Here is a 115,343-nt window from a genome sequence, read left to right as displayed (position 1 = left end):
CACCAGCGGCTGAGCAGCCACAGTGTGCCGACGAAGAGAGCGAGCCGGGCGCAGCGGAACAGCGCGCCGAACCCTGACTCCAGGTCCGCGCTGGAGATCACGCTCGGCACCAGCAGCAGGGTGAGCAGGAGCACGAAGGCGCTGGGCCGGATGCGCAGCCGGAGATTGAGCGTGAGCGCCAGCGCGAACGCGGCGACCAGCGCACCCATGGTGGCCATCTGGATGAGGGAGCGGGGCAGCGGGACGATGGTCTTCGCCCCGGCGGAGCCGAGCGTGTTGAGGACCAGCAGCCCCCAGACCACCCCGACGGTCTTCGGCGTGCCGGAAGGGTGCGGTTCGGCGCCGGGCCGCGTGCCCGCCGCGGCCGGTCCGCCCGGCGGCCGACCGGGCGTCATGTCCCCGCCCATCTCAACCACCGGCCCGTGGGCGGAAGGTACTGCCCGTGTCCTGCCGGTACGGCGTGCCCTGCCACTGCAGGACGTCGAGCGTCCGGCTCGGGTCGTGGACGACGAAGCTCCACGGCCCGACGTAGACGTTGTCGTGCCAGCGGTTGTGCTGCTTGTTGGTGATCGCCTCGGCCACCCGATCGCCGTGGTACGGCGACCAGTCCGGATAGGTGCCGTAGTTGGACAGCACCGCCATGCGGCCGCACTGCACCGTGCACCCGACGACGGACGCGTCCAGCATGAAGCGGTTGTCGTGGATGTCCACCCGCTGGGTCTTCCACCGGCAGTCGTCGTAGAGCGGTGCGGTGGCGATCGCCGGACGCGCGCAGCGGTCGATGTCCGGCACCAGCAAGGTGCATTCACCGGCCGAGGTGTTGGCCGGGCTGTTGCAGAACCGGTCGGCGTTCTCCCACAGGGTGATCCCGGACCAGTTGTCCGTCAGGACGTTCCGATAGATTTCGATCTTGTCCGTGCGGGCCCGGATCCGTGGCTCGCCGCCGGACTCGGACAGGTAGATGGTCGCGAACGGGAAGCTGTCGCCGGCCTCAGCGGACGTGCGGCCCTCGACCCAGTTGTTCCGCCGGATCGTGTTGTTCCGGATGACCGCGTTGTAGCTGGTCTCGTAGATCAGCGCGGCACCGTCGTTGGCCTCGAGCAAGTTGTTCTCGATGCGGAAGTCGTTGTTGTTGTTGTCCGCCCACAACCCGGCGCCGCGGTTGTCGTGCACCCAGTTGCCGCGGATTTCGGCGCCGTTGACGGCCCAGAACTTGATGCCACCGGTGCAGCCGCAGCCGGGCCGCTGCTTCTCCCAGTCGTCGGTGTTGTTGCCCACGATCTCGTTGCCCTCGACCACCAGGTCGCGGATGGTGTCCCCGGTCTTGTACGCGTTCATTCCGTATTGCCCGTTGTCGCGCAGGCAATTGGCCCGGACCTGTTGGCGGGCACCGGCCATCAGCCCGGCGCCGGAGTTGTTCTGGATCGTGGCGTGCTCGATCACCCAACCGTCGGCCATGTCGTGGTTGACCACGCCTTCGTCGTGCGGCGCGACGAAACGCTGCACGGTCAGATGGCTGATGGTGACGTCGGGGGCAGTGCCGCTGAACGCGTAGTTGTTGGTCTTCCGGCCGTCGAGCACCGCGCCCGGCGCGCCGAGGTAGCGGTTCCCCTTCTTGGCGATGACCTGGGCGTAGCGGCCCTTGTCGAGCGTGTGCGTGCCCGGTCGAAGCCAGAATGTGGTGCCCGGAGGGCTGTTCTCGGTCTTCTCGGCCAGGTCGCCGACCACCCCGGGGTCGACCGTCACCGCGCCCGCCGGCGCTTTCGCCGGCCCGGCCGCGGGCTTGGCGCACACCCGGGCCACGGACGTGGAGGGCGCTCCGGACGTGGAGGGCGCACGCGTCGGCTCCGCCCGGGCGTCGTCCGGCGTGCTCGTACAGGCGGTCGCCGCCAGCAGGGCCAGTGCCAGCGGTGCCGCCGGCCACGCCCTGTGCCTCCACTTGAATCCCACGCGTCCCCCTAGCCGCGGAACGTGAGTACGGTGGTGAACTCCCCTGACAGCTCCGTGCCGTCCGCGGAGCCGGTGCTGTCCGCGGAGCCGGTGCCGACCAGCGTCGTGGCGGGTTCCTTGCGCCCGAAGCCGGCGGAGTACCAGCCCAGGGGCGGGTCGCTCTCCCCGCGATGTGCCCGCCAGCGCAGTTGCCCGGGCAGGTCGAGCACCGCGGAGCGGTCCTCGCCGTCCCGGGTCCAGGTGAGCACCGCCCGGTTCCCCACCAGGTCCGCGGCGATCGCCGGGCCGAGGTGGAACGCCAATTGCACGGCCCGGCGCGGGCCGCGCACCTCGTCGACCACCCGCAGCTCCCGGCTCGCGGCGGTCAGCTCCACCCGGCGGCGGTGCACGGAGCGCTGGTAACCGTCGTGCTCCGCGCACCAGCGGACCGTCCCCCCTTCCGAGGCGCCCGACGTGTCCGCGACCAGGACGCGGCTGCGGGCGTGCCGGGTCCACAGGAACGGGCCCCCGGAGACGGACTGGTCGCCGCCGTCCAGCTGCAGGGTGTTGTGGCCGAGGGTCGAGCGGAAGTACCGCCGCCACTCGGGCTGCCCGTGGTAGCAGAACGTCCCGGGGTCGGCGAGCACGTCGACCCCGTCGTGCCGGACCTCGACGGACAGCGCGTCCGCGTGGGCGTGCGCGGCGATGGACAGGAAGCCGTGCGGACCACCGTCGCAGCGGCACCAGATCTCCCCCGGACCGCGCAGGATCGTGAGCCCCGCGTCGGCGAGGTGGTCCGGTCGGCTTGCCGGGCGGGTCGCGGCCGGTGCGCCGGGCCGGATGAGCGCGGCCAGCAGCGGGGTGCGTACGTCGGCGCCGGTCACCGCAGGCCACCAGGCCAGCCGGCCGAACACGGCCTCCCCGGTCGCCAGCAGCGAGGCCCAGCGGTCGGTGCCCGCGCCGTCCACGACCAGACCGTGGCCGTCGTCCGCGTCCCCCTGACGCGGCGGCCGCAGCCGGCTGTCCACGACGGCCGCGAGCGCGTCGGTCATCCGCAGCAATACCAGCCGGATCGACGCGGGGACCGGCACGCCGGCGGCGTCCGCCTCGGCCACCGCGGCCAGGCCGAGCTCCAGCACGAGTCCGTGGTACTCGGTGGCCAGCTCGCGGTTGAGGCCGGACTCGAAGGTGTTGTTCCGCAGGTGCCGTTCCAGCGACCGCACCGCGCCGGCCCGCCAGCGCGCCGAGGCGGGGAACCACCCGAACGCGCAGGCCGCGGCGAGCTGCCCGGCGGCCTCGGCGATGACGTGGTTGTTCGCAGAGGACCCCCGGCTGGGGAAGGCGGCCAGCCAGCGCTGGTGGTGCCAGATCTGCCGGAGCGCCACAGGGTTGTCCTCGAACAGCCCGGCCGCGCCCGGCCAGCCGTCGAGCAGCCGGCGGATCCACACCCAGGACAGCAGCCGGATGCCCAGCTCGATGCCGCTGATCCAGTGCACCGAGCGCAGCGGCGGGTTGGCCGCCCACCACGACCGCAGGTGCCCGGCCACCCGCTCGGCGTACCGGTCGTTCCCGGTGATCGCGTAGGCGACGGCGAGCACGGTCAGGTACTGGTGCCGGGAAGGCTCCCAGATCTGCTTGATGTCCCCGACCGCGTCCTCGTTCCGGTACGGCACGTCGAAGGCGTAACCCGCCGGGGCCCGGAGCCCGGTCTTCGGGTCGTACCACCAGTCCGGGTCGGCGAGGTCGTCGCGTTCCACCCCGAAGAACTCGGCGTGCCCGTCCATCAGCCGGTCCGCCTGGGCGATGAGCCGCTTCGCCGCGTCCGGTGGCACCGCGGCGATCGTCCCGGCGGGCAGGACCGCGGTGAACCGGGCGCCGGTCACGCCCGGGCCGTCGGGCAGCGCCGACCGCCACCGCCGTCTGCGCACCGCGTCGCCCACCCGGCCGCCGACCTCACGCGGTCCCATCCGGGACAGCCGCCGCAGGTACCAGCCCGCGGTCGTGGTCATCGCGCCCTCGCCAACGTCACCGGCGCGCCGCCGGCCAGGCCGGCCTGCACGGCGAGGGTGGCCGCCGTGGTGGCGACCAGCGACTCCAGCGGCACCGGCATCGGTCCGCCGGTCCGCACGGCCTTGACGAACGCGGCCAGCTCGGCGGACTGGCCCTTGTCCCGGGCCTTGGGCAGCCGCGAACTGACCCACCGCTTGCGGCCGTAGACCGAGGCACGGACGAAGTCGTCGAGCCGCAGCACCCTGCCGTCCGCGACGAGGTCCAGCGTCTCCTTGGGGAATCCGGGCGCGCCGGTGGTGACGTAGCTGATGGTGGCGGTGGACCCGTCCGGGTAGTGCAGCATGACCTGCAGGTCCTCGTTGCCGGAGGTGGCGACCGCGTACACCGACACCGGGTCGGCGTCGAGCAGCCAGCTCGCCGTGTCGATGAAGTGCCCGCCCTCGCCGGCGAAGCGCGAGCCCTCGGTGCCCTGCTGGAGGTACCAGCTCCCGTGCTGCAGCCGGCCCGCGTTGACCAGATAGCGCAGGCTCGCCGGACCGGTCCGGGCGCCGAACCGCTTCTTGGCGTCCTGCAGCAGCGGCGCGAACCGGCGGTTGAAGCCCACCTGCAGCCGGTCGTTGCCGGATTCCTCGACCGCCGCGAGCACGCCCGCCAGCTCGTCCTCGGTGAGTGCCAACGGCTTCTCCACGAACACCGTCTTGCCGGCCAGCAGCGCCCTCCGGGTCAGTTCGGCGTGCGAGCTGTGCCGGGTGACGACGAACACCGCGTCGATGGACGTGTCGCCGAGGACGGCGTCGAGATCGGTGGTGGCCTGCGCGAAGCCGAACTTCCGCTGCGCGTTGGCCGCGGACAGCGCCGTCGTGGTGACGACCGTGGACAGCTCGACGCCGTCGCGCTGTGCCAGGTGCGGCAGCAGCATCGACGTCGCGTAGTTCCCCGCACCGACGAACGCGAGCCGCACCGGCGTCGTGGCGGACCGGGCCGGGGTGGGGACTCCTGCCTCGCGTCGCACCGCGGGCACGGCCACCTCCGGGGCCTGCGCCTCTCTGGCGTGTTCTGGGTAGCGGAACAGCACGGCCACGGCCTTCAGGTCGCCGTCCTTCAGGCTCCGGTACGTCTCGACGGCGTCATCGAAGTCGGCGACGTGGGAGACCAGGGGCTCCACGTCGACGGCGCCGCGGGCGAGGAGATCGAGGAAGCAGGCCAGGTTGCGGCGCTCGGTCCAGCGCACGTAGCCGATCGGGTAGTCCCGCCCCTCGAGCTCGTACTCCGGGTCGTAGCGCCCGGGACCGTAGGAGCGGGAGAACCGGACGTCGAGCTCCTTCTCGTAGTACGCGTTCCACGGCAGGTCCAGACGGCACTTGCCGATGTCGACGACCCGGCCGCGGTCCCGGCTCAGCCGCGCGGCCAGCTCGACGGGCTGGTTGCTGCCGCCGCCGGCCGCCAGGTACACCTGGTCCACCCCGTGACCGCCGGTGAGTTCGGCGACGGCGGCTTCCACGGCCGCGGACGAGGGATCGCCGCAGGCCGCGGCGCCCAGGCGCTCGGCGAGATCGCAGCGCACCGGGTCGGGGTCGACCCCGACGACGCGCACCCCCGAGGCGGTCAGGAGCTGCACCACCAGCTGCCCGATCAGCCCGAGGCCGATGACCAGCGCCACCTCGCCGAGCTGCGGCTCGCCTTGGCGGACGCCCTGCATCGCGATCGACCCGACGGTGCCGAAGGCCGCGTGCCGCGGCGCGAGGCCGTCCGGCACCGGGCTGTAGAGGTTCCTGGGAACCCAGTTCAGCTCGGCGTGCAGCGCGTGCTCGTTACCGGCGCAGGCCACGAGGTCGCCGACCTTCACGTCGTCGATCCCGCTGCCGACCTGCTCGACCACCCCGCACAGCGAGTAGCCCAGCGGGGTGTAGGAGTCCAGCTTGCCCATCACCTTGCGGTAGGTGGCGGGCACCCCGTTGGTGGCCACGCTCTGCATGACCTTGGCCACCTGGTCCGGTCGCGAGCGGGCCTTGCCCAGCATCGACATGCCCGCCTCGGACACCTTCATGAGCTCGGTCCCGGTGGAGATCAGCGAGTAGGCGGTCCTGACCAGCACACCGCCCGGCTTGCACCCCGGCTCCGGCACGTCGAGCACCGCCAGCTCGCCGCTCTTGTAGTTCTGCACAACCTGCTTCACCCGAAGTCCCCTTGTTTCTACGCCGTCTTCTACGCCGCCGAGCGAGCGTCCTGGCCGGACCCGGAGGTCGCGTCGCGGTACCAGTACTCGAGGGTCAGTACATGCCACAGATGCTTGGAGAAGTCCCGCTGTCCGGCGGCGTCCTCGGCGACCATGCGGGCCAGCGCGTCGCGGCGCAGGAACCCGGAACTGACGAGCACGCCGTCGTTCACCACCTCGCGCACCAGCGGTGCCAGGTCCCGGCTCATCCACGCGCGCAGCGGGGCGCTGAACAGGCCCTTGGGCCGGTACACGATCTCCCGGGGCAGGATCGAGGTGGCCGCCTCCTTGAGGACGGCCTTGCCCTGCCGTCCGACGATCTTGCGGTCGCCGGGCACGGCGAACGCCGCCCTGACCACCTCGACGTCCACGTACGGCACCCGCACCTCGGTCGAGGCGGCCATGCTCGACCGGTCCGTGTAGGTGAGGTTCAGGCCCGGCAGGAACATCCGGGCGTCGCCCAGGCACATGCGGTTGACGAAGTCGTCCAGGTCGTTGTCCTGGTAGACGTCCGCGTGCTCGGTCAGCACGTCCTCGACCGCCCCGGCCAGGTCCGGATCGACCAGGGCGAGCAGCTCTTCCTGGTCGTACATGGTGTAGCTGCGCCGGAACGCGGTCTCCTCCGGCAGATCGGCGAAGGACAGGAACCGCTTCGCGAAGCGCACCGACCGGTACCCCCGGCGGGCCGTTGCGACCGGCAGCCGGTCCACGGCCCTGGACAGACCGCGCCGCACGGACCGCGGGACGCGCTGGTAGCGCAGCGCGATCACGTTGGCCAGGTGCTTGCGGTAACCGGCGAACAGCTCGTCGGCGCCCATCCCCGAGAGCATCACCTTGACCCCGGCCTCCCGGGCGGCCGAGCAGATCAGGAACGTGTTGATCGCGGCGGGGTCGCCGATCGGCTCGTCCAGGTGGTGGGTCATCCGCGGCAGCAGGTCGAGCACGTTCGGAGCGATCTCGATCTCGTGCAGGTCGACGCCGAACCGCTCGGCCACCTGCCGGGCGTAGCGCAGGTCGTCCGGCATCGCCTCGAACCTGGCGTCCTCGGCGCGGAACCCGATCGTGTAAGCGGAGATCCCGGGGCGGTCGCGGGCGGCCAGCGCGGTCAGGTAGCTCGAGTCCAGCCCGCCGGACAGGAAGGTCGCCACGGGTACGTCGGAGAGCAGGTGGCGCCGGGTCGACTCCTCGACGACGGCGGCGATGTCCGGCTGCTCGCCGCTCAGGGCCCGCTCCCGTCCCTCGGCGGCGACGTCCTTCAGGTTCCAGAACCGGCCGCGCTCCACGCGGCCGTCGGGCCGGCACCGCAGCCAGGTCCCCGGCGGCAGCTTCTCCGCTTCGCGGAACGCGCACCGCGAGTCCGGCACCCAGTAGTACAGCAGCGAGGCCACCAGCGCCGCAGGGTCCACCTGCAGCGACCCGCCGGTCACGGCGGCGAGCGCCTTGAGCTCGGAGGCGAACACCAGACCCTCGCCGCGCCGGAGCAGGAACAGCGGCTTGATGCCGAGCTGGTCGCGGGCGAGCACCAGTTCGCCGGTTCGCTCGTCGAAGATCCCGAACGCGAACATGCCGCGCAGCCGGGGCAGGCAGTCCGTGCCCCAGCGCCGCCAGGCCTCCAGCAGGACCTCGGTGTCGGAGGTACCGCGGAAGCGCACCCCGGCGGCCGCCAGCTCGGCACGCAGCTCGGGCGCGTTGTACAGCTCGCCGTTGTACGTCAGGACCAGGCCGTCCGAGACCATCGGCTGGGCGCCGGTCTCGGACAGGTCGATGATGGCCAGCCGGCGGTGCCCGAGGTGCACTTCGCCGTCACCGACGGGATGGCCGTACCGGCCCGCCCCGTCCGGACCGCGGTGGGCGAGGGTGTCGGTGAGCCGGTCGGCCACGGCCTTCCCGTCCGGCCATCGGTAGGTGCCTGCGATGCCACACATGTCTAGCGCGCCTCCTGGTCGCTGTCCGGGACCCGTGCGGCCCACGACGGCTGCTTCGGCCGCGGCTGGCCCGTCCCGCTCTGCCGGGCCAGCCGCTCGTTGTGGCCGCGCAGCGCGGTGTGCAGCCCGTCCCACAGCGTGCCGTCGGTCCGGTCACGCGGATCGGGGTCGATCAGCACCACACCGATCACCGGGATGCGCAGGTCCGCGAGCTGCCGCGCCACGGTGTGCAGCCATGCGGCGCTGCCGTGCCCGGCACGCACGACGAGCACCGTCTGGGTGCCGAGGTACTGGAGGTCGGTCCACGCCGTGCCGGGCGCGACCGAGCCGACGCCGAGCCGGCGCACCTCGTGCGAGACGGTCGCGGCACGCTCGCCGCCGACCACGGGCGGGTCTCCCGGCTTCCGGCGGCGGTCGGCGAGGTGCCGGCCGGGCAGACCGTCGATGATCACCACGGGCTCCTCCGCCGCCAGTGCGCCGGCGAGGTCCAGGGCGATCACGCTCGCGCCGCGTGCGCAGCCCAGTTCCAGCAGCGACACCGGTTCCGCGGCGCCGCGTACGGTGCGGGCCAGGGTCGCGGTGAGCCGTTCGCGTGCCGCCCGGGTCCGTCGGCGCTGCCACCGCCCGGCCGACCGGCGGCGGGGCGTGCGGCGCAGTTCCGCTATGACCGAGGCGCCCAGGTTCGCCGCGATCTCCCGGCGCAGCACGGGGCGGTCCGCCACCACCGCGCCGACCGCGGCCAGCGCGAGCCCGAGCACGAGCCCGAGGCCGAGTCCGATCGCGGAGTTGGTGGCAGCGGCCTTGGGCAGGGAGTGCTGCACCGTGCGCGGGGCGTCCACGATCTGCGTGCCGGCGATGAGCTGGGGCGTGCCGATGCCCGCTTCCGCGGCGCGCTGGTCGAAATCGGCGATGCGCGAGGTGAGTTCGGCCCGGCGGGCGAAGAGCGACTCGAGGTTCGCCGACGCGTTCGGGTCGCTCTCCGGCGGCCCTTCGCCGATCGACTTGTTGACCCGGGCGAGTTCGTCCCGCATGCGGTCACGCTGGTCGAGCAGGGTCTTGGCCTCGGCGTTCGCGGCCTTCTGTATCCGCTTGACATGGTCGGCGACGAAGGCGTCGGCCAGTGCCTTGGCACGGGCCACGGCCTCCGCGTCGCTGTCACCCGTCACGTTGATCTGCAGCAGGTTGTTGGTCAAACCGATGCCCCGGTAGTCCCGCATGAAGTGTTCCGGGTCTTCCGAGGAGTTCAGCGACCGCAGCGCCTCACCGGCGATCTGCGTGGTCTCCAGCAGCGCGGCGTCGGTGCGGATCAGGGTTCCGGGGTCGTTCGGCTGGTCCGCCTGGTGGGCGACCAGCACCGTGGTCACCGCGGTCGGCTGCGGCGGCAGCAGGACCGCGGCCCCCGCGCCGGCCAGCAACCCCAGCAGCGCCACGGAACACCACAGGCGGCGGCGCCTGCGTACCGCCACCACCAGCGCCTGCAGGTCCAGCAGCGGAGCGGCTGCCGACGACTGCGAAGTCGTGCTCGTCGTCACACCGAACCTCCCGTCGCGTCGACGCCCACCGCGATCGCCGGCGTGGCGCCATCCGGAGGAGGGGCGGCAGACCGTGTCCGACGGTCCCTGACCCCGCCGGCGACGACGATGCCGACGACCGGATGGCGGGCGTCCGCGCATGCCTCGCCGATGCCGGCGAGCTCCCCTGCCGTCCAACTGCCCGCGCTGAGCACGACCAGGACACCGGACTCGGTGTCGCGGTCCGGCACCAACGGCCGGGACACCGAAACCCCCACCACCCGCAGCAGCGGATCGCTCCCGGCCTCGGCGACGAGTTGGTCGGCGGCTCGGCGGGCGGTCCCGTCACCGTCCGGGACGACCACCAGCAGCCGCCGGGGGGCCGGCAGTTGGTCCCGGAGACGAGCGCACACCCGGCCGTAGCGGATCTTCCTGCTGGCCTCGTCACCGGACGCGTGCAGGGCCGGCACGTCCCACCGGGTGTCGACACCCAGCAGCCGGCGGATCAGGGTCCGCGCGCCACGGCCTTCCGGCCGGTGCGCGCGCCGTCCATCAGGTACGTCGACGGTACCCAGCAGCGCCGAGCCCAGCGCCGCGGCGATCTCGGGCTCGGTGCGCGGTCGGCGACTCATCCGTGCGGCGACGAGATGACCGATGACCGCGAACAGGAGGAACAGCAGCGCCCCGGTGACGATGAACTGCGTCCTGGTCGGTGGTGCCTCGCCGATCGGCCGGGCCGCCGCCCCCATGACGACCATGTTGGCCTTGTTGGTCGCCGGATCGGTCTGGTCCAGCTTGTCCATGGCCTGCTCCAGCGTCGTGCGCAGCTTCTCGAGCTCGGTGCGGGCCTGCACGCTCTCCACGGTCCGGCCCGGATCGGCCGCCTTGGCCAGGTCGGTGATGCGGCGGCTGGTCTGCTCCATCAGCTCCCGCAGCGCCTCGGGATTCGCCGACCCCTCGGGATCGGTGGTGTCGCCCACGACCCGTGCGGCGAAGGTGACGTACTGCTGGGCCACCTCGTCGGAGAGCCGCTGAGCGCGCTCCGGGGTCTCGGCCGTGCCCGAGATCTTGATGATGTTCCCGTCGGTGGCCTTGGCGCTCACCCGGTCTCGCAGTTCGGCGCCGCCGACCCCGGCCCAGTCGAGCGTGGCGGCCGACCGGTCGAGCACCACCGAACTGGTCGCGATCTCCGACTGGGTCAGCAGCTCGCGCTCCTCCCACGCCCCCGGCAGCAGTACCGATGCCGACGTCGTGTACCGCGGTGGGAACAGCGAGGAGGCGCCGTAGCCGACGAGCCCGCCCACCACGGCGAGGGCGGCGAGCAGCCGCCAGCGCCGACGGATCATCCGCCCGATCATGGCCAGGCGTATCGTGTCATCGCTCAACGGGGCGGCCTTTTCTCTGTCGGAACCGGTTCGCCCGCCGACGCCGGAGCCCGGTCACGACAGGCGGCGGCGTAGGCGGCGAGGAGCGACCGCTGCGAGGTGCGCCAGGAGAGCTGCCCGGTGATCCGCTCCTGGCCGATCTTGCCCATCCGGGCCCGCTCCTCCGGATCGTCCAGCAGCTGTGCGATGAGCCCCGCGAATGCGGCCTCGTCGTTGGCGGGCGCGTAGACGGCCGCGTCACCGGCCGAGACCCGTGCCTCCCGGAGGTCGAACGAGACGATCGGCCGCCCCATCACCATGTACTCCAGGACCTTGTTCATGGTCGACACGTCGTTGAGCGGATTGCGCGGGTCGGGGGAGAGGCACACGTCCGCGGTCGACAGGTAGCGCACCAGGTCGGCGTCCGGAATGCGCCCGGTGAACTGCACCTGGTCCGAGAGCCCGAGCCGCCGGGACAGCTCCACCATCGCGTCGAAGGCGTCCCCGGCGCCGACGAACACCGCGTGCCAGTCGCTCCGCCCGAGCTCGTCGCGCAGCTTCGCCAGGGCCCGCAAGGCGTAGTCGACGCCGTCCTGCGGGCCCATGACACCGAGGTAGCACAGCAGATGAGGCTTGCCGCGCTTCAGCTCCGGCTCCGGCGGTACCGGGTGGAAACGGTCGACGTCGGGCGCGCTGCGCACCACGAAGACGTCCTCCGGCCGCTTGCCGCCACGGCGCAGCGCGACGTCCCGGTAGCTCTCGTTCGTGGCGAGCACGACGTCCGCGGCCCGGTAGGTCCGCCGTTCCAGCGCGCACACCGCGCGGTAGAGGAGGTCCTTCCCGCGGTCGAACCGGGACAGGTACAGCTCGGGTACCAGGTCGTGCTGGTCGAAGACGAACCGCGCGCCGCGCCGCTTCAGCCACAGTGCCGGCAGGAACAGCAGGTCGGGCGGGTTGCAGGCGTGGACCACGTCGACCGGGCCGACCTTGCGGGCCAGGCGGAACGTATGCCACAACGCCGATCCGTACTCGCTGAGGTAGCCGGCCGGCCCTCCGGTGGCCGCGCGCAACGGGTAGCGGTGGATCCGCACCCCGTCGATCTCCGCCTCCGGCTCCGTGTCCCGCTTGCTCCCGCGGGGACAGATGACGTGCACCTCCCAGCCCGCGTCGCGCAGCGTCGTGCACTCCTGCCACACCCGCCGGTCGAACGGCACCGACAGGTTCTCCACCAGGATCAGCGCGCGCCGGTCCGGCCGGTCGCCGCTGGTCGTGTCACCAAGCAAGGCCTATGTACCCCGGTTCGGCCCGGCGCGCCTCGGCGTCGGGGAGGCGGATGAGGTCGACGATCACCGGGCCGTCGCCATGGGGCAGCGCCGACAGCACGGCAGGGTCCTTGGTCCCGACCAGGACCACCTCGGCGTGCTCGAGCACCTCGCCGACGGAGTCCCCGAGCAGCTGCGCCAGGTGCGGCAGCCGGGTCTCGATGTACTCGCGGTTCGCGCCCATCAGCCGGGAGAGGCTCACGTTGGCGTCGTGGATGCGCAGGTCGTACCCCTTGCCGAAGAGCCTCTCCGCCAGCTCGACGAGCGGGCTCTCGCGGAGGTCGTCGGTGCCGGGTTTGAAGGACAACCCGAACAGGCCCACCCGGCGCTTGCCGGTGCGCTCGACCAGCTCCACCGCGCGCTGCAGATGTTCGGAGTTGGAGGTCAGCACGTTGGCGAGGATCGGTACCGAGACGTCGGCCCGCTGCGCGGCGTGGACCAGGCTGCGCAGGTCCTTGGGCAGGCAGGAGCCGCCGAAGGCGAAGCCGGGCCGCAGGTAGGCGGGGCTGATGTTCAGCTTGCGGTCGGCCAGGAACACGTCCATCACCTGGTGCGAGTCCACCCCGAGCGCCTGGCACACCGCACCCAGCTCGTTCGCGAAGCCGATCTTGAGGCCGTGGAACGCGTTGTCCGCGTATTTGATCGCCTCGGCCGTCGGGACCGGCACCCGGAACACCTCGCCCGGCAAGCCGTCGTATAGTGCCGCCACCACGTCGCCGCTCGCCGGGTCGAGCTCGCCGATGACGGTCTTGGGCGGGTCGAAGAAGTCCCGCACGCTCGTGCCCTCGCGCAGGAACTCCGGGTTGACCGCGACCCCGATGTCCACCCCGGCGGTGCCGCCGACGTACTTCTCCAGGATCGGCACCAGCAGGTTCAGGCAGGTGCCCGGGAGCATGGTGCTGCGGAACACGACGGTGTGCCGTCCGCCCCGCTCGGCCAGCGCGGCGCCGATCTGCTCGGTGACCCGCTCCAAGTACGTGGTGCACAGGCTGCCGTTGGGTTCCGACGGTGTGCCCACGCAGATCAGTGACACCTCGCTGTCCATGATCGCCTCGCGGACGTCGCCGGTGGCGCGCAGCGCTCCGGTCCGCACGACCTCGGCGGTGAGCTCGCCGATCCGCTCCTCGACCACCGGGGCCTTGCCGTCGTTGACCAGGTCGACCTTCACCGGGTTCACGTCCACCCCGATGACCTCGTGACCCATGCTGGCCAGGCACGCGGCCGACACGCAGCCCACGTAGCCGAGCCCGAAAACGCTGACCCTCATGACCCGTTCCTCCCCCCAGGCAGGCTCTCCCGGCCTGCGATCCTCGCGCCGGCCCGACGGCGACCTCCGCGCATCAGTAGGCCCCCTGCCCGTGGAGCACCGCACGGAGCGTCTTCCACAAGATCACCGTGTCCAGGGCGAGCGACCAGTCCTCCACGTACCGCAGGTCCAGCCGGACCGCCTCGTCCCACGGCAGGTCGCTGCGTCCGCTGATCTGCCACAGGCCGGTGAGCCCGGGCTTGACCAGCAGCCGCCGCCGGATGTCCGGGCCGTACGCGGCGGACTCCTCCGGCAACGGAGGCCGCGGACCGACGAGCGACATCGAGCCGGTGAGCACGTTGAAGAGCTGTGGGAGCTCGTCGATCGAGTACCGGCGCAGCACCGCTCCCACCCGGGTCACCCGCGGATCCCGGCGGAGCTTGAACAGCAGGCCGGCGCCCTCGTTGCGGTCGGCCAGCTCGGCACGTGCCCTGTCGGCCCCGGAGACCATGGTGCGGAACTTGAAGATGGTGAACTCGCGTCCGTCCTTGCCGACCCTGCGCTGGCGGTAGAACGCCCCACCCGGACTGTCCGCCAGCACGAGCAGCCCGACGAACACCATCAGCGGCGCGAACAGCACCAGCAGGACCGCCGCCCCCAGCCGGTCGACGACCTCCTTGACCGCGCGGCGGCCCCCGGTGAAGGTCGGCATGCTGAGCCGCAGCAGCGGTATCCCCAGCACCGCGTCGACGTGCAGCCGCGGGCCGGCCACCTCCATCAGCACGGGGGCCACGACCATCTCGGCGTCGCTGCCCTCGAGGTTCCAGGCAAGCCGCTGCAGCCGGTCCGGCGACCAGTGCGGGTCCGGTGTGACCGCGACGACACGGTAGCCGTTGCGGCGGACGTGGCCCGCGACGTCGGTCAGCCGGCCGACGACCGGCACCCCGTCCACGTGGTCACCGTCGAGCCCGGGAGCGTCCGTCGTGCACACGGCCTCCACCTGCCAGCCGAGGTGCGGGAACTTGCGGATCCGGGTGATCAGGTCGCGCACGGTGGCCGGGCTCCCGGCAGCGAGCACCGGCCGCAGGCACCGCCCTTCCTTCCGCTGCTTGTGCAGCCACAGGCGCAGCAGGTACCGCTCGGTCATGGTGACGAGTGCGATCGCCGGGATCGCGACGAAGATCCAGAGCTTGATGTTGCGCGAGGTGACGGCGACCCCGCCGAGCGCCAGCACGACGGCCGCCGTGCACAGTGAGCGTCCGAGCCGGCGGAACTCCTCGGCGCCCTGGCCGAGCACGGCCGGAGCCCACGAGCGGCTCACCGCAAGCGTCCCCAGCACCAGCAACTCGGTGCCGAAGGCGAGGATCCCCCACTTCTCGTGCCAGTTGGCCGCGTCCCGGACCCCGAAGAAACTGCCGATCGCGGCCACCACGAAGGCGGTGGCCACCGTGTCGCTGGTGATCACGGCACGGCGGTACCGCTGCTCCCATTCGATTGCGGGCCGGCTGATCGCGCCGTTCCCCAGATGCTCGCGTGCCGACGGAAACGGGCTGACTAGTCCCCCATGCCGCACAGAACCCCCCAGGTCCCCAGTGGTTCGACGTGTTCGCCCAACACGGTCCCTCCCCCGGGAGGCCCCCGCCTCCCGCACCGTTCCTCCCCCTCGGGAGGCCCCCGCCTCCCGTGCATGAACTCCCGGTTATTTCGGAGTCACTTGAACAACCCGCCCTGCCGGAAGCGGACTTACCGGTTCCGCCGGACTGTCGAGGTGTGCCGGACCCGTCGAAACCTCAGGGCTCCCCGCACCCAAGGCCCCTTCTCGGGCTCCAAGAACCGATCACCCCCACGTCTGGCGCCGGGTATGCGACTGCCGGCTTTCCGTTGCGCCGAACCTGTAGATCATTAATGGTCGCCTCGTGCCCGAACGGCTGAAGCAAGGTCAATCTAGACCATCGGCGCCGGTATGAAGAGTGAATGTGTGTAATTTGTGCTCAAGCTTTGAGGCCGGATCCATCGAGCGATGACCGCCTATGGATGCCTTCGCGCCATCGTGCGCTCAGGCGGCAACTCCCCGCTGTGGTGCGCTACTTGATCTTGCCGAAGTGTGACGGTGTGTCCAATGCCCGGTGCGACCGCCTCAAGGCGCCGGTGCGCGCCGCGGCGCCGGCCCGGGCGCTGATGGAGGAAGTGTGGCCGAGAACAACCGGTGCTTGAAGTGCGGGGCGAGCATGATCGGAATTCGTGACGCCCATGGGGCGCCCATCGACTCGCAAATCCTGGCCGGAAAGCCCGAAAACATGGCCTGATCTTTGGGTTTACTTCGCAGGGATCCATTGCGCGTCTTCCCGGCGGCACACCACGTGGCGAGCGGAGCGGCCCCGGAGCGGGCGGAACGGGCGGATCGAACAGCAACCCGCCGATGTGCGGCCGCAGTTGCGGGCCCCGTCGCGGGGCTGCCCTGAGCTGCGGCGCGAGCCGCCGGCTCCGCGGGCGGCGCTGCCGGCGGAGGGGTGGCTCGAAGCTCTGAACGGTGCTTCACTTGTTGCCATGGCCTACCGGAAGACCCCCGCGGTGCAGGACCGCCTGACCGCCGCCAGGGAGCACCTGGTGGCGCGGGCCACGGCCGTCGTCGCCGACGTGGGCTGGGCGAACGCCTCCGTCACCGCGGTGGCGGCCGCGGCCGGCATGTCGGTGGGCACGGTGTACCAGCACTTCGCGTCCAAGGGCGCGCTCGCGGTCGAGGTCTTCCGCCGGGCCTCGGGCCGCGAGGTCGAGGTGCTCGGCGGGGTGCTCCGCGACGGCGCCGGCGACCCGGTGCAGCGGCTGACCCTGGGGGTCACCGTCTTCGCCCGCCGCGCCATGGAGAACCGGGGACTGGCCCACGCCCTGCTCGCGGCCCCCGCGGAACCGGCCGTGGGCGCGGAGCGGCTGGACTTCCGGCGCCGCTACCGCGCCGTCTTCGCCGAGGTGATCCGCGAGGGGATGGCCGCCGGGCTCCTCCCCGCCCAGGACCCCGAGGTCACCGCGGCGGCGCTGACCGGGGCCATCGGCGAGGTCCTGGTGGACCCGCTGTCGGCCCCCGCCGAGGGCGCCGCCGCCGACCACCTCGTCACCGAACTGGTGGCGATGTCCCTGCGCTGCGCGGGCGCCGCGCCCGCCGTCTGACTCCCCACGACCACGAAGGGCCGACTGCCATGACCGCGATCGCAGATGCCGCGCCGCGCAGCAACCCCACCGCGCGCACGCACGAGGTGACCAACCAGGCCCCGCCGCTGGTCGGCCACGACGTCGCCGACGACGTCGTGCTGCTGGAGGGCGTGCGCCGCGAGGGAGCCGGGTGGCACCTCGACGACCTGCACCGGCTGGGCCGGCTCGCCGGATCGGAGCAGGTGCAGCGCTGGGCCGAGGAGGCCAACCGGTACGAGCCGGTGCTGCGCACCCACGACCGGTACGGCAACCGTGTCGACGAGGTGGACTTCCACCCCTCCTACCACGCGCTCATGGAGGTCGCCCTCGCCGAGGGCCTGGCCGGCGCGCCCTGGGCCGACGACCGGCCCGGCGCGCACGTGGCCCGCGCGGCCGGCTTCATGGTGTGGAGCACCGCCGAGGCCGGCCACGGCTGCCCGGTGTCCATGACCTACGCCGTCGTCCCCGCGCTGCGTGCCGCGCCGGCCCTGGCGGCGGCGTACGAGCCGCTGCTCACCAGCCGCGTCTACGACCCCGGACTGCGCGCCCCCGCCGGCAAGCGCGGGCTCCTGGCGGGCATGGGGATGACCGAGAAGCAGGGCGGCACCGACGTGCGGGCCAACACCACCACCGCCGTCGAGCAGCCAGACGGCACCTGGCGGCTGCGCGGGCACAAGTGGTTCACCAGCGCGCCCATGAACGACCTGTTCCTCGTGCTGGCCCAGGCCCCCGCGGGCCTGTCCTGCTTCCTGGTGCCCAGGGTGCTGCCGGACGGCAGCCGCAACACCTTCCGCATCCAGCGGCTGAAGGACAAGCTCGGCAACCGCAGCAACGCCAGCAGCGAGCCCGAGTTCGACGACACCGTGGCCTGGCTGGTCGGTCCCGAGGGCCAGGGCGTACGGACCATCATCGAGATGGTCACCATGACGCGGCTGGACTGCATCCTCGGCTCCGCCTCCGGCACCCGTGCCGCGCTCGCCCAGGCCGCCCACCACGTCCGCCACCGCTCGGTGTTCGGAGCCCGGCTGGTCGACCAGCCCCTGATGCGCAACGTCATCGCCGACCTGGGCCTGGAGTCCGAGGCCGCCACCACCCTCGCGCTGCGCCTCGCCGGAGCGGTCGACCGGGCCCGCCGCGGGGACGCGCAGGAGCGGGCCTTCCTGCGGCTGGCCACCGCGGTCGGCAAGTACTGGGTGTGCAAGCGGCAGCCCGCGGCGGTCGCGGAGGCCCTGGAGTGCCTGGGCGGCAACGGCTACGACGAGGCGTCCGGCATGCCCCGGCTCTACCGCGAGGCCCCGCTGAACGGCATCTGGGAGGGCTCGGGCAACGTCAACGCCCTCGACGTGCTGCGGGCCCTGACCCGTGAGCCGGACTCCCTCGAGGCCTTCCGCGCCGAGGTCGAGGCTGCCTCGGGCGGCGACGCCCGTCTCGACGAGGCGTGGCGCCAGGTGCGCGGCGAGCTGGTGCCCACCGAGGACGCGCCGCTGCGGGCCCGCCGTCTGGTCGAGCGCCTGGCGCTGGTGCTGCAGGGTTCGCTGCTCGTCCGGTACGCGCCGGCACCGGTCGCGGACGCCTTCTGCGCCTCCCGCCTGGCCGGCGACCGGGGCCTGGCCTTCGGCACCCTCCCGGCCGGGACGGACCTGGCCGCGGTCATCGAGCGCGTGCCCGGCGCCACGGGCTGAACGGGCCGGGGTCCGCGGCCGCCTGCCGCGGTCGCGGACCCGCGCGGTCACGCCGTGCCGCTGATGCTCTCGGCCTCGATCACGACGATCACGCGCACCTGGTCACGGCCGCCGTACCAGGGGTAGGGGCCGCCGGTGTACCGGTGCGAGAGCTTCTCGATGTGGTCGGCCGCGCCCTCCGTGGTCACCTCGCGCACGCGCCCGCGGACCTGGAAGTAGCGGGACGGGTCGTCCGGATCGGAGACGGCGACGGCCACCCGCGGGTCCCGCGCGATGTTCCGCGTCTTCACATGGCTCTGGACGCTGTTGACGAGCACGTGCTCGCCGTCCGTGTCGACCCACGTCTGGGTCAGCTGCGGCGAGCCGTCCGGCATGGTGGTCGCCAGGAAGCACAGGCTCGGGCGGTGCAGGAGGTCGAGCAGGTCGGCGGGTGGTTTCACGGTGATCCCTCGGTCGGCTGGGCGCAGCCTACGCTCCCCGCCTGGCGGCCCGGCGACCGGTGCTCGGCGCGAGAAATCACGCCCCCGGGGTCACGATGGGTGGGAAGGGCGCCACGCGCCGCAACCCCTCACACACCGGACGGCCATGAACTCCATGCGGGTGGCCCAGGTCGCAGAACCGGGCGGACCATTCGAAATCGTCGAGCGCGCGCTGCCGGAGCCCGGCCCCGGCCACGTCCGGATCGCCGTCGAGGCGTCGGGCGTCTGCCACAGTGACGCCGGCTTCGTGCACAACGCCTTCCCCCACATCACCTTCCCCCTGGTCGCCGGCCACGAGGTCGCCGGGCGCATCGACGCCCTCGGTGAGGGCGTGCGGCACTGGACGGTCGGCGACCGCGTGGAGGTCGGCTGGTTCGGCGGGCACTGCGGGCACTGCCCGCCCTGCCGCGAGGGCGACTTCATCGACTGCCGGAACCTGCAGGTGCCCGGCTGGGCGTACGAGGGCGGCTACGCCACGCACATGGTCGCGCCGGTCAACGCGCTGGCCCGGATCCCCGACGGGCTGACCGCGGTCGACGCCGCCCCCCTCGGCTGCGCCGGCGTCACCACCTACAACGCCTTCAAGAAGAGCTCCGCCCGGCCCGGCGACCTCGTCGCGGTGATCGGCATCGGCGGCCTCGGCCACCTCGCGGTGCAGTACGCCGCCAGGTTCGGCTTCGAGACGGTCGCCGTCGCGCGAGGCGAGGACAAGCGGGCCCTGGCCATGGAACTGGGGGCCCACCACTACATCGACAGTTCCGCCGGCGACCCGGCCAAGGAACTCCAGGCCCTCGGCGGGGCCACCGCGGTGCTCGCCACGGCCTCCAACTCCCAGGCCATGGCGGCCGGTGTCGAGGGTCTCCTGCCGCGCGGCGAGCTGATCGTCATCGGGATCGACTCCGAGCCGCTGCCGATCACCCCGGCCCAGCTGATCCTGTCGTCCCGTTCGGTCGTCGGCCACCCGTCCGGCACCTCGCGCGACGTCGAGCACACGATGAACTTCAGCGCGCTCGCCGGGATCCGCCCGATGACCGAGACGGTGCCGCTGGAGGAGGTCAACGAGGCGTTCGCCCGCATGATGTCCGGCGCCGCGCGCTTCCGCATGGTCCTCGTCCCCTGAGCCGCCCGGGCGCCGCCGGCCGGCCGGCGGCAGGGGGTAATCCGGTTGCCCCCGGCCGGCGGCCTCTGCTGCACTGCCAGGACCACAGGCCATCCACCGGGGAGTCGTGATCATGCGGGGACTGCACATGTCCACCCAGCCCGAATTCATCGCCCATTCGGAGGACATGGCATTCCATGCACGTGCTCAACCTCGGGATCCTGGCGCATGTTGACGCCGGGAAGACCAGCCTGACCGAGCGGCTGCTGCACACCGCCGGCGTCATCGACACGCTCGGCAGCGTCGACGACGGCAGCACCCAGACCGACACCCTGGCCCTGGAACGGGCACGGGGCATCACCATCAGGTCCGCCGTCGCCTCGTTCGCGATCGGCGACGACGTCACCGTCAACCTCATCGACACCCCCGGCCACCCGGACTTCATCGCGGAGGTGGAACGGGCGCTCGGCGTCCTCGACGGCGCCGTGCTCGTGGTGTCGGCGGTGGAGGGCGTACAGGCGCAGACCCGCGTGCTGATGCGGACGCTGCGCCGGCTGCGCATCCCCACCCTGCTCTTCGTCAACAAGACGGACCGTTCCGGCGCCCGGGACGCCGAAGTGCTGCGCGCCCTCGCGGAGCGGCTCAGCCCGGCCTGCGTGGCCATGGGCCGCGTCGAGGGCCTCGGCACCCGGGACGCGCGCTCCACGCCGTACGGTCCGGACGACACCGGGTTCACCACCCGGCTGCTGGACGTCCTGTCCGTGCGGGACGAGGAGCTCCTGGCCGCCTACGTCGCGGACGGGACGGCGCCGTCCTACCCGAGGCTGCGGGCGGCCCTCGCCGCCCAGACGCGCGGGGCGCTGGTCCATCCGGTGTACTTCGGTTCCGCCGTCACCGGCGCCGGGGTGGACGCCCTGGTCCGGGGGATCGCGGAACTGCTCCCCGTCGCCGCGGGAAGCGCGGACGGCCCGGTCTCCGGCACCGTCTTCAAGATCGAACGAGGCCCCTCGGGGGAGAAGATCGCCCAGGTACGGATGTTCTCGGGGACCGTCCGCGTACGGGACCGCCTGCCGCACGGCGCCGGGAAGGAGGGCAAGGTCACCGCGGTCAGCGTGTTCGAGCGCGGCGTGGACACACCCGGGGAGGCGGTCTGCGCGGGGCAGATCGGCAGGCTCTGGGGGCTCGGCGGGATCCGCGTCGGCGACGCGATCGGCGAGCCGCACCGTACGGCCCCCGCCGCGGACCGGCACTTCGCGCCGCCCACGCTGGAGACGGTCGTCGTGCCCCGGCGGCCGGCGGACGCGGGCGCGCTGCACGTGGCGCTCACCCGGCTCGCCGAACAGGACCCGCTGATCGACCTGCGGATGGACGACGTGCGGCAGGAGATCGCCGTCTCCCTCTACGGGGAGGTGCAGAAGGAGGTCGTGCAGGCGACGCTGGCCGACGACTTCGGCGTCGAGGTGACCTTCGAGGAGACCACGACGATCCACATCGAGCGGCCGGTGGGCACGGGTGCGGCCGCCGAGGTCATCCACACCGGCTCCAACCCCTTCCTGGCGACCGTGGGACTGCGCGTCGACCCGGCACCGAGGGGCAGCGGGGTGGCGTTCGGTCTGGAGGTCGAACTCGGCTCCATGCCCTACGCCTTCATCCGGGCCGTCGAGGAGACCGTCACCGAGACGCTGCGGCACGGCCTGTACGGCTGGCGGGTCGTCGACTGCAAGGTCACCATGACGCACTCGGGTTACGCCCCGCGGCAGAGCCACGCGCACGCGGTGTTCGACAAGAGCATGTCGAGCACCGCGGGCGACTTCCGGGGCCTCACCCCGGTGGTGCTGATGCGCGCGCTGGAACAGGCGGGCACGGTCGTCTGCGAGCCGGTCCACCGCTTCACCCTCGACCTCCCCGAGCAGGCCTACGCCCGGGTGCTGCCCGTCCTCGCCCGGCTGGGCGCGGTGCCGCGCACCTCGGCGCCGCAAGGTGCGTCCTACGTCGTCGAGGGCGACGTCCCCGCGGCGCAGGTGCCCGCCCTGGAACGCCGACTACCCGCCCTGACCAGCGGTGAGGGCGTCCTGGAGTACGTCTTCGACCACTGGCGGGAGGTCCGCGGCGAGCCCCCGGCGCTGCCCGGGCACCGGAGGGACTGAGCGGTCCGGGGCACCACGCGCGGCGCCCGCGATGTGGTGCCCCGGGCCATGTCGCGGGCGTCGCACCGCTCTTACCGTCCGGCGCATGACCTTATTCAGAGCCGCACTCCACCGGGGCCGCCCGCGTGCCGCCCTGCTCGCCGTCGTGGCGCTCCTTGCCGCGCTCGTCCCCGTCCGTCCCGCCCACGCCGCCGGCGCGATCGAGGAGGTGACGGGCTTCGGCAGCAACCCGGGCGCGCTGCGGATGTACCGCTACGTCCCCGCCGGGCTGCCGCAGGGCCGGCCGGTCGTCGTCGCCCTCCACGGCTGCACCCAGAACGCCCAGGGGTACGGCGCCCAGAGCGGCTGGACCGCTCTGGCGGACCGCTGGGGCTTCTCCGTGGTGCTGCCCGGGCAGACCTCGGCCAACAACCTCAGCCAGTGCTTCAACTGGTTCCAGACCGGGGACATCGCGCGCGGCCAGGGTGAGGCCGCCTCCATCCGGCAGATGACCGACCGTCAGATCGCGGACACCGGCGCGGATCCCTCCCGGGTGTACGTCACCGGGCTCTCCGCGGGCGGCGCGATGACCGCGGTGATGATGGCGGCCTACCCCGACGTGTACGCCGCGGGCGGCGTGGTCGCCGGGCTGCCGTACGGCTGCGCGCAGGCGGCGGGTTCGCCGTACGTGTGCATGTACGTCGGCGCGACGCAGACCCCCGCGCAGTGGGGCGCCCGGGTCCGCGCCGCCTTCCCCGGGCACGTGGGCCCGTGGCCGCGGCTGACCGTCTTCCAGGGCACCGCCGACTACACGGTCAAGCCCGTCAACATGGACGACCTCGTACGGCAGTGGACGGACGTCCACGGCGCCGACCAGACCGCCGACGTCTCCGACACCGTGGCGGGCTTCCCGCACCGCACGTACAAGGACGCCTCCGGCGCCGCCGTCGTCGAGACGTACAGCATCACGGGCATGGGCCACGGCCAGCCCGTCGACCCGGGCAGCGGGGCCGCCCAGTGCGGCACGGCGGCCGCCTACATGCTCGACGTCAACCTCTGCGCGGCATACCGGCTCGGGACGGGCTGGGGCCTGGGCTGAGCGGGAGGGGGTGAGGGGGCGCGCGCCGGCTGTGCCCCGTCACTCCGCGGCCATCGCCGCCAGGCGGGTCACGGTGTTCCAGTTGCGGGCCGTGGCTGTCAGGCCCAGACGCTTCTCCCACAGCGCGTGGGAGAGCCGGGTCTTCTGCACCCCGCCCGGGCAGTGCACGTAGATCTCGCGCTCGCCGGGGCGGAAGTCGTCGGGCGCGAAGTCGGCCGGGTCGAGACCGGCGATCCGGTCCGGATCGACCGGCCCGGACAGGAAGGTGACCAGGAAGCGCGCGGGATCGACGCCCGTCATGTCGAACGGGTTGCGCTCGACGACCCCGGCGAGCGCGGTCGCCTCACGGACGACGCACGGCACCTTCCGCCCGTCGAACGCGGCGGCGATGGCCGCCTCCAGTGTGTCCGCCAGCTTCGCCGGGTCGGCGCGTTCGTGCTCGAACAGGGCGTTGCCGCTCTGCAGATGGGTGCGCACGCAGGTGCCGCCGATCTCCTCCAGCAGCTGTCGCAGGTCCTGCATCGGGAGCCTGGTCGTCGCCCCGACGTTGATCCCGCGCAGGAGCGCCACGTATCCGGTCACCCCGCCACATTAGCCGTCGCCTCGCCGGGCTTACCCACTTTCGGAGGACCACCGGCCCGGCGGAACGGTTCGGCACCGGGCACCGCCGCTACGTTCGCGTCCATGAGCACGAAGCGTGACCGCCCGGTCGTCACCGAACTGCGGCTCTCCGCGTTCAAGTCGCATCGCGGCGCGAGCTTCCCGCTCGGACCGCTCACCCTGCTGGGCGGGGCGAGCGGGACCGGCAAGTCCAGCGTCCTGGAGGGGCTCGGCCTGCTCGGCCGGCTCGCCGCGGGCGAGGAACTGGCGACGGCGTTCGACGGCGTGCGCGGGGGAGTGGCGGCCTGCGTGCCCCATGCGGCCCGGCCGGACGCGGAGGGGCGGCGCGGATTCCGCATCGGGTGCACGGTGGACGGCGCGGTCGGCCCCGTCGCGCTCGACGTCGCCGTGCAGACCGAACCCGAACTGCGCATCGTCGGCGAGCGGTTGACCGGCGCCGGGGAGACCCTGCTCGCCACCGCGCTGCGCGACCCGGGACGGCGCACGGTCCAGGCGGCCTGGCACACGGCGGGGTTGGTCCCGGTGACCCGGGCCCCGCTGCCCGACGACCGGCTGGCCACCTCCCTGCTGCCGCTGCGCGTCGCGGGGACGACCGAGGGGCAGCGGCTGGTGCTCGCCGCCGCCGAGCAGACGGTGCTCGCGCTGCGCGGGGCGTTCCCCGTCGACCCCCGGCCGCACACGATGCGGGAACCCGCGCGCGTGGCGGACGGCCTGCTCCGCGGCGGCTGCGACAACCTCTCGGCGGTGCTGCGCCGCACCCAGGGCGAGTGCCGTACGCGGCACGCGGCGCTGGTCGGCGCCCTGCGGGCGGTGTGCAGCCCGCCCGTCGAAGGACTGACGGTGATCCCCGCGGGGGAGCCGGGGACGGGGGCGTACGCGGAGTCCGTACTGGCGGCCGTCGACCGGGGACCGCTGGGGCTGGTGCCGGTGGACCGGCTCGGCGACGGGGAGCTGCGCTTCCTCGCGCTGGCGCTGGTGCTGCTCACCGGGCCGGGCGTGCTGGAGGTGGACACCAGCGGCGAGGTGCCGGACGCGGTGCAGGTGCTCACGGTCCTGGCGGACGGACTGGACGCCGGTCTCGACCGGGCGCAGACGCGGCAGTTGCTGGCGCTGGCCGCCCTGGTCGCCGAGCGCGGCCACATCAGGCTGCTCGGCACGGTGCACGACCCCTCGGTGGCCGAGGGGGCGGACGGGGTCACCCTGCTGCGCCTCGGGAGCGCCGCGGCCGGCCCGGAACGGGTGCCGGCCCAGGGGACGGGTCCGGACGCGCCGGACGCCGGGGCCCCGCCGGCCGGGCAGTCCGCGGCGCAGCACGCGGCGGCGATGGGGTAGACCTTGCGGGTGTGACCGAGGATCTGCACGCGCTGCAGCGCAGGCTGGCCGCCTTCGCGGCCGCCCGGCGCTGGGAGCCGTACCACACGCCCAAGAACCTGGCCGTGGCCTTGAGCGTCGAGGCGTCCGAGCTCCTGGAGATCTTCCAGTGGCTCACGCCCGAGCAGGCGGCACGGGTCATGGAGGACCCCGACAGCGCCCACCGGGTACGGGACGAGGTGGCGGACGTGCTCGCGTACCTGCTGCAGTTCTGCGAGGTGCTCGGCGTCGACGTGCTCCAGGCGCTGTCCGCCAAGATCGACCGCAACGAGCTGCGCTTCCCGCTGCCGGGGGCCGGGGACTGAGGCGCGGCGGCCGGTGCGCCGCGGGTGCGGGCGTTCCGGTCAACCGCGCGTTCGCCCGTTGGCCCGGGCGGGTGAGCGGGTTGTCCACAGGCGGGAACCGGCCACTTCCACCTCGCGTCATGAGCCGTCACTCTGAGTGAGGAACGGGATCGACGGGGCGGAGACGGGGCGGAGGTGCGTCGTGATGGACGCGGTACGGCTGATCCGGGCCACGCGGGAGGCGCTGCGAAGCGGCGGGACCGAGCGTGAGCTGATGACGGAGGCCTGGCAGGTGCAGGCGCTGACGGAGGCGGTCGGCAGCCACCTCGCCCTCCACGGGGCGCCCGAGCTGCGCACCCCCGGCTTCTCCGTCTGCGAGGCGGGCGGCAGGGCGTGCGGCGCCACGGGACCGCCGGGGGTGGCCTCCGGGCCGTTGCGGGCGTCCCTGCTCACCGACGTGCGCGAGCCGGCCGGGACCTTGCGCGAACTGCGCGAGCTGCTGTCGGAGCTGGGCATGGCCCTGGTCTCGGTGGCCTGCACCGCCGAGAGCGAGACGGAGTACTGGCAGTGCATCGAGGCGGTGGACGCCGCCGACGAGTCCAAGGACCGGGTGGGAGTGCTCCTGCGCGCGGTCGAGGCGCGGCAGCGGGAGGGCGCATGAACGGTAAGCCGCCCGAGCGCGAACGGAGTTGGCGGATTGCCGTCGTCTCCGGTCCGGGAAGGTGCCACACGCGACAGGTTGCCGATCGATTCGGACCGGAGAGGTGCAGGATGGAGGCATGGATCTTCGAATCTTCACCGAGCCCCAGCAAGGGGCCTCGTACGACACCCTGCTCTCCGTCGCCAAGGCGACCGAGGAACTTGGCTTTGATGCCTTCTTCCGGTCGGACCACTACCTCAAGATGGGCGACGCGGACGGTCTGCCGGGGCCGACCGACGCGTGGATCACCCTGGCCGGCCTCGCCCGCGAAACGAAGCGGATCCGGCTCGGCACCCTGATGACGGCCGCCACGTTCCGGCTGCCCGGTGTGCTCGCCATCCAGGTCGCGCAGGTGGACCAGATGTCGGGCGGCCGCGTCGAGCTGGGCCTGGGCGCCGGGTGGTACGCGGACGAGCACACCGCGTACGGCATCCCCTTCCCGAAGGAGAAGTTCGCCCGGCTGGAGGAGCAGCTCGCCATCGTCACCGGGCTGTGGGGCACCCCGATGGGCGAGACCTTCGACTTCAAGGGCGCGCACTACTCGGTGGAGAACTCGCCGGCCCTGCCCAAGCCGGCCCAGGCGAAGCTCCCCGTCCTCATCGGCGGGCACGGTGCCAGGCGCACCCCGCGGCTCGCGGCCCGCTACGCCGACGAGTTCAACCTGCCGTTCGGTTCGCTGGAGGACACCGCCCAGCAGTTCGCCCGGGTGCGGGAGGCCGCCGAGGAGCACGGCCGGGGCAAGGACGAGATCGTCTACTCCAACGCCCTCGTCGTGTGCGTCGGCAAGGACGACGCCGAGGTCGCCCGCCGGGCCGCCACCATCGGCCGCGAGGTCGAGGAGCTCAAGGCCAACGGCCTCGCCGGGTCCCCTGCCGAGGTCGTCGACAAGATCGGCCGCTACGCCGAGCTCGGTGCCACCCGCTTCTACCTGCAGATCCTGGACCTGAGCGACCTCGGGCACCTGGAACTGATCGCCTCCGAGGTCCAGTCGCAGCTCGGCTGACCCCGGCACACCACGCAAGGAGCACCCGCGATGCCCGCACCCCACCGGCCCTTGGCGCAGGCCCTCGCCGAGTCCACCGTCGTCCTCGACGGCGGGCTGTCCAACCAGCTCGCCGACCAGGGCTGCGACCTGGCCGACGCGCTCTGGTCGGCCCGGCTGCTCGCCGACGCGCCGGAGCAGATCGAGGCGGCGCACACCGCCTACGTGCGGGCGGGCGCGCGGGTGCTCATCACCTCCAGCTACCAGGCGACCTACGAGGGCTTCGCCGCGCGCGGCATCGGACGGCAGGAGGCGACCACCCTGCTGCGCCGCAGCGTCGCCCTCGCCCGTGCCGCCGCCCGCGACCGCGACGACGTGTGGGTGGCGGCCTCCGTGGGACCGTACGGCGCCATGCTCGCGGACGGCAGCGAGTACCGGGGCCGCTACCGGCTGAGCGTCGCGGAACTGGAGCGCTTCCACCGGCCCAGGATCGAGACGCTGGCGGAGGCCGGTCCGGACGTCCTGGCGCTGGAGACCGTGCCCGACACCGACGAGGCGGAGGCGCTGCTGAGGATCGTCGCAGACCTCGGGGTCCCGGTCTGGCTGAGCTACACCGTCGCCGGCGGGACGACCCGGGCGGGCCAGCCGCTGGAGGAGGCGTTCCGGATCGCGGCGGATGCGGACGCGGTGATCGCCGTCGGCGTCAACTGCTGCGACCCGGCGGACGCCGCCCTGGCGGTGGAGACGGCGGCGGCGACCGTGGACCGGCCCGTGGTCGTCTACCCCAACAGCGGCGAGAGCTGGGACGAACGGGCCCGCGGCTGGCGCGGCGGCTCGGTCTTCGACCCGGCACTGGCGTCCGCCTGGCAGCGGGCCGGTGCCCGGCTCATCGGGGGATGCTGCCGGGTCGGGCCCGCGCAGATATCCGCCCTCGCCTCCACGCTCACCCAACAGCCGGGGAAAACCGCTGTTCGGAGCGGGGACGAGCAGGCGATACTCAGGCGGTGTTCCTGACGATAACGACCACCGGCAGCGGCGGCATGCCCGCCACGGACCTCGGCTTCCTGCTGCACAAGCATCCGGAGAAGGCCCAGGTCTTCTCGACCTCCTACGGCGACGCCCACGTCTTCTACCCCATGGCGTCCGAGCAACGGTGCACGGCCGCGCTGCTGCTGGAGGTCGATCCGGTGGCGCTCGTGCGGCGCGGCAAGGGCAAGGGCCGGGGCGGGGCCCCGGACTCCGCTCTCGGCCACTACGTCAACGACCGGCCGTACGCCGCCTCGTCGCTGCTCGCGGTCGCCCTCCGCACGGTGTTCGCCAGCGCCCTGAGGGGCGTCTGCGACGCCCGTCCCGAGCGGGCCGCGCAGCCGCTGCCGCTGCGGATCGAGATCCCCGCCGTGCCCGCGCGCGGCGGCGCCGCCCTCGTCCGCCGGCTGTTCGAGCCGCTGGGCTGGAGCGTGGAGGCCGAACCGGTCGCGCTGGACGAGCGGTTCCCCGAGTGGGGCGAGTCGCGCTACGTGCGGCTGGCCCTGGAGGGCGAGCTGCGGCTGTCCGAGGCCCTGCGGCACCTGTACGTGCTGCTCCCGGTCCTGGACGACGCCAAGCACTACTGGGTGTCGCCCGACGAGGTCGACAAGCTGCTGCGCATGGGCGACGGATGGCTCGCCGTCCACCCGGAGCAGCGGCTGATCACCAGCCGCTACCTCGCCCGCCGCTGGTCGCTGACCCGGCAGGCCATGGAGCGGCTGGAACTGGCCCGGCTCGCCGAGGCCGACGACAGCGAGGCCGAGGAGCTGGACAACGCCGTCGACGAGGAGGTGGACACCGAGGAGAAGCCGCTGCCCCTGGCGGTACAGCGCCGCGAGGCGATCCTGGCGGAGCTCCGCGACGCCGGGGCGAGCCGGGTCCTCGACCTCGGCTGCGGTCAGGGCCAGCTGGTCGGCGCGCTGCTGAAGGACGTCCGCTTCACCGAGATCCTCGGCGTCGACGTGTCGGCCCGGGCCCTGGGCGAGGCGGCGCGGCGACTGCGGCTGGACCGCATGGGCGAGCGGCAGTCCTCCCGCGTCCGGCTCGTGCAGGGGTCCCTGACGTACACCGACGCCCGCCTCAAGGGTTACGACGCCGCGGTGCTCAGCGAGGTAGTCGAGCACCTCGACCTGCCCCGGCTCCCCGCCCTGGAGTACGCCGTCTTCGGTGCGGCACGACCCGCGACCGTGCTCGTGACCACGCCGAACGTCGAGTACAACGTGCGCTGGGAGACGCTGCCCGCCGGGCACGCCCGGCACGCGGACCACCGCTTCGAGTGGACCCGGGCGGAGTTCCGCTCGTGGGCGGAGCAGGTCGCCGGACGCCACGGCTACGGCGTGCGGTTCGTCCCCGTCGGCCCCGACGACCCCGAGGTCGGCCCGCCCACCCAGATGGCCGTTTTCACGATGACCGCGAAGGAGGTCACGTCCGCATGACCGGCAAGCACACCCTCCCGGTGACCGACCTCTCCCTCGTGGTCCTGATCGGCACCACCGGCTCCGGCAAGTCGACGTTCGCGCGGCGCCACTTCAAGCCCACCGAGGTGATCTCCTCGGACTTCTGCCGCGGCCTGGTCAGCGACGACGAGAACGACCAGGGCGCCAGCGGTGACGCCTTCGACGTGCTGCACTACATCGCGGGCAAGCGGCTGGCCGCCGGCCGGCTCACCGTCGTCGACGCCACCAGCGTGCAGCAGGAGAGCCGCCGCCAGCTCGTCCGGCTCGCCCGCGAGTACGACGTGCTGCCCATCGCGATCGTCCTCGACGTCCCCGAGCAGGTCTGCATCGAGCGGAACGCGTCCCGTCCCGACCGCGCCCACCTGCCCCGGCACGTCGTGCAGCGCCAGCAGCGCGAGCTGCGCCGCTCCCTGCGGCAGCTGGAGCGCGAGGGCTTCCGCAAGGTGCACGTCCTGCGCGGCACCGAGGAGGTCGAGGCGGCCGAGGTCGTGCTGGAGCGCCGCTACAACGACAAGCGCGAGCTCACCGGCCCGTTCGACATCATCGGCGACGTCCACGGCTGCAGCTCCGAACTGGAGACCCTGCTCGGCAAGCTGGGCTACGTCGACGGCGTGCACCCCGAGGGCCGCACGGCCGTCTTCGTGGGGGACCTCGTCGACCGCGGCCCCGACAGCCCCGGCGTGCTGCGCCGCGTCATGGGCATGGTCGCCGCAGGCGACGCCCTGTGCGTGCCCGGCAACCACGAGAACAAGCTGGGCCGCTGGCTGAAGGGCAAGAAGGTCCAGCACACCCACGGCCTCGCCGAGACCATCGAGCAGCTGGAGCAGGAGGACGAGAAGGACCCCGCCTTCCGCGAGCAGGTGCGGGAGTTCATCGAAGGGCTCGTCAGCCACTACGTCCTCGACGACGGCAAGCTGGTCGTCTGCCACGCCGGCCTGCCCGAGAAGTACCACGGCCGCACCTCCGGCCGGGTCCGCTCGCACGCCCTGTACGGCGACACCACCGGCGAGACCGACGAGTTCGGCCTGCCCGTGCGCTACCCGTGGGCCGAGGACTACCGCGGCCGCGCCGCCGTCGTGTACGGCCACACACCCGTGCCGAGCACCTCGTGGATCAACAACACGATCTGCCTCGACACCGGCGCCGTCTTCGGCGGGCGGATGACGGCCCTGCGCTGGCCCGAGCGCGAGATCGTCGACGTCCCCGCCGAGCGGGTCTGGTACGAGCCGGCCAAGCCGCTCGCCAGCGAGGCCCCGGGTGGGCAGGACGGGCGGCCGCTCGACCTCGCCGACGTCGCCGGCCGCCGTGTCGTGGAGACCGTGCACCACGGCCGGGTCGCCGTCCGTGAGGAGAACGCTGCCGCCGCGCTGGAGGTCATGAGCCGCTTCGCGGTCGACCCCCGGCTGCTGATGTACCTGCCGCCGACGATGTCGCCGTGCGCGACCTCGCAACGGGAGGGTTACCTGGAGCACCCGCACGAGGCGTTCGCCGCCTACCGCGCGGACGGCGTCGGCCAGGTGCTCTGCGAGGAGAAGCACATGGGCTCCCGCGCCGTGGCGCTGGTGTGCCGCGACGCGGAGACGGCCGGCGAGCGCTTCGGGGTGACCGGCGGCGTGACGGGCGCCCTGCACACCCGCACGGGTCGTCCGTTCTTCGACGACCCGGCCGTCACCGAGCAGGTCCTGGACCGGCTGAGGGCCTCGGTCACCGCCGCCGGGCTCTGGGAGGAGCTGGGCACGGACTGGCTGCTGCTCGACGCCGAGCTGCTGCCCTGGTCGCTGAAGGCCACCGGCCTGCTGCGCAGGCAGTACGCCGCCGTGGGCGCCGCCTCCGGCGCGGTCTTCCCGGGTGCGATCGCCGCCCTGGAGTCCGCCGCCGCGCGCGGCACCGACGTGGCGGGCCTGCTGGAGCGGCAGCGCGGGCGGTCCGCCGACGCCGCCGCCTTCACCGAGGCGTACCGGCGCTACTGCTGGACGACCGAGGGCCTGGACGGGGTGCGTCTCGCGCCGTTCCAGATCCTGGCCGCCCAGGGCCGCAGTCTCGCCGCGCTCGCGCACGACGAGCAGCTGGCGCTCATCGACCGCATGGTCGCCAACGACCCGACGGGGCTGCTCCAGGAGACCCGCCGGCTGCTGGTCGACACCCGCGACGAGGAGTCGGTGGCGGCCGGTACGCAGTGGTGGCTGGAGCTGACCTCCGCCGGCGGCGAGGGCATGGTCGTCAAACCGCTCCAGGCCCTGGTGCGCACCGAGGACGGCAACCGGCTGGTCCAGCCCGGCATCAAGTGCCGCGGCCGGGAGTACCTGCGGATCATCTACGGTCCCGAGTACACCCGGCCCGACCAGCTGGCCAGGCTCCGCTCCCGCGCCCTGGGCCACAAGCGCTCCCTCGCGCTGCGCGAGTACGGGCTGGGCCTGGAGGCGCTGGACCGGCTGGCCGCGGGCGAGCCGCTGTGGCGCGTGCACGAGGCGGTCTTCGCCGTCCTGGCGCTGGAGTCCGAGCCGGTGGACCCCCGGCTGTGACGGGCGAGGGGCGGGCACCCGGGTGCCCGCCCCTCCCTGGCGGTAAACCCTTGCCAAGTGGGAATGTCTAGCTCCATGGCATTCCATGTGGACTCCGAGGCAGGGCGGCTGCACCGCGTCATCCTCCACCGCCCCGACCTGGAGCTGAAAAGGCTCACGCCGTCGAACAAGGACGCCCTGCTCTTCGACGACGTCCTGTGGGTGCGCCGGGCCCGTGCCGAGCACGACGGCTTCGCCGACGTGCTGCGCGACCGTGGCGTGGCCGTGCACCTCTTCGGTGACCTGCTGCGGGAGACGCTGACCCTGCCCGAGGCCCGGCGCATGGTGCTGGACCGGGTCTTCGACGAGAAGGAGTACGGCCCGGTGGTCACCGACCACCTGCGCGCCGCCTTCGACGAGCTGTCCGCGGCCGAGCTGACCGAGGCCCTGGTCGGCGGCATGACCAAGCGGGAGTTCCTGGCCCGTTTCGCGGAGCCGGCCTCGGTCCGCTTCCATGTGACGGACCTGGACGACTTCCTGGTCAACCCGCTACCGAACCACATCTTCACCCGGGACACCTCGGCCTGGGTCTACGACGGGGTCAGCATCAACGCGATGCGCTGGCCGGCCCGCTGGCACGAGACGATCCACTACGAGGCGATCTACCGCCACCACCCGCTCTTCGCGGGCGGCTCCTTCCACGTGTGGTCCGAGGGCCAGGCGGCCTACCCGTCCACCATCGAGGGCGGCGACGTCCTGGTGATCGGCAACGGCGCCGTCCTCATCGGCATGAGCGAGCGCACCACCCCGCAGGCCGTGGAGATGCTGGCCCAGCGCCTGTTCAACGCCGGGTCGGCCACCACGATCGTGGCCCTCGACATGCCCAAGCGCCGTGCCTTCATGCACCTGGACACCGTGATGACGATGGTCGACGGCGACACCTTCACCAAGTACGCGGGCCTGGGCATGCTGCGCTCCTACACCATCGAGCCCGGCGCGGGGGAGCGCGACCTGAAGGTCACCGACCACCCGCCGGAGCACATGCACCGGGCCATCGCGGCGGCCCTGGGCCTGGACGACATCCGCGTGCTCACCGCGACCCAGGACGTCCATTCCGCCGAGCGCGAGCAGTGGGACGACGGGTGCAACGTGCTCGCGCTGGAGCCGGGCGTCGTGCTGGCGTACGAGCGCAACGTCACCACCAACACCTTCCTGCGCAAGCGCGGCATCGAGGTCATAGAGATCCCCGGGAGCGAACTGGGGCGCGGCCGCGGCGGTCCGCGCTGCATGAGCTGCCCCATCGAGCGGGACCCGGTCTGACGGGGCGATCCGTGGCCGGGCCCGGCTGTATAAGGATGCGCCTGTTCGTATAGACTTCCATGGTCTCGGCGCACTCATGTTCGGCACCCGGCCGACCCCGACCTAGGAGCCCCCATGGCCATCGACCTCACGGGCCGCCACTTCCTCAAGGAGCTGGACTTCGCCCCCGAGGAGTTCCGCGGGCTGGTGGACCTGGCCGCCGAGCTGAAGGCGGCCAAGAAGGCGGGCACCGAGGTCCGGCGGCTCGCCGGCCGGAACATCGCCCTGATCTTCGCCAAGACCTCCACCCGCACCCGCTGTGCCTTCGAGGTCGCCGCGGCCGACCAGGGCGCGTCCACGACCTACCTGGACCCGGCCGGCTCCCAGCTCGGCCACAAGGAGTCGGTGAAGGACACCGCCCGCGTGCTCGGCCGGATGTACGACGGCATCGAGTACCGCGGGACGGGCCAGGAGGTCGTCGAGGAACTGGCCGCCCACGCCGGGGTGCCGGTGTGGAACGGCCTCACCGACCAGTGGCACCCCACCCAGATGCTCGCCGACGTGCTCACCATGGCCGAGCACTCCCGTTCCCCGCTGGGGGAGACCGCCTACGCCTACCTCGGCGACGCCCGCTCCAACATGGGCAACTCGCTGCTGGTCACGGGCGCCCTCCTCGGCATGGACGTCCGCATCGCCGCCCCGGAGCAGCTGTGGCCGGACGACGGCGTCGTCGCCGAGGCGCGGCGGCTCGCGCAGGCCACCGGCGCCCGCGTCACCCTGACCGAGGACGTCGCCGAGGGGGTCGCCGGCGCGGAGTTCGTCCACACCGACGTCTGGGTGTCCATGGGTGAGCCCGCCGAGGTGTGGGACGAGCGCATCGCGCTGCTGAAGCCGTACGCCGTGACCACGGACGTGCTGCGGGCCACCGGCCGCCCCGACGCGAAGTTCATGCACTGCCTGCCCGCCTTCCACGACCTGGGCACCACCTTGGCCCGGGAGATCCACGAACGGCACGGGCTGACCTCGCTGGAGGTCACCGACGAGGTCTTCGAGTCGGCGTGCTCCATCGTCTTCGACCAGGCCGAGAACCGGATGCACACCATCAAGGCCGTGCTCGTCGCCACGCTGGCAGGCATGTGAGGCGCCGCGCATATCGCGCACTCGTGACGGCGGTCACGAAGGAGTGATAACTTCGCGGTGTTGGCAAGCCTGCCTCCCCCGCGAAGGAGGACGTGCCCATGAGCCCCTACCGAGGCTCCGCAGGCCGGACCGAGGAATGGCGGCACCTGCGCGTCGAGCGCGCCGACGGCGTCGTCACCGTCACCCTCGACCGGCCCGACAAGCTCAACGCGCTCACCTTCGGCGCCTACGCCGACCTGCGCGACCTGCTCACCGAGCTGCCCCACCACGGCGACACCCGCGTGCTGGTGCTCGCCGGGGCCGGTCGCGGCTTCTGCTCCGGCGGGGACGTCGACGAGATCATCGGTGCCACCCTCGCCATGGGCGCGGGCCAGCTCCTGGACTTCACCCGCATGACCGGGCAGGTCGTCCGCGCCCTCCGCGAGGCCCCCTTCCCCGTCGTCGCCGCCGTCCACGGCGTCGCGGCCGGAGCCGGTTCCGTCATCGCCCTCGCCTCCGACTTCCGGATCGTCGAGCGCTCGGCCCGCTTCGCCTTCCTCTTCACCAAGGTCGGCCTCGCGGGCGCCGACATGGGTGCCGCCTACCTGCTGCCCCGCATCGTCGGCCTCGGCCATGCCACCCGGCTGCTGATGCTCGGCGACACCGTCGGCGCCGCGGAGGCCGACCGCATCGGCCTGGTCAGCGAGCTCGTCGACGACGGGCAGGCGGACGCGAGCGCCGCCGCCCTCGCCAAGCGCCTGGCGGCCGGCCCTGCGCTGGCGTACGCGCAGACCAAGGCCCTGCTCACCGCGGAGCTCGACATGCCGCTCGGCGCGGCCGTGGAGATGGACGCCGCGACCCAGGCGCTCCTGATGACCAGCGAGGACTACGCCGAGTTCCACGCCGCGTTCACCGACAAGCGCAGCCCCAACTGGAAGGGCCGTTAGCCGTGCGGGTGGCCATCATCGGCGGCGGCCCCGGCGGGCTCTACGCGGCCGCACTGCTCAAGCGCCTCGACCCGGAACGCGAGATCACCGTTTGGGAGCGCGGCTCGCCGCAGGACACCTTCGGCTTCGGCGTCGTGCTGTCCGACGAGACGCTCGGCGGCATCGAGCACGCCGACCCGGTCGTCTTCCGTGCCCTGGAACGGGAGTTCACCCGCTGGGACGACATCGACGTGCGCCACCGCGGCCGTGCCGTCACCTCCGGCGGCCACGGCTTCGCGGCGGTGGACCGGCGCACGCTGCTGGCGGTCCTCCACGACCGCTGCCGCGAGCTCGGTGTGACCGTCCGCAGCCGCGAACTCGCCCCGGCCGCCGAACGGCTGGCCCGCGACCACGACCTGGTCATCGCCGCCGACGGCGCGGGCAGCGCCACTCGCGGCGCCCACGCCGCCGTCTTCCGCCCCACCCTCACCGGCCACCGCTGCCGCTACATCTGGCTCTCCACCGACCTCGTCCTGGACGCCTTCCGCTTCGAGATCGCCGAGACCGAGCACGGCGTGATGCAGGCCCACGGCTATCCGTACCGGCCGGACGCGAGCACCTTCATCGTCGAGATGCGCGAGGACGTCTGGCAGCGCGCCGGGCTGGACCGGCTGGACGAGGCCGAGTCGATCGCCCGCTGCGAGAAGATCTTCGCCGACGCCCTGCACGGCCACGGCCTGCGCGGCAACCGCTCCCGCTGGATCGCCTTCACCACCGTCGTCAACGAGCGCTGGCGGCACGGGAACATCGTGCTCCTCGGCGACGCCGCGCACACCGCGCACTTCTCCATCGGCTCCGGCACCAAGCTCGCCATGGAGGACGCCCTCGCCCTCGCCGCCTGCCTGCACGAGCAGCCCGGCGTCCCCGAGGCGCTGGCCGCCTACGAGGCCGAGCGCAAGCCGGTCGTCGCCAGCACGCAGCGCGCCGCGCGGGCCAGCCTGGAGTGGTTCGAGCACCTGGAGCAGTACACCGCCCAGCCGCCCCGGCAGTTCGCCTTCAACCTGCTCACCCGCAGCCGCCGGGTCACCCACGACAACCTGCGGCTGCGCGACGCGGAGTTCACCGCCTCCGTGGAGCGGGAGTTCGGCACCGGTCCGGACACCCCGCCGATGTTCACCCCCTTCACCCTGCGCGGGCTGACCCTGCGCAACCGGGTCGTCGTCTCGCCGATGGACATGTACTCCGCCACCGACGGCACCCCCGGCGACTTCCACCTCGTCCACCTCGGCGCCCGCGCCCTCGGCGGCGCCGGCCTGGTCATGACGGAGATGGTCTGCGTCAGCCCCGAGGGCCGCATCACCCCCGGCTGCGCGGGCCTGTGGAACGACGGGCACGAGGACGCCTGGCGCCGCGTCACCGACTTCGTGCACGCCCGGCCCGGGGCCGCGATCGGCCTCCAGCTCGGCCACAGCGGCCGCAAGGGCTCCACCCGGCTGATGTGGGAGGGCATCGACCAGCCGCTCCCGGAGGGCAACTGGCCGCTCGCGGCCCCCTCCCCGCTGCCGTACCACCCCCACGTGAGCCAGGTCCCGCACGCCCTGGACGCCGGCGGGCTCGCCGCGATCCGCGACCAGTTCGCCGCCTCCGCCGCGCGCGGCGCCCGCGCCGGGTTCGACCTGCTGGAACTGCACTGCGCCCACGGCTACCTGCTCTCGTCCTTCCTCTCCCCGCTCACCAACCGGCGCACCGACGCCTACGGCCGCGACCTGACCGGTCGGCTGCGCTTCCCCCTGGAGGTCTTCGACGCCGTCCGCGAGGTCTGGCCCGCCGACCGCCCGATGACCGTCCGCATCTCCGCCACCGACTGGGCCGAGGGGGGCACGACCGCCGACGAGGCGGTCGAGATCGCCCGGGCCTTCGCCGCCCACGGTGCCGACGCCATCGACGTCTCGACCGGCCAGGTCGTCGCCGACGAGGCGCCCGACTTCGGCCGCTCCTACCAGACCCCCTACGCCGACCGGATCCGCAACGAACTCGGGGTGCCCGTCATCACGGTCGGCGCCATCTCCTCCTGGGACGACGTCAACTCCCTGATCCTCGCGGGCCGCGCCGACCTGTGCGCGCTCGCCCGCCCCCACCTCTACGACCCCAACTGGACGCTGCACGCAGCCGCCGAACAGGACTACTCCGGCCCCGGCGCCCCCTGGCCCCTCCCGTACCAGGCGGGCAGCCGCCGTCCGCCCACGGGCCGCACGGACGCCCCCCGCCCCCGGCTCACGCTGGACGTGTGAGAGGCGGCAGCCTCAGCCGAAGGCGGAGGTGTCGAGGGCGAACGCGAACGGCTCGGGGAGGTCGAGCTCCTTGCCGAACAGCACCCGGACGTCCTGGCGGTAGTCCTCGGCGTCCGGCTCGCTGTACAGGGTGACCGTGCCCTCGGTGCGGTCCACCAGCAGGTAGAACGGGATACCGGCGGCGGCGTAGCCGCGTCGCTTCGGGCCGCGGTCCTTGTCCGGGCGGGAGGACGTCACCTCGACGGTCATCACGACGCCGTCCGCATCTGCCCACGAGTCGAGACCGCGGAAGAAGCGCCGGGGGGCCACGGATGCGTCGGGGACGAAGCGGCCGAGCGGGGTGATCAGCCCCTTCGTACCCACGCCGTACAGTTCTGCGGCGGACTTCCTGGCGATCTGCCAGAGCAGTTCGCCGACGGCGTCCTCGTGGTCTCCGTCGGGCGGCGGGGTCACGACGATCTCCCCCTCGATCAGCTCGGCGCGGTACCCCTCGGGCACCGTGAGGTCGAGGAAGGCGGCGAGCACGGCGTCGCCGCCGGGGCCCGAGCGTTCGGTCGCGGGCAGTGCCATCTCGCGTACCTCCTCGATCGTCGTGGTTCCGCTCCGATGTGGTCAGGTTATGCCCCGCCGGGTGGCGCGGGCGTACATCCTGCCAACGATCACCGGAGGAGGGCGGTCACGCCGTGGGGCCGGCGGACCGCGCGAACTCCGCCCCCGCGTCGTGCAGCCGCGCGTGCAGGCTCTCGAAGACGGCGGCGGCGCGGCCGCCGGGCCAGTCGGGCGGGAGGAGGGCGGGCGCCAGGCCCGGGTCGGCGTAGGGGAGGCGGCGCCAGGAGTCGAGGGCGCGCAGGTAGTCCGCGAAGGCCTCCTGCGGCGGGGTCGCCTCCCGGGCGGCCCAGGCGCGCAGCACGGGCTCGTGGGCGTCGAGGAAGGCGTGGTGGCGCTTGGCGACGGCGTCGAGGTCCCACCAGCGGCGCACGGCCGCGGCCGTCGGTTCGAAGCCGAGGTGGGTGCCGGTGAAGAGGTCGACGTAGGTGTCCAGGCCGAGCCGGCGCAGGGTGTGCAGGGCCTCCTCGTGGAGGCGGGCGGGCGCGATCCACACGCCCGGGGCGGCGGTGCCGAAGCCCAGCCGGGCCAGGCGCGAGCGGAGCAGGTGCCGCTTGTGGCGCTCGCTCTCCGGCACGGAGAAGACCGCGAGCACCCACTCCTGGTCGCCGGCTCCGCCGGCCGGGTGACCGTAGATGCGGCGATCGCCGTCGGCGAGCAGCTGCCGGGCGTCCTCGGACAGGGCGTAGCCCGCGGCGCCGGCGACGCGGTCCGGCTCCAGCAGCCCGCGGCGCTTGAGCCGGGAGACCGCCGAGCGTACCGACTGCGGGTCCACGTCCACGGCGCCCATCAGCCGGATCAGCCCGGCGACGGGTATCCGCCCGTCCCAGGCCTCGGCCCGGCCGTAGGCGCCGAAGAAGGTCACGATCAGCGAACTGGGGGTGTGCTCGGTCACGCGATCACTGTAGGTCGCGCAGCCGGAAGCGCTGCAGTTTCCCGGTGGGAGTGCGGGGCAGGGCGTCGAGGAAGGCGATCTCGCGCGGGCACTTGTAGCTCGCGATCTCCTCCCGGGTGAAGGCGCGCAGCGCCTCGACCGTGTGCTCGTCGCGCGGAGGGCCGTCCCGCAACACGACGAAGGCCCGGACGATCTGGCCGCGCTGGTCGTCCGGCACGCCGATGACCGCGGCCTCCCGTACGTCGGGGTGGCGCAGCAGCGCCTCCTCGACCTCGGGGCCCGCGATGTTGTACCCCGACGAGATGATCATGTCGTCGGCGCGGGCCACGTAGCGGAAGTAGCCGTCCGGCTCGCGCACGTAGGTGTCGCCGGTGAGGTTCCAGCCGTCGCGCACGTACTCCCGCTGCCGTTCGTCCGCCAGGTAGCGGCAGCCCGTGGGACCGCGCACCGCGAGCAGCCCCGGTTCGCCGTCCGGCACGGGGGACAGCGTCGAGGGGTCGACGACCCGGGCCTGGTAGCCCGGCACCGGCAGGCCCGTGGTGCCCGGCCGGATCACGTCGTCGGCGGCGGAGATGAAGATGTGCAGCAGCTCCGTGGCCCCTATGCCGTTGATGATCCGCAGCCCCGTCGACTCGTACCAGGCGTGCCAGGTCGCCTCGGGCAGGTTCTCGCCCGCCGACACGCAGCGCCGCAGCGAGGACAGGTCGCGGGTGCCGTGCGAGGCGAGTATGGCCCGGTAGGCGGTGGGCGCGGTGAACAGCACGGTCACCGCGTGCTCCGCGACGGCCCGGGCGAGCTGTTCGGGGCCGGCCTGCTCCAGCAGCAGCGCCGACGCCCCCACGCGCAGCGGGAAGACGACCAGGCCGCCCAGCCCGAAGGTGAAGCCCAGCGGCGGGCTGCCGGCGAACACGTCGGCGGAGGTCGGTCGCAGTATGTGCGCGGAGAAGGTGTCGGCGATCGCCAGCACGTCCCGGTGGAAGTGCATGCACCCCTTGGGCCGTCCGGTCGTCCCGGAGGTGAAGGCGATCAGCGCGACGTCGTCGGCCGAGGTCTCCACCGCGGGGAAGGGGTCCGGCCGGTCGGCTGCGAGCCGCAGCAGATCGTCCGGCGCCTCCCCGCCGTACGTGGCGATGCGCAGCCCGGGCGCCTCGCACTTGGCGAGGTCGTCGACCGCGCGGATGTCGCACAGTGCGTGCCGGACGGCGGCGATCTCGCAGATCGTCGCCAGCTCGTGCGGGCGGTGCGCCGCGAGCACGGTCACCGCGACCGCGCCCGCCTTCATGACGGCGAACCAGCACGCCACCAGCCACGGCGTGGTGGGGCCGCGCAGCAGCACGCGGTTGCCGGGCACCACCCCTAGCTCGTCGGTCAGCACGTGCGCGATGCGGTCGGAGGCGGCGCGCAGGTCCGCGTACGACCAGACCTCACCGTCCGGCATCCGCAGGCAGGGCGCCTCGGGCAGGCCGGCGGCGAGGAGTTCGGTGCCGCAGTTGACCCGGCCGGGATAGGCCAGTTCGGGGAGGTCTTGGGTCAGGACGGGCCACTGGTCACGCGGCGGGAGGTGATCCCGCGGGAAAGTGTCCACGTGTGCTGATGGCAGCAGGTCCATGGCGGGTTCGCCCCTCGTTGGCCCCTGGTTGCGGACGGATTCAGCGTAACGTGTTTGTGACGGCAGTCAACGGTACGCGATACGGGAGGTGCCGCGTGGCATCGTTCGCGCTGGACCCGGAACAGCTCAAGTGGTGCGCACAGGTCCGTGATTGGGCCGCCGAACGGCTCCGGCCGCTGGCGGGGTCCGGCGAACCCGGGCGGGTCAACCGGCCGCTGCTCGCGGCCCTCGGCGAACTCGGCCTGCTGGGGCGCCTCTTCCCCGGTACCGCCCTCGAGCTGTGCCTGCTCCGGGAGTCCCTGGCCCGGGAGTGCACCGAGGCGGAGACCGCACTCGCCCTGCAGGGCCTGGGCGCCCACCCCCTGCTGGAATCCCCCGAACTGGCCGCCCGCTGGATCCCGCGGGTCGTCTCCGGCGAGGCCGTCGCGGCCTTCGCGCTCACCGAGCCGGGCGCAGGTTCCGACGCGGCCGCCCTCGAACTGGCCGCGGAGCCCGCCCCGGACGGCGGCTGGCGGCTCACCGGCGAGAAGTGCTGGATCTCCAACGCCCCCGAGGCCGACCTCTACACGGTCTTCGCCCGGACCACCCCCGGCGCGGGGTCCCGCGGCGTCACCGCCTTCGCCGTCCCCGCCGACCGCCCCGGCCTCGGCGGCGAACACCTCGACATGCTCTCCCCGCACCCCATCGGCCGGCTGCGCTTCGACGCCGTACCGGTCGGGCGGCACGACGTGATCGGCGAGGTCGACCGCGGCTTCCGGGTCGCCATGACCACCCTCAACCGCTTCCGGCCCAGCGTCGGTGCCTTCGCGGTCGGCATGGCGCAGGCCGCCCTCGACGCCGCCACCGCCCACGCCGCCTCCCGCACCGCCTTCGGCGCGCCCCTGAAGGAGCTCCAGGCCGTCTCCCACGCCCTCGCCGAGATGGCCACCCGCACCGAGGCCGCCCGCCTGCTGGTCTACGCCGCCGCCGAGGCCTACGACTCCAGTGCCCCCGGCACCGCCCGCAGCTCCGCCATGGCCAAGCTCTTCGCCACCGAGACCGCCCAGTACGCCGTCGACGCCGCCGTCCAGATCCACGGGGCCCGCGCCCTGGAGCGCGGCCACGTCCTGGAACACCTCTACCGCGAGGTCCGCGCACCGCGCATCTACGAAGGTGCCACCGAAGTCCAGAGGTCGATCATCGCCAAGGAGCTCTTCGCATGACCCTGAACCGGATCAACCCGCCCGAGCTCTCCCCGCCCACCGGCTTCAGCCACGCCGTCACCGCCACCGGCCGCACCCTCGTCCTCCTCGCGGGCCAGACCGCGCTGGACTCCGGGGGCAAGGTCGTCGGGGACACCCTCCCCGCCCAGTTCGAGCACGCGCTGATCAACCTGCTCACCGCCCTCCAGGCCGCCGGCGGCACCCCCGCCGACCTCGCCCGCCTCACCGTCCACACCACCGACGTCGCCGCCTACCGCGACCACGCGCCCGAACTCGGCCGGATCTGGCGCGCCCTGGCCGGCCGGGACTACCCGGCGATGGCGGTCATCGGCATCACCCGCCTGTGGGACGAGGAGGCCATGGTCGAACTCGACGGCCTCGCCGTGCTCTCCTGACCCGAGGTCAGGAGGAACCCGGGATACGGGGCTGGCCCGGCACGTCGGTGGTGGCCGCTCGCCGTTGCCTGCGTCTGACGGCCGGGACTCGCCGAGGTGGCGGCCGCCGCGTGCCGGGGGCGGTGGCCGGCCGTCACGGTGTCCGCGACGCTTCGCGACGGTGGCTGTGGCGCGGCTCCGCGCGCCGCCGGGCGTACGTCAGGATGGCGCGGCCGCTGCCGGTACGCGACGAGCCCGGGTGGGTGCGTGAGGCCCGGGCCGGGACGCGAGGCGGTGTCACCACCGGTGATGCGGCCGCGGCGTCGTGCGGGGCCCGCGCAGTCGTTGCGGAGGTGGCACCGCTCCGCGCGCGTCCGCCCGGTTCCAAAGGCCCCGCACGGCGGTCAGGGCGGGCCGCCGAGCGCCTCACGCCTGCGCAGCAGGAAGTCCCGTTCGGCATCGTTCTCGGTGCGGGCGGCGGCTGCTCCGTACGCCTGCGCGGCCTCGGGCGTACGGCCCAGGCGGCGCAGGAGGTCGGCGCGGACGGCGTGGAAGGCGGGGTAGCCCTCCAGGGGGAGGCCGTCGACGGCGGCGAGCGCGGCGGCCGGACCCTCGACCTCGGCGAGGGCGACGGCGCGGTTGAGGGCGACCACGGGGCCCGGGGCGAGCGTCGTCAGCTGGTCGTAGAGCGCCAGGATCTGCCGCCAGTCCGTGGCGGCCGCGACCGGGGCGTCGCTGTGCACGGCGCTGATCGCCGCCTGGATCTGGTACGGCCCCGGCCGGCCGCGCCTCAGGCAGCGGCGGACCAGGGCCCGGCCCTCCGCGACCAGCGCCCGGTCCCACAGGGCGCGGTCCTGCTCGGCCAGCGGCACCGCTTCGCCGTCCGCGGCGGTGCGGGCCGGGCGGCGTGCCTGGACCAGCAGCATCAGGGCGAGCAGCCCCAGCACCTCGGGCTCGTCGGGCATGAGCCCGGCCAGCAGCCGGCCCAGGCGGATCGCCTCGGCGCACAGGTCCTCGCGGACCAGGCGGTCCCCGGAGCCGGGCAGGTACCCCTCGTTGAAGACCAGGTACACCACCGCGAGGACGGCGCCGAGCCGTTCGGGCAGGTCGGCCTCGTCCGGGACGCGGTACGGGATCCGGGCGTCGCGGATCTTGCGCTTCGCCCTGACCAGGCGCTGGGCCATGGTGCTCTCGGGGACGAGGAAGGCCCGGGCGATCTCGGCGGTGGTGAGCCCGCCCAGCAGCCGGAGCGTCAGCGCCACCCGTGAGGCCGGGGCGAGCGCGGGGTGGCAGCAGGTGAAGAGCAGACGGAGCCGTTCGTCCCGCACGGGGCCCTCCTCGCCGGGTTCCCGGACGTCCCGGGCGTCCTGCAGCAGGGCGGCCCGGGCGTGCCGGTCCTCGCGGGCCGCCTCCCGGCGCAGCCGGTCGATCGCGCGGTTGCGGGCGGTGGTGATGATCCACCCCGCGGGGCTCGGCGGCAGCCCGGTCCGCGGCCACCGCTGGACGGCCGTGGTGAAGGCGTCCTGGACCGCCTCCTCGGCGACGTCGATGTCGCCGAACCGGCGGACCAGGACGGCCACCGCGCGCCCGTACTCCTCGCGGAAGACCCGCTCGACCTCCGGTGCGCCCGGCTCCGGCACGCCGGCCGTCAGTCCTCGACCTCGTGCGCGAAGGGCCGGACCTCGATGGGCAGCGTGGTCACCCGGGCCAGCCGGCGGCCCCAGGCGAGCGCGGCGTCGAGGTCGGCCGCCTTGATGATCGTGAAGCCGCCGAGGTACTCCTTGCTCTCCGCGAACGGCCCGTCCGTGACGAGCACCTCCTCGCCCCGCGGCCGCAGCACGGTGGCCGTGTCCGGGGCGTTCAGTCCCGCGCCGAAGACCCAGGCCCCGGCCTCCTTCATCTCCCGGTTGAGGACGTCCAGGTCGGCCAGGACCCGGGCGAGGAACTCGGGCGGCGGCGGGGGCCCCTCGGGCTGGTACACGCTGAGCAGGTAGTGCTTCATGTCGGGCGTCCTCGCGGTCCGGGCCGGCCCTTCGCCGGCGTTCCACCCCCTACACGAACGGCGACCGCCCGGATCGACACCCCGCGCCCCCGGATGTCCGGGGGACGGGCGGCGCCGAGGGCGGTCGCCTCGTTCGTACCACGGGTGTCAGCTCCGGCGGCGCGACGACACCTCGTCCCGCACCCGGGAAAGGACCACGGCCGCGTGGTCGAGCCCCGCCGCCCGGCACCGGGTGATCGCGGCACCGAGACGGGACAGGGCCGCGTCCGGCCGGTCCAGGCCGTTCGCCTCGACGAGGGCGGCGACCCGGACGGCCTCGGCGCGCGGCGCCTCGCCCCGCGGCCCGCCCTCCTCGTAGGCGGCGATCGCCCGCTCCAGTTCGGCGAGCGCCTCGGGGAAGCGCTCGGCGCCGGCATAGGCCCGGCCGCGCTGGTAGTGCGTGGCGCCGCTCTCGTACCAGAGGGCGAAGTCCTCGTCGTCCGCGGGCACGGCCGCCAGCACCTCGTCGGCCTCGCGCAGGTGGTCCAGGGCGGTCTCCAGGCCCTCGGCGCCGTGTGCCGAGACGGCGGAGCCTGCGAAGTCCCGCATCATCTCCGCGACCGCGTGCGGGTTCGGCCCCTTCGCGTGCGAGGCGACGGCGCGGTCGTACGCGGAGCGCGCCGCGTCCTCGCGGCCGGCCTGCAGCAGGGCGACGGCGGCCTCGCAGGCGGCGAGCGTGTGCGTGAACTGCTCCTCCCACCCCTGGACGGCGTCGGCCAGCAGCAGGAACTGCTCGGCGCTCGCGCGGTGCTCCTCCAGTTCCCGCAGGCCCCGCGCCAGCAGCAGCCGGGCCTGGGCCAGGGCGCGTTCGTCCATGCCGGCCGCGGCCTCGTCGCAGACCAGCGACTCCAGCACGGCGACGGCGTCCGCCTGGCGGTCGGCGCGGGCGAGCACGTCCGCCAGCTCCACCCGCAGCTCGGCGGCGCCCGTGGCGTCGTCCTCGCGGTCCAGCCGCGCCGCGGCGTCGGACAGGTGGCGTACGGCGGCGTTCAGGTCGCCCGCGTGGTCGGCGGCGTGGCCGAGCAGCGCGTGGGTGCGCGCCACCGGGAACGCGGTGTCGTTATGGGCGGTGGCCGTGGCGAGCGCGCCGTGGAACTGCTCCATGGCCTCCTCGGGGCGGTGCTGCTGCAGCAGCACCTGGCCGAGCAGGCCCCGCGGGCGGGTGGCGCGCCAGGGCGTCCCGGCCGCCTCCACGACCCGCAGCGCGCTCCGCAGTTCCCGTTCGGCCCCGTCCAGGTCCCCGGAGCGCGCCGCGAGATCGGCGGCGGACATCCGGGTGTTGACCGTGCGCTCCGGGATGCCGAGCCGCTCCGACTCCGCCAGGGCCTCGGCCACGGCCGCCTCGAAGCGCTCGCGCAGTTCCGCCGGGACGTCCGGCAGCGTGGCCGCCGCCTCGGTGTGGGCGAGGTAGGCACGGCACTGCAGCACGACGCAGTAGGCGCGCCGGACCTCGGCGGAGCCCTCGCCGTCCACCAGTGCGCGGGCCTCGGTCCGCACCGCGTCCAGCTCCGCCCGGCCCGCGACGGCCTCCGGGCCGGGCTCCACGCCCACCGACGCCAGCCGCGCGCGGGAGGTCAGGACGCGCTCGGGCATGCCGGCCAGGGCGAACAGCTCCCGTGCCTCGGTGAGCGCGGCCCTGGCCGCCGTCCGGTCCTCGTCCTCCATGGCCGCGAAGGCGCGGTGCTCGGCCAGTTCGGCCCGCAGGCGCTCCTCCGGGCCCAGCCGGGGGTCGTGCACATGGCCTTCGGTGCCGGCGCGCTCGGCGATCCGGCGCCACAGCTCCTCGTCGCCGGGACGGCCGGCGTCCCCCATCTCGCGGGCCCTCTCCACCAGTTCGACGAAGTCCTCGGGCACCTCCCGCCCGGCCACGGCGACGGGCGGGGCCGTCGCCGCCGGCCCGGCCGCGGGTGACGGCACGGCCGCGGTGCGCAGACCGAGTGCCAGCGGCTCGGCGAGCGGCGGGCGCCGGGTCAGGCGTGCCCGGCGGCGCTCGCCGACGGCGGCGGTGCCGTTGCGCCGGTCGAACGCCGCGGCCAGGGTGTCGCCCTGCTCGCTCACGTGGTCCTGCAGTTCCCGCGCGGTCCAGGTGCGCCCCAGCGGTCCGGCGACGGGGGCCGCGTCGTACCCCTCGTCGACCAGGCGCCGGGTGAGGACCTCGACGCCGGTGAGGAAACCGAGCAGCGACAGCGGCGCGCCGGTGGTGCCGAACAGGGCGCGGTTCTCGGCGAGGATCTCCAGCGCCCGGCCCTCGTTGCCGGACAGCGCGCAGAACTCCACGTGCAGTCCGGTCTCCTCGGCCATGCCGATCCGGCCCCGGGCGTGCCGGTAGCCCGTCAGATGGTGGGAGCGGGCCTCGTCGGTGCGGCCGAGGCGCAGCAACGGCAGCAGGGCGTGGGCCTGGGTGACCCAGGGCTCCTCCTCGCAGGTCTGGACGCCGTCGAGGACCGGTTCCCAGGTCCGCAGGGCCCGCTCGTCGTCGCCCGCCGCGAGGTGGTGCAGTCCCTGGTGCCGGGTCTCGCAGGCCGGGCAGTCGCTGAGCCGCTCCTGGCGCCGGGTGACCCACAGGTCCCAGGCCGTCTCGCGGTCCGCGCCGGTGTGGGCGGCGATCCGGTGCCGCATGGCCGCCACCGGCTGCAGGCCCTCACCGGCCGCCCGGTAGCGCTCGCCCATCTGGCCGACCCACCCGTGGACCGTCGCCAGCGGGACGTCCGGCACCTGGAGCAGCGAGGTCGTCACCCACTTGTGGCGCCACAGCACCTGGTGGCCCTCCCACTCGCTGAAGGAGCCGGGCACCTCCTCCCACAGCTTGAGGATCCGGGCGAAGACGACCGGCGACTTGCGGTGCTCGGCGGCGTACTCGTACGCCGACATGAGTTCGAGCAGCGCCGTCACGAGGACGTCCTTCTCCTCGAACTGCTCGGCCGCCTCGACCAGTTCCTCGGCGGTCACGGTGCGGGGCGTTCCGTAGGGGCGCTCGTTGTTCTCGCGGAGCGCCTCGAACACGGCCTCGGGGGTGTCCAGCATCAGTGCTCCTTGGCGTCCGGCCCGGACGCGGGGGTGTCCTGGTCGTGCATGGCGTGGGTGAGCAGACCGATGAAGGCCCGGTTGAGCAGCGCGCTCTCCGAGGACTTCAGCGGCCGCCGGGTGAGCAGCAGCGCCTGCCCGTACAGGGCCTCGGCCGTGGTGAGGGCCAGTCCGCGCTCGGTGACGGTGGCGGCCCGGCGCACCAGCGGGTTGAGGTGGTTGAGGACGAGCTGCGCCCGCGGGGCCTGCGTGCGCAGCGAGCCGAGGATGTCCGCCCACAACCCGTCGCTGCTCTCCGCGAGGCCGGACCGGGTGCGCTCGTGGCGTGCCTCGCGGTCGTCCAGGAGCAGCGCGGGCGCCGTGACCGGCTGGAAGGCCCGCAGCACGACGTCGCAGTCGTACTGGCCGACGACCTCGCGGGCGACCGCGAGGAAGGAGGCGGCGGCGAGTTCGGCGGCCGAGTCGACCGGGTCGAGGTGCGCGGTCATGGTGGCCGGGTCCAGGTCGGTGACCGTGGTGCCGGGACGGATCTCCGGCAGCCGGTGCACCAGGTCCCGGTCGTAGGTATAGCCGCCGTTGACGACGCCGAGGCCGGCCGCCGCCGCGATCGGGGCGACCTGCCGGAACTCGTCGACGCTGCGGGTGACCAGCACCGTGGGGTGGGCGCGGGCGAACTCCTCCAGGGTGACGTTGCCGTCCGTGGTCTCGAAGGGCAGCCACGGCAGCAGCATCCGCAGCAGCGCGTCGTCGTAGCGGGCCAGCGCCTTGACGGCGAGGTGGTGGCTGTCGATGAAGCGCCGCAGGAGCGCCGGGTCGCTGGCGGCGAGCCCGGTCAGCCAGTCGCGGATGCGGGCGCCCAGCGCGTCGCGGACGGCGGCCAGGGTCTCGTCCTCGTACAGCGCCTCGCGGGAGGCCGTCGGGCGCAGGCTGGTGACGTCCACGACGCAGCGGACGAAGAACGCCCACTCCGGCAGGAGCTCGGCGGCCCGGTCCGAGAGCAGCATGCCCTTCAGGTGCACCCGGTGCCCGGCCCGCTCCGACGGGTTGACGGGGGTCGGCAGCACGTAGGCCACGCCGCGCAGCCCGGCGACGGGAAGGTCGAGGTCGATGGTGTCGAGCGGGGTGAAGCCGAACGACGCGCGGCAGTGCTCGGCCAGCGCCTCGGCGCGGGCCAGCGGGGAGCCGTGGCGGCGCTCCCACGGAGGGGTCTCGTTGATCAGGGTCGTCTCGCCGCGCGGGTCGACGACGGTGACCTCGTGCCGCAGCAGGCTGCCGTAGTGCCGGGCCAGCGACGCCACCCGGCCGGGCTCCGTCCACTCGCCGGCGTCCGCGCGCGGGGTCAGCGTCACGCGCGTGCCCGGCTCGGGCAGCGCGTCGGCGGGGAGCGTGCGCAGGGTGTAGCTGCCGTCGGAGCGGCCGCGCCATTCGACGGCCGGGGCGCCGGGGGCGGTCGCCGGGCGGCTGACGACCGTGATCTCGTCGGCCACCACGAAGCAGGCCAGCAGCCCGATGCCGAACTGGCCGATGAAGTCGCCGCGGGCGGCCTCGATCTCGCCGTCGGCGGCGCGCTTGGAGCTGCGCCCGATGGTGGCGAGGAAGGTGTGCACGTCGGCCTCGCTCAGCCCGACACCGGTGTCGGTGACGCTGAGCGTGTCACCGGTCCGCACGGTGATCCTGGCCGGTGCGCCCGGCTGGACCGCCTGCCGGGCGGTGATCGCGTCGACGGCGTTCTGCAGCAGCTCCCGCAGGTAGACGCGGGGGCTGGAGTAGAGGTGGTGGGAGAGCAGGTCGACCAGGCCGCGCAGGTCGACCTGGAACGTGTGCGCTGACGGGGACTGGGACACCGAAGGGGCCTTCCGGGCGGTGCGCGGACGGGGAACGGGGCGCGGGGCGGTCAGGGACGTCCGGCGCGGGACCGCAGGGTGCGGTAGGCCGCCACCGGGTCGTTGCCGTTGAGGTACTGCCACGGGAACTCGGTGACGACTCCGCCGGTGGCGGCGAAGGCCTCGGCCGCCGCCTTCTTCTCGCCGGCCAGCGCGAAGGCCATGGCGAAGGTGTTGAGCGTCCCGACCGGGTCGAAGGAGCCCTGGTACGCCGGGTTGCGGTAGGAGCGGTCCGCGGCCTCGTGCAGCTCCTTCTCGACCTGCAGGCGGAGCATGTACGCCGTGTCGTCGCCGCGGTCCAGGTCGCCCCAGTGCTCGAGGTGCGCGACCGCGACGAGCACGCCCATGTCGCTGCCCTCGGGGGCGGCCAGCATGGACTCCCGGGCGAAGGCGTGCATCTCCTCGTGCGAACCGCCCCACTTGCGGCACACCTGCTGCAACTGCTGCTGGTGCGCCCCCAGGTGCAGCGGGGAGCGCCGTACGGTGGCCTCGAAGCGCAGCCGCGCGAGGTCCGGGCCGACCTGCAGCCCCCGGCCGCTCATCTGCAGGAAGTACCAGGGGGACGCCCATGCTGGTTCGAGCTCCGCGGCCCGGTACAGCAGGTCCTCGGCCACCTCGAGGCGCTCGTGGAACACCTGGAACTGCTCACGCGAGACGTGCTGCGCGCGCAGTCCGGTCCGGGCCTCCCAGGCCCAGGTCACCTGGCGGGCGCCCGCCACCAGCCGGGCGAGCCCGGAGTCGGGCTCGGCCGCCACGACGGCCGGCATCCAGCGCTCCCAGCCGTCGACGTCCACGACGTTCGCCACGAGCCAGCTGCGCTCACGGTCGTCGGTCACCGCCGACAGCCGCTCCCGGATCGCGGGCCAGTCCGCCGCGGCGGCGGCCGCGCGCAGGCCCGCGAGCGCGGGGTTGCCGCGCGCCGGGTCGAGCCGGGGCGACGGGCGCGGCGCCCACCGCCTCAGTGAGAACGCGGAACTGCGCCGCGCGTTGCCGTCCACCGTTCCGCCCGCGGTACCACCTCGGACCGCCACCATGAAGACCCCCTCCTGGCCTGGCCGTTCCTCCCCCATGGGCCATGATCCGCGGCCCGGAGCATGACTATCACGGCCACCTTGCGGGGGAGTAGCCGGTTCGCCGGCCAGGAGGGGCGGGACGGGTCAGATGTCGCGGAACGTCTCGATCTGCGCCCCGATGGAGTTGAGCCGCTCGGCCAGCTCCTCGTAGCCGCGGTTGATGACGTACACGTTCCGCAGCACCGAGGTGCCCTCGGCGGCGAGCATCGCCAGCAGCGTCACCACGGCGGGCCGCAGGGCCGGCGGGCACATCATCTCGGCGGTGCGCCAGCGGGTCGGGCCCTCGACCAGCACCCGGTGCGGGTCCAGCAGCTTGACGTTGGCGCCGAGCCGGGTCAGCTCGGTGAGGTAGATGGCGCGGTTGTCGTAGACCCAGTCGTGGATGAGGGTCGAACCCTGGGCCGTGGCGGCGATGGCCGCGAAGAAGGGCACGTTGTCGATGTTGAGGCCCGGGAAGGGCATGGGGTGGATCTTGTCGATGGGGGAGCGCAGCTTGGAGGGGCGCACGGTGAGGTCGATCAGCCGGGTGCGGCCGTTGTCGGCGGGGTACTCGGCGGAGCGCTCGTGGTCCAGGCCCATCTCCTCCAGGACCGCCAGCTCGATCTCCAGGAACTCCACCGGCACCCGCCGGATGGTCAGCTCGGACTCGGTGACCACGGCCGCGGCCAGCAGGCTCATGGCCTCCACCGGGTCCTCGGAGGGCGCGTAGTCCACGTCCCGGTCGATCTCGGTGACACCGTGCACGGTCAGCGTGGTGGTGCCGATGCCGTCCACCCGGACGCCCAGCTCCTCCAGGAAGAAGCACAGGTCCTGGACCATGTAGTTCGAGCTGGCGTTGCGGATGACGGTCACCCCGTCGTGCCGGGCGGCCGCCAGGAGCGCGTTCTCGGTCACGGTGTCGCCGCGCTCGGTCAGCACGATCGGCCGCCGCGGGGCCACCGAGGGGGCGACCCGGGCGTGGTACATCCCGCTGGTGGCGGTCACCTCCAGCCCGAAGTGCCGCAGGGCGGTCATGTGCGGCTGGACGGTACGGGTGCCGAGGTCGCAGCCGCCCGCGTACGGGATGCGGAAGCGGTCGGTGCGGTGCATCAGGGGGCCGAGGAACATGATCACGCTGCGGGTGCGGCGGGCGGCGTCGGTGTCCATGGCGTCCAGCTCCAGCCGCGCCGGCGGGACGACCTCCAGGTCGTTGCCGTCGTTGATCCAGCGGGTCCGCACGCCGATGCTGTTCAGCACCTCCAGGATGCGGTAGACCTCCTCGATCCGCGCGACGCGGCGCAGGGTGGTCCGCCCGGAGTTCAGCAGCGTGGCGCACAGCAGCGCCACGCACGCGTTCTTGCTGGTCTTGACGTCGATGGAGCCGGAGAGCCGGCGCCCGCCCACGACACGCAGGTGCATGGGACCCGCGTAGCCGAGGGAGACGATCTCGCTGTCGAGCGCTTCACCGATTCGGGCGATCATCTCAAGGCTGATGTTCTGGTTCCCGCGTTCAATACGGTTCACCGCGCTCTGGCTGGTCCCGAGCGCCTCCGCCAGTTGGGACTGGGTCCAGCCCCGGTGCTGGCGGGCGTCACGGATGAGCTTGCCGATGCGTGCGAGGTAGTCGTCTCCCATGCGGAGAGACTATCTCACATATGAGATGGCAACCCGAGCTCCAGGTCCAGCAGGTACCGCTTGCGCTCCAGTCCGCCCCCGTATCCGGTGAGGCTGCCGGAGGCCCCGACCACACGGTGGCAGGGCACGATGATGCCGACCGGGTTGCGTCCGCCTGCGAGTCCGACGGCGCGCGACGCGCCGGGGCTGCCGAGCTCCTCCGCCAGCTGACCGTACGTCATCACGGTGCCGTACGGGATGGCCCGCAGACCCGCCCAGACTCGCTGCTGGAAGGCGGTGCCGCGCAGGTCCAGCGGCAGGTCGAAGGCGGTCAACTCGCCCGCGAAGTACGCCCGCAGCTGCTCGGCGGCCCGCGCGAACGGCGACGTCACCGGGTCGCGGCGCGCGCCGAAGGACTCCTCCGGCGGACGGTGACGCTGCGCGGGCATGTAGAGACCTGACAGGACGCCGTCGGTCGCGACCAGGGTCAGCGGCCCGACGGGGCTGTCGATCACGGCGTGCGTGCGAAGGGACATGATCATTCCTCAGGCCGGTTCGGCGGGCAGGACGTTGACGGGGTGGTCGCCGGTCGCCCACAGGTGCTGCACGGCGTACGCGCGCCACGGCCGCCAGGCCGCGGCCCGCCGGACGAGGGCCGCGGGGGTCGTGGGGAGGCCCAGTTTTTCCGCGGCCGCCCGTACGCCCAAATCGGTGGCGGGGAAGGCGTCCGGGTCGCCGAGCGCCCGCATCGCGACCACCTCGACCGACCACGGGCCGAAGCCCGGCAGCGCGGCGAGCTGCCGCCGGGCCTTCCCCCAGTCGCTGCCGACGTCCAGGTCCAGGCGCCCCTCGGTGAGCGCGGCGACCAGGGAGGTCAGCGTGGCCCGCCGGGTGCCCGGCATCGCCAGGGACCCCGGGTCCAGGGCCGTCAGCGCCCACGGCGAGGGGAACAGGTGGGTCAGCCCGCCCCCGGGGTCGGCGACGGGCTCTCCGTGCGCCGCCACCAGCCTGCCGGCCAGCGTGCGCGCCGCGGCGGTCGACACCTGCTGGCCGAGCACCACGCGCACCGCGAACTCGGGCCCGTCCACGGTGCGCGGCACCCGGCGCCCGGGGTCCTTGTCCACGTAAGGGGCGAGCAGCGGGTCCTGCCGGAGCAGCCCGTCGACGGCGACCGGGTCGGCGTCCAGGTCGAGCAGCCACCGGCAGCGGCTGATCGCATGCGACAGGTCCCGCCAGTCGGTGAGGGAGAGTCGGCAGGCGACGTGGTCGGGCTCGGGCCGCAGGGCCACGATCCCGTGGCCGTGGGGCAGCCGCAGTGTGCGGCGGTACGCACCCTCCCGCCACTCCTCCACGCCCGGCACGGCGGTCGCGGCCAGGTGCCCGAAGAGGTTGCCGGGGCACAACGGTGCCCTGAAGGGCAGCCGCAGCGCCAGCGAGCCCGCCACGTCGGCGGCGGGGGCGCGGTGCCGCCCCCGTGCCGCCCGCGTCCGCAGCTCGCTCGGGGTGAGCGCGAAGACCTCGCGCACGGTGTCGTTGAAGGTGCGGATGCTGCTGAAGCCGGCGGCGAAGGCGACGTCGGCCATGGGCAGCGCCGAGGTCTCGACCAGCAGGCGGGCCGTCTGCGCCCGCTGCGCACGGGCGAGGGCAAGCGGCCCGGCCCCGAGCTCGGCCCGCAGCTGCCGCTCCACCTGCCGGGTGCTGTAGCCGAGACGTGCCGCGAGCCCGGGTACGCCGTCCCGGTCGACGACCCCGTCCGCGATCAGGCGCATGGCGCGGGCCACCAGGTCCGCCCGCTCGTTCCACCGCGGGGAACCGGGGGCGGCGTCGGGGCGGCAGCGCTTGCAGGCGCGGAACCCGGCCTGCTGGGCGGCGGCCGCGCTCGGGTAGAAGGTCATGTTCCGCGGCTTCGGCGGCACCGCGGGGCAGCCGGGCCGGCAGTAGATGCGGGTGGTCAGCACCGCGGTGAAGAACCACCCGTCGAAACGGGAGTCCTTCGACTGCACGGCGCGCACACAGCGCTCGAAGTCCTCATGCACATCCCCCAGCATCCGTGGCCCGCGCGGGCCGGGGCTAGCGAGAATCCGACGTGGACGTACGGGGAGGCGGCGCGGGACGTACGTGTCGGAAATCCGCCGGACCCGGGCCCCGGCCGGTGATGGACTGCGGTCCGTGATCAGCGAACTCAAGGCCAAGGCCGAACTCTTCCGCTCCCTCCACGTCCCCGGGCGCCCGTTGCTCCTGGCCAACGCCTGGGACGCCGCCAGTGCCCGCGTCGCCGAGCGCGCCGGGGCCGCCGCCGTCGCCACCACCAGTTCCGGGGTCTCCTGGACCCTGGGCACCGCGGACGGCGACCACGTCGACCGCGGCCTCGCGCTGGAACTGACCGCGCGGGTCGCCGCGGCCGTCTCCGTCCCGGTCAGCGCCGACGTCGAGGGCGGCTACGCGGCCGACCCCGAGGGCGTCGCGGAGACGGTGCGGGCGGTGCTGGCCGCGGGCGCGGTCGGGATCAACATCGAAGACTCCCACGACGGCGGCCCCGCGCCGCTGCGCACGGCCGACGGACAGGCCGCCCGCATCGCCGCCGCCCGCCGCGCCGCCGACGAGGCCGGGGTGCCGTTGTTCGTCCACGCCCGCACCGACACCTTCCTGCGGGGCGCGGGCGACCTGGGGGAGACCCTGGAGCGTGCCGCCGGCTACCTCGCGGCGGGCGCCGACGGCATCTTCGTGCCCGGCGTGACCGACCCGGCCGTCGTCGCCGCCCTGGCCGAGGGCATCGACGCCCCCGTCGGCATCCTCGCGGGGCCCGGCGCGCCGCCGGTGTCCGTGCTGGCCTCCGCCGGCGCCGCGCGCGTCAGCCTCGGCAGCGCGGTCGCCGAGGCCGCCTACGCCCTCGTCGACCGCGCCGCCCGCGAGCTCCTCGCCACCGGCACGTACGCCGCCGCCGCGGGCGGCATCCCCTGGGGCGAGCTCAACGCACTGATGCTCCCGCAGGCCTGAGCGCGGGGCCTCACGGCGGCACCCAGGCGGGGCGGGACGGACCCCCGGGGGCATGGGAAAGGGCGTGATGCCGCATACGGGCGGCCCAGCGCATGACCCGGCAGCGGTGATGTATTAGAGTTATCTCGACATCGAGATATCTGCCAAGGCGCACCGCTGCCGCCAGAGGTAAGGCTCACCTTACTTAGCCTTACCTTAGCGGATCGGCCAGGGGTCGAAGCGGCAGCATTGCGGTGGTACGCGCAAAGTTACGAAGGAGACTGTCGTGTCGGCGAACAGCTTCGACGCCCGCAGCACCCTGCAGGTGGGCGACGAGTCGTACGAGATCTTCCGGCTGGACAAGGTCGAGGGCTCCGCGCGCCTCCCTTACAGCCTGAAGGTGCTGCTGGAGAACCTGCTCCGCACCGAGGACGGCGCCAACATCACGGCCGACCACATCCGTGCGCTCGGCGGCTGGGACTCCCAGGCCCAGCCGAGCCAGGAGATCCAGTTCACGCCGGCCCGCGTGATCATGCAGGACTTCACCGGCGTGCCCTGCGTGGTGGACCTCGCCACCATGCGCGAGGCCGTCAAGGAGCTGGGCGGCGACCCGTCCCGCATCAACCCGCTGGCCCCGGCCGAGCTGGTCATCGACCACTCGGTCATCGCCGACAAGTTCGGCACCCCGGACTCCTTCGCGCAGAACGTGGAGCTGGAGTACGGCCGCAACAAGGAGCGCTACCAGTTCCTGCGCTGGGGCCAGACCGCGTTCGACGAGTTCAAGGTCGTCCCGCCGGGCACCGGCATCGTCCACCAGGTGAACATCGAGCACCTGGCCCGCACCGTCATGGTCCGGAACGGCCAGGCCTACCCCGACACCCTCGTCGGCACCGACTCGCACACCACCATGGTCAACGGCCTCGGCGTGCTGGGCTGGGGCGTCGGCGGCATCGAGGCCGAGGCCGCCATGCTCGGCCAGCCGGTCTCCATGCTGATCCCGCGCGTCGTCGGCTTCAAGCTGACCGGCGAGCTCCCCACCGGCACCACCGCGACCGACCTCGTGCTGACCATCACCGAGATGCTGCGCAAGCACGGTGTCGTCGGCAAGTTCGTCGAGTTCTACGGCGAGGGCGTCTCCGCCACCTCGCTCGCCAACCGCGCCACCATCGGCAACATGTCGCCGGAGTTCGGCTCCACCGCGGCGATCTTCCCGATCGATGCGGAGACCATTAACTACCTGAAGCTGACCGGCCGTTCGGAGCAGCAGCTCGCGCTCGTCGAGGCGTACGCCAAGGAGCAGGGCCTGTGGCTGGACCCGGCCGCCGAGCCGGACTTCTCCGAGAAGCTGGAGCTGGACCTCTCCACGGTCGTACCCTCCATCGCCGGCCCCAAGCGCCCGCAGGACCGCATCGTCCTCGCAAACGCCGCCGAGCAGTTCAAGAGCGACGTGCGCAACTACGTCGACACCGCGGACGAGTCCGGGAAGGAGTCCTTCCCGGCCTCCGACTCCCCGGCCGCCACCAACGGCGTCCCGACCCGCCCGACCCTGGTGACGGCTCCCGACGGGTCCACGTACGAGATCGACCACGGCGCCGTCACCGTCGCCGCGATCACCTCCTGCACCAACACCTCGAACCCGTACGTCATGGTCGCCGCCGCCCTGGTGGCCAAGAAGGCGGTCGAGAAGGGCCTGACCCGCAAGCCGTGGGTGAAGACCACGCTCGCCCCGGGTTCCAAGGTCGTCATGGACTACTACGACCGCGCCGGCCTCACCCCGTACCTGGACAAGATGGGCTTCAACCTGGTCGGGTACGGCTGCACCACCTGCATCGGCAACTCCGGCCCGCTGCCGGACGAGGTCTCCAAGGCCGTCAACGAGCACGACCTGGCCGTCACCTCGGTGCTGTCGGGCAACCGCAACTTCGAGGGCCGGATCAACCCGGACGTCAAGATGAACTACCTGGCGTCCCCGCCGCTGGTCGTCGCGTACGCCATCGCCGGCTCCATGAAGGTCGACATCACCAGGGACGCCATCGGCACCGACACCGAGGGCAAGCCGGTCCACCTGCAGGACATCTGGCCCTCCGAGCAGGAGGTCAACGAGGTCGTCGCCGCCGCGATCGGCCAGGACATGTTCGCCTCGTCCTACCAGGACGTCTTCGCCGGCGACGCCCAGTGGCAGTCGCTGCCGATCCCGACCGGCAACACCTTCGAGTGGGACCCGCAGTCGACCTACGTCCGCAAGCCCCCGTACTTCGAGGGCATGAAGGACCAGCCGGACCCGGTCACCGACATCTCCGGCGCCCGCGTGCTGGCCAAGCTGGGCGACTCGGTCACCACCGACCACATCTCCCCGGCCGGTGCGATCAAGGCCGACACCCCGGCCGGCAAGTACCTCACCGAGCACGGTGTGGAGCGTCGTGACTTCAACTCCTACGGCTCCCGCCGCGGCAACCACGAGGTCATGATCCGCGGCACCTTCGCCAACATCCGCCTGCGCAACCAGATCGCGCCGGGCACCGAGGGCGGCTACACCCGCGACTTCACCGCCGACGGCGGCCCGGTGTCGTTCATCTACGACGCCTCCCAGAACTACCAGGCCGCCGGCATCCCGCTGGTCGTCCTGGCGGGCAAGGAGTACGGCTCCGGCTCCTCCCGCGACTGGGCCGCGAAGGGCACCGCGCTGCTGGGCGTCAAGGCCGTCATCGCCGAGTCGTACGAGCGCATCCACCGCTCGAACCTGATCGGCATGGGCGTCCTGCCGCTGCAGTTCCCCGAGGGCGCCTCGGCGGCCTCGCTGGGCCTGACCGGTGAGGAGACCTTCTCGTTCACCGGCATTACCGAGCTCAACGACGGCACCACGCCGCGCACCGTCAAGGTGACGACCGACACCGGCGTCGAGTTCGACGCCGTGGTCCGCATCGACACCCCCGGTGAGGCGGACTACTACCGCAACGGCGGCATCATGCAGTACGTCCTGCGCTCCCTGATCCGCAAGTAGGGATCACCGCGTCCGGACCCGACGAACGGGCCCGCACCCCTGCCGGGGGTGCGGGCCCGTTCGCGTTACCGGCAGGTCTCAACTAGGGAAAGCTGTCCGTCAAAAGCGCGCATGACCTTGCCCACCTCGCGGGAAGTGGACTATACCTGTCGGCGTCCAGGAGGCCCGCTGAACGCGGGCTTGCGCGGGGGGAACAACGGGTGCGTGGCCCGTGCACAGATTCAACTCCGCACCGCATGGGTCCTGGAGAAGGTGAGGACTTGAGCATGAGATCCGACGTCAACCGGCGCGATCTGATCAAGCGGGCTGCAGCGGTGGGCCTGTTGGCCGCTCCGGCCGCGGGTCTGCTGAGTGCCTGTGCGTCCAGCGGCAGCGGCAACAACAAGGCCACCGAGAAGGGCGAGAAGTCCAAGGACAACCCCTTCGGCGTGGCCAACGACGCCCCTCTGGACGTCGTGATCTTCAAGGGCGGCTACGGCGACGACTACGCCAAGGCGTTCGAGAAGCTCTACGGGAAGAAGTTCGACGGGGCGAAGATCAGCCACCTGGGCACCCAGGAGATCACCGGCAAGCTCCAGCCCCGTTTCAACGCCGGCAACCCGCCGGACGTCGTCGACGACTCGGGCGCGCAGCAGATCAAGCTGGACGTGCTCTACAAGAGCGGCCAGCTCACCGACCTCACCCCGCTCCTCGACGCGCCCTACATCGACGACCCGAGCAAGAAGGTCAGGGACGTCCTGCAGCCCGGCACCATCGAGACGGGCAGCTTCGACGACGGCAAGATGTACCAGCTGTCCTACATCTACACCGTCTGGGGCCTGTGGTACTCCGGCAAGCTCTTCAAGGAGAAGGGCTGGACCGCGCCCAAGACCTGGGCCGACTTCATGTCGCTCTGCGCGGAGATCAAGAAGTCCGGCATGGCGCCCTTCTGCCACCAGGGCAAGTACCCCTACTACATCAACATCGTGGTCATGGACCTCATCGCCAAGCAGGGCGGTCCCGACCTGGTGAAGCGGATCGACAGCCTCGACCCGACGGTGTGGGACGAGCCCGCCGCCAAGGCGGCCGTCGAGGCGGTCTACGAGATCGCCGACAAGGGCTACCTGCTCCCCGGCACCAACGGCATGACCCACATCGAGTCGCAGACAGCCTGGAACGAGTACAAGGCGGCCTTCATCCCCTGCGGTTCGTGGCTGGAGAACGAGCAGCTGAAGGCCACCCCCGCGGACTTCGAGATGACCTTCCTGCCGATCCCCTCCCTGGACGGCGACAAGCTGCCCTTCGAGGCGATCCGGGCCGGCGCCGGTGAGCCCTTCATCGTCCCGAAGAAGGCCAAGAACCAGGCCGGCGGCCTGGAGTTCCTGCGGATCATGCTCACCAAGGAAGCGTCGAGCCAGTTCGCCCAGACGGCCAACTCGCTGACCGTGCTCAAGGACGGCGTCGGCTCCGACGTCCAGCTGCGCCCGGGCACCAAGTCCACCGTCACCGCGCTCAGCGCGGCCGGGAGCAACGTCTTCAACTACAACTACCCCAACACGCAGAGCGCCTTCGACACGGACGTGCAGAACGCCAGTGCCGAGCTGATGGCCAAGCGCATCAAGCCCGCCGACTGGCTCAAGCGGGTCAAGGCGGCGGCCGAGAAGGCCAAGAAGGGCTAAACGTTCCCACCGGCCCTTGCGCACCGGGGCCCCGGTGCCCCCTGATGGTCCAGGGGGCGTTCGGGGCCCCGGTGCGACGGTCTACCCGATGGCAGGAGCAGCGCCATGCGATACCGCAAGTACCCGTTCATCGCGGGATTCCTCTTCATTCCGGTCGTGCTCTACGTCGTCTTCGTGATCTGGCCGTACCTGCAGACGTTCGGGTATTCCCTGACGGACTGGTCCGGGCAGTCCCAGGAGATGCATTTCGTCGGTCTGAAGAATTACACGACGCTCTTCGGGGACCACGTCTTCCTGCAGGCGCTCCAGCACAACGTGCTGCTTCTGGTGTTCCTTCCGGTGATCACGATCCTGCTGGCGCTCTTCTTCGCCTTCATGCTCAACGTGGGCGGCCGCGGCGGCACCACGGGTGTCCGCGGGGTGCACGGATCCGCCTTCTACAAGGTGATCTTCTTCTTCCCCCAGGTGCTTTCCGTCGCCATTCTCATCGTGCTCTTCCAGGCGGTCTACCGAAGTGACGGAAGCGGCCTGCTGAACGGCATCCTGATCAAACTGCACCTCGAGGATCCTCAGGCCCCGATCGAATGGCTGAACAGTCCCAACCTGGTGATGTGGTGCCTGCTCGGCGTGCAGATCTGGGCCGGTGTGGGTTTCTACCTGGTGCTGTTCTCCGCGGCCATGCAGTCCGTTCCCAAGGACATCTACGAGGCCGCCCTGCTGGACGGCGCTGGCCGCCTGCAGACCTTCTTCAAGGTGACCCTCCCGCTCCTGTGGGACAGCGTGCAGACGGCCTGGGTGTACCTCGCCATCGCCGCGATGGACTTCTTCGCCCTGGCCTCGGTCCTCACTCCGGGATCGAACTTCGGCGGCGGTCCCGACTACCACGGTGAGGTCATGGCGACCTACCTGATGCGCAACTTCCTCACCTTCGGAAAGAGCGGCTACGCCTGTGCGATGGGCGTCGTCATCCTCTTCCTCACCCTGATCCTTTCCGCCATCGCGCTGCGGGTCTCCCGCCGCGATCGCATCGAGTACTGAGCGGGGAGCGCATCCCATGGCCACTCCCATCAAGCAGCCCACTCCGGTACCGGTCTTCAAGGGGCAGCCCACCACCATCGGCAGCAAGAAGACGGAACGGGAACGCTTCGCCGACGGCGGCGCGTCGCTGAACGTCTTCTCGCACGGTTTCCTGGTCCTGTGGGGCGTGCTGATCCTCCTGCCCCTGGGCTGGATCATCCTCGGATCCTTCAAGAACAATTCCGAGATCGGCGCGAGCGCCTGGTCCTGGCCCTCGCACTGGTCCTTCGACGCGTTCTCCCGGGCCTGGGAGAAGGGCATCGGCGACTTCTTCGTGAACACGGTGATCGTGCTGGTGTTCTCGGTGCCGCTGACGATGCTGCTCGGGTCGATGACGGCGTACGTGCTGGCGCGCTACGAGTTCCCCGGCAACCGGATCATCTTCTACCTGTTCGTCGGCGGCGCGATGTTCCCGGTGTACCTCGCCCTCGTGCCGCTGTTCTTCATGGTCAGCAACCTGGGCATGCTCAACACCTACCAGGGCCTGATCCTGGTCTACGTCGCGTACTCGCTGCCCTTCACCGTCTTCTTCATGCACTCCTTCTTCAGGACCCTGCCCACGGCGGTGCACGAGGCGGCCATGATCGACGGCTGCTCCCACTCCCGGGCCTTCTTCCAGGTGATGCTGCCGATGGCGAAGCCGGGCCTGATCAGCGTGGGCATCTTCAACGTGCTCGGCCAGTGGAACCAGTACATCCTGCCGATGACCCTGCAGCAGCAGCAGTCCAGCAGCGACCCGGACCGCTCGATGCTGGCCCAGGGCCTGGTGAACCTGGCGCAGCAGCAGGGGTACTCCGGTGACTACCCGGCGCTCTTCGCGGGCATGACCATCGCGATGCTGCCGGTGCTCGTGGTCTACCTGTCCTTCCAGCGGCAGGTGCAGGCGGGTCTGACGGCCGGCACCTTGAAGTAACCGGAAGGTCACTCCACGTGGCCCGCCGTCCGTTCGCCCGGACGCCGGAGCGGAAGCGGTCCCGCCGTATGCGGGGCCGCTTCTGGATTTTTCGGGCATTACGTCAGCGGTCTGGTTCTGCCCCTTGACGGGAAGCGAGCCTAAAGGCTTGCTTAGAGTTCACATGTTGTAGACGACGGGGTCTCATCGGCGTGGCTCCCGTCCGGTTCGGCAGGAGTGGAATGGTCGTGGAGACTCCGGGGTCCCAGTCGTCGCTGCACCGGGCCAACCTCGAGCGGGTGGTCCGGGCCGTACGGCTGGCGGGTTCGCTGACGCAGGCGGAGATCGCCCGTACGACGGGGCTGTCCGCGGCGACGGTCTCCAACATCGTCCGCGAATTGCGCGACAACGGGACCGTACAGGTCACGCCCACCTCCTCGGGAGGCCGCCGGGCCCGTGCGGTGGCGCTGTCCGGCGACGCGGGCGTCGTCGTGGGTGTCGACTTCGGGCACTCCCACCTGCGCGTCGCGGTCGGCAACCTGGCCCACCAGGTGCTGGCCGAGCAGTCGGAGCCGATCGACGTGGACGCCTCGGCCTCCGAGGGCTTCGACCGGGCCGAGCAGCTCGTCGCGCGGCTGATCGAGTCGAGCGGCATCGACGCCGACAAGGTGATCGGCGTCGGCCTCGGCGTCCCGGGCCCGATCGACGTGGAGACCGGCGCGCTCGGGTCCACCGCCATCCTGCCGGGGTGGGGCGGCATCAACCCGCGCCAGGAACTGGCCGAGCGGCTGCGCATGCCCGTCCAGGTGGACAACGACGCGAACCTCGGTGCCCTCGGGGAGCTGGTCTGGGGCGGCGGCCGGGGCGTGAAGGACCTGGCGTACATCAAGGTGGCCAGCGGTGTCGGCGCCGGGCTGGTGATCGACGGCCGCATCTACCGCGGCCCCGGCGGCACCGCGGGCGAGATCGGCCACATCACGCTGGACGAGTCCGGCCCGGTCTGCCGCTGCGGCAACCGCGGCTGCCTGGAGACCTTCACCGCCGCCCGTTACGTGCTGGACCTGCTGCGCGGCAGCCACGGCCCCGACCTGACCCTGGCGCGCATGGTGCAGCTCGCGAGGGAGGGCGACCCCGGCTGCCGCCGGGTGATCGCGGACGTCGGCCGGCACATCGGCATGGGTGTCGCCAGCCTCGCCAACCTCTTGAACCCGAGCCGGGTGGTGCTCGGCGGCGATCTCGCGGAGGCCGGGGAGCTGGTCCTGGCGCCCATCAGGGAGTCGGTGGCGCGGTACGCGATCCCCAGCGCGGCCCGTAGGCTTTCGGTGGTCTCAGGGGGCCTCGGGGCCCGTGCGGAGGTCCTGGGCGCCCTGGCGCTGGCCCTCAGCGAAGTGGGCGATTCGTCCCTTTTGGATGCTAACGTTCCCGCAGCGGTTGCTGTGCCGTAGAGATCACTCTGCGTTCATCTAGATAACGAAACGCACCGTTGCCATCTCGTTAAGTATTTACTTCTTGACGTCAAGGCTGTTGCCGAGTTGACTCACGCTCACCTCGGCCGCAGTCTTTTGCGGCCCTGTCAGGGAGGCAACCCCACATGAACGCAATGATGCGTCGCGTCGTGATCGGCACCGCGGCCGTCTCCATGGCCCTTTCCGTTGCTGCGTGCGGCAAGGCCGGTGACGACAAGGCGGACGGCGGCAGCAGCAGCGCCGGCAGCAAGAGCAAGACCATCGGTCTGCTGCTCCCCGACAGCGTCACCGCGCGCTACGACAAGTTCGACAAGCCGCTGTTCGAGGCCAAGGTCAAGGAACTGTGCGCGGACTGCGACGTTCAGTACGCGAACGCCGCGGGTGACTCCGGCAAGCAGGCCCAGCAGGTCAGCACCATGATCACCAAGGGTGTCAAGGTGATCGTGATCAGCGCCCAGGACGCCGCTGCCATCAAGTCCTCCGTCCAGGCCGCCGTCGACAAGGGCATCAAGGTCATCGCGTACGACCGTCTGGCCCAGGGCCCGGTCTCCGCGTACGTCTCCTTCGACAACGAGAAGGTCGGCGAGCTGCAGGGCCAGGCGCTCCTCGACGCGCTGGGCGACAAGGCGAAGCCCTCGGCGAACGTCGTCATGATCAACGGTGACGACGCCGACCCGAACGCCGCGCTGTTCAAGGCCGGTGCCCACAAGGTCCTCGACGGCAAGGTCAAGATCGCCTACGAGCAGAGCGGTCTGTGGAAGGACACCGTCGCCAACCAGAAGGTGACGGCGGCCATCACCCAGATCGGCGCCAAGAAGATCGCGGGCGTCTACGCCGCGAACGACGGCATGGCCGGCGGTATCGCCACTGCCCTCAAGGGCGCCGGCATCAGCGGCATCCCGCTGACCGGTCAGGACGCCGAACTCGCGGGCATCCAGCGGATCATCGCGGGCAGCCAGTCCAGCACGGTCTACAAGGCGTTCAAGCCCGAGGCCGACGCCGCCGCCCAGCTCGCGGTGAACCTGGTCGAGGGCAAGGCGATCGACTCGCTGGCCACCACCTCGCTGACCAGCGGCTCCGGCGACAAGGTCCCGTCCCAGCTGCTGACCCCGGTCTCGGTCACCAAGGCCAACGTCAAGGACACGGTCGTCGCCGACAAGCTGTGGTCCGTCGCGGAGATCTGCACGGCCGAGTTCGCCGAGGCCTGCAAGGCCGCCGGCCTCCAGTAACACGGCAGGCCCTCCCCCCGGAGGCCGCCACGCGAACCTGTCCGGCGCCCGCCCCGTCCAACAGACCCCGCTGACGGGGCGGGCGCCGGACAGACAGTCCGTTCCAGTTCACGCAAAGCTGTGCAGCTTGCACAAAACTCCGCGCCCCTCCAAGCGCGGCATCCCCGCCGGTCAGGCGGCGAAGGAGATGGTTCACGTGTCCGCTACGCCCGTGCTGGCGTTGCGCGGAGTCTCCAAGCGATTCGGTGCGGTCCAGGCACTCACCGATGTCGACCTGGAGGTTCACGCCGGAGAAGTCGTCGCGCTCGTAGGCGACAACGGCGCAGGGAAGTCGACCCTGGTCAAGACGATCGCCGGTGTGCACCCCATCGATGACGGCGTCATCGAGTGGGAAGGCAAGCCGGTCAACATCAACCGGCCGCACGACGCCCAGGGTTTGGGCGTCGCCACCGTCTACCAGGACCTCGCGCTGTGCGACAACCTCGACGTCGTCGCCAACCTCTACCTCGGCAGCGAGATCAAGCGCGCCGGCGTGATCGACGAGGTCATGATGGAGAAGCGGTCCCGGGAGCTGCTCAGCACGCTGTCGATCCGCATCCCCAGCGTCCGCATCCCGATCGCCAGCCTCTCCGGTGGTCAGCGTCAGGTCGTCGCGATCGCGCGCGCCCTGATCGGTGACCCCAAGCTGGTCATCCTCGACGAGCCCACCGCCGCCCTCGGTGTCGAGCAGACCGCCCAGGTGCTCGACCTGGTCGAGCGGCTGCGCGAGCGCGGCCTCGCCGTCATCCTCATCAGCCACAACATGGTCGACGTCAAGGCCGTCGCCGACAAGGTGGCGGTACTGCGGCTCGGCCGCAACAACGGCGTCTTCGACGTCAAGAGCACGTCCCAGGAAGACATCATCTCCGCCATCACCGGTGCCACGGACAATGCCGTGACCCGCCGTCAGGGGCGGCGCACGGAGGCTGCAAAGTGAGCGACACGTCGAAGACCGTAAAGCAGGACGTGGTGGCAGCGTCGGTCGAGGACGCGTCCTCGGCGGCGGTGCCCGTGGTCGACCCGCGGCTGCTCGTGCGTGAAGAGGGCCTCAAGGGCTACCTCACCGAGTTCAAGCGCAAGGTGCGCGGCGGTGAGCTCGGTTCGCTGCCGGTCATCATCGGCCTGATCATCATCTGGACCATCTTCCAGACCCAGTCGAGCAACTTCCTGAGTGCCGGCAACCTGGCCAACATCGGCTTCTTCCTGGCCGCCACGGGCATGCTCGCCATTGGTCTGGTCTTCGTGCTGCTGCTCGGTGAGATCGACCTGTCGGTCGGCTCGGTCAGCGGTCTGGCCTCCGCCGTCTTCGCCATCTTCGTGACCAATCACGGGATGAACCCGTGGCTGGCCATGATCCTGGCCATCGTCACCGGCATCCTCATCGGTGCCCTGCACGGCTGGTTCTTCGCGAAGATCGGCGTCCCCGCGTTCGTCGTCACCCTGGCCGGCTTCCTCGGCTGGAACGGCCTGATGCTGCAGCTGCTCGGCGACAGCGGAAGCCTCTCGATCCCGGACGACGGCCCGCTGCACATCCTGGGCCAGCGTTCCTTCTTCATGGACCAGGACATCTCCGGCGCCTACCTGCTGGCCGGCCTCGGCACCGTGGCCATGCTGGCGGGCTCGCTGATCGAGCAGCGGCGGCGTCGTGCGGCCGGCGTCCCGTTCCGGCCCACCGGCGAGATCGCCTTCCGCGTGGGCGCCCTGGCGGTCGTCTCCTTCGTCGCCGCGTACGTCCTGAACCAGGCGAGCGGCGTGCCCAACGCGCTGGTGGTCTTCCTGGCGGCCCTGGTCGTCACGGACTTCGTGCTGCGGCGTACCTCCTACGGCCGCAAGGTGTTCGCGGTCGGTGGTGGCATCGAGGCCGCCCGTCGCGCCGGCATCAACGTCGCCATGGTCCGCATCTCGGTGTTCGCCATCTCCGGCGGCTTCGCGGCGCTCGGCGGTCTGTTCTTCGCCGCGCAGACCTTCACGGCGACCCTGGGCGCCGGCGGCGGCAACACCCTGATGCTGGCCATCGCTGCCGCGGTCATCGGTGGCACCAGCCTCTTCGGCGGCCGCGGAAACGTTTGGTCCGCGCTGCTCGGCATGCTGGTCATCCAGTCCATCCAGACCGGCCTGGACCTGCTCAACATGAACACCGCGCTCCAGTACATGATCACCGCCGCGGTGCTGCTCGCCGCCGTGGTCATCGACTCGGTGTCCCGCAAGAGCCAGAAGGCCTCGGGTCGCGGCTGAGGTTCCGCACCGCACCAGTGGCGTGACGTGCCCGGCGCAGGGAAGATCATCCCAGCGCCGGGCACGGGTGTGTGCGGAGCTGAAAACGCGAACACATACACTCGGGAAACCGGAAAGCGACAACAAGGAGGCACGGGTGGCTCTGCTGACCCGTATCAAGGGACCGCGCGACCTCGACCGGCTCAGCCCGGAGCAGCTGGTCGAGCTGGCAGGCGAGATCCGTACCTTCCTGGTCGACGAGGTCTCCAAGACGGGCGGGCACCTGGGGCCGAACCTGGGTGTCGTCGAACTGACCATCGCGCTCCACCGTGTCTTCGACTCGCCGCGGGACAAGGTGCTGTGGGACACCGGGCACCAGTCCTACGTCCACAAGCTGCTCACCGGCCGTCAGGACTTCTCCAAGCTCAAGAGCAAGGGGGGCCTGTCCGGCTACCCCTCGCGCGCCGAGTCCGAGCACGACGTGATCGAGAACAGCCACGCCTCCACGGTGCTCGGCTGGGCCGACGGCCTTGCCAAGGCCAACGAGCAGCTGGGCAAGCGCGACCACACCGTCGCCGTCATCGGTGACGGCGCGCTGACCGGCGGCATGGCCTGGGAGGCGCTGAACAACATCGCCACCGCCAAGGACCGCCCGCTGGTCATCGTCGTCAACGACAACGAGCGCTCCTACGCGCCGACCATCGGCGGCCTCGCCAACCACCTCGCCACGCTGCGCACCACCGACGGCTACGAGCGCTTCCTCACCCGCACCAAGGAACTGCTGGAGCGCACCCCGGTCATCGGCCAGCCGCTGTACGAGACCCTGCACGGCGCCAAGAAGGGCTTCAAGGACTTCATCGCCCCGCAGGGCATGTTCGAGGACCTGGGCCTGAAGTACGTCGGCCCGATCGACGGCCACGACGTCGCCGCCCTGGAGTCCGCGCTGCAGCGCGCCAAGCGCTTCGGCGGCCCGGTCATCGTCCACTGCCTGACGGAGAAGGGCCGCGGCTACACCCCCGCCCTGCAGGACGAGGCCGACCGCTTCCACGCCGTCGGCAAGATCCACCCCGACACCGGCCTGCCGATCGCGGCCTCCGGCGCCGACTGGACCTCGGTCTTCGGCGAGGAGATGGTCAAGCTCGGCAGGGAGCGCAAGGACATCGTGGCCATCACCGCCGCGATGCTCCAGCCCGTGGGCCTGGACAAGTTCGCCAAGGCGTTCCCCGACCGCGTCTACGACGTCGGCATCGCCGAGCAGCACGCGGTGGTGTCCGCGGCGGGCCTGGCGACCGGCGGCCTGCACCCGGTCGTCGCCGTCTACGCGACCTTCCTCAACCGCGCCTTCGACCAGGTCCTGATGGACGTCGCGCTGCACAAGTGCGGCGTCACCTTCGTGCTGGACCGGGCCGGCATCACCGGCACCGACGGCGCCTCGCACAACGGCATGTGGGACATGTCGATCCTGCAGGTCGTCCCGGGCGTGCGGATCGCCGCCCCGCGCGACGCCGACCAGGTGCGCGCCCAGCTCCGCGAGGCCGTCGAGGTACCGGACGCCCCGACCGTGGTCCGCTACTCCAAGGGCGCGGTCGGCCCGGCGGTCAAGGCCGTCGGCACGGTCGGCGGCATGGACGTGCTGCGTCGGGCCGAGCCCCAGGGCGAGGACGCCAAGCCGGACGTGCTGCTGGTCTCCGTCGGCGCGCTCGCCCCGATGTGCCTGGAGATCGCCGACCTGCTCGACGCCCAGGGCATCACCACCACCGTCGTCGACCCCCGCTGGGTCGTGCCCGTCGACCCGGCCCTGCCCGGTCTCGCGGCCGGCCACCGGGTCGTCGTCACCGTCGAGGACAACGGGCGCGTCGGCGGTGTCGGCTCCGCCGTCGCCCAGGCGCTGCGCGACGCCGGCGTGGACGTGCCGCTGCGTGACTTCGGCATCCCGCAGGAGTTCCTCGACCACGCCAGCCGCAAGGAGGTCATGGCCGAGATCGGGCTGACCGCCCCGGACGTCGCGCGCCAGGTGACCGGCCTCGTCAGCCGGCTCGGGGGCCGCTACGCCGACGAGCCCGCGCCCCAGGTCGCGGGCGACTGACGGCCGCTCCCCGTCCTTGGCACCACCGGGCCGGGCGACACCCCAATGGGTGATCGCCCGGCCCTTCTGTTGATGTGTAGGCGCGCCAGATCCGGTCACAAGCATCTGCGGGTGCTGTGATGCAGGAACAACTGTGGAGGTGCGCCGGTGGACGTGGGCGGTAACGCTGCGAAGGGTCGGAGCGGTTTCTTCCGTACCAAATCGGTCGAGGACTCCCTGCGGGACACCCAGGAGCCCGAGCACGCGCTCAAGAAGTCGCTGTCCGCCCTCGACCTCACGGTCTTCGGCGTCGGCGTCGTCATCGGCACCGGCATCTTCGTCCTCACGGGCAAGGTGGCGAAGGAGAACGCGGGCCCGGCCGTCGCGCTGTCCTTCGTCGCCGCGGGCGTCGTGTGCGCGCTCGCCGCCCTGTGCTACGCGGAGTTCGCCTCCACGGTGCCGGTGGCCGGATCCGCGTACACCTTCTCCTTCGCCACCCTCGGCGAACTGCCCGCCTGGATCATCGGCTGGGACCTCGTGCTGGAACTGGCGCTGGGCTGCGCCGTGGTCGCCGTCGGATGGTCCGGTTACCTGCGCTCGATCATGGACAACTGGGGCTGGCACCTGCCGTCCGTGCTGTCCGGCGGCGAACAGAGCGGCTTCCACTTCGACCTGCTGGCCTTCTTGCTGGTGGCCGTGCTCACCGCCGTCCTGGTCGCCGGGATGAAGCTGTCGGCCCGGGTCACCTCCGTGGTGGTCGCCATCAAGGTCACCGTGGTGCTGATCGTCATCATCGTGGGCGCGTTCTTCATCAAGGCCCACAACTACACCCCGTTCGTCCCGCCCGCCGTGCCGTCCGAGGGGGCGCAGGCAGGCATCAAGGCCCCGCTCATCCAGCTGATCTCGGGCTTCACGCCGTCCCAGTTCGGCGTCATGGGCATCTTCACCGCGGCGGCTGTGGTCTTCTTCGCGTACATCGGCTTCGACATCGTCGCCACCGCCGCCGAGGAGACCAGGAACCCGCAGCGGGACGTGCCGCGCGGCATCCTCGGCTCGCTGATCATCTGCACCGTGCTCTACGTCGCCGTCTCCATCGTCGTCACCGGCATGCAGCACTACACCCGGCTGACGGTGGACGCGCCGCTGGCCGACGCCTTCAAGGCGGTGGGCCACCCCTTCTGGGCCGGGCTGATCGCCTTCGGCGCGGTGGTGGGCCTGACGACGGTCTGCATGATCCTGCTGCTCGGGCAGAGCCGGGTCTTTTTCGCGATGAGCCGCGACGGGCTGCTGCCGCGCTTCTTCTCCCGGGTGCACCCCACCCGGGGCACGCCCTACCGCTCGACGATCCTGCTCGGCGGCATCGTAGCGATCGTCGCGGGCTTCACGACCATCGAGGAACTGGCCGAGCTGGTGAACATCGGCACCCTCTTCGCGTTCATCGTCGTCGCCATCGGCGTCGTGGTGCTGCGCCGTACCCGCCCCGACCTGCCGCGTGCCTTCCGTACCCCGCTGGTGCCGTGGCTGCCCGCGGTGTCGGTGCTCGCCACGCTGTGGCTGATGCTCAACCTCCCCGCCGAGACCTGGCTGCGGTTCGCCATCTGGATGGCCCTCGGCTTCCTCGTCTACTTCCTCTACGGCTACCGGCACAGCCGGGTCCGCACACCGTCCCGGCAGAGGTGAGCTGACGCACCCGGAGGGCGCCCGGTACCTTGGGCGCGTGCCGACCCGCCCCGAGACCGCCCGCGCCGCCGCGCCCGCGCTCCCGGACCGGCGGGCGGACGGCGCCCCGTCCCGGGCGCCCTCGCCGTTCACCCGGTTCTCGTGGCCCGTGCTGCTCCCGCTGCTGACGCTGGTGGCGGCGCTGGTCCATCTGCCCTCCTTCGTACGTCCCGTCTGGAACCCCGACGAGGGGTTCCTCGCGACCCAGGCACGCGTGCTCGCCTCCGGAGGCGTCCTCTACGACACCGTCGTGGACCGCAAGCCCCCGCTGCTGCCGTGGCTCTACGAGGGGGCGTTCGCGCTCTTCGGCGACGGCTCGCTCCGGCCCCTGCGGGCGGCGGCCGTCGTCGCGCACGTGGTGACCGCGGCGCTGCTCGTCGCCATCGCCCGGCGGCGCTGGGGCGACCGGTGGGGCGCGGCCGCCGGGTTCGGCTACCTGCTGCTGTCGGTGGGGCTGGCGCCCGAGGACACACAGGCGGCCTCCTTCGAGGTCTTCACCCTGCCGTGGACGGTCGCCGCCGTGCTGTTGGCCGACCGCGGGCGCTGGGGCGCGGCCGGGGTGGCGGTGGCCGGGGCGGCGCTGACCAAGCAGACCGGCGCGGTGGTGCTCCTCCCGGTGCTCTGGATGCTGTGGCGGGCCCGGCGGGGGAGTGCGGCCGGGTCCGTCTCCGTGTCCGCCGGAGCGTGGGCCCGGCTGACGGCGGGGTGCGCGCTGCCCGTCGTGGCCGTGGCCCTGGTGACCGGTGCGGGGCGCTTCGTCTTCTGGACGGTCACCGGCTCTGGGGCCTACATCTCGCCCGAGGGAGCCTGGCTGCTCGCGGCCGGGCGGGGGCTCGGCAACGCCGCGATCATCACGGCGGCCGGGGCGGGGGTGGTGCTGCCGGCCGTCTGGCTCGCCGTGCGCCGGAGGGCCGGCGCCGGAGCCGAGCTGTGGATCTGGCTCGGCGCGGCCGCCGTCGCCGTCGTGGCGGGCTTCCAGTTCTACGGTCACTACTACCTGCAACTGCTGCCCCCGCTCACGCTCGTCGGGGTGGCCGCGCTGCGCCGGCTGCCCGCGCGCGGTCCGGCCCGAAGGGCCGCCGCGGTCTGGACGGTGCTGGCGGCGGCCGTGTTCACCGGCTGGGGCTTCGCGGCACCGCGCGCCGAACTCGACCACGCCCGGACCGTCGCCGCCGCGATCCGCGCCCACACCGGCGCGGACGGGACCGTCCTGGTGTGGGGCATGCACCCGGAGCAGTACTGGCTCTCCGGGCGCGCACCGGCCGGCCGGTTCCTCACCGCGGGATTCCTCACCAACTTCAGCGGTGGCCGCGGCGGGGCCCGGGTCGGCGAGGAGTACGCCGTACCGGGCGCCTGGGCGGCCTTCCGCCGGGAGTTCTCCGCCGCGCCGCCGGCCGTCGTGGTCGACGACTCGCGGGGCGCCCCCTACGGCGCGGCGCACGTGCCCGGTCTGCGCCGCCTGCTCGACGGGGGCGGCTACGAGCGCGTCGCCACCGCCGACGGCGCGGTGCTGTACGCCCGGCCGCCCGGCCGGTAGTCAGGGACGCACCGACCGCGGCCCCGCGACGGCCGCGCCGCGGGCGGTCACGCGGCGGCGCAGCTCGCGGTCGGCCGTCACGACCAGGCACGGCAGTTCCGGCGGACGGGCCGCGACGAGTTCGGCGATGAGGTCGTCACCGCTGCCGGGCGCCGCCTCGACCCGTACCCCCGGCACGGGTGCCACCCCCCGGGCCGCGCCCTCCACGACGAGCACGACGTCGAGCGGCGCCCGCCGGGCCCATTCCGGCACGTCCGCCCGTTCCGGGAGCCCGGTAGCGGCCAGCCCGGCGAGGGCGTCCCGCAGGCGCTCCGTCGCCCCGTGCCGGTCCCGCCACCACCCGTCGGGGACGGACCCCACGGTGTTGGCGGCGTCGACCACGACCAGGGGCGCTGTCCCACCGTTCACCGGCCCACCCTGTCACAACCGGGCCGGGGCCGGTCGTCCTGCCCGGTGACCGGCCGGCAGGACAGGTGCACGGGGCGGAGGCCGTACCCTCCCACGGGGCGTGTTCGTACGCGGTGGTAGAAAGTCCCGGTGAAGCAGACGAAGTCCAAGCGCTGGCGGTCCTACGCCGGGACGGTGATCGTCCTGGGCGTGGTGTTCGGGGGTTCGGCCGTCCTCGGGGCGCATGTGCGCAGTGAGAAGCAGCACGAGGTCAAGGCACCGGCCGGTGCCTCGGGCGAGGAACAGCTGGCGGTGCCGGTCAAGCCGACCAAGCTGCCGGTGACGCTGACCGTGTACGAGGACCTGCGCAGCCCGGAGTCGAAGGCCTTCGCCGCCGAGTACGGGGACACCCTCGCGAAGCTGGTCGCCACCGGCCAGGTGGGGATCGACTACCGCCTGGTGACGCCGACCGACACCGCGGACGGTGGCACCGGCTCCCTGGCCGCCGCCAACGCGGCCGCGTGCGCCCAGGACGTGGGCCGGTTCCAGGAGTTCGTCGCGCAGGTGTGGGACGCCCAGCCCGCCGACGCCTCGGACGACCCGTTCACCAGTGACACCTTTCTGAAGGGCCTGGCCAAGAAGGCCGGCGACGTGGACGAGACGCACTTCGTCCCGTGCGTCCAGGGCGGGGACCACGACGGGTGGGTGCGGCGCTCCCAGGAGGAGTTCGCCGCGGCCGGGTTCACCTCCGCGCCGGTCGTACAGGTGAACGGCGAGACCGTCACCGATCCTTCGGGCGGCGCGTCAGGGCTCACTCCCGAGGGACTGACGCAGCTGGTCGACAAGGCCGTTGCCGAGGTCGTGAAGAGCACCACCGCGACAGGCTGACCACACCACCCGCTGTCATTCCATCAGATTTATGTGGAAATCGGGTAATAAGGGCATGTGGCACTCGATCGCGAGGAGTGGTGGTGCGCATGTCCACACCGGTGTTCGACGAGGTCGGGCCGCAGCCGGGCTGCGTCTGTGAGGACTGCGCACGGCGGCGGCTGATCCGGGCGGCGACCCGCGCCACGCCCCCGTGCGCGCCACCGGTCGCCGCTCCCGCCGCGCTGGTCCTCCTGGCCACGGCGGGCGCGGCCGTCATGGCGCCCGCCGCCGTGGCGGCCCCCGCGGAGGACGCCGGCCAGGCCGCGTCCACCGGCCTGACCGAGCAGGCGCAGCCCGACCGGATCGGCGCCGTGGCCCCGCTCCGGCTGACCCGCGACCAGATCCTGGAGCGGGCCCAGCGCTGGGTCGACGCCCGTGTCCCGTACGACATGCGCCGCCGCTGGCGGGACGGCTACCGGCAGGACTGCTCCGGATTCGTCTCCATGGCCTGGGGCCTGGGCAGCAGCCAGTGGACCGGCACGCTGCCGCGCTTCGCGGAACGGATCGGCCGCAGTGATCTCGAACCCGGCGACATCCTGCTCTTCCACAACCCCCGTGACCCCGTCGACGGCTCCCACGTCACGATCTTCGGGGGCTGGGCGAACGCCGCGCACAACCGCTACGTGGCCTACGAGGAGACCCGGCCGCGCGCCCGGGTGCGCACGACCCCGTACGCCTACTGGGACCATTCCAAGCGCTACGTCCCCTACCGCTACAAGTACCTGAGCGACGAGGGCTACGACGACTTCTACGACGACCTGTACGGGGACCTCGACCTCGGCGACCTGGCCTCCGGCTACCCGGGGAGCGTGTCCTTCGGCCCCGGCGCCTCCAACGGCTACGTCACCCGGCTCGGCCGGATGCTGCGGCAGCGGGGCGCGGGCGCGTTCTACCACGACGGTCCGGGACCCCGCTGGAGCGACGCCGACCGCGAGGCCACCCGCGCCTTCCAGCGCGCCCAGGGCTGGAAGGGCGACCAGGCCGACGGCTTCCCGGGCCCCCTGACGTGGCGTTACCTGACCGAGGGCGCCGGGGCCGACGTCGGCGGCGGCCGCCCGACGGCGCCCCCGGCCCGAACGGCCCACCTGGCCAGGCCGGCCTACCCGGGCATCGGGGGCTTCCGGCCCGGCCAGTCGGGCCCGCACGTGCTCGCGCTGGGACGGCGGCTGGCCGCCAAGGGCTTCGGCCGGTTCTACGCGAAGGGGCCCGGCCCGCGCTGGGGCGAGGCCGACCGGCGCGCGGTGGAGGCCTTCCAGCGGTCCCAGGGCTGGTCGGGCAGCCAGGCGGACGGCTACCCGGGTCCCGAGACGTGGAGGCGGCTCTTCTCATGACGATCACCCCCCAGGGGAGCCGGGCCGAACGTCCCGTCCCCGCCCAGGCCCCCATTGCCTACGGCACCCCCGGCCAGGCCGGCGTGGTGCCGCTGCCCGAGATCGCCGAGCGTCCGGGACGCTGCCTTCCCGGCGGCCTCGCCGTGCTCACGGCCCTGGCGGCGGCCGGAGGCACGGCAGCGCTGTTGCTCGGCCCCATCGGGACCTCCCCCGCCGTCCGCGGCGGCGCCGTGGCCGTCCTCGTGGCGCTCACCGCTCTGACCGCGCTGGGCCTCGCCCGGGGCCGACCCGGCTCCGTGTGGATGCTCACCCGGCACGGCGCCTACCACGGCACCGTCCGCCGCACCGGACTGCTGTGGATCAGCCCGCTGCTCGTCCGCCGCCGTGTCGACACCAGCCTGCGCCACTGGCGCAGCAGCCCCATCGAGGCCACCGACGCGGGCGGCACCCCGCTGCAGATCACGGTCCTGGTGGTGTGGCGGGTCCGCGACACCGCGCGGGCCGCCTTCGGCGTCCACGACCACGTCCGCTACCTGCGCGAACAGGTCGAGGCCGCGGTCGTCCGCTGCGTGTCGCGGCTGCCCGCCGACGACTTCCACGGCCCCGGTCCCACGCTCCGCGCCACCGACCGCCTCGCGGACGACCTCACCCGGATCATCGTCCAGGACCTGCGGCCCGTCGGCGTCGAGGTGTTCTCCGCCCAGCCCGTCCGCGTCGACTACGCCCCCGCCGTGGCCTCCGCCATGCGCCGCGCCCAGCTGGCGGCGCTCGACGCCCGCCACCGCCGGGCCGCCCTCGACGACGCCCTCACCGCCGTCGGCGAGACCGTACGGGGCCTGCTCGAGCGCGGCCTGGTCGACCTCGACGACTACGAACGCAAGGCCCTCGTACGGGACCTGACGGTCGCCTACTGCACCGCGCACGTCCCCGACGGCGGCGCGCAGGCCTCCTGAGCCGCGCACGCGGAAGGGGCCCCCGCCGGACGGCGGGGGCCCCTTCCGCGTACGCAGCCGGAGTTACGCCGGGACGGAGGCCACGCCCGGGGCCAGGAACGGCTTGCCGTTCACCCGCTCCGAGACGCCCTCACGGTCCAGGTACGGCGTGATGCCGCCCAGGTGGAAGGGCCAGCCGGCACCGGTGATCAGGCACAGGTCGATGTCCTGCGCCTCGGCGACGACGCCCTCCTCCAGCATGATCCCGATCTCCTGTGCGACGGCGTCCAGGACGCGGGCGCGCACCTGCTCCTGCGTCAGGACGCTGTCGCCCTGCACCAGGAGCGCGGCGACCTCGGGGTCCAGCTCCGGCTTGAAGCCGTTCTCGGCGGAGTAGACGTAGAAGCCGCGCTTGCCCGCCTTGACGACGGCCGCGAGGTTCGGGGAGACCGTGAAGCGGTCCGGGAAGGCGCGGTTGAGCGTCTCAGAGACGTGCAGACCGATCGCCGGGCCGACCAGCTCCAGCAGCACCAGCGGGGACATCGGCAGGCCGAGCGGCTCGATGGCCTTCTCCGCCGTCTCCACCGGGGTGCCCTCGTCGATGACGTTCTGGATCTCGCCCATGAAGCGGGTGAGGATGCGGTTGACGACGAACGCCGGGGCGTCCTTGGTCAGCACTGCGGTCTTCTTCAGCTTCTTCGCCACGGCGAACGCGGTGGCCAGCGACGCGTCGTCGGTCTGCTCGCCGCGCACGATCTCCAGCAGTGGCAGCACCGCGACCGGGTTGAAGAAGTGGAAGCCGACGACCCGCTCGGGGTGCTTCAGCTTCGAGGCCATCTCGGAGACCGAGAGGGAGGAGGTGTTGGTGGCGAGGATCGTCTCCGGCTTCACCACCGCCTCGACCTCGGCGAACACCTGCTGCTTGACGCCGATCTCCTCGAAGACCGCCTCGATGACGAAGTCCGCGTCGCCGAAGGCGGCGGCCTTGTCGAGGGAGCCGGACACCAGGCCCTTGAGGCGGTTCGCCTTGTCCTGGTTGACCCGGCCCTTGAGCAGCAGCTTGTCGATCTCGCCGTGGACGTAGCCGACGCCCTTGTCCACGCGCTCCTGGTCGATGTCGGTGAGGACCACCGGCACCTCCAGGCGGCGTGCGAAGAGCAGCGCCAGCTGCGAGGCCATCAGACCGGCGCCGACGACGCCCACCTTGGTGACCGGACGGGCCAGGTTCTTGTCCGGGGCACCGGCCGGGCGCTTGCCGCGCTTCTGCACCAGGTTGAAGGCGTAGATGCCGGAGCGCAGCTCGCCGCCCATGATGAGGTCCGCGAGGGCCTCGTCCTCGGCGTCGAAGCCGGCGGACAGGTCACCGTCCTTGGCGGCGGCGATGATGTCCAGCGCGCGGTACGCGGCCGGGGCGGCGCCGTGCACCTTGGAGTCGGCGAAGGCGCGGCCCTTGGCGACGGCCTCGTCCCACGCCGCGCCGCGGTCCACCTCGGGGCGGACGACCTGGATCTCGCCCTTGAGGACGGCGGCCGTCCAGGACAGCGACTGCTCCAGGAAGTCCGCACCGTCGAACAGCGCGTCGGCGATGCCCAGGTCGTAGACCTGACCACCCTTCAGCTGCTTGTTCTGGTTGAGCGAGTTCTCGATGATGACGCTCACCGCGCGCTCGGCGCCGATGAGGTTCGGCAGCAGCGCGCAGCCGCCCCAGCCCGGGACCAGGCCCAGGAAGACCTCGGGGAGGGAGAACGCCGGGATGGCCGAGGAGACGGTGCGGTAGCTGCAGTGCAGGCCGACCTCGACGCCGCCGCCCATGGCCGCGCCGTTGTAGTACGCGAAGGTCGGGACCGCGAGGGACTGCAGACGGCGGAAGACGTCGTGGCCGCCCTTGCCGATCGCCAGCGCGTCCTCACGCCGCTTCAGCAGCTCGACGCCCTTCAGGTCGGCGCCGACCGCGAAGATGAACGGCTTGCCGGTGATGCCGACACCGGCGATCCCGCCGTCCGCGGCCTCCTTCTCGACCTGGTCGAGGGCGGCGCTCAGGTTCGCCAGCGACTGCGGTCCGAAGGTGGTCGGCTTGGTGTGGTCCAGGCCATTGTCCAGGGTGATGAGCGCGAAACGCCCGGCGCCCTGGGGGAGGTCGAGGTGGCGCACCTGCGCCTGCGTCACGACCTCGTCCGGGAACAGCTCGGCCGCTCCCTTGAGGAGCTCGGCGGTGGTGGTCACTTGCTGCCTCCGTCGAAGTGCGGGTTCTCCCAGATCACGGTGCCGCCCATGCCGAAGCCGACGCACATGGTGGTCAGGCCGTAGCGGACGTGCGGCTGCTCCTCGAACTGGCGGGCCAGCTGCGTCATCAGACGGACGCCGGAGGAAGCGAGCGGGTGGCCGAATGCGATGGCGCCACCGTACTGGTTGACGCGCGCGTCGTCGTCGGCGATGCCGTAGTGGTCGAGGAACGACAGCACCTGCACGGCGAACGCCTCGTTGACCTCGAACAGGCCGATGTCGGAGATCGACAGGCCCGCCTTGGCGAGTGCCTTCTCCGTCGCCGGGACCGGGCCGATGCCCATCACCTCGGGCTCGACGCCCACGAAGGCGTAGGAGACCAGACGCATCTTCACCGGGAGCTCCAGCTCCCGGGCGACGTCCTCGGCGGCGATCAGGGAGGCGGTGGCACCGTCGTTCAGACCCGCCGAGTTGCCCGCCGTCACGTTGCCGTGGGCGCGGAACGGGGTCTTGAGGCCCGCCAGGTTCTCCAGCGTGGTGCCCGGGCGCATCGGCTCGTCGGCCGTGGCCAGGCCCCAGCCGGTCTCGCCGCCCTCGGGGGAGGTGCGGCGCACCGAGATCGGCACCAGGTCCTGCTGGATCTTGCCGTTCGCGTACGCCTTCGCCGCCTTCTCCTGGCTGCGCACCGCGTATTCGTCGGCGCGCTGCTTGGTGAGGTGCGGGAAGCGGTCGTGCAGGTTCTCCGCCGTCATGCCCATGAACAGCGCGGACTCGTCGACCAGCTTCTCCGACACGAAGCGCGGGTTGGGGTCCACGCCCTCGCCCATCGGGTGCCGGCCCATGTGCTCCACGCCGCCCGCGAGCGCCACGTCGTACGCGCCGAAGGCGATGCCCCCGGCGACGCTGGTGACCGCGGTCATCGCGCCCGCGCACATGCGGTCGATGGAGAAACCGGGCACCGACTTGGGCAGTCCCGCCAGGATCGCGGCCGTACGGCCCAGGGTCAGGCCCTGGTCGCCGATCTGGGTGGTCGCGGCGATGGCGACCTCGTCGATGAGCTCCGGGGAGAGCGCGGGGTTGCGCCGCAGCAGCTCCCGGATGGACTTGATGACCAGGTCGTCGGCACGGGTCTCGTGGTAGATGCCCTTCGGGCCCGCCTTGCCGAACGGGGTGCGGACGCCGTCGACGAAGACGACGTCCCTAGCGGTACGAGGCACGTTGGCTCTCCTCAAGATGCGGGTTCGCTTGCCGCGGGCAGAAGACGGCGGCTCCGCCGTACATGCTACTCGCGGGTAACCGATGTGCACAGTGCGGGTGTGCGGGGTCACACGTTCGGTCTCCCCCCGGGTTCCCGCGTGCGGCCGTTCCTGCTTTCCGTGGGGTTTCTCCCCCACCCTCCCGCCCTCCCCCCGGCCGAAGGCTGGGGGGAGGGCGGCGGGGAAACCCCAAAGCGCAACCACAACGGTGCCGCACACGACGACGGGCCGCGACGGGCACCCCCTGGGTCACACCGCCGGCGTTGCCGCGAGCGCCGCCGTGAGGATGGGCGTGGTGAGCTCGACCTGCCAGGGGCGCGCGCCGGCGTCCTGGAGGAAGGCCGACACCGACTCGGGGCTGCGGTCCCGCGGGGGCGCCCAGCACAGGCGGCGGACGGTGTCCGGGGTGATGAGGTTCTCCTGGGGGAGGTTCAGCTGCTCCGCCAGTGCCGAGACCGCCGCGCGGGCCGCGGAGAGCCGGGCCGCGGCGGCCGGGTCCTTGTCGGCCCAGGCGCGCGGGGGCGGGGGGCCGGTGTAGGCGGGGCCGGGCTGCGGGAGGTCGCGCTCGGGGATGCTGCGGGCGTGGTCGATCGCGGCCTGCCACTGCTCCAGCTGGCGCCGCCCCATGCGATGCCCGAACCCCGGGAGCGCGGCCAGCGCGTGCGCGTTGGGGGTGGCCTCCAGCGAGGCGGTGACGATCGCGGCGTCGGTGAGGACCCGGCCGGGGGAGACGTCCCGTTCGCGGGCGAGCCGGTCCCGGAGGTTCCACAGTTCCCGCACGACCGCCATCTGACGGCGCCGGCGCACCTTGTGCATGCCGGAGGTGCGGCGCCAGGGGTCGACGCGGGGCGGGGGCGGCGGGGCCGCGGCGATGGCCGCGAACTCCTGCAGTGCCCACTCCAGCTTGCCCTGGGCGCGCAGTTCCTCCTCCAGCGCGTCGCGCAGGTCGACCAGGAGCTCGACGTCGAGCGCGGCGTACCGCAGCCACGGTTCGGGGAGCGGCCGGGTCGACCAGTCGACGGCGGAGTGGCCCTTCTCCAGGGCGTACCCGAGGACGTTCTCCACCATCGCGCCGAGCCCGACCCGGGCGAACCCGGCGAGGCGGCCGGCCAGCTCGGTGTCGAACAGCCGGGCGGGCCGCATGCCGGCCTCGTCGAGGCACGGCAGGTCCTGCGTGGCGGCGTGCAGCACCCATTCCGTGCCGTCGAGCGCGGCGCTCAGCGCCGACAGGTCCGGACAGGCGACGGGGTCGATCAGCGCGGTCCCTGCCCCGGTGCGGCGCAGCTGGACCAGATAGGCCCGCTGACCGTAGCGGTAGCCGGATGCGCGCTCGGCGTCGACGGCGACAGGTCCGGAGCCCGCGGCGAAAGCCGCGACGATGTCGGCGAAGGCCTCCGGGCTGGCGGTCACCGGCGGGATTCCCTCGCGCGGGTCCAGCAGCGGGACCGGCGCCGGGGGTGCTTCTGTTGCGGTCTCTCGGGCGTCGGTCACCAGTCAAGAGTATCTGTGTACAGCAGCCGCCCGCCGACGGAACGTTCCGTCGGCGGGCGCACGCGGGATATGACTTCGATCAGTGGATGATGCCGGTACGCAGCGCTACCGCGACCATGCCCGCGCGGTCACCGGTGCCCAGCTTGCGGGCGATCCGGGCCAGGTGGCTCTTCACGGTCAGCGCCGACAGCCCCATGGAGACGCCGATCGCCTTGTTCGACTGGCCCTCCGCGACCAGCCGCAGCACCTCCACCTCGCGGCCGGACAGTTCGCGGTAGCCGCCGCCGTGGCCGGGGGCACCCGGTGGGCGGCGCTGCAGCCGCTGGCCGGCCGGGCCGAGGGGTACGGCGCCGGGGCGGCCCGGGATGCCGAGGTTGGTGCGGGTGCCGGTGACGACGTAGCCCTTCACACCGCCCGCGAGGGCGTTGCGCACGGCTCCGATGTCGTCGGCGGCGGACAGGGCCAGGCCGTTGGGCCAGCCCGCCGCCCGGGTCTCGGCGAGCAGGGTCAGCCCGGAGCCGTCGGGGAGGTGTACGTCGGCGACGCAGATGTCTCGGGGGGTGCCCACCCGGGGCCTTGCCTCGGCGATGGAGGACGCCTCGATCACGTCGCGTACTCCGAGCGCCCACAAGTGGCGCGTGACGGTGGAACGTACGCGGGGATCGGCGACCACCACCATCGCCGTCGGCTTGTTGGGGCGGTAGGCGACCAGGCTTGTGGGGTGCTCGAGAAGAACCGACACCGGGCCTCCTGGGACATTGGCGGGAAGGGTCACAGGTTCCTTCGGCAGCAACTTCGCCCGGCTTTAGAGAATGATCACGACTTGTTTAGTAACAATTCCGGCAATTCGGACGCGCTGTCGACCAGGGTCGATCGAAGGTGTGAAGATCGCGGTCACCGGGTGTCAGACCTTGTTGACGGCGGTAAAGCGAATGGTCAGCGCGGGCGCGGCGGCCCTCAGCGCGTCTGCTGCGGACCGCGCCGCTTCGGCAGCGGCACCACCGAGGGGCCGCCGCCCGGCTGGGGGCAGGAGGGGTCCGAGGGCGCCGGCGGCAGCCCCGCGCAGGTGCACACCAGGTCGCACCAGGCCGCCAGGTGGGTGGCCATGTCCGGTACGCCGCCATTCACGGCGAGCGGCGTCCACGAGGCCCGGATCTCGATGCGGGTGGAGTCCTCCCGCCCGGCCAGGGCGCCGAAGTGGTGCGAGGAGCTGCGCGAGACCGTGCCGCCCGCCGCGGTGAAGGCCGCGCCGCGGCCCTCCAGGGCACCGGTCAGCCACGACCAGCTGACCTCGGGCAGCAGCGGGTCCGCCGCGATCTCCGGCTCCAGCTCCGCCCGGACGAGGGTGACCAGCCGGAAGGCGCCGTGCCAGCCCTCCTGCCCGTCGGGGTCGTAGAGCAGCACCAGGCGCCCGTCCCCGATCTCCTCGTCGTCGACGACGACCGCCGCCTCCAGGGCGTACGCGTGCGGTGCCAGGCGCTTGGGCGGGGGCACCGGATCGAGCTCCACCTCGTGCCGTACCCGGGCGCGCAGCAGTGCGTCGACCGCGTGCTGGAACGGGAGGGGGGCGTCGTTCCCGTCCGAGAGGTGCCCATGAGCCGCTGCCATGCCCGGAAGCGTAGGCCGAAGGGGGCCCGCAGTGAGGGAGGACACCCGGTCGGGCGGGTCGCCCACTTGGCGCATGCGAAGATTCGGGGGTGAGTGCGCACCAGCAGACCGCTGCTTCCCCCTTCATCCTGGCGTGCCGGCGCCGGCCCGTGCCGCACACCCCCGTGTGGTTCATGCGCCAGGCCGGGCGCTCCCTCCCCGAGTACCTCAAGCTGCGCGAGGGCATCCCCATGCTCGAGTCGTGCATGCGGCCCGACCTCGTCACCGAGATCACGCTGCAGCCCGTACGGCGGCACAAGGTCGACGCGGCGATCTACTTCAGCGACATCGTGGTGCCGCTCAAGGCCATCGGGCTCGACCTCGACATCAAGCCGGGCGTCGGCCCGGTCGTCGAGCAGCCCATCCGCACCAGGGAGGACCTGCAGCGCCTGCGGCCGCTCGACCCGGACGACGTCAAGTACGTCACCGAGGCGATCGGCATGCTCACGGGTGAACTCGGCACGACGCCGCTGATCGGCTTCGCGGGCGCGCCCTTCACCCTGGCGAGCTACCTCGTCGAGGGCGGTCCGTCGCGCAACCACGAGCGCACCAAGGCCCTCATGTACGGAGAGCCCGAGCTGTGGGCGGAGCTCCTGGACCGCCTCGCGGACATCACCTCGGCCTTCCTGAAGGTGCAGATCGAGGCCGGCGCCAGCGCGGTGCAGCTCTTCGACTCCTGGGTCGGCGCGCTCGCCCCCGAGGACTACCGGCGCTACGTCATGCCCGCCTCCGTCAAGGTCTTCCGGGCCGTCGCGGACTACGGCGTGCCCCGCATCCACTTCGGCGTCGGCACCGGCGAGCTGCTCGGGCTCATGGGCGAGGCCGGCGCGGACGTGGTCGGTGTGGACTGGCGCGTCCCGCTGGACGAGGCCGCCCGCAGGGTCGGCCCCGGCAAGGCGCTCCAGGGCAACCTGGACCCCGCGGTGCTCTTCGCCCCGCGCGAGGCGGTGGAGAAGAAGACCCGCGAGGTCCTGTACTCGGCCGGAGCCGCCCCGGGCCACATCTTCAACCTGGGCCACGGCGTCCTGCCCACCACGGACCCCGACGCCCTGACCCGTCTCGTGGACTTCGTCCACACCGAGACGGCCCGCTGACGGCGGTGTCCCCGCGCCGCCCGGCGCGGGGACACCGGGGTCCGCCGCTACTCCCGCGGCTGTGCCCCGCCGTCGCCCGCACCGATCGGCGCGGGCACGGTCACCGGCTGCGGGGGCGCGGCGACGGGGCGCCGGGCGGGCAGCACCCGGCGCAGCAGCCGGAAGCCCAGGTAGCCGAGGAGGGCCAGCGCCGCGAACGGGGCCAGCACGGCGAGGGCGACCAGGAGGGCCCGCAGGGTCAGGTAGAAGGCGTGCCAGCCGCTGCCGAAGGCGCTGCCCACGGTGGCCCAGAAGCCGTCGTCCTCCTTCTCCGGCGCCTCCTTGACGGCCGGCTCCTGCACCTCCAGCGTGATCGTCGCCATCCCGGTCCGCTCCTTGAGCGAAGCCTGCTGGGCCTCCAGCGACTCCAGGTCGGCCTGGCGGGAGCTGAGTTCGCTCTCCAGGGAGACGATGTCGCTGAGCCTCGTCGCCCGGTCCATCAGCTCCCGTACCCGCGCCACGCTCGCCCGCTGCGTCTTGAGCCGGCTCTCGACGTCCACGACCTGGCCGGTGACGTCCTGGGCGTCCACCTTGCGGTTGCGCAGCGTGCCCAGCTCCGACAGGTCGCGCAGCACCCGGTCGTAGCCGTCCGGCGGCACGCGGAGGGTGATGGTGGAGTACTCGCGGCCGTCGTCGTCCAGGCTGGTGCTCTCGTTGCCGACGTAGCCGCCCGTCCCCTCCACGAGCGTGCGCGCCTTGGCCACGGCGCCGGAGACGTTCTTGGCCTCGACCGTCAGCGTCGCCGTGCGCACGATGTAGGACTGCGCCAGGGTCGGGGTCCTTCCCGCCCCGGTGCCGGACCCCTTGCCGGTGGCGTTCTTCGCGTCGCCGTCCGCCCCGGTGGCCGCGGTCTGCGCGCCGGGACGCTCGGCCAGGTCGGGTGCGGCGGCGCCCGCCTTGCCGCCCGCCTCGCTGGAACTGCTGTCGGTGCTGTCGGCGCCGCAGCCGGTGAGCGTGAGGGCGGCGGCCAGTGCCAGGGCGCCGAGGACGGCGGCAAGTGGTCTGCGGGCGGTGGTGGTTGACGTGCTCACAGGGCGTCCCCCCGGGGTCGTTGCGTCTGTTGCCGATTCGACGCGAGGGGCGCGGGGCGGGTTTCGGGTCCGTGATCCCGAAGAGGTCACGGTTAGGGCTCGTTCCGGCGTCTGAGACAGTGGAGCCATGAGCAATACGCAGCCCCGGGCCGGGCATGTGGTGGTCGTGGGCGGCGGGGTCTCCGGACTCGCCGCGGCGCATTTCCTGCTGGAGGACGGCGTGGCACGGGTGACCGTGCTGGAGTCCTCCGGGCGCCTGGGCGGGAAGCTGTACGCGGACGAGATCGCGGGCGTCCCGGTCGACCTGGGCGCCGAGTCGATCCTGGCGCGCCGTCCCGAGGCGGTCGACCTGGCCCGCGCCGTCGGCCTCGGCGACGACCTGGAGGCGCCCGCCACGACGAACGCGGGCCTGTGGACGCGCGGCCGGCTGCGCCCCATGCCCAAGGGCGGCGTCATGGGCGTCCCCGGCGACCTCGGCGCGCTCGCCGCGTCCGGGGTGCTCTCGGCGGCCGGCCTCGCGCGGCTGCCGCTCGACCACGTCCTGCCCCGCACCAAGGTGGGCGAGGACGTGGCGGTGGGCGCCTACGTCGCCGCCCGGCTGGGCCACGAGGTCGTCGACCGGCTCGTCGAACCGCTGCTCGGCGGGGTGTACGCGGGCAACGCGTACGAGATCTCGCTGCGCGCCGCCATCCCGCAGCTGTACGAGGGCGCGCGCGGCGGCCGCTCGCTGATCGAGGCCGTCCGCGAGAGCCAGCGCAAGGCCGCCGCCGCGCGGCAGAACGGCCCCGTCTTCGCCGGCATCCGCGGAGGCGTCGGGCGGCTGCCGGTCGCCGTCGCCACGGCCTGCCGGGCCGCCGGTGCCCGCATCGAGACCGACGCCCCGGTGCGGACGCTGCGCCGCACCCCCGACGGCTGGGAGGTCGCCTTCGACCACGACGGCACCCGCGAGACGCTGTCTGCGGACGCGGTCGTGCTCGCCGTGCCGGCCCCGGCCGCCGCCAAGCTGCTGGCCGCCGAGTCACCGGGCGCCGCCGCCGAGCTCTCGACGGTGGAGTACGCCAGCGTCGCCCTGGTCACCATGGCCTTCCGGCGCCGCGAGATCGCCCACGCGCTGCCCGGCAGCGGCTTCCTCGTCCCGCCGGTGGACGGGCGCACCATCAAGGCGTCCACGTTCTCCGCCCAGAAGTGGCACTGGAGCGGCGCCGCCGACCCAGACGTCTACGTCCTGCGCACCTCGATCGGCCGGCACGGCCAGGAGGCCGACCTCGCGTGGGACGACACCGACCTCGTCCGCCTCTCCCGCCAGGACCTCGGCGAGGCCGTTGGGCTCACCGCGGCCCCGGTCGCGGCCCGTGTCACCCGCTGGGACGGCGGCCTGCCGCAGTATCCGGTCGGCCACCTGGCCCGGGTCGCGCGGCTGCGCGAGCACGTCGCGAAGCTGCCCGGCCTCGAGGTGTGCGGCGCCCTCTACGAGGGCGTCGGCATCCCGGCCTGCGTCGCGAGCGCGCGCGGCGCGGCCACGCAGGTCCTGGGCACCCTGCGGCGGGCGGCGGAACCGGACGCGGGACAATAGCCCCATGACCGACTCCACTGCATCCGCCGCCCCCGCCAAGGCCTCCAACGCCGGCAAGAAGGCCAAGGACCTCAACGAGGTCATCCGCTACACCCTCTGGTCGGTGTTCCGGCTGCGCGACGTCCTGCCCGACGACCGCACCCGCTACGCGGAGGAGGTGGAGGAGCTCTTCGAGCAGCTCGCCGAGAAGGACGTCACGGTCCGCGGCACGTACGACCTGTCCGGGCTGCGCGCCGACGCGGACGTCATGATCTGGTGGCACTCCGAGACCGCCGACGCCCTCCAGGACGCGTACAACCGCTTCCGCCGCACCATGCTGGGGCGCCTGCTGGAGCCCGTCTGGTCGAACATGGCCCTGCACCGCCCGGCGGAGTTCAACAAGAGCCACATCCCCGCCTTCCTCGCCGACGAGACGGCCCGCGACTACGTCTCCGTCTACCCCTTCGTCCGCTCCTACGACTGGTACCTCCTCCCCGACGAGGACCGCCGCCGCATGCTGGCCGACCACGGCAAGATGGCGCGGGGCTACCCGGACGTGCGGGCGAACACGGTGGCGTCGTTCTCGCTGGGCGACTACGAGTGGATCCTGGCCTTCGAGGCGGACGAGCTGCACCGCATCGTGGACCTGATGCGTCATCTGCGGGCCTCGGAGGCGCGTATGCACGTCCGCGAGGAGGTGCCGTTCTACACGGGTCGTCGTAAGACGGTGGCGGATCTGGTGGCGGGTCTGGCCTGAGGCCCGGCCCCGCGCGGGGGCTTTCCGGGGTGGCGGGTGCCGGGCGGAGTCCGGCGGGCCGGTCGAAGCCCGGGAGGCCCCTTGGGGCCGAGCGGTGCGAGGGCGGCTGTGGGGGAGGGGCCACGGGTCGTTAAGTCCGTGGCGGATCTGGTGGCGGGTCTGGCCTGAGGTCCGGCCCCGCGCGGTGCGTCAGCTCAGGGCGGCGCGGAGGGCGGGGTCGGGGAGGGCGGAGGGGCCCCGGACGGCGACGGCGGTGAGGAGCTGCCGGCGGTCGTCGGGGGCCGGGCCGTCGGGGACGTCGACGGCACGCAGCAGCTCGCGGCCCGCGGGGGCGGCCCAGTGGGTGTAGGGGTGGATCTCGAAGCGCGCGATGGCCAGGCAGCCCAGGGTGACCAGCAGCGGGAGCGCGAACCACGGCAGCAGGGACCGGCCGGCGGGGCTGAGGGTCGTCGCGGCGGCCAGCATGGCCAGGATGAGGGCGGAGGCCGCGCGGACCTCGCGGATGCCGGTGGAGATCGACTCCCGGGCCGCGGGAGGCACCGCGAGCCCCGCGTCGGCGAGGCCCTGCGCCAGGGCGCGGACCCCGTCGGAGGTCGCGTGCGCCGTGCGTATCGCGGGGACGGGGGCCTGACCCTCGGGGCCGGTGGCGGCGATCAGGGAGCGCTCGATGGCGTCCCGGCCGTCCGGGTCGACGACGGTCGCCCATCCCGTCCTGGCGAGCAGCAGACGCCGTTCGCGCCCCATCGTGACCATCGCCAGTTCGGTGACCCGGCGCGGTCCGCCGGACAGGAAGGCCATCTCGTAGAGCCCGAGCGCGTGGTCGGCGGCCGGTGCGGCGGCCCCGTCAGGCAGATCGGCCGCGGCGACCGCCGCCCTGCACAGGCGTGTGCAGGAGGCGATCGCCGCGGCCCAGGCCACGAGGAGGAAGAGCATCCACATGGGGGAGTTGTAGCCGACCCCCGTGGGGGTCCGCCCGCGGTTTCCCGAATCGGGGGCGGCGCGGGCTACCGCGTCAGCCGCAGTTGCGGTTGCCGTTGATGCAGCTGACGACCTGGTTCATCAGGCGGGTCGGCATGAAGTTGGCGAAGTCCGCGTGGTCCGTGACCGGCTTGTGCAGCTGCTCGGGGAAGCTGTCGAGCGCGTAGTTCGGGCCCTGCGGGACCTTGTAGGTGAGCCGCATCTTCAACTGGGGCACGGCCTTGAAACCGGCCTGGCACTGCCCGGCACCGTCGGGGAAGACGATGTGCGTGCGGTGGTTGGCGCTGTCGACGTTGGTCCCGTCCCAGCAGCTGGGGAAGTTCAGCGTGCGGACCACCCGGCTGCCCTGCGGGCACAGCGGGTACTTGTCGGTGAGCTGGCGGTTCTCGAAGCCGGTGCAGCTCCACGACGCCTTGGCGTTGGCGACGCCGTTGGTGAAGGACTTGGCGTCACCCATGATGATCCGCAGCGTGGACGGCATCGCCACCACCTTGGCCCTCGGGTTGCCCCCGAAGAGCAGCTGCACCGAGGTGGCCTGCAGGATGGTGCCGGTGTTGCCGTCGGCGTCCGGCGCGTCGTTGGCGGAGCGGGTGCGCAGCACCGGCCAGAAGTACGCCGACTTGTCCCCGCGGGCGCAGGTGGTGCCGGCCGCGGCCAGGGACTCGTTGGTCGAGAAGCCGTCGGTGCTCAGGTTGCCGACATAGTCGTGGACGTGGTGCGCGCCGTTGGCGACGCCGGGGGCCACGATGAAGTTGTCGGGGTTGTGGTGCTTGTTCTCGTTGCGGCCGCAGCGCGCCGTGAACGTGCCGCGCGAGGCGCCCCGCTGGTTCGCCGCCCGCTGGACGTTGGGCTGGACGGAGCGGATGTCGGCGAAGTCCTCGGGGGCGGGGCCGTTGGTCTGCGTGCCGCCGCCGGCGGGCGCGGACGCAGAGGCCGAGGCCGAGGCGGACGCCGAGGGGGCCGCGGAGCCGTTCTGGCCGCCGTTGTTCTGCCCGCCGTTGTTCTGGCCCCCGTTGTCCGCCTTGGTGCTGTTCCCCGGGCTGGGGCTCTGCCAGCCGCCCGAGTGACCGGAGTTGGACCGCCAGTGGGCCGAGGCCGAACCGGTGACCAGGGCGAAGGTGCCGCCGGAGCCGAGCAGTGCCAGCACGGCTATCAGCACGAGTTGCTTGGTGCTCAACCTGCGCCGGTGGTTCATGTGTTGTCGTGTGGGCATCGGATCGCTCATTTCTACTGCGACGGCTGGGGGGACGAAGCCGCTGGGGGAAGTGAGTACGTCGGGGACGGGGTGACGATGAAGGTCGGCTCACCGGGAGCGGGGGAGACCGGCACCGCCGCACCGGGGTTGGTGGGGCTGGCGGTCGTGTCCACGGCGACCTGGTCGAAGTTGACCAGTCCGGTCTTCTCCAGGACGGTGATGTGGTCGAGCACCGTCGCGTTCGCCTGGTCCGCCAGTTCGCGCACCAGCGAATTGCGGGTGGTGGCGCGTACCTGGGCCACGACCGAGAACACCTGGCCGTGGGCGAGCCTCAGGATATTCGCGAACTTCTGGTCGAAATCCGGTCCGGTCGCCGCGGACATGGTGGCCAGAAAGCCCATTTGCTGTGCTGTGGGCTGGTTGGGCAGAGTGATGCCCAATTGGGGCGCGATCGTGCGGCACGTCGAGTCGAGGTTCGTGTGCCCGTCGATCAGGTGCTGCCCCGCGCGCTTGACCGCAGGCGTCGTCCCCTTCTGCAGGGCCATCTGCCCGGCGGGGAACTCCCACAGGCCGGCCAGCCGGACCTTGGTGACGAAGGTGCGGTCCAGCTGGGTGAGCGGACCGTACTGCGTGGACACGGTCTGGGCGCCGGCCGCGGTCACGGCGGGGCTGTTCAGCCCGGACATGACGGGGTAGGCCAGCGCGGCGAGGGTGACCACGAGAGCCCCGACCACGAGGCTGAGTCCGGTGGCGTAACGGGTGGATCGCATGGGACCGCACGTTAGTGCGTTTGAAGCGTCCAAGGCGAGGAACAGTCACGTATTCGCGAATTCCAGGAATCCGGGCCCGGTCCTTGGTACGTTGTTTCCTTTTCGCGCTCGATGGGCTCCGCCGCCATTCCCGCCGCAGGTCGGAGGCCCTTGGAAAAAGATTATGGCAGCTTTGAACGGAGCGTGTCCCGCATACGTATGAATACGTGTGAGGGCTGTCGCGGCGCCGGGAAAACCCTTCCGCGCAGACGCTGCCGCCAGGCCGCGAGCGGTGCCGGACCCGAGCGTTCGCGCCACCACGCGGCCAGCCGCCTGGTGACCGCGGGGTCGTGCGGGCCGTCCCCGTCGAGGACGTACGCGGCGAAGGCCATGGCGTCGTGGCGGTAGCCCCCGTCGAGCGGCCGCAGCGCGGCGTAGCGCAGGAACTGCGGCCGGTACGCGGCCCCCAGGATCTCCGGCAGCTCCGGCGCCACCTTGGCGACGATGCCGGCGCGCTTGGCGGCCAGCGCGCGGCTCTGCACACCGATCCGGGTCCGGTCGAAGCCCTCCGGCACCGGCGTCCCGGCCACGAGAGCCGACAACAGCGCGGTCTGGCGCAGCGCGAGGCGCTGACGGGCCGCCCCGGGCGCCGCGGCGACCCCTGCGGGCACGGCCGGCGGCACGTCCGCCCGCCCGCCCGTGCCCGCGTCCACCACGCGGCGTATCGCGGCCAGTTCGCGGGCCAGTTCGCCGCCGGCGGGGAAGTCGTCGTCGCGCTCCAGCAGCACGCCGGGCGGGCAGGCCCGCTCGTACAGCGCCGCCAGCACGTCCAGGACGGCCTCGGGGACGGGGTGCGCGTGGCTGTCGTGCCACACGCCGTCCTTCTCGACACCGCCCGCCACGTGGACGTAGGCGATGGCGTGCACCGGCAGCGCGTCGAGTGCGGCGAGGGGGTCCTCGCCGCGGTTGACGTGGTTGGTGTGCAGGTTGGCGACGTCGATCAGCAGGCGTACCCCGGTCCGCTCGACGAGCTCGGCGAGGAAGGCCCCCTCGCTCATCTCCTCGTCCGGCCAGGCCACCAGCGCCGCGATGTTCTCCAGCGCGAGCGGCACCGGCAGCGCGTCCTGCGCGATGCGCACGTTCTCGCACAGGACGTCCAGCGCGTCCCGGGTCCGCGGCACGGGCAGCAGGTGCCCCGCCTCCAGGTGCGCCGAGCCCGTCAGCTCCCCGCCGCCGCGCACGAAGGCGATGTGCTCGGTGACCAGCGGGGCGCCCAGCGCCTGCGCGCGCTGCGCGAGCGCGGTCAGCCGGTCCGCGCCGGGCCGCTCGGCGCCCCCGAGGCCGAGCGAGACACCGTGCGGGACGACCGTGACACCGCGCTCGCGCAGCCGCAGCAGGGAGTCGGGGAGATGACCCGGGCAGACGTTCTCGGCGACCGCCTCGACCCAGTCGACACGGCCGGCCTCCGCCAGCGCCTCGACCGCCGCCGCGATCTCCGGCCGCCAGCCGATGCCCGTGCCCAGATACGAGTGCTCCATGCGCCCCCCTTCCTCCTGCCGGGGTTCTGGCCCCGCGCACGGCGGGTGAACCCCGCGGGGGCGGGTTTCAGAGCTTGATTTGAGCTTGGGGCCTCAGCGGCGCAGCGCCGGGTGGTCCGCCACGACGGTGCACGACCCCGGGGCGATCTCGGTGAACCCGGCGTCCCGCACCACGGGCAGCCCGGAGGCGGTGAGCGTCTCCCAGCCGGCCTGCGGCGCCGTGCGCACGGCCAGCGGGAAACCGGCCTCGCGCCACTGCGCGCGCTCGGCGGGGGGCAGTGCGAGCCAGGCGAGCTGGGCGCCGTGCCCGGCCTGCGCCATGGTCTTGCCGGCCGACATCTGCACCCCGGGGTTGAGCCAGAGCACCGGCGTCCCGGTCTCCGGCCCGGCGGGCGGCTCCGGGTCCTCCAGTTCCGTCCCGGACACCTGCAGCCGCGCCAGGTCCTTGGGCCAGCCGTCCAGCGGAACCGGCGGGAAGACGCGGACCTCGGCGGACTTGCCGGTGACCGTGATGCCGGGCAGCGCCTCGGCCCGCTGCCACTCGGCGCCGCGCGCCCGCCGTACGACCTTGCGGATGCGGGCGTCCTCCCAGCCCCGTACCGCCCCGGCCCACTCCCCGTCCGCGGCGGTGGCGCGCTCGTCGGAGCGCAGCAGGAGCACGGCACGGGCGGCCGTCTCCAGCGCGTCGGTCCGCGCCGGCGGGGCGGTCCGCTCGATGCGGACGACCAGGGGGAGGACGAACTGGGGAGCGGCGTCGCGAGGATCGGTTGTCACCTCGACAGTCTGCCACCCGCCCCGCAAGAGCTTGTCGGAGCCGATCCCTCCGGGCCAGGATGCCGGGGTGCACAGCGACCTCTTCGCGACCGAGAACACGGCGCAGCCGGCTACCGAGCCCGGCATGACCCTCCAGAACGCCAAGTCGATCAAGTACGCGGTGAACGGCGAGTGCCTGGCGCGCCAGGGCTCGATGATCGCCTTCCGGGGCAACCTGCAGTTCGAGGTGAAGGGGCAGGGCGTCGGCAAGTTCCTCAAGCGCGCCTTCACCGGTGAGGGCCTGCCGCTGATGTCGGTGCGCGGCCAGGGCGAGGCCTGGTTCGCGCACGAGGCCGCCAACTGCTTCGTCATCGACCTCGACCCCGGCGACAGCCTCACCATCAACGGCCGCAACGTGCTGGTCTTCGACTCGACCCTCTCCTACGAGATAAAGGTCGTGAAGGGCGCGGGCATGGCCGGCGGCGGCCTGTTCAACAGCGTCTTCACCGGGCACGGCCGGCTCGGCGTGATGTGCGAGGGCAACCCGATCGTCATCCCGGTCACCCCGCAGGCCCCGGTGTACGTCGACACCGACGCGGTCGTCGGCTGGAGCGCCCAGCTGCAGACCTCCCTGCACCGTTCGCAGAGCTTCGGCTCGATGCTGCGCGGCGGCTCCGGCGAGGCGGTGCAGCTGATGCTGCAGGGGGAGGGCTTCGTCATCGTCCGGCCGAGCGAGTCCCAGCCCCACCAGCCGTCCAACTGACGTGCGGCTGGAGGCGGTCGGCCGCCGGTACGGGGCGCGCGGGCCCTGGGTGCTGCGCGGCGTCGATCTCGACGTGCCCGGGGGACGGGTGCTGCGCGTCGAGGGGGCGAACGGCAGCGGCAAGTCCACGGTCCTGCGGATCCTCGCCGGCATCGACCGCCCCACCACGGGCCGGGTCAGCGGTCGCCCGCGCACCGCGTACGTGCCCGAGCGGTTCCCGCCGGCACTGCCCTTCGACGCGCACGGCTACCTCGTGCACCTGGGGCGGGTGCACGGGCTCGGCAGCCGCACCGCCGCCCGGCGGGCCGAGCAGTGGCTGGAGTGCTTCGGCATCGCCGGGTACGCCCGGACCCCGCTCGCCGAGGTGTCCAAGGGCACCTGCCAGAAGGTCGCGGTGGCCCAGGCGCTGGTGGCCGAGCCGGAACTCCTCGTCCTCGACGAGGCGTGGACGGGGCTCGACCGGGACGCGCGCACCGTCCTGGACGACGCCGTGCGCGCCCGCAGCGCCGCCGGCGGCACGGTCGTCCTCGTCGACCACGACCCGCGCCGGCTGGCCGGCGACATCACGGAGGTCCACCGCGTCGAGGGCGCCCGGCTCGTGTCGGTGCCCCTGGACGCCGCCGCCGGGCCGCGCGTCGTCATCGAGGCCACCGGCGGCGGGCAGCCGCCGGCCGGGCTCGCGTACGAGCCCGCCGCGCCCGGCACGCTCCGGGTGACCGTCCCGGCCGCCGGGTCCGACGCCGTCCTGCGGCGGCTCCTTACCGCCACGCCGCCCTGGCACATCCGGGCGGTCCGCCCCGCGGAGCCGCCCGCGCAGCCGTCCACGGAGTCCTCATGACCGCCCTGCTGCGCTACCGGACCGCCGTGCTCCTGCGGTCCTTCCGCTGGCTGCCGCCGCTGCTGCTCCACGTCGCCGTCATGGGGATCGGGCTGGCCGGGGGACCGCAGCCGCTGCTGGACTCCCTCGGCTGGAGCGCCGCCGCGCTGCTCCCGGCCGCGGCCTGGCTGGTGCGGGTCAGCGTGACGGCCGAGCCGCCGGCCGCCCGCGCCTGCGTGGCGGCCGCCGCCGGGCCGGGGCGGGCCCACACAGCGGGCGTCCTGGCGGCGCTGCTGTGCTCGGTGGTGCTGGGCACCGCGGGCACCGCCGTGGTCCTCGGCATCGCCGACCCCCGCACCACGGACCACCTCAAGGCCATCCCGGTGGTCCCGGCGGCCGTGGCCGGTCTCCTGGCCGCCCTGGTGAGCGCGCTGCTCGGCACCGCCGTCGGCGCGCTCACCAACCCCCCGGTGCTGCTCCGCCCCGGATGGGCGGTGCCCGTCACGGCCCTCACCGCGGTCCTGGTCCTCGTCGCCGCCGGATCGCCCGCCAACGCGGCGGTCACCGGGCTCGTCACCGGTTCCCGTACCGGCGCGGTCCCGTTCCCGCTGGTGCCCCTCCTGCTCGCGGCGCTCGCCGCCGCGGGCGCCGGCCTGCTCGCGGCGACGCTCAGCGCACGCCGCGGGTAAGGGGCGGGGGCGCGGCCGCTCAGCCCTCCAGGGCCATCCGGACGCCCAGCGCGACCAGCACGCCACCGGACACCGCCTCCAGGCGGCGCCGCACCGCGGCGCGACTGAACACCGCCCTCAGGCGGTCGACGAACCAGACGTACGCCCCGTAGTAGCCGACCTCGTAGACCGCCCACAGCGCCGCGAGCGCCACCATCGCGGGGAGCTGGGGCGCGCCGGAGGGCACGAACTGCGGCAGGAACGACATCGCGAAGACCGCCGCCTTGGGATTGGCCAGGTTCATGCCGAGCCCGGCGCGGTAGGCCGCCCACGGCGTCAGCGTCACGTCCTCACCCGCCGCGGCCCGCTCGGGATCCGGGCCGCGGCGGGCGGCACGCAACGCCTGGACGCCGAACCAGATCAGGACGGCGGCGCCGACGACCCGCACGACGTCGTAGGCGAGCTGTGAGGCCGCGAGGAGCGCGGTGAGGCCGAAGGCGGCGCACAGCCCCCAGACGAACACACCGGTCTCGTTGCCGAGGACGGTCGCGAAGCCGGCCCGGCGGCTGCGCAGGGAGTGCCTGATGATCAGCACCGTGCTCGGCCCGGGGGCCGCGGCGATCAGGGTGCAGGCACCGAGGAAGGGCAGCAGGACGCTCAGCATCCCGTCATGGTGCTGCAGCGGGACCCTCGCGCACCAGCCGGTTTCCGTGCGCCGTGGCGTCCTGCCGGCCCTGCCCCGCGCCGTCGCCGCCGGCGGGGCCACCGCCACCGGACAGCCGCATCGCGACGCAGGCCCCGGCGTACAGCACGGCCACCAGGATCAGCAGCGCGCGGTAGCCGGTGAGCAGCGCCAGGTACTCCAGGGTGCCGCCGGTCAGCGCGCCCAGGAGGTTGGCGCCGAAGGCGGCGGTCGGGTCCGGTGCCTGGGCGAGGCGGTCGGAGAAGATCAGGTTGGCGCAGAAGATCGGCGCGAAGGCGAGCGCGACGGCCGCCGCCAGCCGTGCCGCGAAGGGCAGCGACAGCACGGCCTGCGCCGGGACCAGCCAGCCGACGGCGAGCGTGACGAAGAGCAGGATCTGCAGGGCCGTCTGGTTGAGCCGGCGCATGCGGCGCCGCACCTCGACGGCGGCCAGCACCGCCAGCAGCACCCCGATGAAGACCAGCGCGTTCACCAGCCAGGTGGTGCCGAAGTACAGGGCGAAGCCGATGACGTTCTTGGTCTCCAGCAGCAGGAAGGCCGCGCCCATCAGGAACATGTCGGCGTAGCGCAGCGTCCCGCGCAGCCGCACCCCAGCCAGCCGCACCGAGATCACGGTGACCAGCAGGATCAGGCCGAGCGCGCCGAGGTAGAGGCTCGGCACGGTGCGGTGCAGGAGGTAGGGGAACGGGTGGTCGTCGTCCGCGGGCGGCGGCACCGGCCCGCTGGCCCGCCAGACCGTCCCGCACGTCTGGTCGGCCGGCGTCAGCCCGGCCACGAGGACCGCGGCGCGCTTGCTGTACTCCGTCATGCACGGGGCGTGCCCGAAGACCTGGTCCAGGCTTCCCGCGAAGCGGTCGATCAGCCAGTTCTGGCGGTAGTAGTTGTACATCGCGAACGCGCCGCCGGGCGCGAGGTGGTCACGTGCCGACTCGAAGGCCTGCTTGGTGAAGAGGTAGCTCTCCAGCCGCAGGTTGCTCGCGCCCGACACCAGCGTCAGCGAGTCGGGCAGCGCCAGCACGACGAGGTCGTACTTCGTCTTCGTCCGCTCCAGGAAGGCCCGCCCGTCGTTGATGTGGACGTGCACCCGCGGGTTCTCGTACGGCCGCGCGGGGTGCAGCTGCGCCCCGATCTCCTGCAGCCGCGGGTCGATCTCGACGGCGTCCACGTACTGCGCGCCGTTGGCCAGGGCGACGGCGACGTCGTTGCCGTTGCCCGCGCCGATCACCAGCACCTTGCGGTGCGGATTGTCCGGGGTCTCCCGGTAGGCCTGCTCGTACGGCGAGTTGGGCTGCTGCAGCACCTTCAGCGGCGCGATGCTCTGGTGCGGCACGCCGTTGGCGGCGATCTTGTACGTCCGGGAACTGGTGCCCGGCTCCGGGCGGGTCAGCTCGATCTTGTAGTACGGCGACCAGGACACCCCCGGCGCCAGCGACTCGAAGAGCAGCGCCAGGACCATCGCCGCCAGCGGCAGCGCGTACCGCAGCGTGTTCCGCCGGCCGCCGAGGACCAGCAGCGCCGCAGCGGCGATCAGCCCCCACACCAGGGAGGGCGCGCGCAGCCAGGACACCCCCGCGAAGGCCACGGAACCGGTCAGCGAGCCGAGCAGGTCCCACCGGTACGCCTCCAGCGACGGCAGTTGCCGGAACAGATCGGCGGTGATCTTGCCGATCGCCATCATCGCGAACGCCACCAGCAGGAAGAGCACCGGCAGCGTCACCCACTGCGGCAGCCCGGTGGTCCTCACCGCCGTGAAGTAGATGATGTCGCCGCTGCTCTGCCGCACCTGGACAGGGAACTCCCGCACCAGCACCACGAGCACGGCCAGCGGCAGCGGCGCCCACCGCTTGAGCCACCGGCCGCGTTCCGCCGCGATCAGGAAGCCCAGCCCGATCCCCAGGAACGAGCCGAGCAGGATGAAGTTGGAGAAGTAGCTCAGATGGACGACGTTCGCGCCCGCCCACCGGATCAGCGCCAGTTCGACGAAGAGCATGGTGGCGCTGGCCAGCAGCAACCTGGCCCGTACGTGGTGTTCCATGCCGGGCCACGTTGCCACCCGGTGGGCGGGGAGTCGACGGACGCGCCCCGCGTGGCGCGTCCGCCCCACGCGAGGGGCCTAGCCGTCGGATTTCGTGATCAGTCCTCCACGGGGGCCAGCCGCAGCGAGATCGAGTTGATGCAGTACCGCTGGTCCGTCGGGGTGTCGTAGCCCTCGCCCTCGAAGACGTGGCCCAGGTGCGAGCCGCAGCGGGTGCAGCGGACCTCGGTGCGGACCATGCCCATCGAGCGGTCCTCGATCAGCTCGACGGCCTTGCTGTCCTTCGGGTCGTAGAAGGACGGCCAGCCGCAGTGCGACTCGAACTTGGTGTCCGAGGTGAACAGTTCGGCGCCGCAGGCGCGGCACGAGTAGACGCCGCGGGTCTTGGTGTCGGTGTACTCGCCCACGAAGGGACGCTCCGTGCCCGCCTGGCGCAGGACCGCGTACTCCTGTGGCGTCAGCTCCTGACGCCACTGCTCCTCGGACTTGTCGACTTCGTACGCCATGGTCCTCCCTCTCCTCAGTTCTCCAGGCGCGCGAGGATGCGCGGACCGAGATCGGTCACGTCGCCCGCGCCCATGGTGAGAACAAGGTCACCGGGCTTGGCCATTCCGGCGACGACCTCGGGGACCGCTTCCTTGTCGTGTTCCGCGGTGACGTCGGCGCCCGCCGCGACGGCCGCGTCGATGATCAGGTCGCTGGTGATGCCGGGGATCGGGTCCTCGCGGGCCGGGTAGATGTCCAGCACCACGGAGGCGTCGGCGAGCGCGAGGGCCCGGCCCATTTCGCGGCCCAGCTCCTGGGTGCGGCTGAACAGGTGGGGCTGGAAGACCACGACGATGCGCCGGTCGTCCGCCGCCTCGCGCAGGGCCTGCAGGTCCGCGGTCATCTCGGTCGGGTGGTGCGCGTAGGAGTCGATCACCTGGACGCCCGCGGCGGTGCCCTTCAGCTGCAGCCGGCGCTTCACCCCGGTGTAGGTGCCGAGCGCCTTGGCCAGGCCCTCCGTCGGGACGCCCAGCGCGACGCCCGCGGCCAGGGCGGCGACCGCGTTGTGGGCGTAGTGGCGGCCGGGCACGGAGACGGTGAAGGTGTGCTCCTCGCCGCCCAGGCGGACGGTGACCTCGCTGGACATCCCGTGCGGGGTGATCCGCAGGATCCGCACGTCGGCCTGCTCGTCCTCGCCGACGCGCACGATGGTCAGCCCCTCGCGGCCCGCCACCCGGGCGGCCAGCTCCCGCGCGCCGGAGTGCTCGCCGACGACCAGGGTGCCACCGGGGACGATCTTGCCGACGAAGACCTCGAACGACTCGTGGATCTCGTCCATCGACGCGTAGTTCGCGTGGTGGTCGAGCTCCACGTTGAGCACGATCGCCACCTCGGGGTCGTACTTCTGGAAGCTGCGGTCGCTTTCGTCCGCCTCCGCCACGAAGATCTCGCCGGTGCCGTGGTGGGCGTTGGAGCCCGGGGCGTCCAGGTCGCCGCCGATGGCGTACGACGGGTCCAGGCCCAGCGCGGACAGGCTCACCGCGAGCATGGAGGTGGTGGTCGTCTTGCCGTGCGTGCCGGCCACCGCGATCGGGCGCGAGCCCCCCATCAGCGCCGCCAGCGCGTCCGAGCGGTGCACCACCGGGATGCCGCGCCCGCGGGCCGCCACCAGCTCCGGGTTGTCCTCACGGATGGCGCTGGAGACGACCACGCAGGTCGCGTCCTGCGCGAGGTGCGCGGCCGAGTGGCCGATGTGGACGGTCGCGCCCAGCGCGCGCAGCGCCCCGGCCGTGTCGGAGTCCTTCGCGTCGCTGCCCGCGACGGCGGCGCCGCGCTGGGTCAGGATCTTCGCGATGCCCGACATCCCGGCCCCGCCGATCCCGATGAAGTGCGGTCGGTCCATACCGGGGGGAAGGGTGGGGCTCATGCGAGGTGCTCCCTGGAACTCACGAGGTCGGTCGTCGGCCGTCCCCGATTCTTCCACCAGTCGGGGACACGGCGTCCGCTCAGTCCTCCGCGTTGTGGGCGAACAGCTTCAGCACCGGCACGCCGACCTTGTGCCGGGCCCGGGAGGTCCAGTCGCGGTGGAAGAACTCCTCCACCAGGTGCGGGGCGGTCAGCACGATGACCTCGTCGGCGTGGGTCTGCTCGACCACCGACTTCATCAGCTCGATGGGGTGCCGCTCGACCACCTCGCCCACGGCCTCGCAGCCCGCCTCGCGCAGGGCGGTCAGGCTGTGGCTCAGCGCGCGCTCGGCGGGCATCAGGGCCTTGTCGCCCTCGGGGCGCTCGCGCTCGTGGACGGCCTTGTCGAGTTCGCCGAGGGCGACGTCGTCGATGGCCCGCAGCAGCCGGTCCTGGTCGCCGCGTGGCTGCATCAGGACGACGAAGGAGACGGGCTCGTCACCGTGGAGCGTGGTGACCAGATCCACATCGGCGGGGACGAGCGGCTGCTCGATCATGAGTACGGTCGTGAACACGGACGCGTCCTTCTCTCTCGCGGGCCGTCGGGCCTGCCACGGAAACCATCCTGCCCCGTCCGGGCGCGGGGCACGCGGGGACATCCGTTCCCGGGCCGTGGCACGCGGACGAGTGCGGGGCGGGCAATCGGCGCCATCCGGGTGAGGCCGGTGGCGTGGGCGGCCGGTGGCCGGTCCCGGTCGCACCGGGGGGCCGGTCAGCCGCGTACGTAGCGGGTGAACAGGAAGCCGTCCTCCTCCAGGATCGACACCGGGGTGTAACGGACGGGGTCGGTGATGCCGGGTCCGTTCATGATGCGCATGGCGTCACCGGCGGTCAGCAGCGGGGCGATCGTCAGGCACAGCTCGTCGACCACCCCGGCGGCGGCGAACTGGGCGAGCAGCAGGGGCCCGCCCTCGGTCAGCATCCGGCGCAGCCCCAGCGCGGCCAGCTCGCGCACCACGCGCGCCGGCTCCACGCCCGTGCCCGAGCCGGCCCGGACGACCCGTGCCCCCGCCTTCCCGGCCGCCGCGACCCGGTCGGCCGGGGCGTCCTCGCCGGTCAGCAGGAGGGTCGGCACCAGCGGATCGGTGAACAGCGGCAGCGAGAAGTCCAGGTCGAGCCGGGCGCTCACCACGGCGATCGCGGCGGCCGGGCCCTGTCCCGCCGCGGCCCTGCGGGCCGCGAAGGCCTCCCGGGCGCGGGCGGGGCGGTAGCCCTCCTGCCGCACCGTCTCCGCGCCGACGACCACCACGTCGGCCAGGGCCCGCAGCACCCCGAACACCCGCATGTCGGCGTCCGAGGAGAGCGGCTGGGAGCGTCCGTCGTGCCGGGCCGCGCCGTCCAGCGACGACACCATGTTCGCCCGCAGCCAAGGCTCCCCGCCTGCCGGTTCCGGGTACGCGTAGGCGTCGGCCAGCGCCTCCGGCGTGTCCAGGGTCTCGGCGGGTGCCGGTGCGGCAGCGGTCGCGGGGGCGGGGAAGAGGCGGCGCATGGCTGCAGTCTTCCACGCCCCCCACGCAGTGGGGTCGGCCACACGGCGGCGGGAGGACCACCGGCGAGGCACTAGGCTGGAGTGCTGTGTCCTCGTCCTTCGCCGCCGCGCAAGCATCCAGCCCGATACCCGGCGGGACGCCGCCCGTCTCGCTGAGCGGACGCGAGCCGCACGTCCCGGCGGACCGGCTGGTGGCCGAGATGGTGCCGCCGCCGCGCTTCGACTCCGTACGGTTCGACACCTACCTCCCGGACCCGAAGCAGCCGAGCCAGGCCCAGGCCGTCGGCACGCTGCGGGCCTTCGCGGAGGGGCTGGGCGTCCCCGCCGACGGCGGGCGCAAGCGCTGGTTCCGGCGTCAGGCCGCACCCGCCGCCCCGGCCGGACCCGGCGGGGTCTACCTCGACGGCGGCTACGGCGTGGGCAAGACCCACCTGCTCGCCTCGCTGTGGCACGCCACGCCCGCGCCGCGCGAGCAGAAGGCCTTCGGCACCTTCGTGGAGCTGACCAACCTCGTCGGCGCCCTCGGCTTCCAGCAGGCCGTGCAGGCGCTCAGCGGGCACCGGGTGGTCTGCATCGACGAGTTCGAACTCGACGACCCCGGCGACACCGTGCTCGTCTCGACCCTGCTGGGCAAGCTGGCCGACGCCGGGGTGAAGCTGGCCGCGACCTCCAACACCCTGCCCGGCAAGCTCGGCGAGGGCCGGTTCGCGGCCGCCGACTTCATGCGCGAGATCCAGGGCCTGTCCGCCCGCTTCCGGTCGCTGCGCATCGACGGTGAGGACTACCGCCACCGCGGCCTTCCCGAGGCCCCCGCGCCGTACACCGACGAGCAGGTCACCGCTGCCGCGGGCCGCACCCCGGGCGCCTCCCTGGACGACTTCGGCGCCCTCCTCGCCCACCTCGCCCGGGTCCACCCCAGCCGCTACGGCGCGCTCTGCGACGGCGTCGAGGCGGTCTTCCTGCGCGGCGTCGGTCCCGTGGAGGACCAGGCCACCGCGCTGCGCCTGGTCGTCCTGGCCGACCGGCTCTACGACCGCGAGGTCCCCGTCATGGCCTCCGGCCGGCCCTTCGACGGCATCTTCAGCGAGGAGATGCTCGCCGGCGGCTACCGCAAGAAGTACTTCCGGGCCATCTCCCGCCTCACCGCCCTCGCCCGCGACGCCGAGCGGCTCGCCACCCCGGACGCCTGAGCTCCGCTCCCGGCGGTGCGCGCGGCGCTCGGGCCGTGACACCCGTGGCTCCCGGACGCGTTGGCGGCGCCGGGGGATCCGGCGCACCATCGGATCACCGGACCGGAGCCCGCGGGGAGCGGGGAGGGTCCCCCGGAGGGAGGCGCGGTGACGAAGAGGAGCCCGGACACCGCATCCGGAACCAGGCCCGGGCTGCGCGCGAAGCTGCGGGTCCCGTCGGGCGGCGGCCCCGTGCGGCTGCGGTCGTACGACCCCCGCGCCACGCCGGGCGGCCCGGCCGGCAAGGCCGAGGCGCTGGCGTGCGTGCCGTACGCACGCGGCCGGATCACGGCGCTGCAGGAGCGGCTCTTCGCACAGAGCACGGCGGGCGACCCGCGTTCGGTCCTCGTCCTGCTCCAGGGCATGGACACCTCGGGCAAGGGCGGCGCCGTACGGCACCTCGCGAGCCTGCTCGACCCCGCGGGGTGCCGCATCACCGCCTTCAAGGCCCCGACGGCGGAGGAACAGGCCCACCACTTCCTGTGGCGCGTCGAGCGGGCCCTGCCCGGTCGCGGGCGGATAGGGGTCTTCGACCGCTCCCACTACGAGGACGTCCTCGTGCCGCGGGTCAGGGGCCGGGCGCCGCGCTCGGTGTGGGAGGAGCGCTGCGAGACCATCAACTCCTTCGAGGCCTCGCTCGCCGACGACGGCGTCAGCGTCGTCAAGGTCTTCCTGCACATCAGCCGCGAGGAGCAGCGCACCCGCCTGCTGGAACGGCTGGACAACCCCTGCAAACACTGGAAGTTCGGCCCCGGCGACCTGGAGGACCGGGCGATGTGGCCCTCCTACCAGCAGGCGTACGAGGACGTGCTCGGACGCTGCTCCACGGAGGCCGCGCCCTGGTACGTCGTCCCCGCCGACCGCAAGTGGTACCGGAACTGGGCCGTCGGGCGGCTGCTGATGGAGCACCTGGAACTGATAGACCCGGTGTGCCCGCCCGCGTCCTTCGACGTCGAGGTCGCCCGCAAGCTGCTGCTGGAGGACTGACCCCACCGGGCCGCGCGGTTCAGCCGCTGCAGGCCGTGCGCTGGGCCTCGTGCCAGGCGCAGACCGGGCAGAGGGTCGCGCCCGGCTGCGAGTCGGGGTACTCGGTCGGGTCGCCGCAGTGGACACAGATCGCGCGGGGCTCGTCGTCGGTCGTCACCCGATCAGGGTAATCAGCGCTCACGGAGCACGGCGACCGAGTGGCCGGGCAGGTGGAGGCAGCCGGTGTCGGCGGGCGGTGGTCCGGGACGCCAGGCGGCGACCGGGACGTAGCCCGGAGGGTCGGCGCGGCCGGGGTGGTGGAGGGGGACCAGCGCCTCCTCGGGGGAGAAGTTGACGGCGATCCGGAAGCGTCCGCGGTCCAGCCGCAGGGTGTGCTCGCCCACGGTGACGTGGACGGCGTCCAGGGCGGGGTCGGTCAGCTCGGGCTCGGCGTGGCGCAGCGCGATGAGCCGCCGGTACCAGGCCAGCAGTTCCGCGTGCGGCTCCCGGGCGGGTTCTGACCAGTCCAGGCAGGAGCGCAGCCGGGTCGCCGGGTCCTGGGGGTCGGGGATGTCCTCGGCCTTCCAGCCGTGCTCGGCGAACTCGCGGCGGCGGCCCCGGGTGATGGCGGCGGCGAGCTCGGGGTCGTCGTGGTCGGTGAAGAACTGCCAGGGCGTGCGGGCGCCCCACTCCTCGCCCATGAACAGCATCGGCGTGTACGGGGAGGTGAGGACGAGCGCGGCGGACGCGGCGAGCAGCCCCGCAGGGACGCTCGCGCCGAGGCGGTCACCGGTGGCGCGGTTGCCGATCTGGTCGTGGGTCTGGGTGTAGGCGAGGAAGCGGTGGCCCGGGGTGGTCGTCAGGTCGACGGGGCGGCCGTGGGCGCGGCCGCGGAAGCTCGAGTGGGTGCCGTCGTGGAAGAAGACCCGGCGCAGTGCCTTGGCCACGGCGGTCACCGGGGAGACGGCGAAGTCCGCGTAGTACGCCTGGGCCTCGCCGGTGACGGCGGTGTGCAGGGCGTGGTGGAAGTCGTCGTTCCACTGGGCGTGCACACCCAGGCCGCCGGCCTCGCGCGGGTCGGTGGTGCGCGGGTCGTTGCGGTCGGACTCGGCGATCAGGAAGAGCGGGCGGCCGACCGCGGCCGACAGGGCGTCGACGGAGGTGGAGAGCTCCTCGAGCAGGTGCACCGCGCGGGTGTCGACGAGGGCGTGGACGGCGTCGAGCCGCAGCCCGTCGAGGCGGTAGTCGCGCAGCCAGGACAGGGCGCTGCCGACCAGGAAGTCGCGCACCTCGTCGGAGCCGGGGGCGTCGAGGTTGACGGCGTCGCCCCACGGGGTGTGGTGGCGGTCGGTGAAGTACGGCCCGAAGGCGGGCAGGTGGTTGCCCGAGGGGCCGAGGTGGTTGTGGACGACGTCCAGCACCACCCCGAGCCCGTGGCCGTGCGCGGCGTCCACGAAGCGCTTGAGCCCGTCGGGGCCGCCGTAGGGCTCGTGCACGGCCCACAGCGACACGCCCTCGTACCCCCAGCCGTGCGTGCCGGGGAACGGGCAGAGCGGCATCAGCTCGATGTGGGTGATCCCCAACCCGGCCAGGTACGGAAGGTGTTGGACCGCGGCGTCGAAGGTCCCGTCGGTGGTGAAGGTGCCGACGTGCAGCTCGTAGAGGACCGCGCCGGGCAGCGGGCGGCCCGCCCACTCGTGGGCCCAGGCGAAGCGGTCGTGGTCGACGACCGCGCTTGGGCCCTCCGGCCCGTCCGGCTGCCGCCGGGAGCGGGGGTCGGGCCGCGGTGGGCCCCCGTCCAGCGCGAAGGCGTAGCGCGTACCGTGCCCGGCGGGCACGTCCGCGTACCACCAGCCCTGGCGTTCGGGGTCGCGCTCCATGTCGTGAGCCCGGCCGTCGACCCGTACCTCCACCTCACCGGCGTCCGGTGCCCACACGTCGAAGCGCATGGGCACCATGCTGCCCGCCGTCCGGGGGGTCACACCAGGTTGACGCGCTCCCCGGCGACCGGATAACCCGCCTTGGCGAAGTGCGCCGCCATCGGCGCGTTGCCCTGGTCGGTGGCGGCGGCGATCCGCTCGGCGCCGTGTCCGGCCAGGTCGTTCGTGCACTCGACCAGCAGGTCGTAGGCGTAGCCGTGGCCGCGCTGCTCCGGCAGGACACCGATGAAGCCGACGCAGAACGCACCCGGGTTGCGCCCCGGCACCTGGATGCCGGCGAGCTCGCCCTCCGGGGTGTACGCCAGGCGCCACCACTCGCGGGGCGACTGCAGCCAGTTGAGGAACTCCAGCTCCTCGCGGGCGGCCGCGTCCGGGCCGTGCAGCCGCACCATGCGGCGGGTGTGCGCGTCGAGGCTGCCGACCCCGATGCGCCTCAGTACGTCCAGGATCACGCCGTCGTCCGGCTCCGGCCGGTACTCGAGCCGTCCGGTGCGCTCGGGCAGCCCGCACTCGGGGGTCCAGACGTAGCGGTAGCGTTCGACGAGCAGCTCCATGCCGGAGACGATCGCCGCGTCGATGCGGGACTGGGCGGCCTCGCGGACCTCGCGCCGCTCCCGCCAGCCGGGGGGCAGCACCAGCTCGTACTCGGCCTTGAGCGGCGCCGTCTGCAGCAGCCGTACGGCCGCGTCGGCGTCGGTGAAGTCGAACCAGTCGAGCGCTATCGGCTTCTCGTCGGCCGGAGCCGCCCACCAGGCCGCGCGGGCGACCACGACGCCGTCGCGCAGGGCCACCCAGGTCCAGTCGGGACGGTACTCGCCGCCCTCGTCGGTCATGGCGTAGGAGTGACCCATCAGGGACCGGCCGACCAGGCCGTGGTCCTCGGGGGTCAGGGAGTGGAAGAGGTGCGATTCGCCCGCGACGAGCGGGCGGAAGACCAGATCGGTCATGAAGGAGAAGTCCTCACGGAAGAGCGGAGCGCTCCCGGTCAGACGGAGTACGCCCTGCGGACAACGGGGCGGGAGCGCGGAACGGTGAACAGGCACATGGCTTCCGCCTCCTTCCTCGGTCAAGGGCGTGTGCCCACCGTAGCCATCAGCCTCCGCGGCGTCCACGCGATTACTGACTTCCGCGCCTTGGGGTCAGTTGGGTCTGTCGAGGTGAGGCCGGTACCGGCGAGGAACCCGCTGAGGATGCCGTGCCGGTATCGCAACGACTTGGGTCCCGCGGAGCAGGGTGTCGAGCTCGTTGAGGGTGCGGGTGGCCAGGCTGCGCTTGATGTGCGCCCACAGGCCCTCGACCGGGTTGAAGTCGGGGCGTAGCCAGGCAAGAAACCCGTCAGCCATTCCCGTTCAGTGTCTTCATCGTCTTCGAGACGTGCGTGTTGAGCGGTCCGGGCCGTACCTACCGCGTACCCGCCCGGACGCACATCGTCACCAGCGCATTCCAGACCTCAAGAAGCGGAGGTCGGTAACGCAAGCGGCAAGCCGGAATGGTCGACCGATCGTCACGAAAGGTCGGCATGTAGTTCTGTTGTCGTTGGGCCCTTAGAGCCCAAGCCCGGCGTTCGGGTTCACGCTAGGTGTGGGTGGCTTCGGGCATAGCTGTTTGATGGCGGAGCGTAGTTCCTCCTCGCATAGATAAGTGGACAAACTGGGCTCGTTGATTGCATCTCGCATTCGTCCGGCGATCTCCGGGCTGGCGAAGTGGTCGCGCAAGATCGGGGAATGGAGCGCTTCACGGCACAAGAGCGTGAGCAGTTCGGGATTCGCCTCGGTGGCCGCGTGCCAGTGCGGGTCGAGGGGGCCGGTAGCGGGGAGGAGCCCGACCCGCGCGGCCGCAATCAGGGCCATGCAGGTCTCCCGGGCATGCCAGTGCTGGGTACTGCCGGACTTGTCATAGGCCTCGACGGCCTCCGAGACGATCGCGGACGACCATTTTGTGCGCGGCAGCCACGCGGCGGCCCAGGCCACGGCGGCGGGATGGGCCACGGTGTTGGGCCGTAGCGTCGGGACCGTCTCCGGCAGGAAGCGAAGGCCGGAGCACTCGTGTAGGGCTTGGGCTGCCCACCCCAGGCCGCTCCAGTGCGCCTCGGCGTCAACCACCAGATGCCGGCCCGCCATCTCCTCGATCAGCCGTCCCACCGCCTCGGGTAGTGAACCTGCTGATCTGCTCGCGATTCGGACCACTTGCAAAAGTTTGCTTGCCTGGTGGAGCCCCAAAGCGTTCGCCAGGACGTCGCAGTGCAGCCCGAGGACATGGCCGAGGACTTCGTCGAACGCGTCATGATGACCGGTCAGCCATAGTGCCTTCAGCAGGCCAGGGATCTGTTGGAGATCGGACCGGAGACCCAACCGCAGCCGGTTCACCAGCCGGTCGACGTTGACGCTCGCGGCCAGCTGCTCGCCCCACTGCGGCTCCCACATGAATGCGAGCGTGAGCATCTCGGTGACCGCCCGCGGACTGGCCAGGAGATGCATCGTGCCCTCCCACCGACTGGTGACCAAAGTATGCATCCACTCGCTTTCCTCGGTCCGGTTGGTTACCCCGAGCCGGGCCAGGGAGCGTCCCACCATGCCCTGGGTCAGTGGATCCTGCTCGAACTTGAAGACCTCGATGAGGGTCCGCCAACGCCTGCGTTCGCTGCGCAGGGCAGCCAGCTCCACCTTGCCGAGGCCTGACTTACAGCGCTCAACCTCGCTCAGCAACTCGGCGGCAAGCGGCGGATGCACGACGCTGCGCAGAACGAGTTCCCGCAGATGGGAGAGGTCCTGTCCGCCGTGGGGCCGGCTCAGGGCGTCCACGGTCGTAGCCGCTTCCGACGGGTCCAGTTTGCGCAGCTGCCCGAGCGTAGTGGTGAAGGCGCCGATGCTGCGGCTTACCCGCAGCCGCTCGGCCCAGTTCCACTGGGGGCTTTGCTGTTTGAAGTGGTTGAGCACCAGAGCGGTCGCTTCGACTTTGCCACCTGCGCGCAGGGTGTCGGCCAGCACTTGGAGCTTCTGTGCGACATTGCTCGCGGTGCTCACGAGTTGAACCCGTCCGGCTTTGTCCAATTCAACCCGCTTGGCGAAGTCTACGCCGATGTCGGGTACCAGCGCGAGCCCCAGCCGATGAGTGTGCACCATGCTCTCCGGGTCGAGCGACACCTGGGACATCCGGTCGCGCAGTACCTTGCGGTCCAGCCGCGCCGCCAGCTCGTTAAGAAAGTGCTGGCCGAAATAGTCGTCCTGGATGAGCAACATAGCCAGACGCGGACCCCAGGGACGGGCGGCGCCGCGTTGGGCATGGATGCTAGAGACGACGAGGTTGAGCGCGGACTCCTCGACCGCCTGCCGGTAGTCTGCGCCCGACTCCCACAGGCCGCGCAACAGGTGGTAGACGATGGCGGGCCGACGTTCTCGCTGCATTACATTTTCGGCGAACTCCTGACCGATCTCGGAGGCCAGTCGGTAACTGAACCGCTCCTTGGTGTCGCAGTAGAGGTCGTCGACGCGGCTGACACTGCTTAGCAGCATGCCAGCGCCGCGGGCGTCTTCGAAACTGCAGATGGACTTGGCCAGTTCGCGGGCCAGGCTGACGTCGGCGACCAGGTCGCCGTCTCGGTTCTCCCTGTAGAGCAGTGTACGAAGTGTGGCGGCATGGATGTTCCGAACCGTCGAGATGAGGATGGCGGCTTCCGCGGGGGGTGCAGCCTTCACTACGGGAATCAGCGTGCGGCCGAACTTCAACTGGTTGAGCAGTCGGTTGCTTAGCCCGCGGTTGCTCTGCGACAGGTCGAACAGGGCCTGGCTTATTTGGCTGGCGTCCGAGTACGCCAAGGCCGCCTGAAGCTGCGACTTGTAGTGCTCGATGACCTGGTCCCAGTCCCTGGCGCCGTCGAAGTGCAACCGCAGTGATAGCCAGGAGAGGATGGCGGCGAGGGACCTGCCCCGGGTAGGAGGGGACTCGATGAGGAACTGCGCCGGCTTGAACAGTGGGCGCAGCGCCGACGCGGGGTCGTCCTCGCGGGCCTGTCGTGACTTGGCGAAGATTAGGTCGTCCATGCGTCGTACGGCGATGAGGTCCCGGTGGCGGGCGGGGTCGGCGCCCCGGACGAGGTCCTCGGCGCGTTGCTCGAGCCACTCACAGACCGTCCCGGTTGGTGTGGTGCCCTCACCGGCCAGTTTCAGCAGGGCGTTGACGAGGTGGTACCGATCCGTGAGCGTGGAGGGCTGGGCGAGGACCGAGTCCAGCCCCCCTTGCGGTTTACCGACCCATGCGACGAGGTCTGACAACACGATCTGCGGCAGACGGAACTCGTCGTCCCAGAGCGAGGTGAGCGCGAGTGTGAGCTCACGTGCCGTCAGGTCATGGGTGGACGGAACGCGTGCGATGACTGCCGGTAGCGCGGCGGCAGTCCAGTCGGCGTCGCTGTTGCGCCGACACAGGCGCAGCAGGGCGAGAGCCTTGCGCGGGTGCGAGGTCGCCGCCCAGTTGGTGATCGCACGCCGTACTGAGGTGAAATCTAGTAGCTGCGCGAGCTGTTGCGGTGCGTAGGCGGCGCACTTGCGCAGCAGGACATCAAGCCGCTGGTAGTTCCCCTCGCGGAGGAGGTCCAGTACGTACGGCTCCAGATGTGCGGGGAGGGCGTTCAGCCCCTCGGAGCTCGCGCAGGCGAGCACCGCCTCGGCCCGGACGGTGCTGGGAATCCTAGCCAGGTCGTCGTGGACGACCACGGCGAGGGCTGTACGGGTGTCCTCGGGGAGTGCTCCCACGTGGGCGGACGGGACGCCCTCGTCCAGCCATGACACGGCAGCCAGCCGGTTTACCGCGGCCCGAGCGTCGGCGCCCAGGCCGTCGCAGACGGCTTGGGCCCGGGCCCGCACCAGTTCGACGCCGAGACCCCGCTCGGGCAGGGCCGCCGAGGGAGAGGGCTTGCCGATCTGCTCCTCCCGAAGCAGATCGGTCAACAGTCGAAGATCCCCTTGGCATGCCTCAACCGCCAGCTCGACGGCCGCCGTGTCGTCGACGCGGACTCGGTACTCCCCGGGTGTCTGCCGGATCATCTGGCGGGCCAGGTCGGCTGCGTCCTCCGGAGCCACCATGGTGACATAGGAGGTCACCCCGTGGTTGTCCCAACGGTTAGCCGCTCCGTCGACAAAGCGGGTCAGCGCGAGGACACCAACCTTGAGTTCACTGAGCGACTCCAGTGCCTCGCCGACGTTGCCATCCTCCAGGGCGTGCAGATCCTCAAGCACCACCAGGACTTTCCGGCGTGTGCTGTCAATGCTCGTAGTGGTGAGCGCGGCGCGGACTAGGGTTGGCAGTTCGTAGCCCGATGGCAGTTGGTGGCGGTCTGGTGACAGCACCACAGTCTGCCAGCCCACGCCCTCCAGCTTGCGCACCAGTTGCTGGGCGCAGACCGTCTTCCCGCAGTTACGCGTCCCAGACTGGATCACCCGGGAAAGTGGCTTCCCGTGAAATCTCTTGAACAGGAACGAGGCCCGCTCGAAGTTCACCAGGCGACGGTCGGCTGGCCCGGACCACCCCGGCGCGGAGTCGGTTGCGCCGGTCGAGTGTATGATGCGCCACTCATGCTCTGCGAGTGTCTCCGAGGCCCAGCGACGCACCGTCGCCTGCCACTGCTCTGCCCACAGCAGGCGGACCGCTCCGAGCAGGGTCGGATCCGGATCGGTCTCAACGGTGCTCGCCCGGCGCAGCCGCCAGCCGTCGGCGTCCCGCCACAGGACATCGAGGCCGGCATCTACGGCGGCCGCCATCGCCTGCTCGGGTACGGTGGGCGGCAGCCACTCGCTGTTCTGCGAGATGCCCGCCAGAGCCAGCACACCCAGATTGCCGAGGCCCGGGAGACCGCTCTCGGCAGCAATCAAGGACAGTGCGACGGCGGGCGCGCAGGAGTCCGGGCCGATCGCGGAGGGGCTGAGCAAGTACGGCGCGTCGACACGGGGACGGACGTCGGTGGATGGTCGGTTGCCCACGCTCGCCATCAGGTGTTGCGCCGACTGCACTCCCCGATCGATCGCGGTTTGGTCAGGGAGCGATGGCGAAGGCCGGACGTCGTCGCTGGGGTCGAACACGACGTCAGCGCCCGCGATGACGTACCAGTCGTCCACCGGCGCCAGCAGCAGGGGCACCGCGCCCACCAGTGCCGCCGTAGGAGGCTCGTCGCGGACGGTCGGTGACAGCTCCGATCGGGTCACGAGCTCGTCGAGCTCGGACAGCAGATTGGCGTCCAGCTCGCTGAGCAGGCCCCCCAGGTTCGTGGCCCCCGCCTCCGCGTACTCGTGGAGTAGAGCGCCGGGCCCGATGGGCTTCTGCTCACCTGAGAAGTCGAAGGGGCGGCGTGGGAGGGGGATTTGACGGTCAAGGACTGTCTTGCCGAGGGTGATGACATTGCGCAGCAGGGACTCGACGCGGAGCGGATTGACCGCGTTCCCCAATAGATCCGTGGCCAGTGCATGCAGTGTCATGGACAGTTCGTACGGCAGCGCCGTCCTGCGGGCAGAGGATGACATCAGATCTTCATGACTCACGTTCGACTCCCCGACTCACTGGGCAATGCTGCTCATGGTGTGATGCGGACCAAGCCCTCGGCAGTTCCTACGATCAACTTCCCGTTGCGGTGAATGTCCACCGTGTGGACATCGAGCCCGATGTCGAACTGCTGGGACAGACTGGCATCGGTGTGTGACGACAGCCTGATGTCGCCGTGTACGCCCGCGCTGACCAGTACCTGTGTGTCACCAATAGTGCACAGTCGCAGTTCGCTGACTCCGCTCGCGTGTTGGGTGACGAGTCGACGGTTGCGGCCGTTCCAGGCCGTCCACCACACGGAACCGTCCCCGGCTCCGGTGTAGACGCCCTCAGCGTCGGAAGTGATCTTCATCAGGCCGCGGCTCTGGGGCGGCTCGAAGGTCTTCAGCAGCCCGCCGTCACCACGCCACACGACTACGTTCGACGCCGTACGGGCCGCCACCCTAACCCCTTCTGCGGTCTCGGCGGCAGTGATTCCGCCGAGCCGCAGCCCCGGATTTTTGACGAGCTCACCGGTTTGGCCCCGGCTCCGCCACTGCCACCCGTCACCCCCCGCGATCAGTAGCCCCTGTCCGACCTTGACGCAGGTGGTTAGTGGGCATTTGAGATCCAGCGGCTCGATCTGCTGCCCCCTGCCGTCCAGCAGCGCGACCCACGCCCGGCCCGTGATCTCCCCCGCGAACAGTGCTGGCTGCCCGGAGTGGTCGATGACCGAAGAAGCGGTGACCCGCACTGAGATGCCATGACGGCTGGGGATGCTCGCGGGGTTGAACGATGTCCAGGAGGCATCGTCTGCGCCACCTGGGCGGTGGAAGATCCAGCTGCCAGTGAGGGCCAGTTCGCCACCATCGGGAAGGCAGTGGACCGTTTTGACGCTGTGATCCTCCAGTTCCTTCCGGAGGGACAAGGGACGGCAGTCAACCGCCTCGGCCTGCCAGCCTGCCACTTGCTCGCGGGCGCACCGAGCGAGTTCGTTTAACCCTCGCACCTGGGCGTGGAGCGCCAGCCGAGCCAGGGTGTGCCCGTCGCCCAGCCGCCAGCGTGGTCCCATCAACTCCCAGCACAGAGCTCGCACGTTAGCCGCCCGATCGTTGGCGGTCGCCTGGATGAGGCCGAGTGCGCGGTAGAGCTTCTCGCCGTTCATTGCCAGCAGGAATTCGGGGTCATCCAGGAACTCGTGAAGCAGACCGGCGAGTCGTGCATGGTGCGGAAGGTGGTCACGGGTGTAGCGGTCGGCGCTTGACCAGTCGCGTTGTCCGGATGGCAGCACGGCGAGCCGGTCGGTCATGGCAGTGACGAACAGGGAGTGATAGGCGCGCGCGTCGGCCGACTCGGCCAAATAGTTGGCCGTCGGCGAGTGCTTGAGCCTCCATCCGTGGCTGTTCATTCCATCCTCCGGGGCATCAAGGTAGTCCTTCGCCTCTCTGCTCACGCTGATGAGGTCTGCGGCACCCACGCCGGGTCGGCCGGCCGCACGCACCACTGCCGCCCACAGCCGCCCGTCGGCCGGCAGGCCGTCGCCCTGCGCCAGTGCTACAGGAAGGAGCATCTCTCGCGCCCATTGGGGATCCTCGTCGTCTAGCGCGCGGCTGAGCCGGACGAGTCCGTCCAGGAACAGGTCGGCGTTGGACCGCTCGGCCTGCACCCGGGCGGTCGCGGGGTCTTCATTGCTCATGTCGACCGCGAAGAGGTAGGCACGGAGCCACGACCGGCCGGCCGCTGCTGTCGTGGACTCGGCGATGTCACGGACCGACCGAGGGGCCGTGACCGACCAGGTGGTGCCCTTACGGTTTCTGAGCACCTGCTCGACGAGCCTGACCACGTCGGCTGAGCGGAAGTACTCTTCCGCGTCGAGGTCGACGAGCTGCCCCTCGAGCCCGTCCGGGACCTGACTACTGGCCATGACCACACGGGTCCGTGGTTGGGCGGCCAGCGGAGCGAGTAGCGTGCTGGTGAGGAGCTCAGGCTCAGTGCTCGCGTCCACGGAGTCAAAGACGAGGCGCAGTCCACGGCCGCCGAGGGCCTCCACGAGCGCTGCACAATCGACATCGCCGGTCTCGTAGTGCTCGGCCAGCCGCCACATCACAGTGTCCACGTTCTGGTTGCGGACGTCCACCTGCAGGTCGACGCATCCGACGCGGGCCGGACCGGGTGCCCGGGCTCCGGCTGGCAGTGGCTGTCCCTGGGACGAGGCGTTGATCCAGTCGAGCAGGACGGACTTCCCCGAGCCCGGCTGTCCGGTGACCACGAGCGGCCCCCCGGGCTCGTTGATGGGTGAAGTGCCGTCGAGGTATGAGATGACGTCTCGCACGGCCTCGGCGCGCCCGCAGAAGGCCCATCCGCTGTCGCTGTTCGCCTCTGGGGGCTGCCTTACTCTGGGTCGCTTATGGCGGGGATTGGGGAAAGCCCGGAGTTGCTCGCGAGGCGGAACCAAGCTGGGTACCTGGGGATCACGAGGATTCTCGGACCCCTTTTCCATGCGGATTTTCAGCTCGGCGAAAAGGTGGTGGACATCGAGGTATACGGATTCCTTGTCGGTGCGAGTGTTGCGCAGGGCTGCCGCGAAGGAGTCGGCGAAGTGCATCTGCTGGGCATCAGCGATCCGGTCCGTGGAGCTGATCATGGTGAGCGCCGGCATGTTGGTCCCCTTGTCCAACTGCTCGTTCGCGGCTCGGTCCAACTGTGCGATCGCCAGGCCGGACTGGCACGCATCAATCAGGATGATTACTTCGCGTGGGCGTGGCTTTTCGCCCGGAACGATCAGCGACATGAGTCGGCCCATTTCCATAAGGGTCGATCGTTTGGCCTTCTCGCTGTCGTGAGCGGCGAGCAAGATGTCGCCGTCGCCGTAGGTGTAACCGTGCCCGGAATAGTAGAAGAGCAGGACGTCTGGGGGCGTGCCGTCGACGCCGTCCAGCGCCTGTTCGAAGTTATCCGCGAGTTGGCCGACAGTTGGGTCGAGTTGTGACCCATGGTGAATGCTGTACCCGGCCTCTGCCAGTACGGCCCGCATCATGCGCAGCTCGTCCCGTACCCGCGGAAGCGGTTCGAACCCGCCTGCGAACTGGCTTGTGCCGGAGACCAGTGCCGTCCGGACGATGCCCGTCGGCCGGTCGGCGGTGTACCGCGCTGTCGTCACCGGTCGGTGGCGAGCAGCGCGCTCGTGACGGCGTCGGCTACCTCTCCCGTGGTGAGGTAACGGAGCACGGAGTGACTACCGAAGGCGTACTTCCCCGGGTGGTGCCACGGGAGATTGACGACCGGCTGGTCGTCGACGTCGCCGAAGACGGGGGCCAATTGCTTCACCAGCGCGACGGGGTCGTCTTTGGCTGCCACATTTACCCAGCGGGTCGCAGAGGGAAAGCCCTCGTCCCCTCCGGGCGATGCAGGGACCAGCCGGTTCCGAATCGCGTGCACGCCGAGCGGGGAGCCGAGGCTGATAAAGGTGTGTACACCCCACTCCGGGTGGGCGCACAGCGCCTCATAGGCGACGATGGAGCCCAAGGAGTGGCCGATGACGACCCGTGTGTCCGGGGTCACGACACGCTCGAAGCGCTGCTGAGCGCATACCCGTACGGTGTCGTCTGGATCCAGGTAGCGGCGCACCTGCTTGACCATCCAGATGACTGCCCGCCCCGCGGGCCTCCCGAGCCCTTCGCTTCGCTCCAGCCGGCGCAGTGCCACCTGCCCCAGCCCTTTGCGGCCAGGCAGCGGCGCCTCGGTTCCGTTGGCGAACGCTTCCAGTAGCTCAAGTTCGAGCGGATCGCGGACGTCACCGATGCGCAGCGGCGGGATGTCGCCCAGCTCGCCGTCCGCACCGCCGCCCTTGGCGTCTCGGCTACGGAAACAGCTCCCGTAGTATACGGCGGCGACGTCTTCTGCGTCCGGCACCGGGCGCGCGGCGTCCCTCATGCCGACCCGCAGGGCGTCGTACCACTCTGTCCTGATCGTCTCGCTGTGCTTGTACTGGTAGCCGATGCCGTGGCAGACCACTATGCGCGACACTATGCCCCCTGCTGCCCCGAATGCGACATGAGCTGCTCGGAATCTCGATGCCCAGGACCCGAGCACGGAAAACCGGAGTTCCCATCATGCCCGAGGACCAGACGTCAGAGTGCCAGTTGTGCTGACGACTTGACGGCACATCGGTTGACGATCCCGTGCGATATGTCGTGCGGTTCGCCGAACGGTGAGGCCGAAGCCATGAGGACTGGGCTCTTCGATTCGAACGGTGCCCTGGCTGACGTCGCTGGCGCCAAGCCGCACGGCCGACCGGATCGCTCCCGGCATCCCGGATCAGCACAACCTCGCATTGGGTTGGCGATCCTCCCGGTTGCGTCCTTGGACGTGGTGTAGCGGGTTGGACCTGATGCGGGGGTTTGCTCCGGCGTCTGGGTTGGTGCCCGCATAGTCAAACGGCCACCGG

At 72.3% G+C, this 115,343-nt stretch carries 88 protein-coding genes and 1 pseudogene (1 of these 89 running past the window's edge); 41 read left to right on the top strand and 48 right to left on the bottom strand.

The features are described 5' to 3' along the window. The 10 genes from ABZ312_RS17760 to ABZ312_RS17715 all read right to left on the bottom strand — a co-directional run. Positions 1–407, bottom strand: the 5' end (the start) of a protein-coding gene (locus tag ABZ312_RS17760) for an O-antigen ligase domain-containing protein (RefSeq protein WP_500321882.1). It extends 898 nt beyond the left edge of the window; 407 of the gene's 1,305 nt are visible here — the first part of the coding sequence; its start codon is at positions 405–407; its stop codon lies beyond the left edge, outside the window. 1 nt (position 408) lies between these two features. Continuing rightward, positions 409–1,950 carry a right-handed parallel beta-helix repeat-containing protein gene (locus tag ABZ312_RS17755; RefSeq protein WP_500438110.1) on the bottom strand — a complete coding sequence of 514 codons (1,542 nt, stop codon included), beginning with the start codon at positions 1,948–1,950 and terminating at the stop codon, positions 409–411. Positions 1,951–1,958: 8 nt separating this feature from the next. Continuing rightward, positions 1,959–3,938 (bottom strand): alginate lyase family protein, encoded by a 1,980-nt coding sequence (locus ABZ312_RS17750; protein WP_500438108.1) that lies wholly within the window; start codon positions 3,936–3,938, stop codon positions 1,959–1,961. Continuing rightward, positions 3,935–6,115: a bi-domain-containing oxidoreductase gene (locus ABZ312_RS17745; protein WP_500438106.1), complete on the bottom strand. Its 2,181-nt coding sequence runs from the start codon at positions 6,113–6,115 to the stop codon at positions 3,935–3,937. The genes ABZ312_RS17750 and ABZ312_RS17745 overlap by 4 nt, the downstream gene beginning before the upstream one ends. Positions 6,116–6,144: 29 nt before the next feature. Next, entirely contained in the window at positions 6,145–8,079 is a 1,935-nt protein-coding gene (gene asnB / locus ABZ312_RS17740; RefSeq protein WP_500358140.1) for an asparagine synthase (glutamine-hydrolyzing), read from the bottom strand. Between the two features lie 2 nt (positions 8,080–8,081). After that, positions 8,082–9,611 (bottom strand): Wzz/FepE/Etk N-terminal domain-containing protein, encoded by a 1,530-nt coding sequence (locus ABZ312_RS17735; RefSeq protein WP_500321875.1) that lies wholly within the window; start codon positions 9,609–9,611, stop codon positions 8,082–8,084. Beyond that, complete coding sequence (locus tag ABZ312_RS17730; protein ID WP_500438104.1) at positions 9,608–10,975, bottom strand: YveK family protein; 1,368 nt, start codon at positions 10,973–10,975, stop codon at positions 9,608–9,610. The genes ABZ312_RS17735 and ABZ312_RS17730 overlap by 4 nt, the downstream gene beginning before the upstream one ends. After that, a complete protein-coding gene (locus tag ABZ312_RS17725) occupies positions 10,972–12,237 on the bottom strand; it encodes a glycosyltransferase family 4 protein (RefSeq protein WP_500321873.1) in 1,266 nt (421 codons plus the stop codon). Before ABZ312_RS17725 ends, ABZ312_RS17730 begins: the two co-directional genes overlap by 4 nt. Continuing rightward, positions 12,227–13,543, bottom strand: coding sequence for a nucleotide sugar dehydrogenase (locus ABZ312_RS17720; protein WP_500321871.1), 1,317 nt, complete (start codon positions 13,541–13,543; stop codon positions 12,227–12,229). The genes ABZ312_RS17725 and ABZ312_RS17720 overlap by 11 nt, the downstream gene beginning before the upstream one ends. 73 nt (positions 13,544–13,616) lie before the next feature. Then, the gene (locus ABZ312_RS17715) at positions 13,617–15,095 is read right to left on the bottom strand and encodes a sugar transferase (protein WP_500321869.1); all 1,479 of its coding nucleotides are present in this window, start codon (positions 15,093–15,095) and stop codon (positions 13,617–13,619) included. A 974-nt stretch (positions 15,096–16,069) separates the two neighbouring features. Here ABZ312_RS17715 and ABZ312_RS17710 point away from each other — a divergent pair. Together ABZ312_RS17710 and ABZ312_RS17705 are read left to right on the top strand one after the other, a co-directional pair. Then, a complete protein-coding gene (locus ABZ312_RS17710; protein WP_500321867.1) occupies positions 16,070–16,687 on the top strand; it encodes a TetR family transcriptional regulator in 618 nt (205 codons plus the stop codon). Between the two features lie 29 nt (positions 16,688–16,716). Next, a complete protein-coding gene (locus tag ABZ312_RS17705) occupies positions 16,717–18,390 on the top strand; it encodes an acyl-CoA dehydrogenase family protein (protein WP_500438102.1) in 1,674 nt (557 codons plus the stop codon). A 47-nt stretch (positions 18,391–18,437) separates the two neighbouring features. Here the strand turns inward: ABZ312_RS17705 and ABZ312_RS17700 are convergent, their stop codons facing one another. Further along, entirely contained in the window at positions 18,438–18,830 is a 393-nt protein-coding gene (locus ABZ312_RS17700) for a PPOX class F420-dependent oxidoreductase (RefSeq protein WP_500438100.1), read from the bottom strand. A 145-nt stretch (positions 18,831–18,975) separates the two neighbouring features. On the opposite strand from ABZ312_RS17700, the gene ABZ312_RS17695 reads away from it, so the two are divergent. The 3 genes from ABZ312_RS17695 (at position 18,976) to ABZ312_RS17685 (ending at position 23,193) form a co-directional block, all read left to right on the top strand. Further along, entirely contained in the window at positions 18,976–19,989 is a 1,014-nt protein-coding gene (locus ABZ312_RS17695; RefSeq protein WP_500438098.1) for an alcohol dehydrogenase, read from the top strand. Between the two features lie 176 nt (positions 19,990–20,165). Beyond that, positions 20,166–22,115: a GTP-binding protein gene (locus ABZ312_RS17690; protein WP_500438096.1), complete on the top strand. Its 1,950-nt coding sequence runs from the start codon at positions 20,166–20,168 to the stop codon at positions 22,113–22,115. A gap of 85 nt (positions 22,116–22,200) precedes the next feature. Further along, on the top strand, positions 22,201–23,193 hold the full coding sequence (locus ABZ312_RS17685; protein ID WP_500438095.1) for an extracellular catalytic domain type 1 short-chain-length polyhydroxyalkanoate depolymerase: 993 nt from the start codon (positions 22,201–22,203) through the stop codon (positions 23,191–23,193). A 39-nt stretch (positions 23,194–23,232) separates the two neighbouring features. Here ABZ312_RS17685 and ABZ312_RS17680 read toward each other — a convergent pair whose 3' ends face one another. Beyond that, the gene (locus ABZ312_RS17680) at positions 23,233–23,775 is read right to left on the bottom strand and encodes a DUF1697 domain-containing protein (protein WP_500438093.1); all 543 of its coding nucleotides are present in this window, start codon (positions 23,773–23,775) and stop codon (positions 23,233–23,235) included. Positions 23,776–23,877: 102 nt separating this feature from the next. Here ABZ312_RS17680 and ABZ312_RS17675 point away from each other — a divergent pair, with 102 nt between their 5' ends. From ABZ312_RS17675 to ABZ312_RS17625, 11 genes are all read left to right on the top strand, one after another. Then, complete coding sequence (locus tag ABZ312_RS17675; RefSeq protein WP_500438091.1) at positions 23,878–25,146, top strand: AAA family ATPase; 1,269 nt, start codon at positions 23,878–23,880, stop codon at positions 25,144–25,146. Between the two features lie 11 nt (positions 25,147–25,157). Beyond that, complete coding sequence (locus tag ABZ312_RS17670) at positions 25,158–25,490, top strand: nucleotide pyrophosphohydrolase (protein ID WP_500321859.1); 333 nt, start codon at positions 25,158–25,160, stop codon at positions 25,488–25,490. Positions 25,491–25,674: 184 nt separating this feature from the next. Further along, a complete protein-coding gene (locus tag ABZ312_RS17665) occupies positions 25,675–26,130 on the top strand; it encodes a DUF6099 family protein (RefSeq protein WP_500438089.1) in 456 nt (151 codons plus the stop codon). A gap of 118 nt (positions 26,131–26,248) precedes the next feature. Further along, positions 26,249–27,172, top strand: a complete 924-nt coding sequence (locus ABZ312_RS17660) for an LLM class F420-dependent oxidoreductase (protein ID WP_500321857.1) — start codon at positions 26,249–26,251, stop codon at positions 27,170–27,172. A 30-nt stretch (positions 27,173–27,202) separates the two neighbouring features. Beyond that, entirely contained in the window at positions 27,203–28,165 is a 963-nt protein-coding gene (mmuM, locus tag ABZ312_RS17655) for a homocysteine S-methyltransferase (RefSeq protein ID WP_500321856.1), read from the top strand. Further along, positions 28,156–29,613, top strand: coding sequence for a 3' terminal RNA ribose 2'-O-methyltransferase Hen1 (locus tag ABZ312_RS17650; RefSeq protein WP_500321855.1), 1,458 nt, complete (start codon positions 28,156–28,158; stop codon positions 29,611–29,613). The genes mmuM and ABZ312_RS17650 overlap by 10 nt, the downstream gene beginning before the upstream one ends. Beyond that, positions 29,610–32,156 carry a polynucleotide kinase-phosphatase gene (locus tag ABZ312_RS17645; RefSeq protein ID WP_500438087.1) on the top strand — a complete coding sequence of 849 codons (2,547 nt, stop codon included), beginning with the start codon at positions 29,610–29,612 and terminating at the stop codon, positions 32,154–32,156. The genes ABZ312_RS17650 and ABZ312_RS17645 overlap by 4 nt, the downstream gene beginning before the upstream one ends. 75 nt (positions 32,157–32,231) lie before the next feature. After that, complete coding sequence (locus tag ABZ312_RS17640; protein WP_500321852.1) at positions 32,232–33,455, top strand: arginine deiminase; 1,224 nt, start codon at positions 32,232–32,234, stop codon at positions 33,453–33,455. 114 nt (positions 33,456–33,569) lie between these two features. Continuing rightward, positions 33,570–34,574, top strand: a complete 1,005-nt coding sequence (gene argF, locus ABZ312_RS17635) for an ornithine carbamoyltransferase (RefSeq protein WP_500321851.1) — start codon at positions 33,570–33,572, stop codon at positions 34,572–34,574. A 98-nt stretch (positions 34,575–34,672) separates the two neighbouring features. Then, positions 34,673–35,500 (top strand): enoyl-CoA hydratase family protein, encoded by an 828-nt coding sequence (locus tag ABZ312_RS17630; protein WP_499514561.1) that lies wholly within the window; start codon positions 34,673–34,675, stop codon positions 35,498–35,500. Positions 35,501–35,502: 2 nt separating this feature from the next. Continuing rightward, a complete protein-coding gene (locus ABZ312_RS17625; protein ID WP_500321849.1) occupies positions 35,503–37,770 on the top strand; it encodes a bifunctional salicylyl-CoA 5-hydroxylase/oxidoreductase in 2,268 nt (755 codons plus the stop codon). 12 nt (positions 37,771–37,782) lie between these two features. On the opposite strand, the gene ABZ312_RS17620 is transcribed toward ABZ312_RS17625, so the two are convergent. The 3 genes from ABZ312_RS17620 to ABZ312_RS17610 form a co-directional block, all read right to left on the bottom strand. Beyond that, on the bottom strand, positions 37,783–38,340 hold the full coding sequence (locus tag ABZ312_RS17620) for a Uma2 family endonuclease (protein ID WP_500438084.1): 558 nt from the start codon (positions 38,338–38,340) through the stop codon (positions 37,783–37,785). Positions 38,341–38,446: 106 nt separating this feature from the next. Further along, positions 38,447–39,271, bottom strand: a complete 825-nt coding sequence (locus tag ABZ312_RS17615) for a PaaX family transcriptional regulator (RefSeq protein ID WP_500438083.1) — start codon at positions 39,269–39,271, stop codon at positions 38,447–38,449. Between the two features lie 4 nt (positions 39,272–39,275). Continuing rightward, positions 39,276–40,880, bottom strand: coding sequence for an AMP-binding protein (locus ABZ312_RS17610; protein WP_500438081.1), 1,605 nt, complete (start codon positions 40,878–40,880; stop codon positions 39,276–39,278). Positions 40,881–40,975: 95 nt separating this feature from the next. Between ABZ312_RS17610 and ABZ312_RS17605 the strand changes: the two genes are divergently transcribed. Together ABZ312_RS17605 and ABZ312_RS17600 are read left to right on the top strand one after the other, a co-directional pair. Next, complete coding sequence (locus ABZ312_RS17605; RefSeq protein WP_500438079.1) at positions 40,976–42,082, top strand: acyl-CoA dehydrogenase family protein; 1,107 nt, start codon at positions 40,976–40,978, stop codon at positions 42,080–42,082. Then, positions 42,079–42,477, top strand: a complete 399-nt coding sequence (locus tag ABZ312_RS17600) for a RidA family protein (RefSeq protein ID WP_500321844.1) — start codon at positions 42,079–42,081, stop codon at positions 42,475–42,477. Before ABZ312_RS17605 ends, ABZ312_RS17600 begins: the two co-directional genes overlap by 4 nt. 383 nt (positions 42,478–42,860) lie before the next feature. Here the strand turns inward: ABZ312_RS17600 and ABZ312_RS17595 are convergent, their stop codons facing one another. The 8 genes from ABZ312_RS17595 to ABZ312_RS17560 all read right to left on the bottom strand — a co-directional run bounded on the left by ABZ312_RS17595 (position 42,861) and on the right by ABZ312_RS17560 (position 54,106). After that, positions 42,861–44,096, bottom strand: a complete 1,236-nt coding sequence (locus tag ABZ312_RS17595; RefSeq protein ID WP_500321843.1) for an RNA polymerase sigma factor — start codon at positions 44,094–44,096, stop codon at positions 42,861–42,863. Between the two features lie 8 nt (positions 44,097–44,104). Further along, the gene (locus ABZ312_RS17590; RefSeq protein WP_500438077.1) at positions 44,105–44,458 is read right to left on the bottom strand and encodes a YciI family protein; all 354 of its coding nucleotides are present in this window, start codon (positions 44,456–44,458) and stop codon (positions 44,105–44,107) included. A 147-nt stretch (positions 44,459–44,605) separates the two neighbouring features. After that, complete coding sequence (locus tag ABZ312_RS17585; protein WP_500358074.1) at positions 44,606–47,521, bottom strand: hypothetical protein; 2,916 nt, start codon at positions 47,519–47,521, stop codon at positions 44,606–44,608. Further along, positions 47,521–49,365 carry an HSP90 family protein gene (locus tag ABZ312_RS17580; RefSeq protein WP_500321839.1) on the bottom strand — a complete coding sequence of 615 codons (1,845 nt, stop codon included), beginning with the start codon at positions 49,363–49,365 and terminating at the stop codon, positions 47,521–47,523. Before ABZ312_RS17580 ends, ABZ312_RS17585 begins: the two co-directional genes overlap by 1 nt. A 50-nt stretch (positions 49,366–49,415) precedes the next feature. Further along, the gene (locus ABZ312_RS17575) at positions 49,416–50,438 is read right to left on the bottom strand and encodes a hypothetical protein (protein WP_500321838.1); all 1,023 of its coding nucleotides are present in this window, start codon (positions 50,436–50,438) and stop codon (positions 49,416–49,418) included. 123 nt (positions 50,439–50,561) lie between these two features. After that, a complete protein-coding gene (locus tag ABZ312_RS17570) occupies positions 50,562–52,091 on the bottom strand; it encodes a helix-turn-helix domain-containing protein (protein WP_500358070.1) in 1,530 nt (509 codons plus the stop codon). Between the two features lie 14 nt (positions 52,092–52,105). Continuing rightward, the gene (locus ABZ312_RS17565) at positions 52,106–52,612 is read right to left on the bottom strand and encodes a methylated-DNA--[protein]-cysteine S-methyltransferase (RefSeq protein ID WP_500358068.1); all 507 of its coding nucleotides are present in this window, start codon (positions 52,610–52,612) and stop codon (positions 52,106–52,108) included. A 3-nt stretch (positions 52,613–52,615) separates the two neighbouring features. Further along, on the bottom strand, positions 52,616–54,106 hold the full coding sequence (locus ABZ312_RS17560) for an AlkA N-terminal domain-containing protein (protein ID WP_500438075.1): 1,491 nt from the start codon (positions 54,104–54,106) through the stop codon (positions 52,616–52,618). 133 nt (positions 54,107–54,239) lie between these two features. Between ABZ312_RS17560 and ABZ312_RS17555 the strand changes: the two genes are divergently transcribed. The 12 genes from ABZ312_RS17555 to ABZ312_RS17500 all read left to right on the top strand — a co-directional run bounded on the left by ABZ312_RS17555 (position 54,240) and on the right by ABZ312_RS17500 (position 71,943). Beyond that, positions 54,240–55,067, top strand: a complete 828-nt coding sequence (locus ABZ312_RS17555; protein WP_500321834.1) for an isocitrate lyase/PEP mutase family protein — start codon at positions 54,240–54,242, stop codon at positions 55,065–55,067. A gap of 265 nt (positions 55,068–55,332) precedes the next feature. Continuing rightward, positions 55,333–58,047, top strand: coding sequence for an aconitate hydratase AcnA (acnA, locus tag ABZ312_RS17550; protein ID WP_500321833.1), 2,715 nt, complete (start codon positions 55,333–55,335; stop codon positions 58,045–58,047). Between the two features lie 266 nt (positions 58,048–58,313). Then, a complete protein-coding gene (ngcE, locus tag ABZ312_RS17545) occupies positions 58,314–59,705 on the top strand; it encodes an N-acetylglucosamine/diacetylchitobiose ABC transporter substrate-binding protein (protein ID WP_499514577.1) in 1,392 nt (463 codons plus the stop codon). Positions 59,706–59,810: 105 nt separating this feature from the next. After that, the gene (locus ABZ312_RS17540) at positions 59,811–60,743 is read left to right on the top strand and encodes a carbohydrate ABC transporter permease (protein WP_500321831.1); all 933 of its coding nucleotides are present in this window, start codon (positions 59,811–59,813) and stop codon (positions 60,741–60,743) included. A 16-nt stretch (positions 60,744–60,759) separates the two neighbouring features. Then, entirely contained in the window at positions 60,760–61,695 is a 936-nt protein-coding gene (locus tag ABZ312_RS17535; protein WP_500321830.1) for a carbohydrate ABC transporter permease, read from the top strand. A 227-nt stretch (positions 61,696–61,922) separates the two neighbouring features. Further along, positions 61,923–63,119, top strand: coding sequence for an ROK family transcriptional regulator (locus ABZ312_RS17530; RefSeq protein ID WP_499514580.1), 1,197 nt, complete (start codon positions 61,923–61,925; stop codon positions 63,117–63,119). Between the two features lie 146 nt (positions 63,120–63,265). Further along, positions 63,266–64,369 carry a sugar ABC transporter substrate-binding protein gene (locus ABZ312_RS17525; RefSeq protein ID WP_500321829.1) on the top strand — a complete coding sequence of 368 codons (1,104 nt, stop codon included), beginning with the start codon at positions 63,266–63,268 and terminating at the stop codon, positions 64,367–64,369. 187 nt (positions 64,370–64,556) lie between these two features. Continuing rightward, positions 64,557–65,345: a sugar ABC transporter ATP-binding protein gene (locus ABZ312_RS17520; RefSeq protein ID WP_499514582.1), complete on the top strand. Its 789-nt coding sequence runs from the start codon at positions 64,557–64,559 to the stop codon at positions 65,343–65,345. Beyond that, complete coding sequence (locus tag ABZ312_RS17515) at positions 65,342–66,643, top strand: sugar ABC transporter permease (RefSeq protein ID WP_500321828.1); 1,302 nt, start codon at positions 65,342–65,344, stop codon at positions 66,641–66,643. Before ABZ312_RS17520 ends, ABZ312_RS17515 begins: the two co-directional genes overlap by 4 nt. 136 nt (positions 66,644–66,779) lie before the next feature. Then, positions 66,780–68,708, top strand: a complete 1,929-nt coding sequence (gene dxs, locus ABZ312_RS17510) for a 1-deoxy-D-xylulose-5-phosphate synthase (protein WP_500321827.1) — start codon at positions 66,780–66,782, stop codon at positions 68,706–68,708. Positions 68,709–68,855: 147 nt separating this feature from the next. Continuing rightward, complete coding sequence (locus ABZ312_RS17505; RefSeq protein WP_500321825.1) at positions 68,856–70,367, top strand: amino acid permease; 1,512 nt, start codon at positions 68,856–68,858, stop codon at positions 70,365–70,367. Between the two features lie 37 nt (positions 70,368–70,404). Then, complete coding sequence (locus tag ABZ312_RS17500; protein ID WP_500321824.1) at positions 70,405–71,943, top strand: glycosyltransferase family 39 protein; 1,539 nt, start codon at positions 70,405–70,407, stop codon at positions 71,941–71,943. On the opposite strand, the gene ABZ312_RS17495 is transcribed toward ABZ312_RS17500, so the two are convergent. Next, entirely contained in the window at positions 71,944–72,351 is a 408-nt protein-coding gene (locus ABZ312_RS17495; protein ID WP_500321823.1) for an NTP pyrophosphohydrolase, read from the bottom strand. Positions 72,352–72,480: 129 nt separating this feature from the next. Between ABZ312_RS17495 and ABZ312_RS17490 the strand changes: the two genes are divergently transcribed. The 3 genes from ABZ312_RS17490 (at position 72,481) to ABZ312_RS17480 (ending at position 75,544) form a co-directional block, all read left to right on the top strand. Then, positions 72,481–73,218, top strand: a complete 738-nt coding sequence (locus ABZ312_RS17490; RefSeq protein WP_500321822.1) for a DsbA family protein — start codon at positions 72,481–72,483, stop codon at positions 73,216–73,218. A gap of 89 nt (positions 73,219–73,307) precedes the next feature. Next, positions 73,308–74,591 (top strand): peptidoglycan-binding protein, encoded by a 1,284-nt coding sequence (locus tag ABZ312_RS17485; protein WP_500438073.1) that lies wholly within the window; start codon positions 73,308–73,310, stop codon positions 74,589–74,591. After that, positions 74,588–75,544 carry an SPFH domain-containing protein gene (locus ABZ312_RS17480; RefSeq protein ID WP_500321819.1) on the top strand — a complete coding sequence of 319 codons (957 nt, stop codon included), beginning with the start codon at positions 74,588–74,590 and terminating at the stop codon, positions 75,542–75,544. Before ABZ312_RS17485 ends, ABZ312_RS17480 begins: the two co-directional genes overlap by 4 nt. 63 nt (positions 75,545–75,607) lie before the next feature. Here the strand turns inward: ABZ312_RS17480 and ABZ312_RS17475 are convergent, their stop codons facing one another. From ABZ312_RS17475 to ABZ312_RS17455, 5 genes are all read right to left on the bottom strand, one after another. After that, positions 75,608–77,746, bottom strand: a complete 2,139-nt coding sequence (locus ABZ312_RS17475; protein WP_500438071.1) for a 3-hydroxyacyl-CoA dehydrogenase NAD-binding domain-containing protein — start codon at positions 77,744–77,746, stop codon at positions 75,608–75,610. Beyond that, positions 77,743–78,963 (bottom strand): thiolase family protein, encoded by a 1,221-nt coding sequence (locus tag ABZ312_RS17470; RefSeq protein ID WP_500321816.1) that lies wholly within the window; start codon positions 78,961–78,963, stop codon positions 77,743–77,745. Before ABZ312_RS17470 ends, ABZ312_RS17475 begins: the two co-directional genes overlap by 4 nt. Positions 78,964–79,251: 288 nt before the next feature. Next, positions 79,252–80,493, bottom strand: coding sequence for an HRDC domain-containing protein (locus tag ABZ312_RS17465; RefSeq protein WP_500321815.1), 1,242 nt, complete (start codon positions 80,491–80,493; stop codon positions 79,252–79,254). 79 nt (positions 80,494–80,572) lie between these two features. Further along, positions 80,573–81,235, bottom strand: coding sequence for a response regulator transcription factor (locus ABZ312_RS17460; protein WP_018563211.1), 663 nt, complete (start codon positions 81,233–81,235; stop codon positions 80,573–80,575). A gap of 215 nt (positions 81,236–81,450) precedes the next feature. After that, on the bottom strand, positions 81,451–82,101 hold the full coding sequence (locus ABZ312_RS17455) for a DUF3000 domain-containing protein (protein WP_500321814.1): 651 nt from the start codon (positions 82,099–82,101) through the stop codon (positions 81,451–81,453). A gap of 89 nt (positions 82,102–82,190) precedes the next feature. Between ABZ312_RS17455 and hemE the strand changes: the two genes are divergently transcribed. Beyond that, positions 82,191–83,234: a uroporphyrinogen decarboxylase gene (gene hemE, locus ABZ312_RS17450; RefSeq protein ID WP_499514595.1), complete on the top strand. Its 1,044-nt coding sequence runs from the start codon at positions 82,191–82,193 to the stop codon at positions 83,232–83,234. Between the two features lie 47 nt (positions 83,235–83,281). Here the strand turns inward: hemE and ABZ312_RS17445 are convergent, their stop codons facing one another. Further along, positions 83,282–84,304: a DUF4349 domain-containing protein gene (locus ABZ312_RS17445; protein WP_500321813.1), complete on the bottom strand. Its 1,023-nt coding sequence runs from the start codon at positions 84,302–84,304 to the stop codon at positions 83,282–83,284. 127 nt (positions 84,305–84,431) lie between these two features. Between ABZ312_RS17445 and hemG the strand changes: the two genes are divergently transcribed. After that, entirely contained in the window at positions 84,432–85,877 is a 1,446-nt protein-coding gene (hemG, locus tag ABZ312_RS17440) for a protoporphyrinogen oxidase (protein WP_500321812.1), read from the top strand. Positions 85,878–85,881: 4 nt separating this feature from the next. Continuing rightward, positions 85,882–86,613, top strand: a complete 732-nt coding sequence (gene hemQ, locus ABZ312_RS17435) for a hydrogen peroxide-dependent heme synthase (protein ID WP_500438069.1) — start codon at positions 85,882–85,884, stop codon at positions 86,611–86,613. 189 nt (positions 86,614–86,802) lie between these two features. Here the strand turns inward: hemQ and ABZ312_RS17430 are convergent, their stop codons facing one another. The 5 genes from ABZ312_RS17430 to ABZ312_RS17410 form a co-directional block, all read right to left on the bottom strand. Beyond that, positions 86,803–87,552, bottom strand: coding sequence for a TIGR04222 domain-containing membrane protein (locus ABZ312_RS17430; RefSeq protein ID WP_500438067.1), 750 nt, complete (start codon positions 87,550–87,552; stop codon positions 86,803–86,805). Positions 87,553–87,625: 73 nt separating this feature from the next. After that, on the bottom strand, positions 87,626–88,804 hold the full coding sequence (locus ABZ312_RS17425) for a DUF1996 domain-containing protein (protein WP_500438065.1): 1,179 nt from the start codon (positions 88,802–88,804) through the stop codon (positions 87,626–87,628). 14 nt (positions 88,805–88,818) lie between these two features. Further along, positions 88,819–89,556 carry a DUF4142 domain-containing protein gene (locus tag ABZ312_RS17420; protein WP_500321809.1) on the bottom strand — a complete coding sequence of 246 codons (738 nt, stop codon included), beginning with the start codon at positions 89,554–89,556 and terminating at the stop codon, positions 88,819–88,821. 161 nt (positions 89,557–89,717) lie between these two features. Then, positions 89,718–91,073 carry an MbnB/TglH/ChrH family RiPP precursor modification enzyme gene (locus ABZ312_RS17415; RefSeq protein WP_500358443.1) on the bottom strand — a complete coding sequence of 452 codons (1,356 nt, stop codon included), beginning with the start codon at positions 91,071–91,073 and terminating at the stop codon, positions 89,718–89,720. Positions 91,074–91,166: 93 nt separating this feature from the next. Further along, positions 91,167–91,973: an aminoacyl-tRNA hydrolase gene (locus tag ABZ312_RS17410; RefSeq protein WP_500321807.1), complete on the bottom strand. Its 807-nt coding sequence runs from the start codon at positions 91,971–91,973 to the stop codon at positions 91,167–91,169. Between ABZ312_RS17410 and ABZ312_RS17405 the strand changes: the two genes are divergently transcribed. The 3 genes from ABZ312_RS17405 to ABZ312_RS17395 are packed head-to-tail and all read left to right on the top strand — an operon-like array spanning position 91,915 to position 94,095. After that, positions 91,915–92,589 (top strand): AIM24 family protein, encoded by a 675-nt coding sequence (locus ABZ312_RS17405; protein ID WP_500321806.1) that lies wholly within the window; start codon positions 91,915–91,917, stop codon positions 92,587–92,589. The two genes, ABZ312_RS17410 and ABZ312_RS17405, sit on opposite strands and share 59 nt — an antisense overlap. Before the next feature lies 1 nt (position 92,590). Next, a complete protein-coding gene (locus ABZ312_RS17400) occupies positions 92,591–93,427 on the top strand; it encodes an ABC transporter ATP-binding protein (protein ID WP_500438063.1) in 837 nt (278 codons plus the stop codon). Further along, entirely contained in the window at positions 93,424–94,095 is a 672-nt protein-coding gene (locus ABZ312_RS17395; RefSeq protein WP_500321804.1) for an ABC transporter, read from the top strand. Before ABZ312_RS17400 ends, ABZ312_RS17395 begins: the two co-directional genes overlap by 4 nt. Positions 94,096–94,114: 19 nt before the next feature. Here ABZ312_RS17395 and ABZ312_RS17390 read toward each other — a convergent pair whose 3' ends face one another. The 6 genes from ABZ312_RS17390 to ABZ312_RS17365 all read right to left on the bottom strand — a co-directional run bounded on the left by ABZ312_RS17390 (position 94,115) and on the right by ABZ312_RS17365 (position 100,251). Then, the gene (locus tag ABZ312_RS17390) at positions 94,115–94,738 is read right to left on the bottom strand and encodes a LysE family translocator (protein WP_500321802.1); all 624 of its coding nucleotides are present in this window, start codon (positions 94,736–94,738) and stop codon (positions 94,115–94,117) included. A gap of 4 nt (positions 94,739–94,742) precedes the next feature. Continuing rightward, positions 94,743–96,812, bottom strand: a complete 2,070-nt coding sequence (locus tag ABZ312_RS17385; protein ID WP_500438061.1) for a spermine/spermidine synthase domain-containing protein — start codon at positions 96,810–96,812, stop codon at positions 94,743–94,745. Positions 96,813–96,910: 98 nt separating this feature from the next. Continuing rightward, the gene (msrB, locus tag ABZ312_RS17380) at positions 96,911–97,318 is read right to left on the bottom strand and encodes a peptide-methionine (R)-S-oxide reductase (RefSeq protein WP_499514609.1); all 408 of its coding nucleotides are present in this window, start codon (positions 97,316–97,318) and stop codon (positions 96,911–96,913) included. Between the two features lie 14 nt (positions 97,319–97,332). Beyond that, the gene (murC, locus tag ABZ312_RS17375) at positions 97,333–98,724 is read right to left on the bottom strand and encodes a UDP-N-acetylmuramate--L-alanine ligase (RefSeq protein WP_500438059.1); all 1,392 of its coding nucleotides are present in this window, start codon (positions 98,722–98,724) and stop codon (positions 97,333–97,335) included. Between the two features lie 79 nt (positions 98,725–98,803). Beyond that, positions 98,804–99,277 carry an indole-3-glycerol phosphate synthase gene (locus ABZ312_RS17370; RefSeq protein WP_500321798.1) on the bottom strand — a complete coding sequence of 158 codons (474 nt, stop codon included), beginning with the start codon at positions 99,275–99,277 and terminating at the stop codon, positions 98,804–98,806. Between the two features lie 197 nt (positions 99,278–99,474). Then, on the bottom strand, positions 99,475–100,251 hold the full coding sequence (locus ABZ312_RS17365) for a pyrimidine reductase family protein (RefSeq protein WP_500438057.1): 777 nt from the start codon (positions 100,249–100,251) through the stop codon (positions 99,475–99,477). A gap of 86 nt (positions 100,252–100,337) precedes the next feature. Between ABZ312_RS17365 and zapE the strand changes: the two genes are divergently transcribed. Continuing rightward, positions 100,338–101,441 (top strand): cell division protein ZapE, encoded by a 1,104-nt coding sequence (gene zapE, locus ABZ312_RS17360; protein WP_500438055.1) that lies wholly within the window; start codon positions 100,338–100,340, stop codon positions 101,439–101,441. Between the two features lie 147 nt (positions 101,442–101,588). Further along, positions 101,589–102,467 (top strand): PPK2 family polyphosphate kinase, encoded by an 879-nt coding sequence (locus ABZ312_RS17355; RefSeq protein ID WP_500321792.1) that lies wholly within the window; start codon positions 101,589–101,591, stop codon positions 102,465–102,467. A gap of 19 nt (positions 102,468–102,486) precedes the next feature. On the opposite strand, the gene ABZ312_RS17350 is transcribed toward ABZ312_RS17355, so the two are convergent. The 7 genes and pseudogenes from ABZ312_RS17350 to ABZ312_RS17320 form a co-directional block, all read right to left on the bottom strand. After that, positions 102,487–102,624 carry a hypothetical protein gene (locus ABZ312_RS17350; RefSeq protein ID WP_431967014.1) on the bottom strand — a complete coding sequence of 46 codons (138 nt, stop codon included), beginning with the start codon at positions 102,622–102,624 and terminating at the stop codon, positions 102,487–102,489. 13 nt (positions 102,625–102,637) lie between these two features. Further along, positions 102,638–104,395 (bottom strand): malto-oligosyltrehalose trehalohydrolase, encoded by a 1,758-nt coding sequence (gene treZ, locus ABZ312_RS17345; RefSeq protein ID WP_500321790.1) that lies wholly within the window; start codon positions 104,393–104,395, stop codon positions 102,638–102,640. A 29-nt stretch (positions 104,396–104,424) separates the two neighbouring features. Beyond that, a complete protein-coding gene (locus ABZ312_RS17340; protein ID WP_500358445.1) occupies positions 104,425–105,333 on the bottom strand; it encodes a GNAT family N-acetyltransferase in 909 nt (302 codons plus the stop codon). 188 nt (positions 105,334–105,521) lie between these two features. Continuing rightward, positions 105,522–105,772 (bottom strand): annotated as a pseudogene (locus ABZ312_RS17335) (transposase); the annotation flags it as partial. A 158-nt stretch (positions 105,773–105,930) separates the two neighbouring features. Continuing rightward, the gene (locus ABZ312_RS17330) at positions 105,931–110,853 is read right to left on the bottom strand and encodes a hypothetical protein (RefSeq protein WP_500438053.1); all 4,923 of its coding nucleotides are present in this window, start codon (positions 110,851–110,853) and stop codon (positions 105,931–105,933) included. 95 nt (positions 110,854–110,948) lie between these two features. Next, positions 110,949–114,056, bottom strand: coding sequence for a caspase family protein (locus ABZ312_RS17325; RefSeq protein ID WP_500438051.1), 3,108 nt, complete (start codon positions 114,054–114,056; stop codon positions 110,949–110,951). Then, a complete protein-coding gene (locus tag ABZ312_RS17320) occupies positions 114,053–114,922 on the bottom strand; it encodes a hypothetical protein (RefSeq protein ID WP_500438049.1) in 870 nt (289 codons plus the stop codon). The genes ABZ312_RS17325 and ABZ312_RS17320 overlap by 4 nt, the downstream gene beginning before the upstream one ends. Positions 114,923–115,343 lie beyond the last annotated feature (421 nt).

Origin of the sequence: Streptomyces sp. NPDC006207 (genome assembly GCF_040613835.1) — a bacterium.
Taxonomy (GTDB): domain Bacteria; phylum Actinomycetota; class Actinomycetes; order Streptomycetales; family Streptomycetaceae; genus Actinacidiphila.
The sequence above is the reverse complement of the archived record's forward strand: the minus strand, read 5'-3'. Positions and strand labels throughout refer to the sequence as shown.

What these genes read in the sequence shown, in the direction of transcription:
- ABZ312_RS17610 (WP_500438081.1), bottom strand. Translation starts at nt 40,880, where the DNA reads ATGGACCTGCTGCCATCAGCACACGTGGACACTTTCCCGCGGGATCAC.
- ABZ312_RS17675 (WP_500438091.1), top strand. Translation starts at nt 23,878, where the DNA reads ATGAGCACGAAGCGTGACCGCCCGGTCGTCACCGAACTGCGGCTCTCC.
- asnB (WP_500358140.1), bottom strand. Translation starts at nt 8,079, where the DNA reads ATGTGTGGCATCGCAGGCACCTACCGATGGCCGGACGGGAAGGCCGTG.
- ABZ312_RS17425 (WP_500438065.1), bottom strand. Translation starts at nt 88,804, where the DNA reads ATGCCCACACGACAACACATGAACCACCGGCGCAGGTTGAGCACCAAG.
- hemQ (WP_500438069.1), top strand. Translation starts at nt 85,882, where the DNA reads ATGACCGACTCCACTGCATCCGCCGCCCCCGCCAAGGCCTCCAACGCC.
- hemG (WP_500321812.1), top strand. Translation starts at nt 84,432, where the DNA reads ATGAGCAATACGCAGCCCCGGGCCGGGCATGTGGTGGTCGTGGGCGGC.
- ABZ312_RS17340 (WP_500358445.1), bottom strand. Translation starts at nt 105,333, where the DNA reads ATGACCGATCTGGTCTTCCGCCCGCTCGTCGCGGGCGAATCGCACCTC.
- msrB (WP_499514609.1), bottom strand. Translation starts at nt 97,318, where the DNA reads ATGGCGTACGAAGTCGACAAGTCCGAGGAGCAGTGGCGTCAGGAGCTG.
- ABZ312_RS17410 (WP_500321807.1), bottom strand. Translation starts at nt 91,973, where the DNA reads ATGCCGGGCTCGGTAGCCGGCTGCGCCGTGTTCTCGGTCGCGAAGAGG.
- ABZ312_RS17750 (WP_500438108.1), bottom strand. Translation starts at nt 3,938, where the DNA reads ATGACCACGACCGCGGGCTGGTACCTGCGGCGGCTGTCCCGGATGGGA.
- ABZ312_RS17565 (WP_500358068.1), bottom strand. Translation starts at nt 52,612, where the DNA reads ATGATCATGTCCCTTCGCACGCACGCCGTGATCGACAGCCCCGTCGGG.
- ABZ312_RS17520 (WP_499514582.1), top strand. Translation starts at nt 64,557, where the DNA reads ATGGTTCACGTGTCCGCTACGCCCGTGCTGGCGTTGCGCGGAGTCTCC.
- ABZ312_RS17420 (WP_500321809.1), bottom strand. Translation starts at nt 89,556, where the DNA reads ATGCGATCCACCCGTTACGCCACCGGACTCAGCCTCGTGGTCGGGGCT.
- ABZ312_RS17695 (WP_500438098.1), top strand. Translation starts at nt 18,976, where the DNA reads ATGAACTCCATGCGGGTGGCCCAGGTCGCAGAACCGGGCGGACCATTC.
- ABZ312_RS17710 (WP_500321867.1), top strand. Translation starts at nt 16,070, where the DNA reads ATGGCCTACCGGAAGACCCCCGCGGTGCAGGACCGCCTGACCGCCGCC.
- mmuM (WP_500321856.1), top strand. Translation starts at nt 27,203, where the DNA reads ATGCCCGCACCCCACCGGCCCTTGGCGCAGGCCCTCGCCGAGTCCACC.
- argF (WP_500321851.1), top strand. Translation starts at nt 33,570, where the DNA reads ATGGCCATCGACCTCACGGGCCGCCACTTCCTCAAGGAGCTGGACTTC.
- treZ (WP_500321790.1), bottom strand. Translation starts at nt 104,395, where the DNA reads ATGCGCTTCGACGTGTGGGCACCGGACGCCGGTGAGGTGGAGGTACGG.
- ABZ312_RS17330 (WP_500438053.1), bottom strand. Translation starts at nt 110,853, where the DNA reads ATGACACTGCATGCACTGGCCACGGATCTATTGGGGAACGCGGTCAAT.
- ABZ312_RS17705 (WP_500438102.1), top strand. Translation starts at nt 16,717, where the DNA reads ATGACCGCGATCGCAGATGCCGCGCCGCGCAGCAACCCCACCGCGCGC.
- ABZ312_RS17485 (WP_500438073.1), top strand. Translation starts at nt 73,308, where the DNA reads ATGTCCACACCGGTGTTCGACGAGGTCGGGCCGCAGCCGGGCTGCGTC.
- ABZ312_RS17600 (WP_500321844.1), top strand. Translation starts at nt 42,079, where the DNA reads ATGACCCTGAACCGGATCAACCCGCCCGAGCTCTCCCCGCCCACCGGC.
- ABZ312_RS17665 (WP_500438089.1), top strand. Translation starts at nt 25,675, where the DNA reads ATGGACGCGGTACGGCTGATCCGGGCCACGCGGGAGGCGCTGCGAAGC.
- ABZ312_RS17585 (WP_500358074.1), bottom strand. Translation starts at nt 47,521, where the DNA reads ATGCTGGACACCCCCGAGGCCGTGTTCGAGGCGCTCCGCGAGAACAAC.
- ABZ312_RS17685 (WP_500438095.1), top strand. Translation starts at nt 22,201, where the DNA reads ATGACCTTATTCAGAGCCGCACTCCACCGGGGCCGCCCGCGTGCCGCC.
- ABZ312_RS17620 (WP_500438084.1), bottom strand. Translation starts at nt 38,340, where the DNA reads ATGGCACTGCCCGCGACCGAACGCTCGGGCCCCGGCGGCGACGCCGTG.
- ABZ312_RS17395 (WP_500321804.1), top strand. Translation starts at nt 93,424, where the DNA reads ATGACCGCCCTGCTGCGCTACCGGACCGCCGTGCTCCTGCGGTCCTTC.
- ABZ312_RS17645 (WP_500438087.1), top strand. Translation starts at nt 29,610, where the DNA reads ATGACCGGCAAGCACACCCTCCCGGTGACCGACCTCTCCCTCGTGGTC.
- ABZ312_RS17525 (WP_500321829.1), top strand. Translation starts at nt 63,266, where the DNA reads ATGAACGCAATGATGCGTCGCGTCGTGATCGGCACCGCGGCCGTCTCC.
- ABZ312_RS17480 (WP_500321819.1), top strand. Translation starts at nt 74,588, where the DNA reads ATGACGATCACCCCCCAGGGGAGCCGGGCCGAACGTCCCGTCCCCGCC.
- ABZ312_RS17690 (WP_500438096.1), top strand. Translation starts at nt 20,166, where the DNA reads ATGCACGTGCTCAACCTCGGGATCCTGGCGCATGTTGACGCCGGGAAG.
- ABZ312_RS17640 (WP_500321852.1), top strand. Translation starts at nt 32,232, where the DNA reads ATGGCATTCCATGTGGACTCCGAGGCAGGGCGGCTGCACCGCGTCATC.
- murC (WP_500438059.1), bottom strand. Translation starts at nt 98,724, where the DNA reads ATGAGCCCCACCCTTCCCCCCGGTATGGACCGACCGCACTTCATCGGG.
- ABZ312_RS17720 (WP_500321871.1), bottom strand. Translation starts at nt 13,543, where the DNA reads ATGAGGGTCAGCGTTTTCGGGCTCGGCTACGTGGGCTGCGTGTCGGCC.
- ABZ312_RS17455 (WP_500321814.1), bottom strand. Translation starts at nt 82,101, where the DNA reads ATGGCAGCGGCTCATGGGCACCTCTCGGACGGGAACGACGCCCCCCTC.
- ABZ312_RS17430 (WP_500438067.1), bottom strand. Translation starts at nt 87,552, where the DNA reads ATGTGGATGCTCTTCCTCCTCGTGGCCTGGGCCGCGGCGATCGCCTCC.
- ngcE (WP_499514577.1), top strand. Translation starts at nt 58,314, where the DNA reads ATGAGATCCGACGTCAACCGGCGCGATCTGATCAAGCGGGCTGCAGCG.
- ABZ312_RS17540 (WP_500321831.1), top strand. Translation starts at nt 59,811, where the DNA reads ATGCGATACCGCAAGTACCCGTTCATCGCGGGATTCCTCTTCATTCCG.
- ABZ312_RS17535 (WP_500321830.1), top strand. Translation starts at nt 60,760, where the DNA reads ATGGCCACTCCCATCAAGCAGCCCACTCCGGTACCGGTCTTCAAGGGG.
- ABZ312_RS17590 (WP_500438077.1), bottom strand. Translation starts at nt 44,458, where the DNA reads ATGAAGCACTACCTGCTCAGCGTGTACCAGCCCGAGGGGCCCCCGCCG.
- ABZ312_RS17660 (WP_500321857.1), top strand. Translation starts at nt 26,249, where the DNA reads ATGGATCTTCGAATCTTCACCGAGCCCCAGCAAGGGGCCTCGTACGAC.
- ABZ312_RS17630 (WP_499514561.1), top strand. Translation starts at nt 34,673, where the DNA reads ATGAGCCCCTACCGAGGCTCCGCAGGCCGGACCGAGGAATGGCGGCAC.
- ABZ312_RS17415 (WP_500358443.1), bottom strand. Translation starts at nt 91,073, where the DNA reads ATGGAGCACTCGTATCTGGGCACGGGCATCGGCTGGCGGCCGGAGATC.
- ABZ312_RS17575 (WP_500321838.1), bottom strand. Translation starts at nt 50,438, where the DNA reads ATGGTGGCGGTCCGAGGTGGTACCGCGGGCGGAACGGTGGACGGCAAC.
- ABZ312_RS17365 (WP_500438057.1), bottom strand. Translation starts at nt 100,251, where the DNA reads ATGCGCCGCCTCTTCCCCGCCCCCGCGACCGCTGCCGCACCGGCACCC.
- ABZ312_RS17390 (WP_500321802.1), bottom strand. Translation starts at nt 94,738, where the DNA reads ATGCTGAGCGTCCTGCTGCCCTTCCTCGGTGCCTGCACCCTGATCGCC.
- ABZ312_RS17570 (WP_500358070.1), bottom strand. Translation starts at nt 52,091, where the DNA reads ATGGGAGACGACTACCTCGCACGCATCGGCAAGCTCATCCGTGACGCC.
- ABZ312_RS17385 (WP_500438061.1), bottom strand. Translation starts at nt 96,812, where the DNA reads ATGGAACACCACGTACGGGCCAGGTTGCTGCTGGCCAGCGCCACCATG.